The sequence below is a fragment of the Streptomyces viridochromogenes genome, assembly GCF_001270495.1.
Lineage (GTDB): Bacteria > Actinomycetota > Actinomycetes > Streptomycetales > Streptomycetaceae > Streptomyces > Streptomyces viridochromogenes_A.
Genome location: NZ_LGUR01000106.1, coordinates 56,062 through 167,932, shown reverse-complemented (window position 1 = coordinate 167,932; position 111,871 = coordinate 56,062). Strand labels below are relative to the sequence as shown.

Below are 111,871 nucleotides of genomic sequence, written 5' to 3'. Positions count from 1 at the left end.
TGGGCCAGGGCGAGGGTGGGTGCTCTGGGGCCGCCGGCCCAGGGCAGCCAGGGGCCGAGGCGGCCGCCCTCTACGGCGTCGAGTTCCGCGCGGAGGGCGTCACGCCAGCCCGCCCACTCGATCAGCCGGATGTGCGGCTGGACGCGGGCGACCGCCCGGAGGCCCTCGGCGTCCTCGCCGGGCACGAGGCCGACGGGCAGGGACACGCCCACGCGCGTGAGGACGGCGATCAGGCCACGCATGCGTGCCCGCGCGTCGGCTGCGGAGTCGGGACGCGTCAGCATGTCGAGGGACTGCACGTCCAGGACCGGATCGAGACCGAGCCGGCCGGCGAAGGTGCGCATGGCCTCGTCCTCGCCGGCCGGGGTGCCGTTGGCCAGCCAGACGTAGCCGACGGGGCGGCGGAAGCCGGAGGCGAGGGTGTATCCGGCGCGGTCGGCGTCCCACCACAGGGCGAGAACGGGCCAGGGGGCGCCTACGGCGAGGGCGGTGGCCCAGCCGGTGAGGACGCGGTCGACGGGTTCGCCGCCCTCGAGCCACGGCCGGCCCTCGGGGACGAGCACACTCCACCCCCCGCCGGCCGACGCGAGCAGCATGTCCTCGCGCAGCAGCCGGGCGGCGGGGGCGACGGACTCCGGCTCCGCGCGGCAGAGCAACAGGGCGCCGGGGGCGGGGCGGCCCCGGCGGGCGGTTCTGGACTCTTCCGTCGGCACACCAACACGCTAGGCCGTTTTGTCCACCTCGCGAGATTTGTGATCACCAGAACGAGTGCCTTGACTTTCGAGGTCCGCGATATATCGTGTTTCTCGTAAGACGCGATATGGCGTGTCGTGTTCAGATCCGGCCCGTGCGGCCGAGTCCGGTCGCCCAGGAGGTCCGCACCATGTCCGAGTGGTCCGTAGCAGAGTCCAGGAAACTCACCTTCGACGAGCCGGTGAGCGAACTCCAGGTCCGCATCGTCAGCGGAACGGTGAACGTCGTGGGGACGGACGAAGGTTCCGCCCGCCTGGAGATCTCCGAGATCGAGGGCCCGCCCCTGGTGGTGACCCAGCAGGACGGCACGCTGACGGTGGCGTACGAGGACCTGCCCTGGAAGGGCTTCCTGAAGTGGCTCGACCGCAAGGGCTGGCGCCGCAGCGCGGTGGTCTCCCTGGCCGTACCGGCCGACACCCGCGTCGAGGTGGGCGTGGTCGGCGCCGGGGCGGTGATCTCCGGGATCCACGGCCCGTCCGTCGTCAAGGGCGTCACCGGCGACACGACACTCGTCGGCCTGTCCGGCCCGGTCCGCGCCGACACGGTCTCCGGAAACCTGGAGGCCCAGGCCGTCACCGGCGACCTCCACTTCAACTCCGTCTCCGGCGACCTCACGGTCGTCGACGGCTCCGGCCCCCGCGTGAAGGCCGACTCCGTGAGCGGCTCCATGATCGTCGACCTCGACCCGGAGGGCCCGACCGACGTCCGGCTGACCAGCGTCTCGGGCGAGATCGCCATCCGCCTGCCGGCCCCGGCAGACGCGGACGTCGAGGCCAACACCGCCAGCGGCAGGATCTCCAACGCCTTCGAGGGCCTCCGGGTGCACGGCCAGTGGGGCGCCCACAAGATCACCGGCCGCCTGGGCGCCGGCACCGGCACGCTCCGGGCGACGACGGTCTCCGGCTCGATCGCACTGCTGCGCCGCCCGCCGAGGGAGGAGGAGCCGTGGGAGGCGGAGGCCCGGGAGGAGCCCGAGCCTCCGGCCACGGGCCCGACGACCGACCCGCTGCCGCGCACCCACCACACCTCGGGGGACAATTCCGTCTCCGGCCAGGGCGACGACCCGACGGACACCCCGCCCGACACCCCGCCCCACGCCCCGGCCGACGGCACGACCGACAAGAAGGTGCTCTGACATGCCTCCCGTCTTCGCCCACGGCCGCCTCCGCCTCTACCTGCTGAAGCTGCTGGACGAGGCCCCGCGCCACGGCTACGAGGTGATCCGCCTCCTCGAAGAGCGCTTCCAGGGGCTGTACGCACCGTCGGCCGGCACCGTCTACCCCCGACTGGCCAAGCTGGAGGCCGAGGGCCTGGTCACCCACACCACCGAGGGCGGCCGCAAGGTGTACGCCATCACGGACGCGGGCCGCGCCGAGCTGGCCGACCGCTCCGGCGAACTCGCCGACCTGGAGCTGGAGATCAGGGAGTCGGTCGCCGAACTGGCCGCCGAGATCCGCGCCGATGTGCGCGGCGCGGCGGGCGATCTGCGCCGCGAGATGCGAGCGGCGGCCTCCGAGGCCCGCCAGGGCAACGGCGCCAGGCCGGACGCACCCTTCTCCGACCTCTCCGACTACACCGACAAGGAGGCGTGGCGCGCCGCCAAGGAGGAGATGCGCCGCGCCAAGCAGGAGTGGAAGGAACAGGCCCGGCGCGCCAAGGACGAGAGCCGCCGCGCGCGCGAGGAGGCCCAGCGCGCCCGACGCCAGGCCAAGGAGGCCCAGGACCGCGCCCGGACCGAGGCCCAGGAGGAGGTCCAGCGCATCGCCCGCCGGGTCCAGGAACACGTACAGGACCACTTCGTACGCGGCGACTGGCCGACGGGCGTACGGGAGGGGCTGACAGAGCTGGCCAAGGAGTTCGGCGACTTCGGCAAGAACTACGGCAAGGAGTTCGGCCGGGACTTCGGCTTCGGCCGCCAGGACACCCCCAAGTCGCCCCAGCACCACCCCGACTACTCGGACACCCCCGAGGACTTCCCCGCCGACTACGAACCCACCTGGGCCCACGAGCCCCCCACCGACGACCCGACCCGGGACCTGGACCGCCTGCTCGACCGGTTCCGCGACGACATCCGCGATGCGGCCAGGGACCACGGCGTGACACCGGACCAGCTCCGCGACGCCCGCCGCCACTTGTCGACTGCGGCGGCACACATCGGAGCACTGCTGCGCACCCCGAAGCCATGACGCCCCCTGGGCAGTGCGACTGATCCCACGACCGCACTGCCCAGAGCTGGCTTCTCAGCCAACCCGCGACGGGTTACCCAGCCAAGCCGCACCTCACCCGGCCTTGGCCTCTCCCCCGCCGTACAACACCCGCGTGACCGCCTCGTACGTCACGCCGTGATCGGCGAGGACCTCGGCGGGCACCCCAGGACGGCTGGTCAGCGCCAGCAGAATGTGCTCGTCGCCGATATGCCGATCCTTACGGGCGACGGCGATACGCAGCGCCCGCTCCAGCACATCCTTGGCCCCGCGGCTGAACGACCGCCGCCCCGACCACCACCCCCTGTCCTTCGGGTCCCCGGCCAGCACCCCGACCCCATGCGCTTCCTCCACCCGGGCGACGATCTCCGCGACATCGATCCCCAGCCCGGCCAGCGCATCGGCCTCGGCCTGCGACAGCCCGCCCCGGCGCCGAGCCTCGCCCAGCGCCCGCCTCACGGACTCCAGCCACTCCCCACCACCGAGCGAGGCGAGCGCGAAAGAGGCCCGGCTGCCTTCCCGATCAAGCAGGGCGAGCACCAGATGCTCGGCGTCAACGCTCCGCCCCCCTCCCCTCTCGGCATGCTCAACCGCCCCCGTCACCACCGCACGGGCGTCCTTCGTGAACCGCTCGAACATCAACGCCTCCCGTACTTCTTGTGCACGGCCTGCCTGCTGACCCCGAGTTCCGCGGCGATCTCCTGCCACGACCACCCCTGATTGCGCGCACTGCGCACCTGCACCGCCTCCAGCTGCTCCAACAGCCGGCGCAACGCCGCAACGGCCCGCAACCCGACCCGCGGATCGCGATCGCCGGCCCGCTCGGCCAGATCTGTCGCTTCGGTCATAACGTCAACCTAAGTTGACACACGGCTTCATGTCAACCCACATTGACAAGCAAAACGGCGGGCCGGGGCAAAGCCCCGAACCCGCCGCAAAGGCGCAAATACCTTCCCAGCTGTCAGGTGGTGAGCACGATCTTCCCGAACTGCTCCCCCGACGCCATCCGCTCGAAGCCCTCACGGGCCCGCTCCATGGGAAGCACCTCATCGATCACCGGCCGCACACCCGTGGCGGCACAGAAGGCAAGCAGATCCTCCAACTCGTCCTTGGTCCCCATCGTGGACCCGACGACCTTCAACTCCAGGAAGAAGATCCGGGTGAGCTCGGCGTGCGAGGGCCGATCCCCACTCGTGGCACCGGAAATGACCAGCGTGCCCCCGGGCTTCAGCGACTTCACGGAGTGCGACCAGGTAGCGGCACCGACGGTCTCGATCACGGCATCGACCCGCTCCGGCAGCCGAGCCCCGGACTCCACGGCCTCCACGGCCCCCAGCTCCACGGCCCGCTTTCGCTTGGCCTCGTCCCGGCTGGTGGCGAAGACACGCAGCCCCGCGGCCTTCCCGAGCACGATGGCAGCAGTGGCCACCCCACCCCCGGCCCCCTGCACGAGCACCGAATCCCCCGGCCGTACTCCCGCGTTCGTGAACAACATCCGATACGCGGTCAGCCAAGCCGTCGGCAGACAAGCCGCCTCCTCGAAGGAGAGCTCCTTGGGCTTGGGAAGAACGTTCCACGTAGGCACGGCGACCTGCTCCGCGAACGTCCCTTGATACCGCTCGGTGAGGATGGACCGGGGCTCCCTGGGCCCCACCCCGTGCCCGCTCTGCCCGATCACGGAGTGCAGGACGACCTCATTGCCGTCCTCGTCGACCCCGGCGGCATCACAGCCGAGGATCATCGGCAGCCGTTCCTCGGGCAGACCCACGCCCCGCAGTGACCAGAGATCGTGATGATTGAGCGAGGCGGCCTTGACGTTGACGGTACTCCAACCGGGGCGGGCCTCAGGGGCCGGACGCTCCCCCAACTCCAGTCCGGAGAGCGGCTCGTCGCGGTCGATTCGGGCGGCATAGACAGCGAACATGACCTTGACGATAGGCTCCCCCACCGACCAACGGAACCGCAGCGCCCTGTGAGACACGCCCTCTTGTCAATACGCCCGCGATCGGGCTGCGCGACGTAGGCCGCCCTGAGGGGTCGCGACCGCGGCGCGGCAGCCGCGTACGGCGGTGAGGGGACGCGTCGGGGGGTTTCCGCCCGCAGAGTCCGGTGTCAAGAAACAGCACCTCCTGGCAGTACGCCAGCCCGCCGGACCGAGGACGGACACCCCCCGACGCGGCCCCGCCCCACAACGAACCCGCAGGCGCTACGCGCACCCCCACCCAACCCGCACAGGCGCCGCAGGCACAGCCGCGAACCCCCACGCACCGCAACGGGCCGCCGCAGGCACCACCACACCCACCCCACCCGAACGGCCGCACCCCAGGCAAAGAAGAAGGCCCCGCCCATCCCGGGCGGGGCCATCCAGCTCGCAGCGGCTCAGCTCTCGGCAGAGCGCGTCACCGCCGAGCGACACCCTCCGCCCGAGCCGCCGCGGCCACCGCAGCCGTAACCGCCGGCGCCACCCGCTCGTCGAACGGCGACGGAATGACGTAGTCCGCGGCGAGGTCGTCCCCCACCACAGCCGCCAACGCCTCAGCCGCCGCGATCTTCATGCCCTCGGTGATCCGGGACGCCCGCACCTGAAGCGCGCCCGCGAAGATCCCCGGAAACGCCAGCACGTTGTTGATCTGGTTCGGGAAGTCGGACCGCCCGGTCGCCACGACCGCCGCGTACTTGTGCGCGACGTCGGGGTGCACCTCGGGGTTCGGGTTGGCCATGGCGAACACGAACGCGCCCTCGGCCATGGAGGCGACCGCCTTCTCCGGCACCGTACCGCCGGAAACACCGATGAAGACGTCGGCACCTTCCAGGGCCGCCTCCAGCGACCCGGTGATCCCCGCCTTGTTCGTGAACCCGGCCAGTTCCCGCTTGACCGACGTCAGGTCGTCCCGGTCGGCGGACACCACACCCTTGCGGTCCGCGACGGCGACGTCCCCGATCCCGGCCTCGACCAGCATCTTCGCGATGGCGACACCAGCCGCGCCCGCCCCCGAGATAACGGCCCGCAGATCCCCGAGCCCCTTCCCGGTCAGCCGCGCGGCGTTCCTCAGCGCGGCCAGCGTCACCACAGCCGTACCGTGCTGGTCGTCATGGAAGACCGGAATGTCCAGCCGCTCCTGGAGCTTCCGCTCGATCTCGAAGCACCGAGGCGCCGAGATGTCCTCCAGGTTCACACCGCCGAAGGACGGCGCGAGCCGCACCACGGTCTCGACGATCTCGTCGACGCCGGTGCAGTTCAGCGCGATCGGCACGGCGTCGACGCCGCCGAACTGCTTGAACAGAATCGCCTTCCCCTCCATCACCGGAAGGGAGGCCTCGGGCCCGATGTCCCCGAGCCCGAGAACGGCCGTGCCGTCGGTCACGACGGCGACGACGGACGACTTCCACGTGTAGTCGTGCACGAGCTCCGGCTGCTCGGCAATCGCGCTGCACACCTTCGCGACGCCGGGCGTGTACGCCAGGGACAGGTCGTCCTTGTCCCGGACCGGCACGGTGGCCTGCACGGCCATCTTGCCGCCACGGTGCAGCGCGAAGGCCGGATCGAAGGAATCGAGGGGCTCGACCCCGCCGTCCTGATCGGTATTGCCGCCGCTGCGAGGATTGACGATCTCCGCTGCCACTTTGTCTGACCCCTTAAGTGTTCATGGTTTGAGGGTGGGACCACTCCTGGTGAGAAGTGGGCGGGACCGCGTATGACCCTGCTCGTTGATACGTGCGACGTACGACGTACGGGCACATACGCGACGGGCGCGCCGCACACGCGCCCTGAGCCCCGGATGAGGGGTGTAAAGAACCTTCTTACCGGACGGACCGCGCCGCCGACGAGTCCAATACGTCCAAGATCACATGACGAGAAGGAAAACACGCACGCGGACGACACGAATCGGACACAAGCCGATGACGATCCCGGTGTGATTCGTGGCCGAATAAGCGGACAATCGACGAAAGAAACCACAAGTAACAACCGTCACCCGCAAACCCGACCCCAACCGGCCCACACAGCCCTCAATCGGCCCACAACCAGCCCGCGATCGGCCCACCAGCCGAGACAGACCGAAGATCTTCCGGTCGGAAGGACAGATTCCCGCAGAAGGTGCGGCCTGGATGTCCGACCTGAGGCGGTTCGGAAGTCACCCGTTATCCGATTTTGACATCGCGGGCGCCCTGAATGCCTAAGTCCGAATGGCAAGATGCCGTAATCACACGAGGTCGCGGCACTCGAAGGTGTGTGCTCTCGTCGACCTACGAAACCAAGGCACCGGCCGAACCCATCGGCAGGCGCCCGCCCCATCGGCAACTCCACCCATCCGCCGGAGGAACCCACCATGACCGCAAGCTCCACCCGTCGTACGACCGCCACGCGCTCCCGGCTGGCAGCGGTCGGCTCGATCGCGGTCGCAGGCGCCCTGATTCTCACCGGCTGCGGTGACCAGACGAACGACAGCGGCGGCGACGGCGGCAACGAGACGGGGAAGTCGAATGCCGCCCCGCTGTTCGACAAGCTGCCCAAGAAGATCCAGGACGCGGGCGTCATCAAGGCGGGTACGAACGCCGAGTACGCCCCGATGGAGTTCCAGGAGGGCGGCAAGATCGTCGGCGTCGACCCCGACATCGCCGCCGCGCTGGGCGAGAAGCTGGGAGTGACGTTCCAGTTCACCTCCGGCTCCTTCGACGGCCTGATCACCGCCCTGAACTCCGGCCGCTACGACGTCGCCATGTCCTCCATCACGGACACCCCGCAGCGCCAGGACGGCCTGGACGACAAGGGCAAGAAGCTCGGCCCGGGCGTCGACTTCGTCGACTACTTCGTGGCCGGCACCGCCGTGTACGTCCAGAAGGGCAACCCGAAGAACATCAACTCGATCGAGGACCTCTGCGGCCAGACGGCGGCCGTGCAGCGCGGCACCACGTACGAGAAGGCGCTGCAGACCCAGTCCAAGGCCTGCACGGACGACGGCAAGAAGAAGATCAACATCGAGCCGTTCGAGAACGACACCGAGGCCCAGACCCGTGTGAAGTCGGGCGGCGCCGTCGCCGGCGTCAACGACTACCCGGTGGCCGTGGACCTCGCCCGCAAGGCCGACGGCGGCAACGCCTTCGAGGTCGTCGGCGAGCAGGTCGACGCCGGTCCGTTCGGCATCGCGGTGAACAAGGACAACAAGCAGCTCACCGCGGCCCTCGAAGAGGCCGTCAACGCGATCATCGAGGACGGCACGTACAAGAAGATCCTCGCGAAGTGGGGCGCCGAGACCGGCGCCATCGACAAGGCCGCGATCAACGGCGGCAAGTGACCGTCCCGGGCAAGCACTGAAGGGCAGTCACAGTGACTGACAAGTTCGACAAGGAGCCGGCCGACGCGACGCCGTCGGCCGCCGTCTCCAAGGAGGGCGGGGCCCTCCCGCCCGAGGCGATCAAGGCCATTCCGGTCCGGCACTACGGCCGCTGGGTCAGCGGTGTCGTCGTGCTGGCCCTGGTGGCCCTGCTCGTCAACGCCTTCGCCACCGCCGAGAAGATCCAGTGGAACGCCGTAGGCGAATACGTCTTCGACTCCACGGTTCTCGCCGGTGCCGGCCGCACCCTGCTGATCAGCGTCCTGGCGATGGTCATGGGCGTGGTCCTGGGCGTGGTCCTGGCCGTGATGCGCCTGTCCAAGAACCCGGTGACGAGCTGGGTGGCCTGGGTCTACATCTGGTTCTTCCGCGGCACGCCGGTCTACGTCCAGCTCCTCCTCTGGTTCAACCTGGCGCTGATCTTCCCGGTCCTGAATCTCGGTCCGATCTACAAGGACGAGATGGTCGACGTCATGACCCCGTTCATGGCGGCCCTGCTGGGCCTGGGCCTGAACGAGGCGGCGTACATGGCGGAGATCTGCCGCGCCGGTCTGATGGCCGTCGACGAGGGCCAGACCGAGGCTTCGCACGCGCTCGGCATGAGCCACGCGAAGACGCTGCGCCGCATCGTGATCCCGCAGGCGATGCGGGTGATCGTGCCGCCGACCGGCAACGAGTTCATCAACATGCTGAAGACCTCGTCGCTGGTGTACGCGGTGACGTACAACGAACTGCTGCGCGCCACCTCCACGATCGGCTCCACGTCGTACGCCGTGATGGAGATGCTGTTCGTGGCGTGCATCTGGTACCTGGTCATGACCAGCGTGTTCAGCGTCTTCCAGTACTACCTGGAGCGTCGTTACGCCCGTGGTTCGCTGCGCCAGCTGCCGCCCACGCCGTGGCAGAAGATCAAGGCGAACATGCTCGGCCTGGGCAGCGAGAGGGGCAAGTGAGATGACCGCCATGGTGAAGGCCGAGGGCGTCCACAAGTCCTTCGGCGCCGTCCAGGTCCTCAAGGGCATCGACCTGGAGGTGAAGTCCGGCGAGGTGTTCTGCCTCATCGGCCCCTCCGGCTCCGGCAAGTCGACGTTCCTGCGGTGCATCAACCACCTGGAGAAGATCAACGCCGGGCGGCTGTACGTCGACGGCGAGCTGGTCGGCTACCGCCAGAAGGGCGACAAGCTGTACGAGCTCAAGGACAGCGAGGTCGCGCAGCAGCGTCGGGACATCGGCATGGTGTTCCAGCGGTTCAACCTGTTCCCGCACATGACGGCCGCGGAGAACGTCATGGAGGCGCCGATCCAGGTCAAGGGCGTGAGCAAGGCCCAGGCCAGGGAGCGCGCGAGGGAGCTCCTCGACCGCGTCGGCCTCGCCGACAAGGCCGGGAACTACCCCTCCCAGCTCTCCGGCGGCCAGCAGCAGCGCGTGGCGATCGCCCGGGCGCTGGCGATGGACCCGAAGCTGATGCTCTTCGACGAGCCGACCTCGGCCCTCGACCCGGAGCTGGTCGGTGACGTCCTCGACGTCATGCGCGACCTGGCCGAGTCCGGCATGACGATGGTCGTCGTCACCCACGAGATGGGCTTCGCCCGCGAGGTCGGCGACAGCCTGGTCTTCATGGACGGCGGCGTGGTCGTCGAGTCGGGCGACCCCCGCGAGGTCCTGACCAACCCGCAGCACGAGCGGACGCAGGCGTTCCTGTCCAAGGTGCTCTGACAGTACGACGGTGAAGGGGCGGTACGAGATCCTCGTACCGCCCCTTCCGCATGTGCTCGCCCTACGGCAGCAGCTCCGGCGCCGTCACCACGTCACGCAGCTGCTCCGCGGTCAACGGCGGGGCGTCGAGTCCCGGCCCCAGCCCCCACCTGCCGGCGAACCCGCTGCCGGCCCTGATCATGACCGCGTAGCCCTTGGTGAACAGCCGCACGGAACGCCAGGGCCGCGAGGTGGTGCCGTCCCCGCGGCTCTCGCGCGTCGACTCGGTGGACTCGCGCTCGTCGCCGTTCGGCAGCGTTTCGGAGACACAGGCCGCCGACGTCCCGGGGACGTCCGACGAGCACCCCTCGTCGGCCGCCACCGGCCAGTCCTCCCGCCGGCTCGGCAGGACCTGGACATTGAGATATCCGACGCCGCCGTCCTTGTGGACGGCGTAGAGCCCGTCGTACGGTCCTTCGCCCACGACGTTCCCGACCTCGCGGATCTCGCCGATGCCGGGCGGCAGCAGCCTCGCCAGCCGCTCCGCCCCGGACGCGGGCGCGGAGCGCGCGGCCCCCGACCGTTCCGGGCCGTTCCACGGCAGCGTCCCGGTCCCGACCAGACCCACCAAGGCCACGGCCGCCGCGGTCCCGGTCACCGCCCTCCTCCGACGCCACCGCACCCGTGCGGCCCGCGCGAACACCGCGTCCGCACCGGGCCCCGACGGCATGGGAACGCCCTGGAGGGCCCGCCCCAGCAGCTCCGTCACCCGCGGCACCTCGCTCACGTCGCCCCGGCTCATACGTGTTCCTCCCGCACCGCGGCCCGCAGTGCCGCGAGCCCCCTCGCCGTGTGGCTCTTGACCGTGCTCTCCCGCATGCCGAGCAGTTCGGCGGTGTCGGCGACGCTGAGGTCCTCCCAGTAGCGCAGCACCAGCACCGCCCGCTGCTTGGGCCCGAGCCGGGCGAGCGCGGCCCGCACCATGACTCCGGTGTCGCTGTCCACCGGCTGCCCCGGCACGTCCGGCACCTCGCCGTAGGCCCGTTCGCGCCGCCAGAAGCGCCGACGCGCGGCGATGAAGGTGTTGACCAGCGTCCTGCGCGCATAGGCGTCGAGGTTGTCCAGCCGCCGGTGCCTGCGCGCGCCGAGGACGACCTTCACCAGCGTCGTCTGGACGAGGTCCTCGGCCTCCTCGCGGCTGCCGCACAGCAGATAGGCGCTGCGGAACAGCGCCGTGCGTCTGCTCTCGACGAAGGCGTGCAGAGCCGCGTCCGCGCCCCGCGTCATCCCTCCCCCTCCCCGGCCCGCCGGGTGACGGACCGCCTCACCCTTCCAGTGCGGTGGGACACCCGCCAGGACGCAGAAGACGCGGTACGAGTCTCTCGTACCGCGTCCGCCCGTCGTAGGGCCCCGTCCGGGCCGGCCCCGGCTACTCGGTCACCCGGTTACTTCACCGCGAGCAACAGCGTGTCCGAAGGCGAGCACCACACCGGCCGGGCCTCCCCGAAGCCCTTCTCGCGCAGCACGCGTGCGTGCCACTCGGCAGGCGGCGCGTCGCCCTCGGCGTGCTCGCCGTAGATCGCGAATCGCCTGGCCGTGGGTTCGGCGAGGACCGGGTCCTGCGCCGCCAGCTGCCACCACTCGGACCAGTCGAGAGCGCCGTCCGCCTTGGCCTGATCCATGCGGGCGTGGCGCAGCGCGCGCTCGGCCTCATTGATCCGGGGCGTCGAGTCGTCGATCATGTGGTCCGCGTTCAGGAACACACCGCCGTCGCGGACCAGCTCCGCGACCTGACCGTAGAGGGCCGCGAGGGGTTCACGGTGCAGCCAGTGGAGGGCCGTGGCGGTCAGGACGGCGTCGTACGAGTCGTACGGCAGTTTCGCCGGCCAGTCGGGGTCCTTGAGGTCGGCCGTGACGAAGGAGACCCGCTGGTCGTGCGCGAAGGTGCCCTCGGCGATGGCGAGGAGGGCGGGGTCGAGGTCGACGCCCGTGCTGGTTGCCCCCGGGAACCGCGCGAACAGCCGGGCCGTGATACTTCCCGTGCCGCACGCGAGATCGAGCACGCGCGGGGCGGGGCCGACGAGGGCCTCGACCATGTCGAGCATGATCCGGAAGCGTTCCTCGCGGTCGGGCATGTACCACTCCTGCTGCCGGTCCCAGCTCTCCTGCCAGGCGGCCCAGTCGGCTCCGGTCGTCGTGGTGATGTCCGTGTCCGTCATCGAACCCCTCCATAGCGCACGTCACGTAATACCCTGGAAGCACGATCAGCTGTTACCCGACCGCACCACGACGATAGAACGCCTCCGTAAGGACTACAAGTGGAACTGGCCTATTACTCGGATTACGCCGTACGACTCGTCAACAGCGAGGACCCGGCCCGGGGCAAGGACTCGCTGACCTCGGTCGAGGCCGTCCGCGATCTGTTCGGCGTCAGCCAGGAGGCGGCCCGTCGCGCCACCGACGGGGACGTCACCCGCTTCCGCTCGGTGCGCGCGCGGCTGAGGTCGGTCTTCGAGGCGGCGGACCAGGGCGACGAGGCGCTGGCGGTGAACCTGCTGAACGCCCTCCTCCTGGAGTTCCCGGTGAGCCCGCAGATCTCCGGCCACGACTTCCGGGACGACGACGGCCGCCCTCTGTGGCACATGCACCTGGCGGACCACCCGTCGAACGCGACCGCCGGCTACGCGGCCATCGCGGCGATGGGCCTGGCCTTCCACCTCACCGAGTACGGCGTGGACCGCCTGGGCCTCTGCGAGGCGTCCCCGTGCCGCAACGCCTACCTGGACACCTCCACCAACCGCTCCCGGCGCTACTGCTCGGACCGCTGCGCGACCCGCGCCAACGTGGCCGCCTACCGCGCCCGCAAACGCCTGGAGGCCGACCGGTCGGCGAAGACGGGCCGCACGGCCGACAACGCCCAGCGCGCCACCGCGAGCGGCGAGCGCTGACCCGGCTTGCGCGGCCGGTAGCGCAGCCGGACCCGGCCCAGGATCAGCTCGTCGGGCACGACGCCGTAGTCGGTGCTGTCCCCGCCTGCGGCGTACGCGTTGTCACCGAGCACCCACCAGCCGCCCTCACGCCGCTCCACGGCCCGCTTGACGACGAGCAGGTCCTGCTGGAACGGATGCCGCAGCACCACCACGGCCCCGGGCCTGATCCGGCCCCGGTGCCACACCACGAGCAGGTCGCCGTGATACAGCGTGGGCACCATCGACGGCCCCGTCACCTCGGCCCACCCGAAGGGCTGAGCGGCCCGCCCGCGCTCGACGTCCTGCGACAACTCCGGCATCCCCGGCACCTCCCCGGTACTGTCCTCCACCAGTCTCAGTCTGACCCTGGACTTTTGTCCTAAGCCCATGGGGGCACCCGCCAAAACCCGTCTCGCAGGGAGTAATGTCCCACCTGAGAAGACGATCACGAGGAAGGAATGCTCCATGCTTTCCCGCCTGTTTGCCCCCAAGGTCAAGGTCAGCGCACACTGCGACCTGCCCTGCGGTGTGTACGACCCGGCCCAGGCCCGCATCGAGGCGGAGTCGGTGAAGGCCGTGCAGGAAAAGATGGCCGCCAACGACGACCCGCACTTCCAGGCGCGTGCCACCGTCATCAAGGAGCAGCGCGCCGAGCTCGCGAAGCACCACGTCTCGGTGCTCTGGAGCGACTACTTCAAGCCCCCGCACTTCGAGAAGTACCCGGAGCTGCACCAGCTGGTCAACGACGCCCTGAAGGCCCTCTCGGCCGCCAAGGGTTCCACCGACCCGGCCACCGGTCAGAAGGCTCTGGACTACATCGCCCAGATCGACAAGATCTTCTGGGAGACCAAGAAGGCCTGATCCTCGATCATGCCGCTTGACCTGCGATTTCCTTGGTCGTCTGGTCAACCTGCCCGCACCCGGCCCGCAGGCCGCCGAGAACGGCGTCCTTGACGGGTCGGGTGCGGTCTTCTTTGTCCGGACAGAGACCTGGACTCACCGGATCAGCCGTGCCGACCGACCCTGGTGATGAGTTTCCGCGCCCGCACCCGTCACACCTACGACGGGACACGACGAGGCGGAAGGATGACGTGATGAGTGCGGACACGCGGCTGGAGGAGCTGGGCATCAGCAGTCTGGGCGAGGTCGACGAGCCGGCGTTCTCGGGGCTGGCGGAGAGGCACCGGCGGGAGCTGCACGTGCACTGCTACCGGATGCTCGGGTCGTTCGAGGATGCCGAGGACACGGTGCAGGAGACGTTCCTCAGGGCCTGGCGGCGGCGGGAGACCTTCGAGGGGCGGTCGACGTTCCGGGCCTGGCTGTACCGGATCGCCACCAACGCCTGCCTGGACCTGCTCGCCAAGCGCCGCCCGGAGCCCGCGACCGGCGGCGAGGTGCTGTGGCTGCAGCCCTACCCGGACCGGCTGCTCGACGAGCTGCCCGCGGGCGACGCGGACGAGCCGGAGACGGTCGCCGTGGCGCGGGAGACGATCGAGCTGGCGTACCTGGTCGCGGTCCAGCACCTCGCTCCGCGCCCGCGGGCCGTGCTGATCCTGAGGGACGTGCAGGGCTGGCCGGCGAAGGACGTCGCGGAGTTCCTCGGGGACACCGTCAACTCCGTGAACAGCGCGCTGCAGCGGGCCCGCGCCGGCATGCGGGAGTACCTGCCCGCCGAGCGGCAGGACTGGACCGGCGGCGAACTGGACTCCGGGACGCGCGAGTTGGTGCGCCGCTACACCGAGGCCAGCGTGGCCACGGACATCCCGGCGCTCGCCGCGATGCTGCGGGACGACGTCCGCTGCTCGATGCCGCCCACGCCGGGCCTGTACGTCGGCCGCGACGCCGTGGTGAACGACTGGGTCGAGAGCGGCTTCGAGGGCATGAAGGGCCTGCGCGCCGTCCTCACCTCCGTGAACCGGCAGCCCGCCGTCGCCTTCTACCTCTGGCAGGAGCGGGAGGGCGCGTACCTGCCGCTGACGATCGACGTCCTGCGCGTCACCGGCGGGGCGATCACCGAGATCGTCACGTTCCACGACGACCGGTTCCCGCGGCTCGGGCTGCCGGAGCGTCTGCCCGGTGACGGCACGGAGTAGTCCCGGTGGGGAAGGACGCGGCCCTCACCGCTCGTCAGAGTTCCCGCGCCCCGTACACCGCCCTGTCGGCTCCGGCGGAAAGAGCCCAGTAGCGGTCGCCGTAGGACCAATGCCACCACTCGGTGGGGTAGTTCACCAGGCCCGCGGCGGTGAGGGCGTCGCGGAGCACCCTTCGGTTGGCGCGGGCAGCGGAGCCGATGTTGTCCGCGTCCGTGTAGCAGGCGCCGTCGCTGTCTTCCGGGCTCGCGTTCAGCGGGGATCCCATGTCGAGTTCGTGGCCGTCGGCGGAGATCAGGGTGAGGTCCACCGCGGCGCCGGCGCTGTGCGGCGCGATCTCCGGTGGCGATACGTAACGGCTCGCGGCCTCGCGCACCCGCGGCGCCGACCAGTGCGGGTTGTCGGCGCGCAGTTCGTCGGCGTACTCCTCGAAGTAGTCGCGCTGGAGCGCGGGCGGCCGGTACCCCTCGACGAACAGCAGGCGGATGTCCTCCGGGAGCAGTGCCTGCGCCTTCAGGAGACGAAGCAGCACCCCTTCTCGCAGATGCGCGAACGCCCCTGCCCGATCGGCCCTGCGAGAGTCCACGGCGAGGGGTTCGTGGAGCCGGACGTCGACGAGTGGTTCGCCGCAATCGGCCACCGGGATCGCCGCGATCTTCGGATCTGACATCAGCACGATCTCGCTCACGCTCATGCACTGATCATTGCCTACGATCCCGTGCGTTCCACACCCCGCGTCGGATACCACCGACAACCCCCAGCAAATGCCGCTAACACGACGCCCCGTCGGACCCGAGGTTCCCTCAGCCCCCGGTGATTGTGTTCACGCCGCAACCTGTCGCTACGGCCGATCCCGTGCCGTAGGTTTTGGCAGGTCCACCCCTCGGCCGACCTGCGAGGCGAGTGGCACACGGGGGAAGGTGAGCACCGCTCGGATCCCGGCTCGGCCTTTGCGGCCGAGGCGTTCTTCGGCGTGCGCGGCGACAGCGGGCGAGTAGGGACCACATCAGGGGACCGCATCACCCAGCGGCCCGGCCGGCCCCCGCCGGACGGAATGCCGATGCCCCCTGGAGAACCCCCTGCGCCGCCGCCTGCCTCTCTGGCCGATCCCGCTGCTGTGGACCCTCGCCCTCGGACTGTGGGGGCTGTCCCGGCAGGGCAGTGTCTGGCGGGATGAGGCCGCGACCTGGCAGGTGGCCCGGCGGTCCACCGCCGACATCTGGCACATGCTGGGGCAGGTCGACGTCGTACACGGGCTCTACTACCTGCTGATGCACGGAGTCTTCGAGTGCTTCGGCGCCGGCACCACGGCCCTGCGGCTGCCCTCCGTGCTGGCCATGGCGGTGGCGGCGGCCTGCGTGACGGTCATCGGTCAACGGCTGGCCGGGGTCTGGGCGGGCCTGGCGGGAGGGCTCGCGTTCGGGCTGCTTCCGGCCGTGCAGTTCTATCTCCAGGAGGGCCGGCCGTACGCGCTGATCACGGCCGGGGCCGGGATCGCGACCCTGTTGCTGGTGACCGTCCTGGAGGGCCGTGGCCGAGCGGTGCACTGGGTTGCCTACGGCGCCACACTCGCGGCCTGCGGCCTGCTCAACTGGCTGTCCCTGCTGATCCTGCCCGCCCACCTGGCGACCCTGCTCCGGGTGCGTGCCCGGCGCCGGACCCGGACCTGCTGGGCGGTGGCCGCGACAGTCGCCGTGGCGGCCGTACTGCCGTTGATCCTTTTCAGCCGGCGTCAGGCCGCCCAGGTGTCCTGGATACCGCCGCTGACCTGGCACATGCTGATCGGCCCGGCGATCCTGCTGGCGATCGGCGGACTCGGCGCCCTGCTGGACCGGCCGCACGCGGGACGGCTGTCGGTGGCGGCCGTCGGGGTGCCGCTGCTGGCCGTGCCGCAACTCGGCCTCATCGGGGTCTCCCTGGTCCGCCCGCTCTTCCTGGACCGCTACGTACTGTTCAGCATGCTCGGGCTGGCCCTGCTGATCGGCACGGCGCTGGGTACGGCCGTACGGGCAGCCGGGCCGCGGTTTCCGAGAGCGGCTCCCTGGCTCGTCCCGCTCGTGGTCACCGTGGCGGTCGTCGCCCTGTTGCCCCAGTCGCTGGCCAAGCGGGCTCCGTCGAGCCGGGTGGACGACGTGCTGGCGGTGGCGGCCGATGTACGGCGGCTGAAGCAGGACGGGGACGCGGTGGTCTTCATACCGGCGGCCCGGCGCGACACGGCGCTGGTCTCCCCCTACCACTTCGCCGGGCTGACGGACGTCGCCCTGGCGGAGGACCCGATGGCGTCGGGGACGTTGAAGGGCGAGGAAGCCGGCCCGGACCGGATACGGAGCGCGATGTTGGCACACCGGCGCATACTGCTGGTCACCGACGTGCCCGCGGTGGCCCGGCCGGTGTCGGCCGAGCGGGACAGAACGAAGACCGCCGTGCTGAAGGAGCACTTCAGGGTGGTGGCGGACGTACAGGTCCGCGGGCGCCGCGTGACGGCCTACGAGCAGCGGCTCTGAGCGACGGGCAACGGGCAACGGGCAACGGGCAACGGGCAACCGCAGTCGACCGCGGGCGGCTGCGGTCAGTCGCAGTCAGTCACAGTCGGCTGCGGTCAGTCGCGAAAGGGCCCGGCCGGTTCTCCGGCCGGGCCCTGTGCTCAGTGCCCTGTGCCCTGCACATCGGGATCCGTCAGTGGAACTGCGGCACGATCAGATAGATCCCGTACAACACCACCGCCGCGCAGGCGACGAAGCACAGCCCGGCCTGCGCCAGGCCCACGCCGGAGGTGGCCCCGCCCTCCTCACGCGTCCCTTCGTAGCGGGCCAGGCCCAGCACGCCGAAGGCGAAGACGGCGACCACGGCCACGGTCACGGCGAGGCTCACCGCGGCGACCTGGCCGAGCGCGGTCCAGTCGAGGTTCATGATGTGAACTCCCTTGTCTCATGCGGCCTCAGTCGGCCACGTCTCAGGCGGCCGTACCGACCTTCGTCGGCTCCGTGCCGCGGACCGCGACCTCGTGGGTGTCGTTGACGTTGTGCGCGGACACCGGGTTGCGCCGGGAGACGAGCACGATCCCGGCGGCCACCGCCGCGCCGACCAGGGCGACCACGGCCGTACCGACGTTGCCGCCGTGCTTGACGACGCTCGCCGAGACGCCGCCGACGAGTGCGGCGGCGGGCAGGGTGACCATCCAGGCCACGACCATGCGACCGGCCACCCCCCACCGGACCTCCGCCAGGCGGCGGCCCAGGCCCGCGCCGAGGATGCTGCCCGAGGCGACCTGCGTGGTGGACAGGGCGAAGCCCAGGTGGGCCGAGGTGAGGATGACCGTCGTGGAGGCGGTCTCGGCGGCGAAGCCCTGCGGGGACTGGATCTCCGTCAGGCCCTTGCCCATCGTGCGGATGATCCGCCAGCCGCCGAGGTAGGTGCCGAGGCCGATGGCCAGGCCGGCCGAGGCGATCACCCAGAAGGGCGGGCCCGCGTCGTGACCCAGCGCGCCCGCCGAGATCAGGGTCAGCGTGATGACGCCCATCGTCTTCTGCGCGTCGTTGGTGCCGTGCGCCAGGGACACGAGGGAGGCCGAGGCGATCTGGCCGACGCGGAAGCCCTTGGTGACGGACTGGCTGCGGGCGCGAGCGGTGAGCTTGTACGCCAGGAACGTGGCCAGCAGCGCCGCGACCCCCGCCACGATCGGCGAGGCCACCGCCGGGATCAGCACCTTCTCGACAACCTTGTCAAAGTGCACGCCGTGCGACCCCGCGCCCACCCAGACGGCCCCGATCAGCCCGCCGAACAGTGCGTGCGACGAGCTGGACGGCAGCCCGACCAGCCAGGTGAGCAGATTCCACAGAATCGCCCCGACGAGCCCGGCGAAGATCATGCCCGGGGAGACGAGTGCGTCGTCCACGATGCCGCCGGAGATCGTCTTGGCGACCTCGGTGGACAGGAAGGCACCGACGACGTTCAGGACGCCGCTGATGAGTACCGCCGTCTTCGGTCTGAGCGCCCCCGTGGCGATGGACGTGGCCATCGCGTTCGCCGTGTCGTGGAATCCGTTGGTGAAGTCGAAGGCCAGGGCCGTCACGATGACGACCGCCACCAGGAACGTGATGTGGTCCATTCCCCAATGCAAACAAGCGCGGGCCAATTCGCGGCGAACCGACGGCAAAGCGTGTCCCAGGAGTCGGCGCGCGGTTGGTAAGGGTCCTGCGAAGCCGAAGTGGTGAACCCGGCGTGGCGAACCCTGCGTGTCGAACCCGGCGTGGCGAACCCTGCCGGCGCCGTACGCCTGTGGCAGACGGCCGAGCCCGTGCCCGCGGCGCCGGATCTACGATCGCCCCATGAGCATCCGCTGGACCTACGCCTTCGTCGACCGCCCCGCCGCGTCCTTCTCCCGGGCCCACGCCTTCTGGACCGCGGTGACGGACACGCGGCTGTCCGAACTCCGGGGTGAGCAAGGTGAGTTCGTGACGCTGCTGCCGGGCGGCGGCGCCGACGCCTACGTGAAGGTCCAAGGCGTCGACTCGGGCGCCGGGGGCGCGCATCTCGACTTCGCCGTGGACGACGTAGCGGAATGCGTGAAGTCGGCGCTTCGGCGGGGCGCGGAGATCGCCGCCGAGCACGAGGGGTGGGCCGTACTGCGCTCACCCGCCGGGCAGTTGTTCTGTGCCGTGCCGTGGCACGGAGAGACGGTACGGCCACCCGTGGTGCACGGCAGCCGGCTCGACCAGGTCTGCGTCGACGTACCGCCCTCGCTGTACGACGACGAAGTCGCCTTCTGGAGTGCTCTCCTGACCGGGTGGGCGTCGGCGCCCGGCTCCCGCCCCGAGTTCCATGTGCTCAGGCCCCCGGCCGGGCTGCCCGTCCGCATCCTGCTCCAGCGGCTCGGCGAGGAGCGGCCCGCCTCCGCCCATCTGGACCTGGCCTGCGCGGACATCGCGGCGACCCGCGTCCGGCACGAGGAACTGGGCGCGGCCTTCGTCGCTCAGGGCCCTCACTGGACGGTGATGCGCGATCCGGCGGGCGGCGTCTACTGCCTGACGGGACGGGACCCGGAGACGGGCGGCCTGCCCGAACACCACTCCTGAGCAGGTCGGACGACGGCTCGGCAGCGTCCCTGCGGGGGCGTCACCCCCACGGCTCCACGTCCACCACCGCGTCCACCGGAATGGGCCCGTACACATGGGGGAACTCCTCGCCCCCGGGCTCCGGAGCCTCGTACTTCACGGGCGCGTCGAGCCGCGCGGGGTCCACGACCAGCACCACGAGTTCGTCGGGGCCGTCGTAGGAGCCGTACAGGAAGGCGGCCACGGGTGCGAGTTGGGCGCGGGTCGAGCAGTGGATGAAGCCCTCCTCCCGGAGGGTGCGGCCACGGGTCGACATCTCGTACGTGCCGCGCTCGCGGGCCGCGTCCCACAGGGAGCGCTCGGTGATGTGGAGGATGAACGTGCGTTCGGGCATGGGTCCACGCTACGGCTTCAACCGTGTCGCCCGCGCGTGCAAATAGCGCTGCTCCGGCAGGCTCAGGGTCTTGGCGGCGGCGGATTCATAGGCGGCGCGGGCCTCGTCGTGCGCGCCCGCCCGCTCCAGAAGGTGCCCGCGCACCGCGTCCAGCCGGTGCCCGGCCCCCAACTCCCTCTCCAGCGCGTCCAGTTCGGCGAGCCCCGCGTGCGGCCCCTGGACCATGGCCACGGCGACCGCGCGGTTGAGCCGCTCGACGGGGCCGGGGACGAGGTGTACGAGGATGTCGTAGAGGCCGAGGATCTCCTGCCAGTCGGTCTCCTGAGCGGAGGGTGCCTCGTCGTGGACGGCGGCGATGGCGGCGCGCAGCTGGTACGGGCCGGCGCGGCCCCGGGAGAGGGCGCCGGTGACCAGGGCGACGCCCTCGTCGATCGCGGCCCTGTCCCAGCGGTCGCGGTCCTGTTCGTCCAGGGGGACGAGCTCGCCGTGCGGGCCGGTGCGCGCGTCGCGGCGGGCGTCCGTGAGCAGCATCAGGGCGAGCAGGCCGGCCACCTCGCCGTGGTCGGGGAGAAGCCGCTGGACCTCGCGGGTCAGCCGGATCGCCTCGCCGGCGAGGTCCCGCCGCTGGAGGCTCGCGCCCGAGGTCGCCGTATAGCCCTCGTTGAAGATCAGGTACAGCGTCTGGAGGACCGCGGGCAGCCGGTCCTCCCAGTGGTCGGGGCGTCCGAAGCGCACCCCGCGGACCTTCTGCTTGGCCCGGCTGATGCGCTGGGCCATGGTCGCCTCGGGGACCAGGTACGCGCGGGCGATCTCCGCCGTGGTCAGGCCGCCGACGGCGCGCAGGGTGAGGGCGATCTGGGCGGGCGGGGCGAGGTTCGGGTGGCAGCAGAGGAAGAGCAGGGTGAGGGTGTCGTCCTCGCGGGGCGCACGGTCCGCGCCCGGCGGCGGGGCGGTGAAGGCGTCCCGTGGCGACAGCGCCGCGACCTTCTCCTCACGGGCCCGGCGCGCTTCCTCCGCGCGCAGGGCGTCGGTCAGCCGGCGCGCCGCGACCTTGATCAGCCAACCGCGCGGATTGTCCGGGACACCGGCCCGCGGCCACTGCTCGGCCGCCGCGACCAGGGCCTCCTGTACGGCGTCCTCGGCGGTGCCGAAGTGGCCGTACCGCCGCACCAGCGCGCCGAGGACCTGCGGCGCGTGGCGGCGCAGCAGGTCCTCGGTCTCCGGTGTGACACTCATGTCGGGTGCGGCGCTCCCGCGGGGTTCGTACGGCTCAGCGGGGTGCGTACGGCTCAGATGTCCCCGGAGCCGTCGTCGATGGGCCGGATGACCACCGGGTAGACAGGGGCTCCGGCGGGCTGGGGGCAGCTGAGGACGCGCTCGGCGATCTCGGTGACCCGCTCCAGGCTCGCGCAGTCCAGGACCCAGTAGCCCGCCAGCAGTTCCTTGGTCTCGCTGTACGGGCCGTCGGTGATCACCGCCTTGCCGTCGTCGCCCAGGGTGACGTGCCGCGTCTTCGCGGGTTCGGCCAGCCCCTGCCCGTCGACCATCTCGCCGGTCTCGGCGAGATCGTTGTTGAGGTCGCTCATGAAGGCGTACATCGCCTGGACGTCCTCCTGGCTCCAGGCCACCGAGTGCTCCGACGCCTTGCCCTGCATCGCCTCGTAGTCCGCCTGGGTGCCCTGCACCATGACCAGGTACTTCATCAGTCCGCTCCTTCGGTTTCCGTCGGCTCGGGCCACCGGTCTCGGCGGCTCTCACAGGGGACGTCGGAGCCGGCCCGGGATTCTCGACACGAGGTTCAGGAGTTTTTCGCGGCGGGTGGCTCGGGCCGCTCGTGGTGCCCGTGATGTTCCCCGTGCTCCCCGTGCTGGGCGACGCTCTCGGCGTAGGCGTCGCACTCGGGGTTCCGGCACGGTCCGGCCACCCAGGTGGGGACCCATGCGCCCAGCGTCTTGTGGCGCTTGACGACCGTTTCGACGGGCTGTCCGCAGTCGGGACAGTGGTGCTGGTGCTCTTCGCTGCCCATGTCCTCAGAGTAGGGCGGGAGACGGCTCAGCGCTTCCTGCTGTACGTACGCACCACGGCGCCGTTGCCGAACGTCCGCACCTCGCCCAGCGTGAACTCCGAGACGGCGAAGTCCGAGCCGAACATCGGCATGCCGGTGCCGTACACGATGGGGTAGGTCTTGACGACGAGTTCGTCGATCTCGTCGATCAGTTCACCCGCGATCTGCGAGCCGCCGCACAGGTAGATCCCCAAGTCGCCGTCCTCGGCCTTGAGTTCGCGCACCTTGGCGACCAGGTCGTCGCCGATGATCTCGACGTTCGGGTCGGGCGACTCGGTCAGGGTGCGTGAGGCCACGTACTCGCGCAGGTGGGCGTAGGGGCTGGTGATGCCCTCCTTCAGGGCCAGGTCGTAGCTGCCCCGGCCCTGGATGATCGTGTCGAACCCCTTGTTCTCCAGGTCTTCGAGGCCGAACGCCCGACGGCCATGGGTCGGCAGGGTCTCCGGGTATTCGCTCTTGAGGAAGGCCAGGTACTCCTCGTCGACGAAGGCGAGCATCGCCGACCCGTCTCCGCTCGGGTCTCCGATGAAGCCGTCGATCGAACAGGCGATGAAGTAGGTGAGCTTTCGCAAGCCGGTCTCTTTTCTTGTTCCTCGGGCTGGTCAACCACTGCGATTGTAGTGCTTCAGTTGTAGTACGTCACTTGTAGTGGTTGCAAGCGCATTTCGGGACCGGGTGAAAGTGGGAGAGGGGATTCCGAAACGCCTTGGCTCAGCCGCGCGGCTCGCGCCACATCGGCCACATCCGCGGGCCGTCCGGAAGGTCGAGGGGCTGCCCCTTCAGCTCGAAGCCGAGGCGCTCGTACAGCTTCCGGCTGCGGCCGCTGGTCGCCTCCAGATAGGCGGGCAGTCCCTCCCGGTCGCAGCGGTCCAGGGCCGCGTTGATGAGCGCGGTGCCGTACCCCTCGCCCTGACGCTCGGGCGCCGTGGCGATCATCCACAGGTAAGCGTGCGCGCGGCCCACCGGGTGGATACCGTCCGTCAGCCGGGCGATCAGCTCTATGCGCTCGTTCTCCGGGTCGACGGCCGCACGCAGCCGCGCGGGCCCTTCGTCGTCGTGGTCCCGCTCTTCGGCCGGTATGGAGAGCCACAGCGCGCACGCCGTGCCGTCCTCGGTGACGTCGATGCGACCCTCGGCACGCACGATGTCGGCGAACGCCGCCATGAGCTTGGGATGGGTGGTCCGGCGGTGCTCCGCGCCCGGGAACACCCAGCCGCTGACCAGATCGTCCTGGAAGGCCGCGTCCAGCAGCCGGACCACCAGCTCCCGGTCCCCCTCGCCCGCCGTCCGGATCGCCACGCCCATCTTCTCCCCCACCCCTTCGCGTCAACTGGCCTTGATCGTAGGGCGATAGGGGCGCGCGTGCCGTCCGTGGGGCGATTCTGTCGAGATCCGGTCGACACACGCGGAGGCGGGCCCCGCACACCGTGGGGATGTGCGGGACCCGCCGGTCCGAAGCAGCTCGGCGGCCGTACGGGGTCAGGAACCGTACGACCCCGGGTGCTCCGGAGTCTTCACGGCCCTCGGCCGGCGCCGCATCGGGCACTACGGCCGTCCGCCGCCCCGGTCTCTTTCACCGCGATCTCGTTCGCCGCGATCTCGTTCACCGGCTCGTTCACCGCGGCCTCAGTTGCTGCGCCGCGTCACGAACTCGGCCAGGGCCAGCAGTCCGCCCGCCTCCTCCGGGTCGGGCACCGCGCGGGCCAGTTCCTGCATGGCGTGGGCCATCCGCTCGGCGGCCTGGGTCTGTGCCCAGTCGCGACCGCCCGCCCGCTCGACGGCGAGCGCGGTCCGCTGCAAGTCCTCCTTGTCGTACGGCACTTCGTACAGCGCTGCCAGTTCCGCCGCCGCCGGACCACCGGAGGTCAGCGCGGCGACGACCGGCAGGGACTTCTTGCGGGCGGCCAGGTCCGCGCCGGCCGGCTTGCCGGTGCGGCTCGGGTCGCCCCATATACCGATCACGTCGTCGATGAGCTGGAAGGCGAGCCCGGCCTCCCGGCCGAACGCGTCCAGCGCCGCCACGTCCTCGTCCGCCGCGCTCGCGTACAGCGCGCCGAGGGCGCAGGCACACCCCAGCAGCGCTCCGGTCTTGGCCTCGGCCATGACGAGCACCTCGTCGAGGCCGACCTCGCCGGGGCTCCGCTTCTCCATCGCCGTGTCGGCCTGCTGGCCGGCGCACAGCTCGACGACGCAGGTCGCGAGGCGGGCGGCGGCCGCGGCGGACGCCGGGTGCGGGTCCTCGGCGAGCAGCCGCAGGGCCAGTGCCTGGAGGGCGTCCCCGCCGAGGATCGCGTCGGCGTCGCCGAACACGGTCCATGCGGTGGGCCGGTGCCGGCGGGTGGTGTCCCGGTCCATCACGTCGTCGTGCAACAGCGTGAAGTTGTGGACCAGTTCGACCGCCACCGCCGCCCGTACGGCCGCCGCCCGTGCCCTCGGCCCGCCGAGTGCGGCGGCCGCGGTGAGGACGAGGGCGGGACGGATCGCCTTGCCCGCGTTGCCCGCCGCGGGGGTGCCGTCCGCGTGCTCCCAGCCGAAGTGGTAGCGCGCGATCCGCCGCATGGAAGGCGGCAACGTCTCGACGGCGGCGCGCAGTTCGGGGTAGACCGTGGCCCGGGCACGCTCCAGGATCGCCGCCGCCTCGGGCCCGTCGAGCGGACCCGGAGCGCCGTCCCCGTCGGTCGCGATGGGAGTCCGCCTTTCGAGCGTCTCGGTGGACGGCCGCGCCCCGGCGGGACGCGCCTGCGTCTCCGTCATGAACTCACCCATGGCATCGCCTCGGAGAGTCGGCGGACAGTGGCCCTTGCGCTACGGCTCGGCGCCTCCCCGGAGGGTCCACCCACGCGCGGGACTCCGGACACGGCGCACGCCCGGCCACAGGTCGGGCGGAGAGGGCCCGGGAGGGCAGGGTCACCGCCAGCGCCCGATCTCGACGTTCTCCAGCACACCGAGGGCGTCCGGCACCAGGACCGCGGCCGAGTAGTAGGCGGTCACCAGGTACTTGATGATGGCCTGTTCGTTGATGCCCATGAAGCGGCAGGACAGGCTCGGCTCGATCTCGTCCGGGATGCCCGCCTGCTGCAACCCGATGACGCCCTGCTCCGCCTCGCCTGTACGCATGGCGATGATCGACGTCGTACGGGCGTCGGTGACCGGGATCTTGTTGCAGGGGAAGATCGGCACCCCGCGCCAGGTCGGGATGCGGTTCCCGGCCATCTCGATGGTCTCGGGAACGAGCCCGCGCTTGTTCAGCTCCCGCCCGAACGCGGAGATCGCGCGCGGGTGGGCGAGGAACAGCTTGGTGCCGCGCCGCCGGCAGAGCAGCTCGTCCATGTCGTCGGGGCTGGGCACACCGTCGTGCGGCTGGAGCCGCTGGTCGTACTCGCAGTTGTTGAGCAGACCGAACTCGCGGTTGTTGATGAGCTCGTGCTCCTGGCGCTCCTTCAGCGCCTCGACCGTCAGCCGCAGCTGCTGCTCGGTCTGGTTCATCGGCTGGTTGTACAGGTCGGCCACGCGCGTGTGGATGCGCAGCACGGTCTGGGCGATGCTCAGTTCGTACTCACGGGGCCGGGCCTCGTAGTCGACGAAGGTGTGCGGGATGTCCGGCTCGCCGCTGTGGCCGGCCGCGAGGTCGACCTCCTTCTCGCCGTACCTGTTGGTGCGCTGCGAGGGGATCGCCCGCAGCTGCTCGAGGTGACCGCTGAGCGACTCGGCGCGCTCCGCGACCTGTTCGACGTCCTGGCGGGGCAGTACGAGCACCGTGCAGGCGGTGACCGCGCGGACCGTGTACTCCCAGATGGCATCGGCGTCGAGCAGCGCCTGCTCACCGAGGTAGGCGCCGTCGGCGAGGACGCCCAGGGACTCGTCCTCCCCGTAGGGGCCGGTGCCGAGCTTCTCCACCCTGCCGTGTGCCAGCAGGTACACCTCGTCGGTCTGGCTGCCGAACGAGGCGATCACGGTGCCCGCCGGGAACTCCCGCTGCTGGCAGCGCTGGGCGAGCTCGGAGAGCACGTCCTCGTCCTCGTACGACCGCAAGGCCGGCAGTTCGGTCAGCTCGGCCGGGACGACCTCGACCCGGTCGCCCGTCTTCACGAACGTGATACGCCCGTCCCCCACGGCGTAGGTCAGACGCCGGTTCACCCGGTACGTGCCGCCCTGCACATTCACCCAGGGCAGCATCCGCAGCAGCCAGCGGGAGCTGATCTCCTGCATCTGAGGTGCGGACTTGGTCGTGGTGGCCAGGTTCCGCGCGGCCGCCGTGCCGAGACTCTGCTGCGGCTGGCCCTGCTCGCTGCGGACCTCTTCGCCTACCGACATAAGGAATTGCCCTCCCGGTCGTGCACCGGCACCCCTCTGGCGCCGCACATCGCGATCTCCACGACCGAGCCTTGCATTACATGGGGCGCCGGTGCTATTACCCGAAAGAGCGGGAATGGATCACCGTCCGCTGGGCAAATAGGGGGACCTTGTCCAGTCGTCACGCCGACTCGCACGAATGCGACGGTCGTCCCGTACGCGACACGCCGCTTGTCCGAAACGCATCGCACACCGTGCGATGCGAGGAGTCCTCTCTGCCCGTTTTCGGTAAAGCACCGATACGAGCCGGCCGCGCACGGCGGCCGGCGTACGGCGTGAAGGAGGCGGCCATGGCCTCACCCATGTCCGCGAGCAGATTCCTGGAGAGACTCAGGGCAGAGGGCGCGACGGTCGTCGAGGTCGGCGACTGGGAGCACCACAACCGCAATCATGTGGGCCCGTGGGGCCCCGTCCACGGCGTGATGATCCACCACACGGTGACCAAGGGCAGCGCGCACACGGTGGAGCTCTGCCGCAACGGCTACGAGGGGCTGCCGGGCCCGCTCTGCCACGGCGTCATCACCAAGGACGGCAGGGTCCACCTGGTCGGCTACGGCCGCGCCAACCACGCCGGCCTCGGCGACGACGACGTCCTGCGCGCGGTCATCGCGGAAACGGCCCTGCCTGCCGACAACGAGGCCAACACCGACGGCAACCGCCACTTCTACGGCTTCGAGTGCGAGAACCTGGGTGACGGAAAGGACCCGTGGCCGGAGCCCCAACTGGAGGCGATCGAGCGGGTCTCGGCGGCCGTCTGCCGCCATCACGGGTGGACGGAGCGCTCGGTGATCGGGCACCTGGAGTGGCAGCCCGGAAAGGTGGATCCGCGCGGGTTCACCATGGCGTCGATGCGGGAGCGGATCCGGGAGCGTCTGCGGTAGGGCGGCAGCGGGTGTGCTGGTGAGGCAGGGCAGCCGAAACCGTGGGGCCGGGCGACAATGACCAGGTGACCAGCCCCGATCTCACGGCCCTCCACCCCCGGCTCCCCTCCCCCGTACAGGAGTCGGCGGACGAGCGGTTCACGCGGCACGGCGTCCGTCTGCTCCTCAAGCGCGACGACCTGATCCACCCGGAGCTGATCGGCAACAAGTGGCGCAAGCTCGCACCGAACCTGGCCGCCGCGGAGGGCCGTACGGTCGTCACGTTCGGCGGCGCCTACTCCAACCACCTGCGCGCCACCGCCGCCGCGGGCCGCCTCCTCGGGCTCCCCACGGTCGGCGTGGTCCGCGGCCAGGAGCTGGCCGACCGCCCCCTCAACCCGTCGCTGGCACGCTGCGTGGCCGACGGTATGCGGCTCCATTTCGTCGACAGGTCGACGTACCGCCGCAAGACCGAACCGGAAACGCTGGCGGCCGTCCTGCGCGCGGCGGATGCGCAGGGGGCGTACGTCGTCCCGGAAGGCGGCAGCAACGCCCTTGCCGTACGAGGGTGCCGGGCGCTCGGCGAGGAGCTGCGCGGGCGGGCCGACGTGGTCGCGGTCGCGTGCGGCACGGGCGGCACGCTGGCGGGCCTGGCCGCCGGGCTCGGCCCCGGCCGGCGGGCCCTGGGCGTTCCGGTCCTCAAGGGCGGCTTCCTGGCGGACGACATACGGGAGCTACAGGCCGAGGCGTTCGGCGGGCCGCGGGGCGACTGGCGGCTCGACGAGCGGTTCCACTTCGGCGGATACGCCCGTACGACACCGGAACTCGATGCCTTCGCCGAGGACTTCGAGGAACGGCACGGGGTGCCCGTCGAGCGTCTTTATGTCGCCAAGTTGCTGTACGGACTTGTCGCCCTTGCCGAGGAGGGGGCCTTCCCTCCCGGCACGACGGTCGCGGCGGTCGTCACCGGGGCCCCGTTCGCCCCTCACCCCGCCTCCCGATAGGCCGCCGCCTCCTCCAGGTCCAGCCTGCGCAGCAGCGTCCGCAGCATCTCGTCGTCGATATAGCGACCGTCCCGCAGCTTCACGAACACCGCGCGCTCGGCGCCGATCACCTCGCGGGACAGCCGCCGGTAGGTGTCGTCGACGGACTCGCCGGTGACGGGATTGGCCTGGCCCAGCCGTTCCCAGACAGAGTTGCGGCGCCGCTCCAGGACCGCTCGCAGACGGTCTGCGAGGGGGGCGGGGAGGGCGTTGCGTTCGTCGGCGAGGAGCTCCTCCAGCCGGCGTTCGGCGGCCCGGGAGGCCTGCGCCTGGGCGTTGGCCTCGGCGAGGGTCTCGGCCTGCGCGTCCCGGCCGGGGAGCTTCAGCAGGTGGATCAGGGGCGGCAGTGTCACGCCCTGGACTACGAGCGTGCCGATGACCGTGGTGAAGGTCAGGAAGAGGATCAGGTTGCGCTCGGGGAACTCCTCGCCGCCATGCACCGTGAGCGGGATCGAGAAGGCGATCGCCAGCGAGACCACGCCGCGCATCCCGGCCCAGGAGATGACGAACGGCGCCTTCCAGGTCAGGCCGCCCTCGCGTTCCCTGATCCGCGCCGACATCATGCGCGGCAGGAACGTCGCCGGATACACCCACACGAACCGCGAGACGACGACCACGAGGAACACGGCGACCGCGTACCAGGCGGCGCGACCGCCCTCGTACTCCCCGAGGCCCTTCAGGACCACCGGCAGTTGCAGTCCGATCAGCGCGAACACCGCCGACTCCAGCACGAACGCGACCATCTTCCACACCGCCTCCTCCTGGAGCCGGGTGGCGAAGTCGACCTCCCACGCGCGGTGCCCCAGGTACAGCGCGACCACGACGACCGCCAGCACTCCGGAGGCGTGCACCTGCTCGGCGGCCGCGTAGGCGACGAACGGGATCAGGAGGGAGAGGGTGTTCTGCAGCAGCGCCTCCTTCACGTGCGTGCGCAGCCAGTGGATCGGCACCATCAGCACCACCCCGAACCCGATGCCGCCGACCGCCGCGAGCAGGAACTCACCGATCCCGCCGGCCCAGGTGGCGCCCTCGCCGACGGCCGCCGCGAGTGCGACCCGGTATGCGGTGATCGCGGTGGCGTCGTTCACGAGGGACTCGCCCTGGAGGATCGTGGTGATCCGGGACGGCAGCCCCACCCGGCGCGCCACAGCCGTCGCGGCGACCGCGTCCGGCGGCGCCACCACAGCGCCCAGCACCAGCGCCGCCGTCAGCGGCAGATCCGGTACGACGAGGTAGGCGACCCAGCCGACGGCGAAGGTCGCGAAGAGGACGTACCCGACCGACAGCAGCATCACGGGCCGCAGCTGAGCGCGCAGATCGAGATACGAGCTGTCCGTCGCGGCACTGTGCAGCAGCGGGGGCAGCACCAGCGGCAGGACGATGTGCGGGTCGAGGGTGTACTCGGGCACGCCCGGCAGGTACGACACGGCGAGCCCGGCGGCGACCAGCAGCAGCGGCGCCGGCACGGGCGACCGCCGACCGGCCGCGGCCACGGCGGCGCTCCCCGCCACCAGCAACAGCAGCGGCATCACGTCCATGCTTCTCGCCCGCCCTCGTTTTTCCGCGCGGCCATCCTCGCGGCCGTCGTAACCTGGCAATCATGAAACAGTGCACGCACGCCGACGCGCTGCCCCACCCGGAACCCGTGGCGCTGAACGAGACGTGTCCGGAGTGTCTGGCGGAAGGCATGCACCCCGTACAGCTGAGGCTCTGTCTCAGCTGCGGGCACGTCGGCTGCTGCGACTCCTCGCCGGGGAGGCATGCGACAGAACACCACAAGGAATCCGGTCACCCGGTGATGCGGACCTTCGAGCCGGGCGAGGAATGGCGTTGGTGCTTCGTCGACCACGTACTCGTGTGACCCTGGATCCGGACGGTTCGACCGTCTGACGTCTGGGTACGTCAACCCGGCGCGCGCTCTTCCCAATTGGAGCCGCAGACCCCTAGACACGGAGCGTGTCCACAGGTTTACTGTGAGTGACGGCAAGGGGTTGGGGTCCTGGGGACAGGAAAGTTCAGAGCGCGATAGCGTCACCGCTGAACCACACATCGCGTTACCCCGGGGGGCGACCCTCGGCCCCGAGAAGCTTGTACCACCTTGGAGGTGAGGGTGTCCCAGATCGCAGGCGAGCCCGCGACCCAGGACTTCGTGGAAGTCCGGCTGCCGGCCGCGGGTGCCTACCTGTCGGTGCTGCGTACGGCGACTGCCGGCCTCGCGGCCCGTTTGGACTTCACCCTCGACGAGATCGAGGACCTGCGCATCGCGGTGGACGAGGCCTGCGCGATCCTGCTTCAGCAGGCCGTGCCCGGCTCGGTGCTCAGCTGTGTCTTCCGCCTCGTCGACGACTCACTCGAGGTCACCGTCTCGGCCCCGACCACGGACGGCCACGCTCCCTCCAGGGACACCTTCGCCTGGACCGTCTTGTCGGCCCTCGCGGGCAAGGTCTCCTCCGCCGTGGACGAGGACAAAACCGTTTCGATCAGCCTCTACAAACAGCGCGGCGCGGGACCCGGGCCGGCGTGAGGACAGGGGACGGGCCGGTGCGTGACGAAGAGCGCGGCACACGGGAGCTGCCGGACGGCACTGCCCCCCACTCGGACGAAGCCGAGAGCCTGGGGGCGGGCCCGAGCGGTCCGAACGGTTCCCGGCGCATGGCGGACGGCGTCGACGGCATCCCCGAGCAGGCCCGGCCGCACCCGGAGGACGACTCCGTGGAGGCCGGCTTCCTGGCCGACGGACGGGATGACGAAGGTGCCGTGCAGGGCGCGCCTCCGGGCGGGCGGATCGGGGTCTCCCCAGTCCGCGTGGAGGCGAGGGCTCGGGAGAGGGCAACGGGCGGGACGATGAGCGAGCACCAGCGAAACGTCGGGGACGAGGCGATGAGCGCGCACAGCGTGCAGGCCACGCAGCACGACCCTCAGGACCGCAGCGGGGCGCGCGCCATGTTCATCGAGCTGCGCAAGCTCCAGGACGGCAGCGCCGAGTACGCGGAGCTTCGCAACCGGCTGGTCCGGATGCACCTGCCGCTCGTCGAGCACCTCGCGCGCCGCTTCCGCAACCGCGGCGAGCCGCTCGACGACCTCACCCAGGTCGCCACCATCGGCCTGATCAAGTCGGTCGACCGCTTCGACCCGGAGCGTGGCGTCGAGTTCTCGACGTACGCGACCCCGACGGTCGTCGGCGAGATCAAGCGTCACTTCCGGGACAAGGGCTGGGCGGTCCGCGTTCCGCGCAGGCTCCAGGAGCTGCGCCTCGCCCTGACGACCGCCACGGCCGAGCTGTCCCAGCAGCACGGCCGCTCCCCCACGGTCCATGAGCTCGCCGAGAAGCTGGCGATCTCGGAGGAGGAGGTCCTGGAGGGCCTGGAGTCCGCCAACGCGTATTCCACGCTGTCCCTGGACGTCCCCGACACGGACGACGAGTCCCCGGCGGTAGCGGACACCCTCGGCGCTGAGGACGAGGCGCTGGAGGGCGTCGAGTACCGCGAGTCGCTGAAGCCGCTGCTCGAAGACCTCCCGCCGCGCGAGAAGCGGATCCTGTTGCTGCGCTTCTTCGGCAACATGACCCAGTCGCAGATCGCGCAGGAGGTCGGCATCTCCCAGATGCACGTGTCCCGGCTGCTGGCGCGCACACTGGCGCAGCTGCGGGAAAAGCTGCTGGTAGAGGAGTGACGGCGGCGTCGGAGCCCCCGATCACTCCTGATCAGCCTTCAGCCGACTACTCGACTACTTCTGATCAGGCGCGCTACCGGGCCCCCGGATCCCGAGGGCCTGGGTCGTCTCCTGGTTGATCAGAAGCACGAGCGTGGCGATCGCGACCACGGCGATCGCGATGCCCGCCGGAATCGCGATGCTGTCGGCCTGAAGCAGGCTGTAAGCCACCGGCAGGGCCAGAATCTGCGTGATCACAGACGGCCCACGACTCCAGCTCCGCTGAGCGAACAGCCCCCGCGCGGCGAGCAACGGCAGCAGAGCGAGAACCACCAGCGTCACCCCGAGGGTGACGGCCTGCTGCCGACCGTCCGGATCCCCGGTCAGCCCCAGCACGAGCACCCAGACACCCCCCACGGCGAGCCCCAGCCCTTCCAGCGCGGTGAGTACCGCCGCATACGTCAGCCGACGCGGACGCGGACCGGCGGTTTCCGGGGTGGTGGAGGTCTGTTCCTTGGTCACCCCTGCAGGGTAGTCCTCCGAATTCACGAGCTCCCGCCAGCACCTGACCTACGCCGGTAGGCGACATTCAGCCCGCGCCGGTCGCCTCATTCCAGCCCGTCCGGCGTTTGAGGACGAGGCCCCTTCAGGGCCCGCGCCGACGCCGGCCACGTTTCGGCGAACGGCATCAACAACTGCGGCCCAACCGACGGAGTCCCCCCGTGTCGAGGCTCACGCCCGATCTCTTACTAGATCCCCACCTCGACCTGTGCCCCGGTACCCCCCAGTAGGTACGCTGCCAGTCATGCGTGCACTTCTCGTGGTCAATCCGGCAGCAACCACCACAAGCGCACGTACGCGCGATGTCCTGATCCATGCGCTCGCCAGCGAGATGAAACTTGAGGCGGTCACCACCGAGTACCGCGGCCACGCGCGCGACCTGGGCCGACAGGCCGCGGACAGCGACGACGTCGACCTGGTGGTCGCCCTCGGCGGCGACGGCACCGTGAACGAGGTCGTCAACGGACTGTTGCACAGCGGCCCCGACCCCGACCGCCTCCCCCGCCTCGCCGTGGTCCCCGGCGGCTCCACCAACGTCTTCGCCCGCGCCCTCGGCCTGCCCAACGACGCCGTGGAAGCGACCGGCGTCCTGCTCGACGCCCTGCGCGAGGGCAGAGAACGCACCGTCGGCATGGGCATCGCGGCGGGCACGCCGGGCACCGAGGACGAGGCGGTGCCGGGCAGATGGTTCACCTTCTGCGCGGGACTCGGCTTCGACGCGGGCGTGATCGGCCGGGTCGAGCAGCAGCGCGAGCGGGGCAAGAAATCCACACCCGCCCTTTACCTGCGCCAGGTGCTGCGCCAGTTCCTCCAGGAGCCCAACCGCAGGCACGGCACGATCACCCTGGAGCGTCCGGGCCAGGACCCGGTGACCGATTTGGTGCTGTCCATAGTCTGCAACACCGCTCCATGGACGTATCTACTCAATCGCCCGGTGTACGCGGCACCTAAGGCGTCGTTCGATACCGGCCTCGACGTACTCGGTCTCAGCCGTATGTCCACGGTCGCGGTTGCCCGGTATGCGACCCAGTTGCTCACTTCGTCCCCCGAGCGCGGGGCCCGCGGCAAGCATGCCGTCACGCTCCACGACCTGGACCAGTTCACCTTGCATTCGAAGGTCCCGTTGCCCCTTCAGATGGACGGCGACCACCTCGGGCTGCGTACGAGCGTGACGTTCACAGGCGTACGCCGTGCACTGCGTGTGATTGTGTGAGCGGAACGGGCTAAAGTCCTTTCACTCGAACGTTTAGGCCAGGATCCACCCCATGGAAGTACGGCTGTGACCTAGTCGACACCGAGGAATCAAAAAAAACTTTCCGGAAGGGGTTGTATCCGTCGCTGAGGTTTGCGAGTCTCTACATGGCGATCGGGACGGCCCGCAACACCAGCCTCCACGGATCACCGGAATCCCCCTTCAAATCACAGGACCCACGCCAGGGAACCTGGCGGTAGGCCCTTCACTTGTTGAGGGATTCGTGAAAGCGTTCACATTCACAAGCAACCTGCAAGTAATATTCAAGGAGAGGTAGCAGCCATGGACTGGCGTCACAACGCCGTTTGCCGCGAGGAAGACCCCGAGCTCTTCTTCCCCATCGGCAACACCGGTCCTGCGCTGCTGCAGATCGAGGAAGCCAAGGCCGTCTGCCGTCGCTGCCCGGTAATGGAGCAGTGCCTGCAGTGGGCGCTCGAGTCCGGCCAGGACTCCGGCGTCTGGGGTGGTCTCAGCGAGGACGAGCGCCGCGCCATGAAGCGCCGCGCCGCCCGCAACCGGGCCCGTCAGGCCTCCGCCTGACACACCCGCCCCGCACAGCCTGAGCTTGGCGGCGCGTACAGCGAGTACGCATCTCCCGCCCCCGAGCCGCAGCGCGCAGTACCCCCGATGCGCTTAGCGATTGCAGAGCAGCAACGAGCACTGGCCCTGGACCACATGGTCCGGGGCTCTTTGCTGTGTACGACACCGGGAGCACTTGTGCGCATGGACTACTTCCGCGCGTGAACAACCTCTGCGCGGACCACTCCTGCGCATGTACTACTCCTACGCGTGGGCCACCACTTCTACATGCGCTACTTCTGCGCCCGCACCGGGATGTCCAGGATCACTCTGGTCCCCCGCTCCGGCGCCCTGACCATGTCGAACGTGCCGCCCAACTCGCCCTCCACCAGGGTTCGTACGATCTGGAGGCCGAGGTTGCCCGCGGTGTGCGGATCGAAGCCCTCGGGCAGGCCCACGCCGTCGTCCTGCACGGTGACCAGGAGGCGGACCTGCTTGGTCGTACCGCCACGGACCGCCGAGACCTCGACCGTGCCGGTGTCGCCCTCGCGGAAGCCGTGTTCCAGGGCGTTCTGAAGGATCTCGGTCAGGACCATCGACAGCGGGGTGGCGACCTCGGCGTCGAGGATGCCGAAGCGGCCGGTGCGCCGGCCGGCTACCTTGCCGGGCGAGATCTCGGCGACCATCGCCAGCACCCGGTCGGCGATCTCGTCGAACTCCACGCGCTCGTCCAGGTTCTGGGAGAGCGTCTCGTGCACGATCGCGATCGAGCCGACCCGTCGTACCGCCTCTTCCAGAGCTTCGCGGCCGCGATCGGACTCGATGCGCCGAGCCTGGAGGCGGAGCAGGGCGGCCACCGTCTGGAGGTTGTTCTTGACGCGGTGGTGGATCTCCCGGATCGTCGCGTCCTTGGTGATCAACTCGCGCTCGCGGCGGCGCAGTTCGGTGACGTCCCGGAGCAGCACCAGCGAACCGATGCGCGTGCCCTTGGGCTTGAGCGGGATCGCCCGGAACTGGATGACGCCGTCACCCGACTCGATCTCGAACTCACGGGGCGCCCAGCCGCTGGCGACCTTGGCGAGCGCCTCGTCCACCGGGCCGTGGGTCGGGGCGAGTTCGGCGGTGGTCTTGCCCAGGTGGTGGCCGACGAGGTCGGAGGCGAGGCCGAGGCGGTGGTAGGCGGACAGCGCGTTCGGGGAGGCGTACTGGACGATGCCGTCGGCGTCGACGCGGATCAGGCCGTCGCCGACCCGCGGCGAGGCGTCCATGTCGACCTGCTGATTGGCGAACGGGAACGAGCCGGCGGCGATCATCTGGGCGAGGTCCGAGGCGCTCTGGAGGTACGTCAGCTCCAGGCGGCTCGGGGTGCGGACGGTCAGCAGGTTGGTGTTGCGCGCGATGACGCCCAGGACGCGCCCGTCCCGTCGTACCGGAATCGACTCGACGCGGACCGGCACCTCCTCGCGCCACTCGGGGTCGCCCTCCCGCACGATCCGGCCCTCGTCGAGCGCGGCGTCCAGCATCGGGCGGCGGCCGCGTGGGACGAGGTGGCCGACCATGTCGTCCTGGTACGAGGTCGGGCCGGTGTTGGGCCGCATCTGCGCGACGGAGACATAGCGGGTGCCGTCGCTGGTGGGGACCCACAGGACGAGGTCGGCGAAGGAGAGGTCGGAGAGCAGCTGCCACTCCGAGACCAGCAGGTGGAGCCACTCGAGGTCGGAGTCGTCGAGGGCCGTGTGCTGGCGTACGAGTTCGTTCATGGAGGGCACGTGGCCGAGCGTACCTGGCGGTACGGACATCGTTCGAAACCAGCCACTTGGAAACCAGCCGTTACGGGGGGGGCGATCCGGCCCCGGAAACACCCGCGGGCCGCGGCGCCTGAGAGGGACCCTCAACCCTCCCGGCACCGCAGCCCGGAGCAACATCGGCCGTGGGGTGTGCGGTCCCAGTCGGCCGAAGGATGAGGAGCCGGGGCAGTCAGGGCAGAGAGCTCCGGTTCCTCGGTCCGTCTTCCTGTGCGGGGAAGACGGAAGTCGGTGCGTTCTCGTACTACGCACTCCCTCGCAATTGTGGACTAGACCACTCTCGTGTGTCCATGCGTTGGAGCCTGTTTGCTGTTGACGCTTCTTCGCGGACTCCGACCAGTTGCAGCACTAGTAGGACGCCCTGGTATCCATCACGCAGCCTAACCCGTGTGGGTTCATGTGCGGGGCCAGTTGGCCATGGCAATTTCCGCGAGCGCCTCCAGTTCCTCCCGGCTCGCCCCGTCGCGCGCCTGTTGTGACATGCCCTGGATCATCGCGCCGGCATGCCGGGCGAGGGCGGCGGTGTCGGCGTCGGCGGGGAGGGCGCCGGTGGCGATGTCCGCTTCGATACGGCTCCGGATGGCGGCGATGTTGGCGTTGCGCCGCCTTCGCAGCGACTCCTCGACCTCGGGCGTCGAGCAGTTGGTCGCCGCATGGACGATCAGGCAGCCGTGCGGACGGGCCGGATCGGTGTATTCCGAGGCGGCTTCGTGCAGCATCCGCGCCACGGCCGCACGGGCGGTGGGCTCCTCGGCGAGGGCGCGATCACCGAAGGAGCCGTACCGCACGCCGTACTCGCGGACGACCTCCTCGAAGAGCGACTGCTTGTCACCGAAGGCGGCGTACAGGCTCGGGGCGCCGATGTCCATGACACGCGTGAGGTCGGAGACGGAGGTCGCCTCGTAGCCGTGCTCCCAGAAGGCGAGGATCGCTTTCTCCAGGGCGGTCTCGCGGTCGAAGGAGCGGGGGCGGCCGCGGGGTTTGGATGCCGGACGGCCCGTCGCCCCGACTCCCTCGCTCTCCTTGTTGCTCACCATGGAGTGCATTTTATAGCGGACGCTAGACAAATGTCAGCGGCGTGATCTACGGTCATTTCTGTAGCGACCGCTAGGTAAATGCGAAGGGGGCGCCGGCATGGGTGCGCTTGCGGGCAGGACGGCTCTGGTCACGGGAGCGAGCAGGGGGATCGGGCGTGGGATCGCCGAGCGGCTGGGGCGCGACGGCGCGCGGGTCGGCGTGCACTACGGCAGGAGCGAGGCGGCGGCGAAGGAGACGGTGGCCGCGATCGAGGCGGCCGGCGGCTCGGCGTTCGCGATCGGCGTCGAGCTGGGGTCGCCGGGGGACGCCGAGGCGCTGTGGGAGGAGTTCGACCGGCACGCCGACGGGCTGGACATCCTCGTCAACAACGCGGGGATCGGCACGTCGTCGGCGCTCGGACAGATAGACGAGGAGGAGTACGACAGGGTCTTCGCGGTGAACGTGAAGGCGCCCCACTTCATCGTCAAGCACGGCCTCGGCCGGCTGCGGGACGGTGGCCGGGTCATCAACATCTCCTCGGGGCTGGCACGCACCGCGGCGATGCCGGACAACATGGCGTACGCCATGACCAAGGGGGCGCTCGACGTCTTCACGCGGGACCTGTCCAAGGTGCTGGGCCCGCGGGGAATCACGGTGAACTCGGTGGCGCCCGGGATCATCGACACGGACAACACCGCCGAGCTCCTGCACGGCACCGAGGGCGGTTGGGCGCGGGCCGCGGCATATTCGGCGCTCGGCCGGGTGGGGACACCGGCCGATGTGGCGGACGTGGTGGCGTTTCTGGCGTCGGACGCGGGCCGGTGGGTGACGGGGAGCTGGGTGGACGCGACGGGGGGATCGCTGACGTAGCGCCATCTCATGGAGCCCCGGGGTCAGCTCTTTGGGCGCCCGGGGCCCAGCCTCTCAGAGCGCCCTGGGTTCAACTCCTCGGGGCGCTCGGGGTTCAGCTCCTCGGGGCGCCCGGGATCAGCGCGTCTCCGTCACCTTCGCCAGCGCGCGCGGCGCGTCCGGGTCCTGCCCGCGGGCGATGGTGACCTCGTAGGCCAGGAGCTGGAGCGGGAGGATCTCCAGGATCGGCTGGAGCTCCTCGGGCACGCCCTCGGTGGGGAGGACGAAACCGGCCGAGGCCTGCTCGACCTGGTGCCGGGCGCCGATGACGACCAGGTCGGCTCCCCGGCCGCGGAGTCGGTCGAGGACGGGCTGGAGTACCTCGCCGCCCTTGCCGTCGGTGACGACCGCGATGACCGGCGAGACGTTGTCGACCATGGCGAGCGGGCCGTGCAGGAGGTCGGCGCCGGAGTAGGCGAGGGCCGGGATGTAGCTGGTCTCCATCAGCTTGAGGGCGGCTTCCTTGGCCGTGGGGTAGCCGTAGCCACGGGAGGTGATCACCATGCGTTCGGCGAAGCGGTAGCGGGCGGCGAGAGCGCGGATCTCGTCCTGCCGGGCGAGTGTCTGCTCGGCGAGGTCCGGGAGCGCCTTGGCGGGAGCGCCGTCGCCGCCGCGCAGACCTTCGACGAAGAGGTACAGGGCGAGAAGGGAGGCCGTATAGGTCTTGGTCGCGGGGAGGGCCCTCTCCGGTCCGGCCATGATGTCGAGGTGGTACTCGGAGACGGCGGCCAGCGGGGAGTCGGGGTTGTTGGTCACCGCGAGCGTGATCGCGCCGGCCTCGCGGGCGGCCCGGGTCGAGGCGACGAGGTCCGGGGAACCACCGGACTGGCTGACGGTGATGACGAGGACATCGGCGAGGTCGGGGCGGGCACCGTAGGCGGTGGTGGTCGACATCGAGGTCAGCCCGCAGGGCAGGCCGAGGCGGATCTCCAGGAGGTACTTGGCGTAGAGCGCGGCGTTGTCGGAGGTGCCACGGGCGGTGAGCAGGACGAAGCGGGGTGCGCGGGCGGCGATCTCCTGGGCGACCTCGCGGATGGCGGAGGCGCCGTGGGAGAGGATCCGGCGCAGCACGGCGGGCTGTTCGGCCATCTCACGGGCCATGATCAGGCCGGGGAGTTCGTTGTGCGGGGCGTGGGGGTCCGGAGGGTATGGGGTCGTGGCGGTCATGGGGCCCCTTTCCTGCTCTCGCGCTCGTCATGCCGGGCCGGCGACCGGCGCTTGGGACGGACAGTCTCCATTCCACTCCCCCACGGGTGATGACGCCTTCCCGACGGGCTCCCGAAATGTCCGCGAGGCTTCCGTTCACCTGGGCCGCGGGACTCCGCTCTGTTAGATTGGTCTAAACCACATGCCCCTTCAGGGCGCCCTTCGAGTCCCTCTTCAGATCGGCAGGCCCAGCGTGGAAGTTGTCATCGTTCCGGACGCCAAGGCGGGTGGCGAGCTGATAGCCGAGGCCATGGCCCGGCTGCTCGGGCGCAAGCCCGACGCCCTGCTCGGCGTGGCCACCGGGTCGACACCGCTCCCCGTCTACACGGCGCTCGCGGCCAAGGTGCGCGCCGGCGCCGTGGACGTCGCGAGGGCGCGGATCGCACAGCTCGACGAGTATGTGGGCCTGCCCGCCGAGCACCCGGAGTCGTACCGGTCGGTGCTGCGGCGGGAGGTGCTGGAGCCGCTCGGGATCGGGATGGACGCGTTCATGGGGCCGGACGGTACGGCCGAGGACGTGCAGGGGGCTTGCGAGGCCTATGACGCGGCGCTGGCCGAGGCGGGCGGAGTGGACCTGCAGTTGCTCGGGATCGGGACCGACGGGCACATCGGGTTCAACGAGCCGTGCTCGTCGCTGGCCTCGCGGACGCGGATCAAGACGCTGACCGAGCAGACCCGGGTCGACAACGCGCGGTTCTTCGACGGCGACATCGAGCAGGTGCCGCATCACGTCATCACGCAGGGAATCGGGACGATTCTGGAGGCGCGGCACCTGGTGCTGCTGGCCACCGGTGAGGGTAAGGCGGACGCGGTCGCCGCGACCGTCGAGGGGCCGATCGCCGCCGTCTGCCCGGCTTCGGCACTGCAACTGCACCCGCACGCCACGGTCGTTGTCGACGAGGCCGCCGCGTCCAAGCTGAAGCTGGCGGACTACTTCCGGCACACCTACGCCAACAAGCCGGACTGGCAGGGGATTTAGGGGTTTCAGGCGTCCGCCGGGCCCCGTGCGGCGCATGGAGTGTTCGGCAGATCGTCGATGCGTGCGGCGGGCGCCCGCATCGGGGAGCCCGCCGCACGCTTCGCCGGAGACGGCCCGGTTCGCTCCGGGCGGGAGCCGCCGCTAGAGGACGGCGGCCTCGTCCTCGGCCGGCTCGTCCTGGGCGGTCAGGCCGGCCACCCACAGCGGCATCAGCCAGTGGGCCGTGAGGACGACGGCGAGGACGGGGGCCGCATAGACCCGGAGGGCGTCGCCGTCGGCCGCGCCCGCTGCCAGCAGGCCGACCACGGACCCGGCCAGCAGCCAGGTCATCACGCGGTGGGCGCGGGCGAGCACCCGCATGCGGTCCGCCGACTGCCGCTCGTCCAGGGCGCGTTCGCGTAGTTCCAGCAGGCCGCGGGTGGCGCCGTTGATCACGCCGGTCGCCATCATCCAGGGCAGCATGAGCACCGCGGCGACGGCGGCGGGCCACACCGGCTCGGCCGGCGCGAGGCAGAAGTAGCCGATCAGCGCCTCGATGGCCACGGTGAGCGTGACATGCGCGGCGACGACCACCCGGCGGCGCGTGGTCGTGGCGTACAGCGGGCGCCCTCGGCGGTCGTTCATCAACCGCAGCATGCTCCGGTCGTAGCGCGTCAGCTGTGTGGTCGTCATGACTGTTTCCTCCCGTAGACCTCGTCCGTGAGCGGGCGGAACGGTTCGAGGGAGAACAGGGCCTCGACCGGCAGATCGAAGAACTTCGCGATCTTCAAAGCCAGGTCGAGGCTCGGGTTGTACTGCCCCCGCTCGATATAGCCGATGGTCTGGTAGTGGGCTCCCACTGCCTCGGCCAGGCTCTGGCGCGACACCTTGCGCTCGGCGCGCACCATCGCCAACCTGTTGTGTACCTGCTCGCTCATGTATAAGAAGTACTACATTCGAGGGCACAGCTGCAACAGGGAAGGCCGCACATGCGGTCTCACGCGCCGACGATGGCCTCCGCCGCCGCGCGCCCGCACACGCGCGCCGCGCCATGCGTGGCGAGGTGCAGGGCGCCGCGGGGTTCCGCCTGCGGCACGCCCATCTCGACGACGATCGTGTCCGGGCGGGCTTGCACCAGGGTGTCGAGCGCGGTTGCCATCCAGGGGTGGCGGTGTTCGTCACGGACCACGGCCACCACTCGGCGTCCGCCGGCCGCTTCCAGGGCCGCTCGGCCGGCGTCCTCGCCCGTGTAGCTGCCGGTCTCGGTGCCGGGGAGCAGTCGGGCCAGTTCGGCGGCGACGCCCCACGGTGTCTCGTCGCCGACCGCGATGTTCGCGACCGGGGTGAAGGCGGCGACATAGGGCGGTTCGGTGAGGGGGGTGAAGCCCGCCTCACCTTCCGCGCGGGTCACCCGCAACGCGCGTCGGGCCGCGACGAGGCCCACGTCCGTCCGGCCGTCGCCGTCGCCGTCGGTCACCGGTGCCGCGGTCGCCGTCCAGTGGGCAAGCTCGCGGACCCGTTGCGCGGCCTCCGCCAGCCGCTCCTCGGGGAGTTCGCCCGAGCGGACCGCTGCGACCAGGGCGTCGCGCAGGTGTCGTACCGTCTCGTCGTCGGCCAGGCCGCCGCCCACGCAGATCGCGTCGGCGCCGGCCGCGATGGCGAGGACGCTGCCGCGTTCGATGCCGTAAGTCGCCGCGATGGCCTGCATTTCCATGCCGTCGGTGACGATCAGGCCGGTGTAGCCGAGGTCGCCGCGCAGGAGGTCGGTCAGGACCGGGCGGGAGAGGGTCGCCGGGTGGTCGGGGTCCAGGGCGGGGATGAGGATGTGCGCGCTCATCACCGCCCGCGTGCCGGCGGCGATCGCCGCGCGGAACGGGGAGAGTTCGCGGTCCGCCAGCACGTCCAGGGCCGCGTCGATGCGCGGGAGCGCGTGGTGGGAGTCGACCGCCGTGTCGCCGTGGCCCGGGAAGTGCTTGGTGCAGGCGGCGACGCCCGCCGACTGGAGGCCGGTGACATAGGCCGCGGTGTGGCGGGCGACCAGGGCGGTGTCGGCGCCGAAGGAGCGGACGCCGATGACCGGGTTGGCGGGGTTGGAGTTCACGTCGGCCGACGGGGCCCAGTTGAGGTTCACCCCGCAGCCGGCCAGGCGACGGCCGAGTTCGAAGGCCACCTCCCGGGTCAGCTCCACGTCGTCCACCGCGCCGAGGGCGTGGTTGCCGGGGAAGCTGGAGCCGGCCCTGACCTCCAGCCTCGTCACGTCTCCCCCTTCCTCGTCGATCGCGACCAGGACGTCGTCGCGCTCGACCCGCAACTGGGCCGTCAGCTTGGCCAGTTGCTCGGGCGAGGCGATGTTGCGGCCGAACAGGCCGACGGAGGCGAGGCCCTCGCCGAGCCGGCGCAGCAGCCAGTCGGGGGCGGTGGTGCCGGTGAAGCCGGGCTGCAGAACGGTCAGGGCATCGCGCGTCAAAGTGTCGGTGGCGCTGGCGATTGTCGTCATCGGGTTGCGTTATCCCTTCACCGCGCCGGCCGTCAGGCCGCTGACGGCCCTGCGCTGCAGGAAGACGAAGAGGATCAGGATCGGGATGGCGAAGAGGGAGGACGCCGCCATGGTGGCGCCCCAGTCGTTGCCGAAGGCGGTCTGGAAGCTGGACAGCCACAGTGGCAGGGTCTGTGCCTCCGCCTCCTTGTTCAGCACCAGGACCAGGGGGAATTCATTCCATGCGGTGATGAAGCCGAACAGCGACGTGGACATCAGGCCCGGGGCCAGCAGCGGCAGGATCACCTTGCGGAAGGCCTGGGCGCGGCTGCAGCCGTCGACCATCGCGGCCTCCTCCAGCTCCCGGGGCACCGCGGCGACGAAGCCGCGCAGCGTCAGGATGGTGAAGGGCAGGATCATCATCATGTAGAAGACCGTCAGCGGCACGAGGCTGTTCAGCATCGACGCGTCCCGCACGATCATGTACATCGCGATGATCATGACCTCCCAGGGCGCCATCTGGGCCAGCATGAAGCCGATGACGAAGCCCCGCCGCCCCTTGAACCGCATCCGGGCGAGGGCGAAGGAGCCCGCGAGCGCGACGAGCAGGGCGAGACCGACCGCGCACAGCGTGACGATCAGCGAGTTGGAGACGTACGTCCAGAAGTGGTCGACGCCGGTCGCCCGCTTGAAGTGCTCGAAGGTGATGTCGGTCGGGAACCAGACCGGGTCCTCCGAGATGATGTCGCCGGTCGGCTTGAAGGCCGTGGAGAACATCCAGTACACGGGGAAGACGAAGCCGATGAACAGGACGACGGCCGTGACGTTGGGCCACAGACGGCCGAAGAGCGAGCGCTTCACAGCTCGTCCTCCTCTTGCTTGAGCACGATCCGCAGGTAGTAGGCGGTGAGGCCGAGCAGGATCAGGATGGTCAGGACGGCGATCGCCGCGCCCATGCCGTAGTGCTGGTTGCCGACGCCCTCGATGTAGGCGTAGACGGGCAGGATCTCGGTGAGCCGGTCGGGGCCGCCGCCGTTGATGGTGAAGACCTGCACGAACGCCTTGAAGACCCAGATGATCTCCAGGAAGGTCGTGGCGTAGAGGAACGGCCGCAGGAAGGGCATGGTCACCGTGGTGAAGCTCTTCCAGGCGCCCGCGCCGTCGAGCGACGCGGCCTCGTAGAGCTCGCTCGGGATGGTGGTCGTGGCGGCGTAGAGGTTGATCGCGACGAACGGGATCGACATCCAGACGATCAGGACCGTGACCACGAAGAACGTCGACATCTGGCTGCTGGTCCAGCTGTAGTCGGCCATGGAGTGCCAGCCCAGCTTGTCCAGGACCCAGTTGACGACACCGAAGCGCTGCGCGAACAGCCACTGGTAGACGGTGGTCGCGGCGACCACGGGCATCGCCCAGGCCAGCACGAGCCCGACCAGCAGCATGACCCGCATCCGCCGGCCGAGGCGGGCGAGCAGCAGGCCGACCAGGGCGCCCAGGACCATGATCAGGACGACGTTGACCGCCGTGAACAGGATCGAGCGCAGGGTGACGCGCCAGAAGTCCTCGCCGGTGAGGACCTCCTTGTAGTTGTCGATGCCGTTCCACTCGGTGACGTGCTGGATCAGCTGCGCCATGTTGAGGTTCTGGAACGACAGCAAAACGTCCTTCAGCAGCGGCCAGCCGAGCAGCAGCACGGTGGCCGCGCAGGCCGGCAGCAGCAGGAGGTACGGGGTGAGCGTGCCGGCGCGGGACGCGGCTCGGCGCCGCGGTCCGGCGGGCCCGCTCTCATCCCTCTTGGTCACGTCCACCGGGCCGGAGGGCGGCCGTTCGGTCTGCACGGTCATGCTCGCGATCTCTCTTCTCGGCCTTCTCGGCCTCTCGACCTACGTACGTAGACCCGCGTGCGGTCGCCGGGGCGGGAGGCGGCATGCACATCCCCCACCCCGGCGCGAACACCGGCGCCTTACTGCGGCTGCTTACTGCTGCTGCGCCAGGCGCTTGTTGAACTCGTCCTCGACCTGCTTGGCGGCCTCGGCCGGGGACTTGCCGTTCAGCACGGCGGTCATGTACGTCTTGATCGGGTTGGGCGCGTTCTCCACGGCGGCCCACTCCGGGATCAGCGGCGTGGTGCCACCGCCCGCGGCGGCCGGCGCGGCGGCCTCGGCGACGGCGTTGCCCTTGAGGTTGGTCTGCAGCGACTCCTTGTTGGGGATGACGCCGTTGAGCTTGGCCAGCTCGCCCTCGTACTGGTCGGACAGGGCGATCTTCAGGAACTCCTTGGCCAGCTCCTGCTTCTGGCTGCCCGCGGCGACCGCGAGGTTGGAGCCGCCGAGGAAGACACCCTCGGGCTTGTCGGCCGTGGCGCCGGGGATCGTGAAGTAGCCGATCTCCTTCTCGATCTTCGGGTTGGCCTTGATGGCGATGCCGGCCTCCCAGCCCATGCCGATGAAGGCACCGACGTTGCCCTTGCCGAAGACCTCGCCCTGCTGCGGGGTCGCCTCGTCCTTGTCCTTGGGCGCCTTGGACAGGGCCTGGAACTTCTTGTACGTCTCCATGGCGGCGGCGATCTTCGGGTCGTCGAGGTTGGAGACGTACTTGTCGCCGTCCTTCTTGACCAGCTCGGCGCCCTCACCGATGGTCAGGCCGACGAAGTGGTACCAGTTCTGGCCGGGCAGGTAGATGGGCTCGGCGTCGGTCTTCTCGCCGATCTGCTTGAGGTCGGCGTAGAACTCGTCGCGGGTCTTGGGGGTGTCCTTGATGCCCGCCTCGGCCCAGACCTTCTTGTTGTAGAGGACGACGCGGTTGGCGAAGTACCACGGGGCGGCGTACTGCTTGCCGTCGTAGATGGACGACTCGTTGAGGGACGCGGCCCAGTCGGCGCCGATCTCGGTCTTGAGGTCGGCGAGGTCGGCGAGGCCGCCGGTCTTGGCGTAGGCCGGGGTCTGGGTGTTGCCGATCTCGAAGACGTCCGGCGGGTTCTCCTCGGACAGGGCGGTGGTCAGCTTCTGCTGGATGCCGTTCCACTGCTGGATCTCGAACTTGACCTTGGCCTTGGTCTTCTTCTCGAAGGCGGCCTGGACGTCCTTCTGCCACTGGTCCGGGGAGGAGCCGTCCATCACCCACACCGTGAGCGTCTGGCCCGCGTACCCGTCCGCCCCGGCCTTGTCCCCGCCGTCGCCGTTGTCGCCCCCGCACGCCGCCAGCGAGATCATCATGCCCGCGACACCGATCGCGGATATCAGCTTGCGCTTCACGCCACCCTCCTCAGGGATGCCCACACCTCCCCCGCCAACAGGCCGGGACCTGGACCAATGGTGTAGACCAGTAGGGGGAGCTTGGACCAGACCACGAAGCGTGTCAAGGGTGGCCGAATAGCCCCTGACCAGCCGTTATGGGACCTACATATGCAGGAACCTTTAAGTAAGAAGGCAGCGAAAACACGGACTCCGGAGTACGCTCGTCCGCTAGACCACATGACGCTGTGGACTAGACCAAAAGAGGCGGGCGACGGTATACAGAAGGGATCACGATGTGACCCGCATCCGGAGCCGGGAAGGCAGACCATGAGTACCGATGTCAGCAGTGCGGAGAACGAGGGTGGGGCAGGCGTTCGCACCGCGCGCGTGCCCAAGTACTACCGCCTGAAGAAGCACCTGCTCGACATGACGGAGACCCAGTCGCCCGGCACCCCGGTCCCGCCCGAGCGCACCCTGGCCGCCGAGTTCGACACCTCGCGCACCACCGTGCGCCAGGCCCTCCAGGAGCTGGTCGTCGAGGGGCGCCTGGAGCGCATCCAGGGCAAGGGCACGTTCGTCGCCAAGCCGAAGGTCTCCCAGGCGCTCCAGCTCACCTCGTACACCGAGGACATGCGCGCCCAGGGCCTCGAACCCACCTCGCAGCTGCTGGACATCGGCTACATCACCGCCGACGACCGCCTCGCCGACCTGCTCGACATCACCGCCGGCGGCCGGGTGCTGCGCATCGAGCGGCTGCGCATGGCGAACGGCGAGCCGATGGCCATCGAGACCACCCACCTGAGCGCCAAGCGCTTCCCGGCCCTGCGCCGCTCCCTGGTCAAGTACACCTCCCTCTACACCGCGCTCGCCGAGGTCTACGACGTCCATCTCGCCGAGGCCGAGGAGACCATCGAGACCTCCCTGGCCACCCCGCGCGAGGCCGGCCTGCTCGGCACCGACGTGGGCCTGCCGATGCTGATGCTGTCCCGGCACTCGATCGACAAGACGGGCGAGCCCGTGGAGTGGGTGCGGTCGGTGTACCGGGGCGACCGGTACAAGTTCGTGGCCCGGCTCAAGCGCCCTCAGGATTAAGGCACTTCCGGTATCCGGTACCGCACGCGGTGTAGCGCAACCGCGCGTCCTGCCCTACGTTCCTCCCGTCGCCGCATGGACGGGAGGACTCCCCGGTGCGTACCGCGAATCCCCGAACCATCGTCATCTGGACCCTGGTCGCGCTGGTCGGTGCCGCCGGGTGGACCGTGCTCGCGCTCTCGCGCGGCGAGGAGGTTTCCGCCGCCTGGATGGTCGCGGCCGCCCTCGGCTCGTACGCGATCGCCTATCGCTTCTACGCCAAGTTCATCGCGTACAAGGTCCTGAAAGTCGACAGGACCAGGGCCACCCCGGCCGAACGCCTCAACAACGGCATCGACTTCCACCCCACCGACCGCCGCGTCCTCCTCGGCCACCACTTCGCGGCGATCGCGGGTGCCGGGCCGCTCGTCGGGCCGGTGCTGGCCGCGCAGATGGGGTATCTCCCGGGCACGATCTGGATCATCGTCGGCGTGATCTTCGCGGGCGCGGTCCAGGACATGGTGGTGCTGTTCTTCTCCACCCGCCGTGACGGACGTTCGCTGGGGCAGATGGCGCGCGAGGAGATCGGCCCGTTCGGCGGCGCGGCCGCGCTGCTGGCCACCTTCGTCATCATGATCATCCTGCTCGGAGTGCTGGCCCTGGTGATCGTCAACGCCCTCGCGCAGTCCCCCTGGGGCACCTTCTCCATCGCGATGACGATCCCGATCGCCCTGCTGATGGGCTTCTACCTGCGGGTCCTGCGCCCCGGCCGGGTCGCCGAGGTCTCCCTCATCGGTGTCGGGCTGCTGCTGTTCGCGCTGGTCGCGGGCCGCTGGGTCGCCGAGTCGTCATGGGCCGACGCCTTCACCCTCGCACCCTCGACGCTGGTCGTCTGGATGGTGGCGTACGGCTTCATCGCCTCGATCCTGCCGGTGTGGATGCTGCTCGCGCCGCGCGACTACCTGTCGACCTTCATGAAGATCGGCACGATCGTCCTGCTCGCCCTCGGCGTGGTCATCGCCCTGCCGACGCTGAAGATGGACGCGGTGACGGACTTCGCCTCACGCGGCGACGGCCCGGTCTTCGCGGGATCCCTGTTCCCGTTCGTGTTCATCACCATCGCCTGCGGCGCCCTGTCCGGCTTCCACGCGCTCATCTCCTCCGGTACGACGCCGAAGATGATCCAGAAGGAGACGCAGATCCGCGTGATCGGCTACGGCTCCATGCTGATGGAGTCGTCGGTCGCCGTGATGGCGCTGGTAGCGGCGAGCATCATCGACCCCGGCCTGTACTTCGCGATGAACGCGCCCGCCGGGGTCATCGGCGACACCGTGCAGAACGCCTCGCAGGTCGTGGGCAGTTGGGGCTACCAGATCTCCCCCGAGGCGCTGGCGCGGGCCGCGGAGAACGTCGAGGAGTCGAGCCTGCTCTCCCGGACCGGCGGTGCCCCCACGCTCGCCATCGGTGTCTCGGAGATCTTCTCCGAGGTCACCGGCGGGAGCCTGCGCGCCTTCTGGTACCACTTCGCGATCATGTTCGAGGCGCTGTTCATCCTGACCGCGCTGGACGCCGGAACCCGCGTGGGCCGGTTCATGCTCCAGGACATCCTGGGCAACGTCTACCGGCCCTTCAGGAACGTCAGCTGGAAGCCCGGGCTGGTCATCACCAGCGCGGTGGTGTGCGGCCTGTGGGGCTACTTCCTGTGGGTGGGCGTCCACGAGCCCCTCGGCGGCATCAACCAGCTCTTCCCGATCTTCGGCATCTCGAACCAACTGCTCGCGGCGGTCGCCCTCGCCGTCTGCACGACCCTGCTGGTGAAGTCCGGACGCCTCAAGTGGGCCTGGATCACCGGGGTTCCGCTCGCCTGGGACGCCACGGTGACCCTCACCGCCAGCTGGCAGAAGGTCTTCTCCAGCGACCCGAAGGTCGGCTTCTTCAAGCAGCGTCAGGTCTTCCAGGACGCCATCGACCGGGGCGAGGTCCTGCCGCCCGCCAAGACCATGGACGACATGCACACCGTGGTCACCAACTCCACGGTGGACGGCGTTCTCTCGGCGTTCCTCGCGCTACTGGTGGTCGTGGTGATCGTCGACGCGACCCGCGTCTGCGTCCGGCACGTCCGCCGCCCTGCCCTGTCCACGCTCAGTGAGGCGCCGTACGTGGAGTCGAAGATCATCGCTCCGGCCGGGCTGATCGCCACGAAGGAAGAGAAGGAGGAGGAGAGCCGTGCGGTCGTTTCGGCTGGCACCCCGTCCGAGGCCGGCACCCAGCCTCCGGCGGGTCCTCAGTAGCGTGCGCTGGTATGTGCGCGAGCTGACCGACGAGTCCGCGTACGACCGCTATGTTGCATATGTACGGCATGAGCACCCGGACGCCGAGGTGCTCTCCCGGCGTGACTTCGAGCGGATGCGGACGGGCCGTCAGGAGGCCGACCCGCGCCAGGGGTTCCGCTGCTGCTGAACGCAGCGCGGCCGCAGGACTGCCACACACACCAATCCTCCACATCCGATATGCGGACAGGGTCTTCCGCTGTAGTTGCGCCGTCACCTACATTGCCTGCGCGTTTCACAGGTGATCAGTGAGGGGACGGAGCCGTCAGATGTCAGATGCCCCAGAGGTGAACAGAGGGCTGGTGACACCCGTGCGTGTCGTCATCGCGCTCTGTCTCGTCGCGCCCTTCGTGGCGATGTTGTGGGTGGGTTCGTACGCCAAGACCGACCCGGAGTTCGCCGGCATCCCGTTCTTCTACTGGTACCAGATGCTGTGGGTCCTGATCTCCACGCTGCTGACGATGGTCGCGTACAAGCTGTGGCAGCGTGACCAGCGCGCGCGTGCCTCCCAGAAGGGCGGTGCGCCGGAATGAACGACGGCGTGAACGGCGTGGCACTCGCCGTCTTCATCTTCTTCTTCCTGGCCGTGACGGTCATGGGCTTCCTCGCAGCGCGCTGGCGCAAGGCCGAGAACGAGCACAGCCTCGACGAATGGGGCCTGGGCGGCCGGTCGTTCGGCACCTGGGTCACCTGGTTCCTGCTCGGCGGCGACCTGTACACGGCGTACACCTTCGTGGCGGTCCCGGCGGCGATCTACGCGGCGGGCGCGGCGGGCTTCTTCGCGGTGCCTTACACCATCCTCGTCTACCCGCTGATCTTCACGTTCCTGCCCCGCCTGTGGTCGGTCTCACACAAGCACGGCTATGTGACGACCTCGGACTTCGTACGCGGGCGCTTCGGCTCGAAGGGCCTGTCGCTGGCCGTGGCCGTCACCGGCCTCCTGGCGACGATGCCGTACATCGCGCTCCAACTCGTCGGCATCCAGGCGGTGCTGGACGTGATGGGCGTCGGCGGCGGCGAGAACACGAACTGGTTCATCAAGGACCTCCCCCTCCTCATCGCCTTCGGTGTGCTGGCGGCGTACACCTACTCCTCGGGCCTGCGCGCCCCCGCGCTGATCGCGTTCGTCAAGGACACGCTGATCTACATCGTCATCGCGGTGGCGATCATCTACATCCCGATCAAGCTGGGCGGGTTCGACGAGATCTTCACGGCGGCGAACGAGAAGTACACGGCAGCCAAGGCCGGCGGTCTGGTGCCGCCGGAAGCGGGCCAGTGGACGTACGCCACGCTGGCGTTGGGCTCCGCGCTCGCGCTGTTCATGTACCCGCACTCGATCACCGCGACGCTCTCCTCCAGGAGCCGTGAGGTGATCCGCCGCAACACCACGATCCTGCCGCTGTACTCGCTGATGCTCGGCCTGCTGGCCCTGCTGGGCTTCATGGCGATCGCGGCCGGCGTCAAGGCCACCAACCCCCAGCTGGCGATCCCGCAGCTCTTCGAGGACATGTTCCCGTCCTGGTTCGCGGGCGTGGCCTTCGCGGCGATCGGCATCGGCGCCCTCGTCCCGGCCGCCATCATGTCCATCGCGGCGGCGAACCTCTTCACCCGCAACATCTACAAGGACTTCATCAAGCCCGACGCGACGCCCGCGCAGGAGACCAAGGTCTCCAAGCTGGTCTCGCTGCTGGTGAAGGTGGGCGCCCTGGTCTTCGTCCTCACCATGGACAAGACGGTCGCGATCAACTTCCAGCTGCTGGGCGGCATCTGGATCCTGCAGACCTTCCCGGCCCTGGTCGGCGGCCTGTTCACCCGCTGGTTCCACCGCTGGGCCCTGCTGGCCGGCTGGGCGGTCGGCATGGTCTACGGCACGGTCGCCGCGTACGGCGTCGCCTCCCCGACCCAGAAGCACTTCGGCGGCTCGGCGAAGGAGATCCCGGGCATCGGTGAGATCGGCTACATCGGCCTGACGGCGTTCGTGCTCAACGTGGTGGTCACGGTGGTCCTGACCTTCGTCCTGAAGGCCGCGAAGGCCCCGGAGGGCATCGACGAGACGAGGCCGGAGGACTACACGGCGGACGCGGGCGACCCGGGCGTCGAGGTCGAGCTGCCGCCGGCTACGGCGGGCACGTCGCACTGAGTACCTGAACCCGGCATCGGCGGGCCGTCGGAGAAATCCGGCGGCCCGCCGTCTTGTGTGTCCGGCACACTCACCCGCATGGACATCGCGATCCGGCAGGCGCAACCCGACGAGTACGACGCCCTCGGCGACATCACCGCCCGGGCCTACCTCCAGGACGGCCTCCTGGACTTCGGTGAGCGTGACGAGTACCTCGGCGAACTGAGGGACGTGGCCACCCGGGCGGCCGCCGCCCAGGTCCTGGTGGCGGTCGGGCAGGGCCGGCTGCTGGGCGGTGTGACCTTCGTGCCGAGCGGCGGCCCCATGGCCGACATAGCCCGCTCCGGCGAGGCCGAGATCCGGATGCTCGCCGTCGACCACGCGGCACGCGGACGGGGCGTCGGCGAGGCCCTCGTGCGCGCCTGCGTCGACCGCGCACGGGCCACGGAAGCCTGCGGACGCATCGTCCTGTCGACCCAGCGCACCATGCACAGCGCCCACCGCATCTACGAACGCCTGGGCTTCGTCCGCACACCCGAGCGCGACTGGAACCCGGTCCCGCATCTCGTCGGCATCACTCTGCTCACCTATGAGTTGACGCTCTGAAACCACCGCGACACAACATCTGGGGGTGACACGACAGCCCGGCACAAGATGTATGCTCATGCTCGCTGTCGCCGCAGGGGAATCCGGTGCGAATCCGGAACTGTCCCGCAACGGTGTACTTGTGCATACCTGTTCCCAGAACCGTGCACAGGAGTCAGTCCGAGGACCTGCCGACAGCGCGCCCGGCCACCCGGCCGGCGCGCCTGACGTCCGGGCCTCGTGGAGTGGGCCGGTGGACGCGACGCCGCGTGCGCTCGTGTGCTGCCCCCTGCCCTCCGCCAGGCCCCCGTGCCGAGCGAGGGAGAGCCCCCACGTGACCATCGCGCCAGCAGACCCGGCCTCAGCCGCCCCGACTGTCCCGACCGTCCCCACCGCCGAGGACGCTCCGGGCACCGCCTTGCTGCGGACCCTGACCGAGCTGACCGCCGACCTCCCCGACGCCGACCCCGGCCGGGTCGCCGCCGCCGCGCTGCGCGGCCGGTCCGCGCTCGCGGACGAGGCGGAGCTGCGCGAGCTGGCGACGGAGGCCGCGGCCGGTCTGATCTCCGAGGACCCCGCCTACTCCCGGCTGGCCGCCCGGCTGCTGACCATCGGCATCCGCGAGGAGGCCGCCTCGCAGGGCGTCACGTCCTTCACCGAGTCGGTCGCGGTCGGGCACCGCGAGGGCCTCGTCGCCGACCGGACCGCCGAGTTCGCGCGGATCCACGCGGCCCGGCTCGACGCCCTGGTCGACACGGGCGCCGACGACCGTTTCGGCTACTTCGGCCTGCGTACCCTGCACAGCCGGTATCTGCTGCGGCACCCCTACACCCGCAAGGTCATCGAGACGCCCCAGCACTTCATGCTGCGCGTCGCCGCCGGTCTCGCCGAGGACGACACCCTCCGGTCGGTGGACGAAGTCGCCGCGCTCTACGGGCTCATGAGCCGCCTCGACTACCTCCCCTCCTCCCCCACGCTCTTCAACTCCGGCACCCGACACCCCCAGATGTCGTCCTGCTACCTCCTCGACTCCCCCAAGGACGAGCTGGACTCCATCTACGACCGCTACCACCAGGTCGCCCGCCTCTCGAAGCACGCCGGCGGCATCGGCCTCTCGTACTCCCGCATCCGCTCCCGGGGTTCGCTGATCCGCGGCACCAACGGGCACTCCAACGGCATCGTCCCGTTCCTGAAGACCCTCGACGCCTCGGTCGCCGCCGTGAACCAGGGCGGCCGGCGCAAGGGTGCCGCCGCGGTCTACCTGGAGACCTGGCACTCCGACATCGAGGAGTTCCTGGAGCTGCGCGACAACACCGGTGAGGACGCCCGGCGTACGCACAACCTGAACCTCGCGCACTGGATCCCGGACGAGTTCATGCGGCGGGTCAACGCCGACGCGCTGTGGTCGCTGTTCTCGCCGTCGGACGTGCCCGAGCTGGTCGACCTGTGGGGCGAGGAGTTCGACGCGGCGTACCGCAAGGCGGAGGCGGCCGGGCTCGCCAAGAAGACCATCCCGGCCCGTGATCTGTACGGCCGCATGATGCGCACCCTCGCGCAGACCGGCAACGGCTGGATGACCTTCAAGGACGCCGCCAACCGCACCGCCAACCAGACGGCCCTGCCCGGCCATGTCGTCCACTCCTCCAACCTCTGCACGGAGATCCTGGAGGTCACCGACGACGGGGAGACGGCGGTCTGCAACCTGGGGTCCGTCAACCTCGGCGCGTTCGTCGACACGGCGACCGGCGACATCGACTGGGAGCGGCTGGACGTCACGGTCCGCACCGCCGTCACGTTCCTCGACCGCGTCGTCGACATCAACTTCTACCCGACCGAGCAGGCGGGCCGGTCGAACGCCAAGTGGCGGCCGGTGGGGCTCGGCGCGATGGGCCTGCAGGACGTCTTCTTCAAGCTGCGGCTGCCGTTCGACTCGGCCGAGGCGAAAGCCCTGTCCACCCGGATCGCCGAGCGCATCATGCTCGCCGCCTACGAGGCCTCCGCCGACCTCGCCGAGCGCAACGGCCCGCTGCCGGCCTGGGAGAAGACCCGTACGGCCAAGGGGGTCCTGCACCCCGACCACTACGGCGTCGAACTGACCTGGCCGGAGCGCTGGGCCGCGCTGCGCGACCGTATCGCCGCGACGGGCCTGCGCAACTCCCTGCTCCTCGCCATCGCCCCCACCGCGACCATCGCGTCCATCGCCGGCGTCTACGAGTGCATCGAGCCGCAGGTCTCCAACCTGTTCAAGCGCGAGACGCTGTCCGGCGAGTTCCTCCAGGTGAACTCCTACCTGGTCGACGAGCTGAAGGCGCTGGGCGTCTGGGACGCCCGGACCCGTGAGGCGCTGCGCGAATCGAACGGCTCGGTGCAGGACTTCGCCTGGATCCCGACGGACGTGCGGGCCCTGTACCGCACGGCGTGGGAGATCCCGCAGCGCGGACTGATCGACATGGCGGCGGCGCGGACGCCCTTCCTCGACCAGTCGCAGTCCCTGAACCTCTTCCTGGAGACGCCGACCATCGGCAAGCTCTCCTCGATGTACGCGTACGCCTGGAAGCAGGGCCTGAAGACGACGTACTACCTGCGCTCGCGCCCGGCGACCCGCATCGCCCGCGCCGCACAGGCCACCATCCCCGTACAGCAGCCGGCGCCCGAAGACGCCGTCGCCTGCTCCCTGGAAAACCCCGAGTCCTGCGAGGCCTGCCAGTAATGACCGCCCGTAACGCCAATCTCCTCGACCCTGGCTTCGAGCTGACTCTCCGCCCCATGCGCTACCCGGACTTCTACGAGCGCTACCGGGACGCCATCAAGAACACCTGGACCGTCGAGGAGGTCGACCTCCACTCGGACGTCGCCGACCTCGCGAAGCTGTCCGAGGGCGAGCAGCACATGATCGGCCGGCTGGTCGCGTTCTTCGCGACGGGCGACTCGATCGTCGCGAACAACCTGGTGCTGACCCTCTACAAGCACATCAACTCCCCCGAGGCGCGCCTGTACCTGAGCAGGCAGCTCTTCGAGGAGGCCGTGCACGTCCAGTTCTACCTGACGCTGCTGGACACCTACCTCCCCGACCCCGAGGACAGGGCGGCGGCCTTCGACGCCGTCGAGAACATCCCCTCCATCCGCGAGAAGGCCGAGTTCTGCTTCAAGTGGATCAACGAGGTCGAGAAGCTGGAGCGCCTGGAGACCAAGGCCGACCGGCGTCGCTTCCTGCTCAACCTGATCTGCTTCGCGGCGTGCATCGAGGGCCTGTTCTTCTACGGTGCCTTCGCCTACGTGTACTGGTTCCGCAGCCGGGGCCTGCTGCACGGCCTGGCCACCGGCACCAACTGGGTGTTCCGCGACGAGACGATGCACATGAGCTTCGCGTTCGACGTGGTCGACACGGTCCGCAAGGAGGAGCCGGAGCTCTTCGACGACGAGCTCCAGCAGCAGGTCACCGACATGCTGAGGGAGGCCGTCGAGGCCGAGCTCCAGTTCGGGCGCGACCTGTGTGGTGACGGCCTCCCGGGCATGAACACCGAGTCGATGAGGCAGTACCTGGAGTGTGTCGCCGATCAGCGTCTGACGCGGCTCGGCTTCGCTCCGGTGTACGGCTCCGAGAACCCCTTCTCCTTCATGGAGCTGCAGGGTGTTCAGGAGCTCACCAACTTCTTCGAGCGGCGTCCCTCGGCGTACCAGGTGGCGGTGGAGGGCACCGTCGACCTGGACGAGGACTTCTGAGCCTCCGCCCTGTCGCGTTCCTGGGCCTCCCTGATCTGACGGTCGATGCGCCGGTCGTGCACGATCCCGATCACTGACGGGAGGGCCAGGAGGACGAACATGCCGAGCACGACGACCATGGCGAGCAGTGTCTGTACCTGTTCTGTAGTCATGACACCACTGTCGCGCCGGACACTCCTTACGAAAAGTGGCAGGACTGCCGCACACCCTCGATTTACTGCCAGCTTCGAGGCACACTGGCAGCATGCTGAGGAACGTCGCCGCCGTCCTTCTCGACGGTGTACATCTCTTTGAAATGGGCGTCGTCTGCGAGGTGTTCGGCATCGATCGCAGCGACGAAGGGCTGCCCACCTACGACTTCGCGGTCGTCTCGGCCGAGGGTCCGACCCTGGGCACCCATGTCGGCGGCCTCACCGTCTCGACGCCGTACGGCCTGGAGCGGCTGGACGAGGCCGACCTGATCACCGTCCCGGCCGGCAGCGAGTACGTCACCCGCGACTATCCGCCCGAGCTGCTGGACGCCCTGGTCAGGGCCGTGGACCGGGGTGCGCGGGTACTCAGCGTCTGCTCCGGCGCCTTCGTGCTGGGCGCGGCGGGGCTGCTCGACGGGCGGCGGTGCAGTGTGCACTGGCGGCACGCCGAGGAGCTGGCCCTGCGGCATCCGCGGGCGGTCGTCGAGCCCGATGTGCTGTACGTCGACGAAGGGCCGGTGATCACCAGCGCCGGCACCGCCGCCGGCATCGACGCCTGTCTGCACATCGTGCGGCAGGAGCAGGGGCCGGAGGTCGCCAACAAGATCGCCCGGCGCATGGTGGTCCCGCCGCACCGGGACGGCGGGCAGGCCCAGTACATCGAGCGCCCGCTGCCCCGCTCACAGTGCGACACGGTCGGCGAGGTGCTGGCGTGGATGGAGCGGCACCTCGACGAGGAGCTCACCGTCGAGCAGCTCGCCGAGCGTGCGCTCATGTCCCCGCGCACCTTCGCCCGCCGCTTCCAGCAGGAGACCGGCACCACTCCCTACCGTTGGATCCTGCGCCAACGCGTGCTGCTGGCACAGGAGTTGCTGGAGGCGACGGACGAGACGGTGGACGCGATCGCCGGTCGAACAGGGTTCGGCACGGCAGCCGCACTGCGCCATCAGTTCGTACGGGCCCTGGGGACGACCCCGAACTCGTACCGAAGGACGTTCCAGGGGCCGAACGCGGCGTAGGTCCTCTCTGACGCCCCGCGACGCCGACGTGGTCCGAACGACATGCCCTAGTCCCTCGGCACCGGCCGCAGCAGCAGCTTGTGCGGGCGGAGGGTGATGCCCACCCGGGTCGCGTCGTTCGAACCGGACACCTGCTCGAAGCGGTACCTGGCGGACAGCGCCGCCGTGATCAGCGACAGCTGCGCCATCGAGAAGTGGTCGCTGGGGCACTTGCGGTTGCCCACGCTGAACGGACTCATGGCGTATTTCGGCACGTCCTTGACGCGGTCCGGAAGCCAGCGGTCGGGGTCGAAGGCGAGGTTGTCCGTGTACGACTTCGCGTCCCGCTGGATCGCGTAGGGGCTGTAGATGATGTCGGCCCCGGCCGGAATGCGATAGCCACCGAGTGACGTATCGGTCACCGCCCGTCGCGTCAGAATCCAGACCGCGGGGCGCAAACGCATCGCCTCCACGACGACATTGTTCGTGTGCCTGAGGCTACGGACGTCCTGGAATGCCACGGGCCGCCCGCCGGTGACGGATTCGACCTCCGCACAGACCCTGTCGGCGTGTTCCGGATGTTCCGCGAGCACATGCAGCAGCCACATGATGGTGGAGGCCACGGTTTCACTGCCCGGGGTGACTATCGCGACGACCTGGTCGTGGATCTCCTGTTCCCCGATGGGGTCGCCATTCTCGTCCTTCGCCTCCAGCAATGCCGTCAGCAAATCGTCCGGCCTTTGACCAGATGCCCGGCGCTCGGCGACGATCTCGTCGACCAGGAGATGCAAATCGGCCAGGGCCCGGTTGAATTCGCGGTTGGCCGGGAGCGGCAGCCTGTACAGCGGCCCCAGCGGGATCACCATCCGCCGGTACATGCCCCGGAAGACGGTGGCGAGCGCGTTGCACAGCCGCTCGGCCCGCTCGTCCATGTAGTCGCCGCGCAGCAGGCAGCGGGCGGCGATGCGCACCGCGATCCGGAAGGACTCGGAGGTGCAGTCGATGGTCTCGCCGGGCTTCCAGCGCTCGGTCAGCGCATGTGCCTCCTCCTCCATGATCGGCCCGTACGCGGGGATCGCGTCGAGCCGGAAGGCGGGCTGGATGGTGCGTCGCTGACGCCGGTGCCGGGGGCCGTTCGCCGTGGCCACGCCCTCCTTGCCGAGCAGGCCTTCCAGGGACTCCCACAGCGGCCCGTCGATCTTGAAGTCGGTGCTCAGCGCCAGGGCGCCGGTGAGGTCGGGCGTGGTGACGGCGTACACCGTCTTGGGACCGAGCCTGAGGCGTACGACGTCGCCGTGGTCCCGGAGCGCGGCCATGAAGGCCAGCGGATCTCGGGCCAGCTTCCAGCCGTGGCCGAGAAGCGGAACCCCACCGCCGGCGAGGGGCGGCTCACACAGTTCCGAAGCCACACGGGGTTGGGCTTCGGGGCGGACGGACTCGACGGTCATTTCTCACCTGCCGCTTCGTTGTTGACGTACGGGGGCGTGGACCGGTCGTCCCAGCTGTCGACCATGTACCGGCCGGACTCGTGGTGGAACCAGTAGACGGAGCTGAACCAGTTGCGCATATTGCAGACGCAGGCGCGTACGGCGGCGCTGAGTTCCTTTCCCCACAGCGTGCCGTCGGCCAGGGAGTCGGCGAATTCCAGGGCGTCCCGCTCGGCCACGAGGAAATCGGATATGCATTCCTCGACCCGTTGCCTGACGTCCGCAACCGCCTCTTCCAGGGTCAGCCCCTTGTCTTTTATGAGGCTGATTCCGAGATTGTGCACCTCGTCGCCCGCGATTTCCTTGGGGAGTGAGCAGAGGTCGTTGTACCAGGCGGCGAATTCCTGACTCAATAGCGCCGCCCGCCGATACGCCGGGTGTTTCCGTACGGCGTCCGGAAGTTCCAGCCCCGCGGCCGGCTCCAGCAGATCGGACCAGATCCAGTGCGCGAAGGTGAGTCGGCGCAGGGCGAGGTATTCCTCGACCGTGGGAATGTACCCCTCGGTACGATTGCGGAATTCCCGGTCGTACGCCTCGATCACCGCGTGGAAGTGCCGGGCGAACCGGGTGTTCCAGGTGCGGGGCAGGAACGAGTACAGCCGCACCATGCTGTCCGCGAACCCCGCGACCAGCGCGTCCTCGTGGTGCAGATGGTCCTCGGGGGAGTCGAGCGCCGCGTGCAGCCGGAACCGCAGCCGCCGCCAGGCCGCCGGACGACGGTGGACGATGTCGCGGTCGTGCCGGTCGTCCCAGACGAAGAACCACGCGCTGTAGTCCGCAATCGCCTGGAGCACCTCCTCGGGGGCGCCAATGTAGTACCCCGCCATGAGGTCGGTGTAGCACAGGCCGTCGGCATATTCCTCGACCTTGTCGGCCGGCATCAGCCGCTTTTCCAGCAGCCAGGTCCGGGTCTTCTCCTGGAGTCGGGGCCAATACGGATGAAGTTGCCTGGGAAACGCTGCTTCGATCACCGGGAGAGAGAGCGATGGTGGTACCGGGACCGCCGTCGGTGTCGATGTGGTGCCGTGTGAGAAAGCATGCACGAACAAACCCCTCTCAGCCGCCAGTTGTGTAGTTGTGCACGCCCCCTCCCGCTGTGCCGGGCGTGCGCCGTTGCGTATCCCCGCACTTCCATTCAGCACCACAACTGACCGATCTGGGAACGGATTTGCTTCATTCACTACCCCACGGTGCCGAGAATCTCCCCCTATGTGACTGGATCTGGATCACTGGTTGCCTGTATGGGATCGAACGTGCGACGGACATGCGAACGGCGCCCGGTCAGGAAGGTGAACCTGAACAGGCGCCGTACGCAAGGGGCTTGTGGGGCCTTCGAGGATGCCTCAGTCGTTCGCGACCACGGGGTAGCGGGGCTCGTTCTCGGCCATCTGCCGGAGCGCGTCCTTGCGCTCCCGCTTGGAGAGACGGTCGATGTAGAGGTAGCCGTACAGGTGGTCGGTCTCGTGCTGCAAACACCGAGCGAAGTACCCGGTACCGCGCACCTTGACGGGGTTGCCCTTCTCGTCCTGCCCGGTGACCTCGGCGTAGTCGGGGCGGGCCAGCGGCGCATATGCCGTCGGCACCGAGAGGCAGCCCTCGTTGCTGTCGTCCAGCCGGCGCCTGTCGGCGGGCAGCTCGACGAGCTTCGGGTTGCACACGACACCGACGTGCCGCCTGCCCTCATCGTCCATGCAGTCGTAGACGAAGACCTTCAGGTCGACACCGATCTGGTTGGCGGCGAGGCCGACGCCCTCGGCGGTGCGCTGCGAGGCGAACATGTCCGCCACCAGCTGGTCCAGCTCCGCGCCGAACTCGGTGACGTCCTTGCACTCCTTGTGCAGCACCGGGTTCCCGACGACGGTGATCGGCCGCGAGGTGCCGCGCTCACGCCAGGCGTTCTCGCGCTCCTCCGTGTCCTCGGTGTCGACGACGAACCCCTCGTCATCCACGGGGAGCACGCCCGCGTGCTGCTGCTCGGTGTCCTGCTGGGCCATGACCGACGTATGCCTTCCTGCACAAGAAAAGAGGGGGGTGATGCTGATACAGGGTACGGGGAGCGCCCCTCCAGGGGCGCTGGACCGTGTCAATATGCGGCTCCGCCGCGTGGGCGCGACCAGTCACGACGAGCCCGCAGCCGGCCGCGGTCTAGCAAACCTCTTCGAGATCCCGCCAGTCCCGGGAATCCGGACTGTCGGCGACCCACCCGTCCAGCAACCCCCGCACCAGCGCAGCCGGCGCAGCCACCCCGCACTCCCGCTCCGGCACCCACAGCTGCCCATCGGTCCGGTGCCCCAGCGGCCCGGGGTGACCCGGCTCACTGTGGTCGTGCGGATCCAGATGCTCCCCGTCACCCTCGTCGGACGGCATCCGCGACTCTGAGCACATCCGGCACAGCAGCCGCACGGACGACGACCAGTCCTCCGCGGCGAACCCGGCATCCGCCGCGAGCTGCTCCAGCGCGTCCCGGTCGGCCTCGGTGGCGGCCTCCAGGAGGACCACCCAGGTGGGTACCGGCGAGGGCGCCCACAGCTCGATCTCGTCGAAGACGGGGTAGGAATGCCCGGCCGCGGTGGTCCGCTCCCCGTGGGGCACCCCGTCGTGCAGCACGACCTCGCCCCAGCGCCGCCCGGAGGACGGCAGCGGGATGGACAGCACCTCGATCCGGGCGGGGTCGAGCCGCCGCCCCCACACGACCTCGGCCTCGCCCTCCGGGGACAGCCGTACGGCCGCGCTGCCCAGGTCCATCCCGAGCGGTTCACCGGAGTCGGTCGCACCGCCGGGCACCCGCAGCCCGTACGCCTGCCAGGCCCGCCGGGCCAGCGGCCAGTCCTGGAGGGCGGTGGCCGCGATGCCGACGTTCCACCAGTCGGGCGCCCCGGTCTCCCGGTCGAGCAGCGCCACGGCACGCAGTCCGGCCGCGCGGGCCTGCTCCCAGTCGTGCCGGAACTTGTGCAGCAGGGCGAGATTGAACCAGGACTCCGAAAGCCAGGGCTCCAGATCGGCGGCACGTGTCAGCAACGCGCCCGCGTCCTCGTACCGACCGTCGCCGATCAACGTGAACGCACGGTCGGTGGCCTGCCGCCAGGAGGCGGAGGGCCGGTGCCGTCCCTTGCCGAAGATCCTCACGATTCCCGCCTGCCAGTTCCGTGGAGTGGGCTGGCTAGTGCTCGCCCCCGGACACCCTCTCATTCGCATCCAACCACGTACGGCTGGAAGGGCGCTCATTACCCATGGGTTACCCAGCCACAGGGGGTGTCAGACAGTCCCCCACCCGTCACCCACCACCACCCTGCCAGAGGCGCCTCGCGCCGCCCCCTGGATTCGGAGCACCCGTGCGAGCGACCCCACCACCTCCGGCGCATAGTCCCCGGCGGTGCCCAGCCGAAGCTCCTCCAGCGCCCTCAGCGGCCCGCCGGGCCCGGCGTCGCGGGTCTTCTCCTCGTAGGCGTTCACCGCCCGCACGATCCGCGCGGCGACCGGCTGCTCCGGGCAGGGGTCGGCAAGCCGCTCCACGACCATCGCCACCTGCGGGCTCACCCCGGTCTGCCGTACGACGGCCCCGCCCAGCAGCGCGATCCGCCGCTGCTCCTCGACGGGCAGCACGGCGGTGGCGCCGGCCGGCACCGGATCGACCAGGCTGAGTTGCCCGATGTCGTGCATGAGGGCCGCGTACTCCAGCACGGTGAGCTCGGCCCCGGACAGGCCCAGGTCCCGCCCGACCTCCCGGCTGAGCGCGGCCACCCGCCTGGCGTGTCCGGCCGGTGTGTACCCGGCGATCTCGGTGGCCCGGGCGAGGGAGGCGATGGTCTGCCGGTAGGTCGCCCGGACGGCCGCGTACCGGCGCAGGGACATCTGGGTGAGCAGGAGGGGCAGTGAGAAGACGGGCAGCGCCCACAGCCCGGCCACGGCGACCGCGAGCGCCATCACCGCGCCCGTCGCACAGACGGCGGACCCGATCCCCAGCGTCGCCCGCAGCTGGTCCCGCAGCAGCGGCCCGAACGGCCACCGGGTGCGGGAGTGCGCCAGCGCGGCGGCGAGCAGCGCGTCGCACAGGGCCGTGAGGGTGAGGATCGCGAGCAGGAGCAGGGCGTACGCGGTGCCCCAGCCGTGGAACGTGCCCTGGTTGTACAGGGGTTGGAAGCAGACGGCCGCGAAGCCGACGGTGAGCACGCGACGGGCGAGGTGGTCGAGGACGGGACGGCCCCGCGCGATGTGCGGCACGCTCCCGAGGAGCGCGGCCGCGAGGACGACGCTGAGAACCTGGGCGACGCCGTGCTCGGTGGGATGTCCGCCGTTCTCCCCCAGGAGGGCGTACGACAGCGCTGCGGCGGCCCCGAGAGGCGCGGCCTCCCTGCCCTCCGCTGCCGTCCACCGGGTGAGCTCGCCGAGGGTGACGAGCGCGCCGAAGGCGAGCGCCGTGCCGCGTTCGCCGAGGCCGCCGCTCCCCAGGGTGCCGATCAGGCAGACGGCGGCGAGGAGGGCGGCGCAGGCGTGGACGAGGGTGAGCAGGAAGGGTGGTCTCGGGGCGCTCATCGGTGGGTCTCCGGGGCACTGGAGACGGGCGGGCGGGGCGGGGGCACGGACGTTTCGTCGGCGGTCACGGCGGGATGCCACCCCTGCTGGTCCACGGCTCTGACGAGGGCGGTGACCATCGCGGGGTCGAACTGCGCGCCCGCGCACTTCTCCAGCTCCCGCAGGGCTACCGGTACCGGCCGGGCCCTGGAGTACGACCGGTTCGACGTCATCGCGTCGAACGCGTCCGCGACCGCCACCACCCGCGCCGACTCCGGGATCTGGCTCCCCCTCAGCCCGTAGGGGTAGCCGCTCCCGTCGAGCCGCTCATGGTGGTGCAGTACGGCGGCGCGGGCCTCGCCGAGGAAGGAGATCCCCCGGACCATCTCGTGCCCGTACTCGGGATGCAGCTCGATCACGCGCCGTTCCTCGGGCGTGAGCGGCCCGTCCTTGCGCAGCAGCCGCGTGGGCACGCCCAGCTTGCCGACGTCGTGCAGGATCCCGGCGAAGCGGAGCATCTCGACACGCTCGTCGGCCATGCCCAGCTCCCGCGCGATCATCATCGAGGCCTGGCCGACCCGCTCGCTGTGGCCGCGGGTGTAGCCGTCCTTGATGTCGACGGCCTGGACCAGCGCCCGGATGGTCGCCTGATGGGCCGCGCGTTCCCGGTGGTACTGGGCGAACACCCACCACGACACGCACATCGGCAGCAGCACCAGCAGCGCGGCGACCGGGCCGTAGGGACTGCGCCACAGCACGGCCATCATCAGCCCGGCCAGACCGTGCACGGCGATCGGCGCGAGCGAGCGCAGGAACAGCCCCCGCCAGGCACGCCGTACCGGCACTCGCTCGGCCAGCGCGAGAATCCCGCCGTCCAGGGCGGTCAGGACGAGGCAGAACGTCAGCGCCGAGGCTCCGGCGGGCGCGAGCGCGTACGGAAAGTCGGAGGCGAGAACGGCGTCCTGGCCGCCGAGCGCCTCGTGCACCCGGGCGGCCGCCCACACCGCGACAGCGGACTGTGCCGCCCGCCACAACCGGCGCAGCCGACGCGGCTGTTGGGCGACGGGGGACAGCAGCGCCCCCGGCACGGGTACCAGCGCGGCCGCGTACGGCGGCAGGAGGACGGCCCCGGCGAGCAGCACGGGATAGAAGGTGCCCGCCAGCCGCCACTTGGCGGCGATCCGCTCACCGCCGACGTAGAGGGCGGCGAGCAGTGCCACCGCCCACCAAGGGGTGCCGGCGACCGACAGCGGGTGCAGGCAGAACAGGGCAGCGAGGGCGACACAGACGACGTACACACGCGCCCGTGCAGGTATCGCCTCCATGTGCTCCTCCCCGGCCAGGCCTTCCCGGCACGGGAGCCTAGAGCGGCCGAGGGGAGGTCCGCGGTGTTATGACCGGGGGATTAGCACGTTCGAGTGACGGCCGTCCGTTCAGGACGCCTGGGACCAGGGACTCCCGTGGTTCAGGACTCCTGCGGCGTGGCGGTCACGTCATGGTCGGGCACGGCCTGGCCGGAGCGGATCAGGTCGAGCCGCCCCAGGACCTTGGCACGCAGGTCCGTCGGCACGTCGTCATGCCCGCAGCAGCGCTTGACCAGCTTCTTCACGGCCTCTTCGAGCCCGTACTTCTCCAGGCACGGCGAGCACTCCGTGAAGTGCTGCTTGAACTTGTCGCGGTCGACGTCCGGCATCTCACTGTCGAGGAACTCGTAGAGATGATCGAGTACCTCACTGCAGTCCGTCTCGTGCGGCTCTCCGCAGCTCATGAGCCCGAACCTTTCACTTCGTTCGACTCTCCGGCGCCGGCCGGGACCAGTCCGCGCTCACGGGCGTAGTCCTCGAGCATGCCGCGCAGTTGACGGCGTCCCCGGTGCAGCCGGGACATCACCGTACCGATGGGTGTCCCCATGATGTCCGCGATCTCCTTGTACGCAAAGCCCTCTACGTCGGCGAGGTACACGGCGATGCGGAACTCCTCGGGGATCGCCTGGAGGGCTTCCTTCACGTCCGAGTCGGGCAGGTGGTCGAGCGCTTGCGACTCCGCGGAGCGCAAGCCCGTCGACATGTGCGACTCGGCCCGCGCGAGCTGCCAGTCCTCGATCTCCTCGGCCGCGGAGCGCTGGGGTTCGCGCTGCTTCTTGCGGTACGAGTTGATGAAGGTGTTGGTGAGGATCCGGTACAGCCACGCCTTCAGGTTGGTGCCCTCGCGGAACTGGTGGAAGGACGCGTACGCCTTGGCGTACGTCTCCTGCACCAGGTCCTCGGCGTCGGCCGGGTTGCGCGTCATGCGCAGGGCGGCCGAGTACATCTGGTCGAGGAATTCGAGCGCGTCCCGCTCGAAGCGCGCGCTGCGCTCGGCGGTCGTCTCCGCGGACGTGTCCACGCTCATGCCCTGGCCCTCGGGCTGCTCCGCCTGGCCGTCGTCGGTCCCTGCGTCGGTACCGGGAACCGGACCCACCTCCTCAAGATTCCGGGCAGCACCGAATCCGGTCCCGCCTGAATCGGAGGATAGACGACCTGCCGTACCTGCCGCCCCTCGAATTGGAGCGGTCCTGGCCGCATGCAACACCGTCCAGTCCAGGTCAGTACGGCTGCTGCGGGCCGGGCAGAAGGTCGAACCCATGCGGCGGACTTCCTCTCCTACGACGTCGGCGCCGGTGTTTCAGCACCGCTGTCCGCCACAACAGAGGCCGGAGCCCCGACATTCCCGGACCTTTACCCGAGTGACCCGACCCACTTCACGACCGCGTCCGTGATGATCGCCACAGCCTCGTCCTGATCGAGGGGCGCCCTCTTGGGCACGGCGAACGCGTGATCGCCGTACGGCACCTCGATCAGCTCGAAGTCCCCGTCCGGGAACTCCTCCGGCTTCCCGAACGGATCGTTCCCGCCCTGCACGACGAGAGTCGGCACCCCGGCGCCGAGCAGCTCGTCGGCGCGGGACTTCTCGGGCTTGCCCGGCGGGTGGAGGGGGAAGCTCAGCGCGAGCACGGCGTGGGCGCCGAGTTCGACGGCCGTACGGCAGGCGACCCGGGCCCCGGCGCTGCGCCCGCCGGAGATCACGGGCAGGCCGGGCGCGGCGAGCGCGGGCCAGATGCCGCGCCAGCCGACGTCGAGGGTCTTCGGCGCGGGTGCCACCTTCTTGCCGGCGACGCGCCAGGGCTGTTCGACGCGGGCGACGGTCACTCCGTGCCCGGGCAGGACATCGGCCAGCGCCCGCAGGTCCATGGCCTCGATGCCACCGCCGGCGCCGTGACTCACCGCCAGCACGAGCCGGGGCTTCCTCGCCGGGTGCCAGGTGACGCGGGCGTCCCCCGCATCCGTACCAACGATCTCGGTCGTCACATCCGTCACATCCGCCACGTCCGTCGTGCCTGTCCCGTCCGCTGCATCCGTCCCGCCCGCCACATCAGAAGAGTGTGCCCTCTTCGGGGCCGTCCAGCTCCTTCAGCAGCTCCGGGCCGTTGTTGCGGACGTTGCTGACCAGTGTGGAGACCGGGTAGGCCCGCATCAGGCCCTCCGGCGGCGGGTCGAGCAGGGTCCGCAGCTCTTCGGGGTCGGTGCGGGACGGGTCGAGCCAGGCGTCCCAGCGGTCCGGGGTCAGCATCAGCGGCATCCGGGGGTGGATGTCGGCCAGCGCGTTCGGGCCCTCCGGGGACGTCACCGCCAGCGGGCTCGTCTCCGCCTCCGTCGTGATGACGGAGCACGTCACCCACCAGGCCTGCGGGTGCTCGTCGGGCAGCGTCCGGTCCCGCCAGAACTCGTACAGCCCCGCCATCGCGAACACCGACCCGTCGGCGGGCAGCACGAAGTACGGCTGCTTGCGCGGCCGCTTCTTCCTGCCCTCGACCTCCAGATCCCGCTCCTGCTTGCCGGTGACCCACTCGTAGTAGCCGTCGGCGGGGATGATGCACCGCCGGGAGGTGAAGGCCCGCCGGTACGAGGGCTTCTCGTGCACCGTCTCCGCGCGCGCGTTGATCATTTTGAAGGCGCTCTCGGGGGTCTTGGACCAGCTGGGCACCAGCCCCCACTTCAACTTGCGCAGCTGTCGAACCGGCCGGGGGTCGGCAGCGTCTTTCAGGGGGCGGTCGAGGACGACGTGGACCTCCTTGGTCGGCGCCACGTTGTAGTCCGGCTCCAGGGTCTCCTCGGGCTCCCACTTCTCGATCTCGAAGATCCCCGCGAGGTCCTCGGGACCACGACTCGCCGCATACCGTCCGCACATCCTTACCCACCCCTCCGACCGAGCGCTGGTCCCTCGTGTCCGCCTGGCCGCCGCGGCTCCAACGTCGTGACCTGCACGTTCGTCGTCAGGAACGATCGCGGCCACGTCGACGTCTGAGATAGCACCCGCACGTACGTGCCACACTGCCAGACTCCATCCGACCACAGGGAGCCGTCGCCCTACATGGACAGCACCGCATCCGCCTCGCTCGCCTCCCTCTGGGACGAGGTCTCCGGTACTCAGCCCGACCCCGATCTGTGGGTCGTGATCGCCACCCTGGTCGTCGCGCTCGCCGTCGTCGTCCCGCAGATCCTGTGGCGCCTCTCGCGCAACGCCATCACCATCGCCCACGAGGGCGGCCACGGCCTGGTGGCGCTGCTGACCGGCCGGACGCTGACCGGCATACGCCTGCACTCCGACACCAGCGGCCTCACCGTCAGCCGCGGCAAGCCGCACGGCATCGGCATGATCCTCACCGCGGCCGCGGGCTACACGGCTCCCCCGCTGCTGGGCCTGGGCGGCGCCGCGCTGCTGGCCGCGGGCCGGATCACCCTGCTCCTGTGGCTGGCGACGGCCCTGCTGGTGGCGATGCTGGTGATGATCCGGAACGCGTACGGGGCCCTGACGGTGTTCGTCACAGGCGGCACGTTCGTGTTGGTGAGCTGGCTGACCGGGCCGCAGGTGCAGGCGGCGTTCGCGTATGTGGTGGTGTGGTTCCTGCTGCTGGGCGGGGTGCGTCCGGCATTCGAGCTACAGGCGAAGCGGGCACGGGGCGGGGCGGGCGACTCGGACGCGGATCAGTTGTCACGCCTGACGCATGTGCCGGCGGGCTTGTGGCTGTTCTTGTTCCACGCGGTGTCGTTGTGCTCTCTGATAGGCGGCGGACGGTGGCTCTTGGAGATGTGACAAGCCCCGAAGGGGCGAGTCACAGGGGCCGGGGCGGTAACGATTTACGGCTCCGTCGCGTGGGCCCGGTCAGCCCCCACGGCGCCGCACCCGAACAACGACCTGCGCAACCCCCTGCTTATAAAGTGGGGCCATGGCCCCGAACGACGCACACACCGCCCTCTGGCCCGCCCCGCACGCGAGCGGAGCCGTCGACGCGACGGTCCACGTGCCCGGGTCCAAGTCGGTCACCAACCGCGCTCTCGTCCTCGCCGCCCTGGCGAGCGAGCCCGGCTGGCTGCGCCGCCCACTGCGCTCCCGCGACACCCTGCTGATGGCCGGCGCGCTGCGGGCGATGGGCGTCGGCATCGAGGAGGGCGTCGGCCCCGAGGGCACCGGCGAGGCGTGGCGTGTCCTCCCCGCGGGCCTGCGGGGTCCGACCACGGTCGACGTCGGCAACGCGGGCACGGTGATGCGCTTCCTGCCGCCGGTCGCCGCGCTGGCCGACGGCCCCATCCGTTTCGACGGCGACCCCAGGTCGTACGAGCGCCCCCTGAACGGCGTGATCGACGCCCTGCGCGTCCTCGGCGCCCGGATCGACGACGACGGCCGGGGCGCGCTGCCGCTGACGGTGCAGGGCGGGGGCGCCCTGGACGGCGGCCCGGTGGAGATCGACGCCTCGTCGTCGTCCCAGTTCGTGTCGGCGCTGCTGTTGTCCGGCCCGCGCTTCAACCAGGGCGTGGAGGTGCGGCACATCGGTTCCTCGCTTCCCTCGATGCCGCACATCCGCATGACCGTCGACATGCTGCGCGCCGTCGGCGCCCAGGTGGACACCCCGGAGTCGGGCGGCGAGCCGAACGTCTGGCGGGTCACGCCGGGCGCGCTGCTCGGCCGTGACCTCACCATCGAGCCGGACCTGTCCAACGCCCAGCCGTTCCTGGCGGCGGCGCTGGTGACCGGCGGCAAGGTCCTCGTCCCGGACTGGCCGAGCCGCACCACCCAGCCCGGCGACCGGCTGCGCGAGATCTTCACCGAGATGGGCGGTTCCTGCGAACTCACCGAGTACGGGCTCGTGTTCACCGGTTCGGGTGCGATCCACGGCATCGACGTGGACCTGAGCGAGGTCGGCGAGCTCACCCCGGGCATCGCGGCGGTCGCCGCTCTGGCCGACTCCCCCTCCACGCTCCGCGGCGTCGCGCACCTGCGTCTGCACGAGACCGACCGTCTGGCCGCGCTGACCAAGGAGATCAACGAACTCGGCGGTGACGTCACCGAGACCGCCGACGGCCTGCACATCCGCCCGCGTCGACTGCACGGCGGCGTCTTCCACACCTACGAGGACCACCGCATGGCGACGGCAGGCGCGATCATCGGCCTCGCGGTCGAGGGCGTACGGATCGAGAACGTGGCGACGACGGCGAAGACACTGCCGGACTTTCCCGAACTGTGGACCGGGATGCTCGGGGCGTAGGGACTCTCGCCATGCGCCGCTACGGCAAGCACACCGACGAGGACGACATCCGCACCCGCCCGGGCCGGCGGAACACCCGACCCCGTACGAACATCCGGCCCAAGCACGAGGACGCCGCCGAGGGCATGGTCCTCACCGTCGACCGGGGTCGCCTGACCTGCCTCGTCGAGGACCGGATCGTCATGGCGATGAAGGCCCGCGAACTCGGCCGCAAGGCGGCGGTGGTCGGTGACCGGGTGGCGCTGGTCGGCGACATGTCCGGGAAGAAGGACACGCTCGCGCGGATCGTGCGGATCGAGGAGCGGACATCACTGCTGCGCCGTACCGCGGACGACGACGATCCGTACGAGCGGGTGGTCGTGGCGAACGCCGACCAACTCGCCATCGTCACCGCCCTCGCCGACCCCGAGCCGCGGCCCCGGCTGATCGACCGCTGTCTGGTGGCGGCGTTCGACGGCGGCCTGGAACCGCTGCTGGTGATGACGAAGTCGGACCTGGCTCCGCCGGACAAACTCCTTGAGCTGTACGGAGCGTTGGACATCCCGTACGTCGTCACCAGCCGGGAGGAACTGGCGGCCGGGGGCGCGGCGGACCGGGTGCGGGAGCAACTGACGGGCCGGGTCACGGCGTTCGTCGGTCACTCGGGTGTGGGCAAGACGACGCTGGTGAACGCGCTGGTACCGGAGGAACGCAGGCGTACGACGGGCCATGTGAACGCGGTGACGGGCCGGGGGCGCCACACGACGACGTCGGCGCTGGCACTGCCGTTGGCGGGAGCGGGAGCGGAGGCGGCAGCGGGCGGCTGGGTGATCGACACCCCCGGCGTCCGTTCCTTCGGCCTGGCTCATATCGACCCGTCCCGGGTGATCCACGCGTTCCCCGACCTGGAACCGGGAACCGAAGGCTGTCCCCGTGCGTGCAGTCATGACGAACCGGACTGCGCGCTGGACGACTGGGTGACGCAGGGGCACGCCGATCCCGCGCGGCTGTACTCGCTGCGGCGGCTGCTGGCGACGCGGGAGCGCACGGAAGGCGACTGAGGAGAGGGACTGAGGAAGGCAACTGAGGAAGGGGATTGACCTCCGCGTTGTTTGTCCCCCTGCGAGACCGGTAAAGGCATAATCGCACCAAGCCGAATCCAAGTCCGACCAAAGCCAGACGAACCCGATGAAGCGGTCACAGAACGCAGGGATACGGGAGGACAGCACATGGCGTGGCTGCTGGTCATCGTGGCGGGGCTGCTCGAAACCGGCTTCGCCGTCTGCCTGAAGCTGTCGCACGGCTTCAGCCGACTCTGGCCCACGGTCGCCTTCTGCATCTTCGCCCTCGGCAGTTTCGGGCTGCTGACGCTGTCGCTGAAGAAGCTGGATGTGGGGCCGGCGTACGCGGTGTGGACGGGGATCGGGGCGGCGGGTACCGCGATCTACGGGATGATCTTCCTCGGAGACATCGTGTCGACGCTGAAGATCGTGTCGATCAGCCTGGTGATCGTGGGGGTCGTCGGCCTTCAGTTGTCGGGTTCGGCCCACTGAGCCAGCTGCCGTGCCGCGGGAAAGTCAGCCCGCCAACTGCCGGTGCAGCGCACTGCGTACGAGATCGGCGACGCCGCCTTCGCCGGGCGGGGCGGCGACACAGGACAGGGCCAGTCTGACGACGAGTTCGCAGGACCGGGCGAGGTCGGCGAGGTCGGACTTGCTGATCCCGGTCCCCGGACCAGATCCAGATCCAGGTCCAGAGATAACCACTACGGCCCTGTCACGCACGATGGCCACGAAGTCACCCGGAGACGGGAGCGGCCCGTCCGCCCGTCGCTGCGCCGGTACGGCCGAGGTGGAGGGCACCGCGGACAGCGTCGGTGCGGGCAGGCGCTCGCTCCAGCAGCCGGTGAGCATGGCGCGGACCAGGGCGTTGTCGCGGGCGTGTGCGGCGGTCCACTCCGCGGTGGCGGTGAGGCGTTCCCGGGCGTCGCTGTGGGCGGTGAGGGCGCGTTCGACGCCGGCGAGGTAGCCGTCGGCTTCCCTGCGCACGAGCGCGCGGGCGAGCCCTTCCTTGCTCCCGAACTCGTTGTACAACGTCTGCCGGGACACTCCGGCCGCGGCGGCCACGTCCACCATCCGCACGGCAGACCACGGCCGACGCGCCAGCGCCGTGTACGCGGCGTCCAGCAGGGATTCCCGCGCTGCAGGCATCGTCGCCTCCCTGGGACGAGCGGCTCTGCGCCCAGATTTGACGCGCACAGGGGCACTGTCAAGGGTTCGCGAAGGTACGTGGGGGCGCGCGTTGATGCCTGCGGCGCCTGTGCGGGTTGGGTGGGGGTGCGTGTAGCGCGGTTCGGCCGGTGGGTGGGTCGGGGCCGCGCCGGGGGGTGTCCGTCCTCGGTCCGGCGGGCTGGCGTACTGCCAGGGGGTCCTGTTACTTGACACCGGACTCTGCGGGCGGACACCCCCCGACACGTCCCCTCACCGCCGTGGGCGACTGCGGGCTCGTGGGGGTACGCCATCCAGATGCCGGCATACGGCCACTTCTCGCCGCCGGCCCATCCGCCGTTCCAGGCCACGGGCCACAGCCGGCCTCGCCTCACGGCGGCCAGCGATCACGTTTCGGCGCCCGTCCAGCGATCACGTTTCGGCGCCCGTCCGGGCATCTTCAGCCCGTCCGGCGTTTGAGGACGAGGCCCCTTCAGGGCCGATGGGGGTCCAGGGGGCGGAGCCCCCTGGCGGGGTCGAAGGGGCGGAGCCCCTGGGGATGGGACGGGTAGGGGCGGCGGGGGCGAGAGAACGCGGCGGAACTTGATCCGCTGGGCCCTGTAGCCCCACCCCGACCACGACAGATAGGTTCGTTCCATGCCGGACTACCTCGACGACCTCCGCCTCGCCCACGTCCTCGCGGACAACGCCGACGCGGCCACCATGGACCGCTTCAAGGCACTCGATCTCAAGGTCGAGACCAAGCCGGACATGACCCCGGTGAGCGAGGCCGACAAGGCCGCCGAGGAGCTGATCCGCGGACAGCTCCAGCGGGCCCGCCCGAGAGACGCGATCCTCGGCGAGGAGTACGGCATCGAGGGCACGGGCCCCCGCCGCTGGGTCATCGACCCGATCGACGGCACCAAGAACTACGTACGCGGCGTCCCGGTCTGGGCCACCCTCATCTCCCTGATGGAGGCGGGAGAGGGCGGTTACCAGCCGGTAGTCGGCGTCGTCTCCGCCCCCGCCCTCGGACGCCGCTGGTGGGCAGCCAAGGGTCACGGCGCCTTCACCGGCCGCAGCCTCTCGTCCGCGACCCGGCTACAGGTCTCCCGTGTCTCGAAGCTGACGGACGCCTCGTTCGCGTACTCCTCGCTCAGCGGCTGGGAGGAGCAGGGCCGCCTCGGCGGCTTCCTCGACCTCACACGCGAGGTGTGGCGCACGCGCGCGTACGGCGACTTCTGGCCGTACATGATGGTCGCCGAGGGTTCGGTGGACATCTGCGCGGAGCCGGAGTTGTCCCTGTGGGACATGGCCGCCACCGCGATCGTCGTGACGGAGGCCGGGGGCACCTTCACCGGCCTCGACGGCCGCCCCGGCCCGCACAGCGGCAACGCCGCCGCCTCGAACGGCCTCCTGCACGACGAGTTCCTCGGGTACCTCAACGAGCGCTGCTGAAGCCGACTACGTTCGGCGCAAAGCCTGTTTGCCCTGATGGCTACCTTGGGTAGTCAGGAGTGTTGACGCAGAGAATCTCCCGATTCCTATCTGCGAATCGCCTCGCAGAGTCTGCGGGGCACACTCTCAGCGGGGCGCAACTGCCCACACCGCCAAGGCAGTCGATCACCGCGAGCGCTGCTGAGCGCCCCCTTGTTGACCCCCTCTTTACCTGTCACTCTGAGAGTCCCCCCACTTGTGAATTTGTGAAATCCTGAACAAACGGTGCGGGGGCACTTCAGGAGGTGGCTCCATCCATGCTCGTACGTGACGCCATGAGCACCGTGGTCCTCACCATCGGCCCCACCCACACCCTTCGCCAGGCCGCGGCACTGATGGCCGCCCGTCGGATCGGCGCGGCCGTGGTCCACGACCCCGACGCCGGCGGCATCGGCATCCTCACCGAACGCGACATCCTCAACTCCGTCGGCCTCGGACAGAACCCGGACACCGAACGCGCCCACGACCACACCACCAACAACGTCGTGTTCGCCGCCCCGTCATGGACCCTGGAGGAGGCGGCCCGCGCCATGGCGCACGGCGGCTTCCGGCATCTGATCGTGCTGGATCACGACGAGCCGGTGGGCATCGTCTCGGTCCGCGACATCATCCGCTGCTGGGCCCCCGTACGGCAGCACGCGCCGGCCTAGGAAGCGACCCGAACGACGGCACGCGAAACGGGCCGGGCTCCCGAAGGAACCCGGCCCGAAGTCGTCGCCCGCTCCGCGGAAGCTATACTGGACTTTGTCCAACTAAAGTCGAGATCCAAAGTCACATCCATTCGGAACCTGGTCCACCTGCTGTTAAGGTGGTCTCCATGAGTGACCTTCTGGAACGGCTGCGCGGACGCGGATGGCGGATGACCGCGCAGCGGCGCGTCGTGGCCGAGGTCCTCGCCGGCGATCACGTCCATCTGACGGCCGACGAGGTGCACGCCCGGGCCGTCGCCAAGCTGCCCGAGATCTCCCGCGCGACCGTCTACAACACGCTGGGCGAGCTGGTCACGCTCGGCGAGGTGCTCGAGGTCTCCACCGACAAGCGCGCCAAGCGGTACGACCCGAACGCCCACCGGCCCCACCACCACCTGGTCTGCGCCCAGTGCGGCGCGATCCGGGACGTCCACCCGACGGGCAACCCGATGGCCGACCTCCCCGACTCCGAGCGCTTCGGCTTCACGGTCTCGGACGTCGAGGTGACATACCGCGGCACCTGCCCGAACTGCGCGAAGGCCTGAGCCCCGCCTCACCCCGAGCCCCGGCACCGGTGAGTGCCGGGGCTTTGTGCCGTCCGCATCGCATCGCATCGCCCGGCGGGTGCCCCTGCGGACGGGGTTCCCGAATCTGACGGACCGTCATATGGTCAACGGCACCCACACGTCCGTTCCGCACTCCGCGAGGAGACCGAAGTGGGAGAGCCGCATTCGCCGTATCCAAAACTCAAGGCCCACAACCTCACCCGCGCCTTCGGCCGAACCCCCCACACGGTCCACGCCCTCGGCCCCCTCGATCTGACCGTCGCCCCCGGCGAGTTCGTCTGTGTCGTCGGCCCGTCCGGCTGCGGCAAGTCCACGCTGCTGCGGATCACCGCGGGCCTGCTCCGCCCCAGCACCGGCACCCTGGAGATCCGCACCGCCGACCGGCGCCCGGCTGCCATGATCTTCCAGGACTACGGCATCTACGACTGGAAGACCGTCCGCGCGAACGTCCGCTTCGGCCTGGACATCCAACGCGTCCCCCGTCGCGAGGCGAACGCCCGCGCCGAGGACTGGCTGGCCCGCATGGGCCTGTCGGACTTCGCGGACGCCTACCCGGCCACCCTCTCCGGCGGCATGCGCCAGCGCGTGGCGATCGCCCGGGCGCTGGCGGTCGAGCCCGAACTGCTGCTGATGGACGAGCCGTTCGCCGCGCTCGACGCCCAGCTCCGCACGATCCTCCAGGACGAGCTCCTGGACATCACCCAGACCCTGAGGACGACCACGCTCTTCATCACCCACAGCCTGGAGGAGGCGATCGTCCTCGGTGACCGCGTGCTGGTCATGTCCGCCCGCCCGGGCCGGATCATCGCCGAGCGCCGCCCGCCCTTCCCGCGCCCGCGCACCGGCGACATCCGCGCCACACCGGAGTTCACGGCATTGAAGAGCGAGCTCTGGGATCTGCTGCGGAAGGAGGCCGTACCGGCATGACGACACTCGCGAAGCCACCCACCGAGTCGGTCCTGGTCCGCCGCCCGGGCCCGCAGGAACTCCACGCCGCCCGCACGCACCGCCGCAGGCGCGCCCTGGAGCTGTCACTGGCGGTCGCCGTGCCTCTCTTCCTCATCCTCCTGTGGCAACTGGCCGCGACCCGGGCCTGGATCGACGATCGCGTGTACCCGGCCCCGTCCACGATCCTCGCCGACGGCTGGGACCGGGCCGCGGCCGGCGACCTGTGGCCGGACGTATGGGCGACGCTGAAGCGCGTCCTGGCGGGATACGCGGTCGGCACGGCGGCGGGCTACGTCCTGGGCCTGCTGATGGGTTCCCTGTCCCTGGTGCGTGCGGCACTGGAGCCGCTGCTGGACGCGCTGTACGTCGTACCGAAACTGGCCCTCCTGCCGATCTTCCTGAACATGTTCGGCCTGGGCGAGGGCCCGCAGGTGGCCCTGGTGGCGGCGACGGTGTTCTTCTTCGTCTGGATCTCGACCATGTCCGCGGTCATGTCCGTCCCCTCCGGCCACCGCGACGCCGGGCAGGTCTTCGGTGCCTCCCCGTGGCAGATGTTCCGCCACGTCCTGCTGCCGGCGTCCCTGCCGTCGGTCCTGGTGGGCGCACGGATCGCGGCGGGCGTGGCGGTCCTGGTCATCGTCGCGTCGGAGCAGATCGCCGCGGCCGACGGCCTGGGCCACCTGATCTTCGACTCACGCGCGCTCTTCCAGAACGACGTGATGTTCGTCGGCATCGTCTGCGTCGCGATCCTGGGCGTGCTCTTCTCCGAACTGATCCGCTTCGCCGGGCGCCTGCTCACCCCGTGGGCCCCCAGGGACCGAGGCAGGGGCCAGTCATGAGCAGGAGGACGCGCGTCTACGGCGTGGTCGTCGCCGCCGGAGCACTGCTGGCGTCGGCCGCGTGCTCGTCGCCGTACGAGTCGGACTCCTCGCCCAAGGCGGCCGCCGGACAACGCACCGTTCGCCCGGTGGAGGGTTGCGGCGCCAAGTCCTGGACCGACCCGAAAGACCTCTCCCCGAACCGCCCACCGGCCCGCTGCCTCCCCGGAGCCCCTCCCCCACGGCCGCTGCCCGAGCCCCGCGAGCTGACGATCGCGACGGGAACACTGAGCGCCGAATACGTGGCGCCCCTGCAAGTCGCGCTCGACAAGGGCGAGTTCGAGAAGGAGGGCCTGGACGTCGAGCTGAAGGTCCTGCCGACCCCGGACGCACTTCCCCTGCTGGCCAAGGGGGACATCGACGCCCTGTGGGCGGCCCCGGAGGCCGCGGTCATGAACGGCATCAAGGGCGGCTTCGACATCAAGTGGGTCGCGGGGAACTTCTCGCCCGACCCCAAGTCGAAGAGCGGGCTGTGGGCGCGTCTGAAGGAGGGCGAGAGCGCGAGCCGCGTCGCCATGGCCGGCCGCAGGCTGGGCACGATGATCGGCAAGGGTTCGGTCATCGCGTACCCCATGGAGCGGGCGCTGGAGCGGCACGGCGGCGGCCTGGCCGACATCCAGTCCAGCAACTCGGCTCGGCCGACGTCCTCACCGCCCTGCGGAACGGCGGCGTCGACTCGGCATGGCTCCTGGATCCGGTCTGGCGCAAGGTGGACGGCAAGCAGGGCTACGCCTTCCTGGGAGGTCAGCCGCAGGGCGAACCACTGGGCGGCATGCTGTACGGCCCCGCCCTGCTCCAGGACGACGTGGACGCGGGCGTGGCACTCCTCAGGGCCTACATCCGCACGGTGAACACGTACTTCGCCTCGGACTACAAGCGGGATGCGACCTTCGTCACCTATCTGTCGAAGCTCCTGAAGTCGGAGGAATCCATCCTCAAGTCCACCCCGCCCCTCCGCATGGACTGGGAAATCCGCTCCGGCACGACAACCCGGCTCCAGTCGGCCTACGACGCCCAGGGCGCGGCGGAGGGCAGCCCGCTCCCGGAGTCACGGACAGTGAACCGCACGCTGTACGAGGAGGCTGCGGGGCACGCGCCCTGACATCTCCGGTGAGTACATCAACCACATCAAACACACCTAGGGCCGGAACCCTTATGGATTCCGGCCCCAGGCCTTCAGTAGCGGGGACAGGATTTGAACCTGCGACCTCTGGGTTATGAGCCCAGCGAGCTACCGAGCTGCTCCACCCCGCGTCGATGAATGGAACACTACGTCAACCATGCGGACAGAGGCAAATCGCTTCCAGCCTGGCCAGGATCGAAGGCGCGCAGCCCCTTCGAGGAATGGGACGAGTAGGGGCGGCGGGGGCGAGCCCCGCGGCGGCGACCGCGGCGGGCGGGCACCGCCGAACTCATCCCACCGCGACAACACCGCCCCGCCCAGCGCAGCGCAACGTCACGCCGAGAGTTCCTCCCGCAGTGCGTCCCGCAACCTCGCCGCCCGCCGCGCGACCTCCGCCGGCCCCAGCGCCACCGCCCGGTCGGCCCACCGCTGCCCCTCCGCCAGCTCACCGCGACGCGCGTAGACCAGGGCGAGCCGCAACGCCGACCGCCCGTGACCGGCGTCAGCCGCCCGCGTCCACCACACCGCGGCCTCCGGCTCACTCCCCTCCCGGGCCAGCAGCAGCCCCAGATTGAAGGCACCGTTCCGCGACCCCGCCTCCGCGGCCTCCCGGTACCACCGAGCCGCCTCCACCACGTCACCCCGGGCCGCGGCCAGCATCCCCACCCGCACCTGCGCCCGCCGGTGCCCCTGGGACGCCGCCCGCTCGTACCACTCCTCGCACTCGGTCTTCTCGTGCACCGTCTCCCCGAGCTCATGCGCGGGCTCCGGCGGCCGACGAGCGTCCAGCACGGTCGCCAGCCGATACGCGGCCTCCCCGCTGCCGGCCCCGGCCGCGCGCCGCAGATGCCGCTCCGCGGCGTGCTCGTCCCCGTCCCGCAGCCGCGCGATCCCGACCTGCAGCGCCGCCTCCGTGTGCCCGGCGGCGGCAGCCCGCTCGTACCAGCGCAGCGCGGCCCGCTCCTCGCCCCGGCCTGCGTGCAGGATCCCCAGGTTGAACGCGGCGTCCACGCTCCCGGCCTCGGCGGCCTTGGAGAACCACGGCTCGGCACCCGCCGTGTCCCCGCCCTGAAGCAGCAGGATCGCCAGCGCGTTCGCCGCCTCGCGGTGCCCGGCGTATGCCGCCCGCCGGTACCACTGCTCGGCCTGTGCGGTGCGGCCCTGCTCGGCGCAGAGCAGCCCGAGGTTGTACGCGCCGTTCACATCGCCTGCGTCCATCGCGGCCCGGTACCACCGCTCGGCGGTCTGTGTCTGACCACGCTCGGCGTGCAGCGCGCCCAGCGCGTTCGCCGCGTTGCCGTCACCGTCCTGCGCGGCCCGCAGCCACCACACAGCGGCACTCTCGGTGTCCCCGGCGTCCCGCAGCAGGAACCCGAGCGCACAGGCGGCCCGCGCCTCCCCGTCCTTGGCGGACGTGAGGTACCAGCGCCCCGCCTCCTTGAGCTCCCCGCGCTTCTCCAGGATCGCCCCGAGGTGCAACGCGGCCCTGCGGTGCCCGCGCGCGGCGGCCTGCCGGTACCACTGCTCGGCCTCCTCCAGCAGCGCCTCGTCCGGGGCGACACCGTTGTCGGATCCGTCCTCGCCCGTCCGCACCGCCTGCCGGTCGAGCGCACGTGCCAGCCGGTACGCCGCCTCCCGGTGCCCACGCTCGGCCGCGGCCCGCATCCACCGCTCGGCCCCGTCGTCGCTGCGGTGCTCCAGCAGATCGGCGAGCGCGTACGCGCCCAGCGCGTGTCCCTGCTCGGCGGACTGCCGCAGCCAGTACTCGGCGGCCGGCTCGTCGCCGCGCTCGCGGTGATGGCGGCCCAGCGCGTGCGCGGCCGCGGCCGACCCCGCGACGGCGGCGATCCGCCACCATCCGGCGGCCTCGTCGGCGTATCCGCGCTGGTGGAGAAGGACTCCCAGGTTGTTGGCCGCGGCGCGGTCCCCCGCGGCGGTGGCGGCCCGCAGGTGGGACTCGGCACCGTCGAGATCACCGCGGCGCAGCAGCATGGCGCCGAGGACGCTCATGGCCTCGACGTCACCGGCCTCGGCGGCGAGGAGCTGCCGCGCCTCCTCGGCGACCTCGCCGGTCTCGTCCGGGTCCGTGGGCCGGTCGAGGGCGAGGTCGCCCTCCGGCTGCACGAGCTCACCCACCGGTTGCGAGGCACCGTCCGTCGGCCGCGCCAAATCGCCCGTCGGCTGCACAAAGTCGGCAGGCTGCACAAACCGCCCTGTCTCCAACAGAGTTGCCTTGTCCCCCATAACGTCCATCGTCGCACCACCTGCAACCTGGGTACACCTGGTATACCGCAGCCAGTGAGGTCACTTCAGCGTTTTGTCGACATGCCCACAGAGAGACAAGTCAAACACAGTTCTCCCAACTCCCCACGGCGGCACGACTGTCCTGCTCCCCGGCACATGCGTTCGCACACCACAAAGGCCCGGATCCTCTGGAGGATCCGGGCCTTCGCTGTCGTACGAAATGTTCGCCGACTTCAGTAGCGGGGACAGGATTTGAACCTGCGACCTCTGGGTTATGAGCCCAGCGAGCTACCGAGCTGCTCCACCCCGCGCCGTTGCTCGGCAACCGTATCACGGCGCGGGGTGGACTATTCGATCAACCGGCGTCCCTAACCGCTGGTGGGGCTGCCGGACGGGCTCGGACTCGAACTCGGGCTCGCGCCGCCGCCACTGTTGCCGCCGCCGTCGCCGCCGGTCTTGTCCGCCTGAGCCTGCGCGTCCTCGGCCCGCTTCAGCGCGTCCTCGAGGTCCTCCTGCGCCCGGCCGTACGCCTCCCAGTCGCCCTTCTTCAGGGCTTCCTGGCCGGCTTCGAAGGCCTTCTGGGCGTCGTTGAGCGCCTCTTGGACATTCGGGTTGCTGGACGTCGGCGGAGGCGTCGTACCGCCGCCGTCCTCATCGCCCTCGTCCGGTGGCTCGGTGGTCGGGCCCTCCGCTCCGAAGACCTTGTTGAGGGCCTCGCCGAGCGTGTCCTCGAAGGCGGTGGTGCCTCCGTAGGAGACCAGCACCTTCCGCAGCAGCGGGTACTTGAGTCCGCCACCGCGCACGTAGACCGGCTCCACATAGAGCAGTCCGCCGTCCAGCGGGACCGCCAGCAGGTTGCCGTACTCGACCTCCGAGTCGCCGCCTCTCAGCAGCCTGATGGTCTCGGCGATGTTCTGTTCGGAGTTGAACTGGCTCTGAACCTGACTGGGCCCGTTGACCGTGGTGTTGGTCGGCAGTTTCAGAACTCTGATCTTGCCGTAGTCGCTGGTGCCCGCCTCGGCGTCGACGGCCATGAAGGCGCTGAGGTTGTCCCGGCCGTTCGGCGTGAACGTCGTCGTCAGCGAGAACGCCTGCGCCGCCTGGTCCGGCATCTTCATGCTCAGGTAGTACGGCGGCACCGCGCTGCCCGACTTGTTGGTCGGGTCGTCCGGAACCTGCCAGACCTCGCTGCCGCTGAGGAACGTCGTCGCGTCCTTCACGTGGTAGCGGGTGAGCAGCTCGCGCTGGACCTTGAACAGGTCCTGCGGGTAGCGCAGATGGGCCATCAGCGACTTCGAGATCTCGCCCTTCGACTCCACCGTGCCCGGGAACGCCTTCATCCAGGTCTTCAGGACCGGGTCCTTGGTGTCCCACTGGTAGAGCTTGACGTCGCCGGTGTACGCGTCGACGGTCGCCTTCACCGAGTTGCGGATGTAGTTGACCTGGTTCTGCTGGGCCACGACCGCCCGCTGGTCGTTCGTAGCGGTCAGCGAGTCCGCCGTCGTGTCACCGAGGGTCGTGCGGGAGGAGTACGGGTAGCCGTTCGTCGTCGTGTACGCGTCGACGATCCACTGGATACGGCCGTCCACGACCGCCGGGTAGGCGTCACCGTCGATGGTCAGCCACGGGGCGACCGCCTCGACGCGCTCCTTGGGCGTGCGGTTGTACAGAATGCGCGAGCCGTCGCCGATCGCACCGGAGTACAGGATCTGCGGCTCGCCGAACGCCACCGCGTACGCGGCCCGGTTCACCGGGTTGGAGAGACTGACCCCGCTGTCGGCCTTGTAGCTGTAGGTCTTCTCACCACTGTCGTCGGAGTAGTCGATCTCCTTCTGGGGACCGCCGACGATCGAGTACATGGTGGTCTTCTCGCCGTAGTAGACCCGCTGCTCGTACGTCCCGAGGTCGCCCTTTGACGGCAGGTCGGACTCGGTGAAGTCCGGTCGGCCCTGGGAGTCGGCGTTGGTGCCCTCGGCGGCGACCACGCCGTAGCCGTGGGTGTAACGGAAGTGGTCATTGATCCAGTTCCGCTTCGGAATGCCGTTGAGGTTGATCTCACGCAGACCGATGACGGTGTCCTGGTCCTTGCCGTCCTTGGCGTACCGGTCGACGTCCAGGTTGGTCGGGAACGCGTAGTAGTTCCTGATCTGCTGGAGCTGCTGGAACGTCGGCGAGACGATGTTCGGGTCCAGGATCCGGATGCTCGCCGTGGAGTCCACGTCGTCACGCAGCTGGGTCTTGTCCTCGGTCTTGCTCGTGCCCGGGTACTCGGTGACCTTGGTGCCGTCGATGCCGTAGGCCTCGCGCGTCGCCTTGAGGTTCTTGTCGACGTACGGCGCTTCCTTGGCCTGCTCGTTGGGCTGGACCTGGAACTTCTGGACGATCGCGGGGTACAGGCCGCCGATGAGGATCGCCGAGAGCACCATCAGGCCGAAGCCGATGACGGGCAGCTGCCAGGTGCGCCGCCACAGGGTGGCGAAGAACAGCAGCGCGCAGATGACGGCGATGCAGAACAGGATCGTCTTGGCCGGCAGATAGGCGTTGGCGTCGACGTACCTGAGGCCCGTCCAGTTGTCGGTCGCCTTGAAGTCGCTGGACTTCACCGCGAGCCCGTACCGGTCGAGCCAGTAGGCGACCGCCTTCAGGGCGACGAAGATGCCGATGAGGACCGACAGATGGCCGGTGGCCGCGGCCGTGGCGCGCGCACCCGGGCTGGTGATGCGCAGCCCGCCGTACAGGTAGTGGGTGAGCGCGGCTGCGATCACGGAGAGGATCGCGGCGGCGAAGCCGAAGCCGAGCAGGAAGCGGTACCAGGGCAGGTCGAAGGCGTAGAAGCCGACGTCGAGGTGGAACTGCGGGTCCTTCTCGCCGAACGGCACGCCGTTGACCCACATCAGCCACGTCCGCCACTGGCTGGAGGCGGAGGCGCCGGCGATCAGGCCGACCAGGGCGGTGATCGCGAGCAGCAGCCACTTCTTGTACGGCGCGATGCCCATGCGGTAGCGGTCGAGGCTCTGCTGCTCCATCGACATGGCGCTCAGCGGCGGGCGCAGCCGGTGCGCCAGCCAGATGTTGAAGCCGACCGCGAGGGCCATCAGCAGACCGAAGACGAAGAAGAGTCCGATCTTCGTCCACAGCGTGGTCGTGAACACCGACGAGTAGTTCACCGACCGGTACCAGAGCCAGTCCGTCCAGAAGCCCGCGAACATGGTGAACGCCATGCCGAGGACGGCGAGGACGCCCAGTGTCATGAGCAGCGTCCGGACACGCCGGGACGGTCGGCCCACTCTGATCCGTGGCCCGGTCGGGCCTCCGCCGCGGTCCGGCATCTGGAAAGCCAAGGTTCGCACCCCGAGGTTCGCTGTTGATCCGTCAGGCCCGCGTCTTCGTGGACCCCTCGTGGCCCCCCGTGATCGCGGGCCCACACCTATGCAACTTACTCACCGTTTACTCAGTTCCCGATTCCGCCCAGGAACGAGGCAGGATTGTGACCATGTCCAACACTCCCATGGCGGCGAGCCCGCTCACCCGGGCCGTTCTCGAGATCGACGAGTACGCCTCCGGCCTCGGCTGGGACCAGCCCGCCCGCCTTTTCGCCCTCGTAGACACCGCACGGCTGCGGGCCCAGGAACCCGGCCTCGCCGCCCAGCTCGGCCTGGGGGACGAGCAGGAGTCCTCCGGCCTGACCCCGATCGAGCAGGACGAAATTGAAACGGGCAAGGCGCTCGACGAGTTCCTCGGCACCATCGCCTGGCCCGACGCGGTGGTCGGCTGCGCCCTCACCGTCGAGCGGCTGATGCTGCCCCCGTCCGCCGAGGCCCAGGTCCCGGAGGGGCTCAGCGATGCCAAGCTCGCGAAGTGGGTGGCGGAACACCCCGACCGTCAGGAGGTCCGCATGACGGTCGCGGTCCTGCGCGACGGCGCCCGCGAATCGGCCCTGCGGCTACGCGAGAAGGACACCCCGACGGAGGTCCTCACCGGCCCGGACCTGATCCCGGGTCTGGCGGAGGCGCTGGCGGCGACGTTCGAGGACTGAGACCTTCCGGTACGGCACCGGCTCTCGTACGGCAGTGGGGGCGCCCATGAGGTGAAGGGCGCCCCCACTGCCGTGCGCTCGATGCCTGTTCCCTCTGCTCCAGGCCCGTCGGCTCAGCTCTTGGTCGTGCACTTCGGCAGGTCGGCGGTGTCGCCGGAGCGGATGTCCTTCAGGGCGCCGAGGGCGTCGTCGATGGTGCCGACCTTGACGAGGGTGAGGCCGTCGGGGACGTCCCTGGCGGCGGAGGCGCAGTTGTCGGCGGGTGTGAGGAAGTACTGCGCCCCCTTCTCGCGCGCGCCGACGGTCTTCATCTCGATGCCGCCGATGGGTCCGACCTTGCCCGTGTCGTCGATGGTGCCGGTGCCGGCGACGAACTTGCCGCCGGTGAGGTTGCCCGGAGTGAGCTTGTCGTAGAGGCCGAGCGCGAACATGAGGCCGGCGCTGGGACCGCCGACGTCGGCGAGCTTGATGTCGATGGTGAACGGGAAGGTGTGGTCGGTTCCCGCGGAGATCCCCACGATGGCGCGCTTCTTGCCGCTGTCGTCGGACTCGGCGGTCCTGATCGTGACCTTCTCGGTCTTCGTCGGAGTCCTGCGCTCCTTCTCAGCGGCGGCCTGCTCCTTGGCCGGCACAATGGTGAAGACGACGTCCTGGCCGGGCTTGTGCTTGGTCACCAGCTTCGCGACGTCGGCGGGCTCCTTCACCGTCGTGCCGTCGACCGTCTTGATGACGTCACCGGCGTGCAGCTTGCCCTCGGCCGGGGTTCCCTTGACGACGGTCGAGACGATCACCCAGCTCTGCACCGGGATGTCCAAGGCCTTCAGGGCGGCGACCTTGGCGCTCTCCTGGGACTGGCTGAACTCCTCGGCGTTCTCCTGGGTGGACTGCTCCTCGGTCTTGCCGTCCGGGTAGAGGGTGTCGTGCGGCACGACCTTGTTGTCGTGCGCGAGCCACCCGTAGACGGCCTCCACCAGGTTCATCTTGTAGTCGGCGCTGGTGACCCGGACGGTCGTCATGTTGAGGTGCCCGGACGCGGGGTAGGTCTTGCGCCCGGAGATCTGCAGCACCGGCTCGCCGTCGTGATCGCCGAGCGTGTTCACCGTCGGCCCCGGGGACATCTCCGCATACGGCACGGGGATGAAGACTCCCGCGCACAGGAGCGCGATCAGCATCAGGGTGGAGGCGAGCATCGTCGCGGTGCGGCGTGGCATGCCACGACAGTACGTGACACTCCTGTCAGTGCCCCGTCAGGGCCGTCTGACCGTGCCCCGTCAGGACGGGCCGGCCATGTCCCTCAGGGCAGCCCATGGTCACGTGTGGGAGGAGGACTTCCTCTCCATGGCCTCACGGAACCGGGCATACCCGTCGAGCTCCGGCCCGTCGCCCCTTGCCTTGCGGGTGCGGTTGGCCCAGCTGCCCCACAGACCGGCACAGACCGCAGCCACGAGCGGAATCAACAACCAGGCGAGCGCCGCCATGCCGTCCTCCCATCCCCAGTGAGCGACCGCAAACTGACTGATCAGCAGATTAACCGCTGGCACTGACAACGCTCACGCCAGGGGTGCGGTTACGCAACCGGAGTGGGGTGGACGGGTTCTCGCGGACCTGTTCGGGCGAACCCTCAGCAGGCGCCCACCCATTCCTCGGTGCCGTCGGAGAACTTCTGGTGCTTCCAGATGGGCACCTCGTGCTTGAGGTCGTCGATCAGCTTCCGGCACGCCTCGAAGGCCTCACCACGATGGGGGCAGGAGACGGCTACGACGACGGCGAGATCCCCGACCTTGAGGTCCCCGACACGGTGCACGGCCGCGAGCGCCCGCACCGGGTACTCGGCGACGACCTTCTCGGCGACCCGCCGCATCTCGGCCTCGGCACTGGGGTGGCAGGAGTACCCGAGCTCGTCGACATCGACACCCCCGTCGTGGTTCCGCACGGTCCCCACGAACAGCGCGGTCCCCCCGGAGGCGTCGTCCCCGACGGCCCGGAAGACCTCGTCCACGGAGAGGGCCGTCTCGCGGATGCCGAGGAGCTTTACGGGGTCCTGAGCGCCCTGCTCACCAGGGTGATCGTTGGTAGGTGCCATAGGCCCATCGTGCCCCACGCGCGCTCGAACGGGGAATAGCGCTATCGCCCGGCACCCGCGCGTGCGGCTTTGGAGCCTCCTACATGCGGGAGACTCCTGCCTGCCGTCATGCGGGATGTCTCCTGCCTGCAGTGGCCTCCCCGCCGTGGCGCGCCCCCGGCCGCTCAGATCCGCCGCCGTGCCTTCCGTGCCCGTCGCACCACGGCCGCCGCACCCAGGAGGGCCACCGTCGCCCCCGCGGCGCCGGCCGCCGTCGCGTCCTTGCGTCCGAGCCGCCGACCGGCGACCGTGTGCCTTCCGGAGACCTCCTCCAGCAGCTCCGCGAGCACTTCCTCGTTGGTCCACTGCGGACGCCACCCCGCGTCGTGGAGCCGACTTCCGCTCACGACCCAGGGGTACATCGTGTAGGCCAGGTCCCCGGCCGGGGAGGGCGTCAGTCCGATCCGGTGCAGCCGGGCCGCCGCGCCCAGCGCGACCGCCGACGGCAGCTCCATGCGCCGGATCCCGCTGAGCTCCTCGACCTCCTCCTGCTCCAGCCACCCGTCGCATCCGACGGCGAGTTCCCCGTCGACCTTCTCCAGGACGGCGTACTCCAGGGCACTGCACAGGTCCTCGACATGGCAGAACTGCCAGGCCGGCCGCGACCCGGCGACGACAAGCAGCCGAGGCGACTCGAAGTACCTGGTCAGCGCGGTGTCAGTGCCGCCCACGAGCACTGCGGGCCGGACCACGGTGACATTAAGTCCCGGGTGGGCCCGCGGCGCCCTGCGCGCGAGACGCTCGATCTCCAGCAGGTCCCCGACCCCGGTGGCCTCCGCCGTGGCCCGCAGCTCGGCGTCCTCGGAGAGCGGCAGCTCATTGTCCGGCAGCGCCCCGTAGACCATCGCGGACGTGCACAGCACGACCCGGTGGACCCCGGCCGCCGCCGCGGCCGTCAGCACGGTCTGCGTCCCCCGAACGTTGTATGCCGTCCGAGCGGCGGGATCCGTCTCCAGATCCAGGTCGAGCGCCAGGTGGACGACCACGTCGGCGCCCCGCAGCTTGTCCGCGATGGCGGGATCCCGCACATCCAGGATGTGCCACTGCGCCGCCGCGCACTCACCTCGCCGCTCGTCGATGGCGATGACCTGCTTGACCTCGTCGGACGCGACCAGCCGCTCGGTGAGCAGCGCACCGATACCGGACGCGGCACCGGTCACCGCGACGACGGGACCGCGCACGCCGCGCGCGGGAGGGGTTGACTGGTTTCGCGCTGCGCGAACCTGCGGATCAGGGGAACTCACCGGGCGTCTCCAGCGGTTGTCTTCAGTACGAGCGCGAGTGACGCGTACGTACCAGGTGGCATCCATCCTGCCGCAGGCCAAGAGTCGGCGAAGCACCGAGGCCCGATCGGCTCGCGGTGTCTACGCTGGGTGGTGTTATTGGGCAGCCGCGCCGCCGGTGCCAACCGGTGGCCTTACCAGCCGAGGAATCCCGTGAGTGACACCCCATTCGGATTCGGCCTTCCGCCGGAGGAGCCGGACGACGGCGACGAGGGCAAGAAGAAGGACCAGCAGAGCGGTGGTGGTCAGGGGCCGGCCAACCCGTTCGGTTTCGGCGGGCTGCCCGGTGCCGGGGGCTTGGGCGGCCCCGGCGCGGACAATCCGTTCGCTGCCATGTTCGGTTCGCTGAACCCCACCGACCTGGGTGCCGCGTTCCAGCAGCTGGGGCAGATGCTCTCCTACGAGGGCGGCCCGGTGAACTGGGACATGGCCAAGCAGATCGCCCGCCAGACGGTCTCCCAGGGCACCGCGGACGGCACCAAGGACGCGAGCGTCGGCCCTGCGGAGCGCACTGCCGTCCAGGAGGCCGTACGCCTGGCCGACCTGTGGCTCGACGACGCGACGTCCCTGCCGTCCGGCGCGGGCTCCGCGGTGGCGTGGTCCCGCGCGGAGTGGGTCGAGGCGACCCTGCCTGCGTGGCAGGAGCTCGTCGACCCGGTCGCCGAGCGTGTCGGCACCGCGATGGGCGACGTCCTGCCGGAGGAGATGCAGGCCATGGCCGGCCCGCTGATCGGCATGATGCGCTCGATGGGCGGCGCCATGTTCGGCACGCAGATCGGGCAGGCCGTCGGCGTACTCGCGGGCGAGGTCGTCGGTTCCACCGACATCGGCCTGCCGCTCGGGCCGGTCGGCAAGGCCGCGCTGCTGCCGATCAACATCGAGACATTCGGCAAGGACCTGGGCGTGCCGAAGGAGGAGGTGCGGCTGTATCTCGCTCTGCGTGAGGCGGCCCACCAGCGCTTGTTCGCGCACGTGCCGTGGCTGCGTTCGCACCTGTTCGGCGCGGTCGACGGCTACGCGCGCGGGATCAAGGTCGACACGGCCAAGCTGGAGGACGTGGTCGGCCAGTTCGACCCGCAGAATCCGGAGCAGCTGCAGGACGCCCTCCAGCAGGGCATGTTCCAGCCGGAGGACACGCCGGAGCAGAAGGCGGCACTGGCCCGTCTGGAGACGGCTCTGGCGCTCGTCGAGGGCTGGGTGGACGCAGTGGTGCACGCTGCCGCCAAGCCGCGTCTGTCGTCCGCGGACGCGCTGCGCGAGACGCTGCGCCGCCGCCGCGCCTCGGGCGGCCCGGCGGAGCAGACGTTCGCCACGCTGATCGGCCTGGAGCTGCGCCCGCGTCGCCTGCGTGACGCCTCCCGGCTGTGGGCCTCGCTCACGGACGCGCGCGGCGTCGACGGCCGCGACGCCCTGTGGCACCACCCGGACATGCTGCCGACGGCGTCCGACCTCGACGACCCGGACGGCTTCGTGCACCGCGAGCAGATCGACTTCTCCGAACTGGACAAGATGCTCGGCGAGGCGGCGGGCGGCTCCACCGGGAAGCCGGACCTGAAGAAGGACGACAAGGGCGACAAGGACGACGACAAGGGCGACGGCGCCGAATGAGCCTGTACGACGACACGGTCCTCGTACTCAAGGGGTACGAGGACCAGGACGAGTTGCGCCAGGCATACCTGGATCATCTCGCCGCTCATCCGGACGGCATGTGGAAGTCCTGCGAGGCCGGCCACATCACCGCGAGCGGCTTGGTGATCGACCCGTCGCGCGGGCGCGTGCTGCTGACCCTCCACAAGAAGCTGCGCCTGTGGCTGCAGATGGGCGGCCACTGCGAGCCGCAGGATCAGTCCCTGGCGGCCGCGGCCCTGCGCGAAGCCACGGAGGAGTCCGGGGTCACCGGTCTGTCGCTGCTGCCGGGCGGCCCGGTGCGGCTCGACCGGCATCCGATCCCGGCACCCTGCCACTGGCACTTCGACGTGCAGTACGCGGTCCTGGCACCACCGGACGCCGAGCACGCGATCAGCGAGGAGTCGCTGGACCTGCGCTGGTTCGCCTACGACGAGGTGGCGGAGGTGGCCGACGAGTCGGTCGTACGCCTGCTGGAAGCGACGCGGGCGCGGCTGTGACCTTCGTTGCATGCTTCGGGCATGCGTAAGGGGCGACTGCCATGGCGGTCGCCCCTTACGTCTGTTTTCCGGACGGTCAGCTCCAGACGTTGCCCTGGTTCTGCCCCCGGGCCCCCTGCTGCCCCATGCCGTACTGGGCAGAGAGGCCGGACCCGACCTGGGCGTTCTGCGGCGGCAGCAGCTCGCTGGGCTGCACGATCGCGTAACCGGTGCCCATGAAGCTGAGCTCCCAGCCCTCGCCGGTGTTGCCGCGGCGCCGCCACACCCCGGAGGAGTGCGTCTGGGCCTGCATCTGCACGCGCAGGCTCGTCGACCAGGCGACGATCGCGTCGGCGTCGCAGTTGACGTACTTGTCGGGCGTCACCTGGAGCATCAGCGGCATGCCCGAGGTCATCAGGGCGACCTTGCCGCGCCCGGTGATGTGGAGCTGGTACTTCCCGGAGCCGGAGATGCCGTAGAGGCTGTCCACGGCGATGACGTCGTGGTGCAGTGAGGAGTCCATCGCCAGCACATAGCTGCTGTCGACGGTCAGCCCGTCCTGCTCCACCTCCACCACATGGACGTGCTGCTTGAGGTTGGCGAGGTAGACCGTGCCCTGCCCGTGGCAGCGCATGAGGTCGAGGCCCTCGCCGGTGTGCGCACGCGCGCGTCCCTGCTGGTTGCTCTGGTACTCGGCGTCGAACTCGACCAGGCCCTGGTAGGCGACCATCGTGCCCTTGCGGGCGAGGATGTCGTCGTGGCCCTCCAGGACGACGCGGAGCATCTGCTTGTTCTGCAGGCTCCAGCGGTCCTGGGTCTGCTGGTCGTTGTAGGCGAAAAGCGGACTCTGCATGGCGTTCTGGCTCCCCCTCAGCCCCGGACCCGGAGACGGTCGGTGCTGTCCTCGCTGGGCTGGACGACGACGATGCCCTGGCCGGAGAAGGCCATCTGGTAGGCCTCGCCGCTGCCCCGGCCGATGAGCGACTGCGCCTTGAAGCTGCGCTTGCCCTTGACCTTGAGGTTGGGCGACCAGGCGACGAGCGCGTCCGGGTCGACGTAAGTCTCGTCCTCGCCACCGCCGCAGTCGACGACGATCGGCTTGCCCCGGGAGGTCAGCGCGACCCAGCCCTGCCCGGAGATCTTGGTGTTCCACAGGCCCTGTCCGGCGAACTTCGCCAGGCCCTTCACCCGCTCGACGCCCCACGTCAGATGGGCGTCGAAGGCGAGCAGGTTGGTGGCGTTGACGGAGATCCCGTCGCCGTTGAGGTTGATGACGACGACGTTGGCGCCGTAGTCGGCGAGGTAGAGCAGTCCGTCGCCGGTGCACTTCATCAGGGGCGCGCCCTCGCCGGTCATCCAGTCCTTGGCGATCTGGCGCACGGCCGGCGGGTTGGGCTCGTACTGGACGAAGCCTTCGTAGGCGACCATCGAGCCCACGCGCGCGAAGAGGTCGTTCCCGGTCTGCATGGCGACCTTCAGCATGTGGTTGCCGTGGTTCTCCATGCGGGCGGTGACGGGTGCGGGGGCGTAGCCCGCGAGCGGCTGGTTCATGACGGGCTCTCCCTCAGATCTCGTACGGCTGGACGACGATGAAGTTGCCGGGCGCGCCGCGGAACTGGAGGTTGACGCTCTCTCCGGTGTCGCCGGGGTAGGCGTTGCGGCGCATGCGTACCTGGCTGGAAACGACCACCTGGGAGGCGGCCGACCAGGCCACGACAGCGTTGCAGTCGGCGAACGTGGTGGGCGTGACCGGGAGCACCACGGGCGTGCCGTGCGTCTTCACGACGATCGTGCCGGTGCCCGTGAACTGCATCGTGAACAGCGCGCCGCCGGGGATGCCGTGTCCCTCGATGCGGCGGACCTCGTACTGGAGGCTCTCGTCGAAGGCGAGGACGTTCTCGGCCGAGACGCAGATGCCGTCGCCCTGGAGCTCGATGGGGTGGAGCATCGTGGAGTTCTCGGCGAGGAACACCTGGCCCTGGCCGGTACAGCGCATCAGCTGCATCTCCTGGCCGGTCGCGTTGCCGACGACCCGGCCGGCGAACCCGGCGCCCTTGTAGCTGAAGTCGACCTTGCCCTGGTAGAGCACCATGCTGCCCTGCCGGGCGAGCACGGGATGGCCGCCGATGCCGAGGTCGACCCGGACCAGCTTCTTGTTCTGCTGCGTCCAGCGCTGGCCGGTGGGCGTCTCCTTGAACTGCTGGAGCGCGGCGGCCACACCGGGGCCCTGCGGGGCGGCGCCTTGAGGGGCGCCCTGAGGTGCCCCCTGCGGGGCTCCGTACGGCGCCTGCTGGCCCGGAACCTGCCCGTAGGGGGCCTGCTGGCCGTAGCCCGGAGGCGGAGTCGGCTGACCGTAGCCCGGAGGGGGCGTCGGCTGGCCGCCGTAACCGGGCGGCGGGACCGGCGCCTGCGGTGCCGGGGGCTGGCCGTAACCGGGCGGCGGCGGGGCGGTCGGAGCGGGAGTCTGGCCGTACGGCGCCTGCTGTCCGGGCTGGCCGTAAGGCGCGGGTGCCGGGGCGGGAGGCGGCGGGGTGCCACCGGGCGGTGTCATGGGCGCGACGATGGTGGGCTGGGCATGCACCGAAGGGGCGGGCGCCGGAGCCGGAGGCGGCGGGGTGGCGCCCTGCGGGGGCGCGAAGCCCTGCGCGGCGGGCGCGGGAGCCGGTGCAGGCGCGGGAGCCGGTGCCGCTGCGGCCGGGGCACCGAACGCGGGCGGCGCGGTGGCCTGGGCGGGCGGCGCGAAGCCAGGTGCCGCACCGGCCTGAGGCTGCTGGGCCTGCTGCGGGGCGGCCGGCGTCTCCTCGTCGGCGACCTCGCCGCCGAAGTTCCTCAGCAGCGCGTCGAGACCGCCGTCGAAGCCCTGGCCGACCGCGGCGAACCGCCAGACGTCCTTGAGGTAGAAGTCGCCCAGCATCACGGCGCGTTCGGTGGAGAACTCCGAGCCGTTGAAGGCGTACCGGGCCACCTCCTCGCCGCCCGCCACGATACGGACGTATCCGGGGCTGATCTGCGACATCTGTCCGGCGCCGTCGATCGTCGCCGTGAAGGACAGTTTCTGGATCTGCGGGGGGATCTTGTCGAGCGTGACCCGGAAGGACTCCGTGTCGCCCGCCTGGGCGCCGAGGAGCTGGATGGACTCCTCGGGGGACTTCGGCTGGTTGAAGAAAACGAAGTAGCGGTCGTCCGAGAGCCGTTCGTCGGCGTCGAGACCGAAGCAGCTGATGTCGAAGGTCAGCCCTGGAGCTGAGATCTGTACACCTACGTACAGATCGGTGCCCGTGGTGAGGTCACTGATCCTGGCCTTGTGGCCGCGTTGGAATTCCCTGGCCATGCGTAACGACCGTCCCCCATCCCGAATGTGAGTGCGTCGCGCCAGGCTAACGGCAAACTCTGACATCGAGCGAAGCCGGTACAGACCCGGTACACAACCCTCGTCCGGCCGAAGCGGAAGTAACGCCTCCGGGGAGCCACCGGGAAGCCTCAGAGGGCTGTCAGGGAGCGGCCTCGGGCGCGCTTTGGGGAGCGGTCATTCCTCGCGGGCGCCTGGCAGATGGGGCAGCCGCTCGGCGGCGACCACACCTTCGAGATAGCCCTTCGCCCGCTCGGTACGGGGATACGCCTCCAGCAGCCGCCAGAAGCGCGGTCCGTGACCGGGCACCAGAAGATGCGCGAGCTCGTGCAGGAGGACGTAGTCGACGACGTACTCGGGCATGCCCTGCAACCGGTGCGAAAGACGGATGCTGCCCTCGGCCGGGGTGCACGAACCCCAGCGGGTGTTCTGGTTGGTGACCCAGCGGACCGAGCTGGGCCGGGCTCGGCCGTCGAAGTACTGGTCCGACAGCCGCTCGGCACGTTCGGCCAGTTCCGCGTCACCGAGGACCCGCTTGCTCTCCTGGGCCGCCAGCTTGTCCAGCATGACGCTCACCCAGCGCTGCTCCTCGGCCTCGGACATCCGGGCGGGGATGAGCACGACGGTGCGATCGCCCTCGCGGTACGCCGAGACCGTCCGGCGACGCCGGGCGCTCCGGCGGACCTCGATCGCGCTCGCCCCCGAGCCGCTCGACGGAGGGCTCGTCGTACGGCGCTGTGGCGTTCCGGCGCGGTGCAGTGGGTCGGCGGACACGCCCCGACGTTACCCGCTGCACATGGGGGAAGTCCCGACTCCGGGACGGTTCGATGCCGATCCCCCACCATGCGTTTGATTTGTACGACGAATATCCACCGCCTGTGGACAACTTTCGGCGCCGGGCGCCGGGTCGGGGCATGCTGGCAGTCACCGGCGGAGCTACGACCGAGCTCCACCGGCACACGGGGACGTTCCACGATGGCTACGGGGGCCTGTTCATGCAAGCGACGGATGCGACCGTTTCGACGGTTCCGGAGGACGTTCCGGAAGGCTCGACGATTCCTGCGGTTCCGGCAACTCCGGCGGCTCCGCTGGTGAAGCCCGCTCTCAGGCGCGGCTGGCGGGATCTCAACACCGTGCAATTCGGGATGACTCCGGCACACGCGCTGACGCTGGGTCCGATGGACACGGCGACGGGCAGCTTTCTCGATCTGCTCAACGGCACCCGCGGGTTGGAGCTGCTGCGGGAAGAGGGCCACCGCATGGACCTGCCGGACGGCCATGTCGACGGGCTGGTGCGGCGACTGGCCGGTGCCGGGCTCCTCGACGACGCGAAGGGCGGCGGCCCGGCCGGCAACGCCCTGCGACGCAAGAAGGAGGTCCTGGACCGGCTGCGCCCCGATCTGGCCTCGCTGTCCCTGGTCACGTCCGAGCCGGGCGAGGCGATGGACCGCCTGGCCGCGCGCCGCTCACTGCGCGTTCAGGTGAGGGGTGCCGGCCGGGTGGGTGCGATGGTGGCCTCGCTGTTGTCGGGGGCGGGAGTCGGCGAGGTCGACGTGCGGGACGTCGGCCGGGTCGAGCCGTGGGACGTCTCGCCGGGCGGGCTGCCACCGGAGGCGATCGGCGACCGCAGGGACGAGGCCGCGCGACGTGCCGCACGCCGCTGCGCACCGGACCGCCCACCACGCCGGGGCTCCCAGTCACCCCCCGGCCTGGACGGCACCGGCCACTCGCTGGTGATCATCGCGCCGCGGGACGACGTCGACGTGCACGCCCCGTCCCCGTCCGTCGCCGAGCCCCTCATCATTTCCGGTACACCCCATCTGTACGCCGGCGTCGTGGAGGGGACCGGCGTGGTCGGCCCGCTCGTCCTGCCCGGCGAGACCGGCTGCGCCGGCTGCCTCCACGAAGGGCGCACCGACCGGGACCCGGCCTGGCCCCGCCTGGTCGCGCAGTGGCGCTCGGGCTCGGGCAGGGCGCGCCAGGTGCCGCCCTGCGATCTCGCGCTGGCCACCACAGTCGCCGGACTGACCGCCGCACACGCCCTCGCCTTCCTGGACGGTCGGATTCCGTCGAGCGCGGGTGCACGCTGGGAGGTGTCCCTACCCGGGCTGAGCTGGCACGCCCGGCCGGTATGGGCGCACCCCGCATGCCCGTGCGGCGCCACGGAGAAAGGTGAGGGAGAACACCCCTCCGAGGACGAGGGTTCGCACGAGACAATGGCGGAGCAACGGCCGTCGACGGAGTTACGCCGTAAGGCAGACTCGGAGCGGCTGGCTGGGACCTGGAGGGCGCATGTCTGATCTTCCCCGCAAGGCGGTCACCCGTACCGCCAAGCTCGCCGCGCTTCCGCTCGGCTTCGCCGGGCGGGCGACCTGGGGACTGGGCAAGCGGATCGTCGGCGAGTCCGCGGAGATCGTGGGCCGCGAGCTTCAGCAGCGCACCGCGGAGCAACTGTTCAAGGTGCTCGGCGAGCTCAAGGGCGGCGCGATGAAGTTCGGCCAGGCCCTGTCCGTCTTCGAGTCGGCCCTGCCCGAGGAGATCGCCGGCCCCTATCGCGCGGCGCTCACCAAACTCCAGGAGGCGGCACCCCCGATGCCGACGCGCACCGTGCACACGGTGCTGGCGGAGCGGCTCGGCGAGGACTGGCACGACCTGTTCCTGGAGTTCGAGGACAAGCCCGCCGCAGCGGCCTCGATCGGCCAGGTACACCGGGGAGTCTGGCACGACGGCCGCGAGGTGGCGGTCAAGGTGCAGTACCCGGGAGCCGGCGAGGCCCTCCTGTCCGATCTGAACCAACTGAGCAGGTTCGCCCGGCTCTTGGGTCCACTGATTCCCGGCATGGACATCAAGCCACTGATCGCGGAGCTCAAGGACCGGGTCTCCGAGGAACTGGACTACGCCCTGGAGGCGCAGGCCCAGCAGGCGCACGCGGAGGAGTTCGCCGACGATCCTGATGTCGTCGTACCGGCGGTGGTCCAGCAGTGCGATCAGGTCCTGGTCACGGAGTGGATCGACGGCATCCCACTCTCGGAGGTGATCTCGGACGGCACCCAGGAGCAGCGCAACCGCGCCGGCCAGCTCCTGGCCCGCTTCCTCTTCTCCGGCCCGGCCCGCACCGGTCTCCTGCACGCCGACCCGCACCCGGGCAATTTCCGTCTCCTGCCGGGCGGCCCCGACGGTGAGGACGACTGGCGGCTGGGTGTCCTGGACTTCGGCACGGTCGACCGCCTCCCGGGCGGCCTGCCGACCCCCATCGGCGAGTCCCTGCGCATGACCCTGGACGGGGAGGCGGACGCCGTCTACGACCTTCTCCGCACCGAGGGCTTCGTCAAGGAATCCATCGACCTGGACCCCGACGCCGTTCTCGACTACCTCCTGCCGATCATCGAACCGGCCCAGATCGACGAGTTCACCTTCACCCGCGGTTGGATGCGCAGCCAGGCCGCCCGGGTGGCCGACCCGCGCTCCCCCGCCTACCAACTGGGCAAGCAGCTCAACCTGCCCCCTGCGTACCTCCTGATCCACCGGGTGACGTTGAGCACTATCGGGGTGCTGTGCCAACTGGGCGCGACGGTACGGCTGCGCGAGGAACTGGAGGAGTGGCTGCCGGGATTCGTTCCGGACGAGCTGACGGACGAGGAGGAGTCGGCGGCCGAGGCCTGAGCCGGGCCTACCACCAGGCCGAGTCGAGCCGCCCCTCGATCGCTCTGAGGTTCTCGCGGGAGCAGGTGTCACAGATGTAGTGGCGGGCGCCGTTCTCCACGGAGCAGGTCCACGTGGGCTGCGGGGCCTCTGCCCGGGTGCCGCAGCGGGCGCACACGAGGAGCTGACGCTCCGCGGCGGAGCCGCCGTTGTCACTGCCTCCGGAAGGACTCGTCACTCGGCGACGATACCGCCGTCCCTCACTCATCAGCGGGCACAACGCACCGCGGGGGCCGGTCCGTTCGCACGGACCGGCCCCCGCGAGGAGCTAACGCCTCCCGGGTCGGGAAGCCACCGTCTGACGGTGTGGTCGGTTACTGCATGACCGCCATGGCGAGCGCACGGCGGGCGCGCAGCGAGGCGCGCTCCGCCCTGCGCTGCATGCGGCGAGCGGTCACCAGGCGCAAGGCCCGGCGTTCCCGCTCGGCCTCATGCTGTCGCTCGTGCATATGCGCACGTGCCAGGGCTTCTTGGATGAGTTGCATCTCTCGGTTCCTGTTCTGACGCGAGTCGTTCGCGCTACTGGTGGTGAGGTCTTCAGGCGCGGAGCCTGCGAGTTCGTGGGTGGACGGCTTCATCGGGGCCTGCTTCTGGGGGTCGTGCGTGAGGGGGCGGTCGATCGTTCCTGCGGTGTTCATGCCGTGACCGGGTTCTTGCGCGGGCGACCACGCGGCCGCTTCCGGGCAACGACGACACCCTGGACGAACAGCTCGCCACCCCAGACGCCCCAGGGCTCACGCCGCTCCTTGGCGCCGGCGAGGCATGCCTCCATCAGCGGGCAGGTGCGGCAGAGGGACTTGGCGTACTCGACGTCCGCCGGCGACTCGGCGAAGAAGACCTCCGGGTCGTAGGAACGGCAGGGGACGGGCACGCCGAGGTTCTCGATGGCGTCGTCGAGCGCGGTGAGCGCGGTGAGGGGGATCAAGGTGGCGTCCTCCGTGAGGCCGGGCTTGGGGATCACGTCTGCGGGCGGTACGGACGGGGCGTGCGCTTCGAGTTGCACGGTTCGTCTTCCTCGTCTGGTCGTTCCGGTCCTGTTGGACCGGGTGGCGGCTGGTACCGGGTCTTTCTTGTCCCGAGGCCCCTTCGCTCCGTCATCCCTGTTCAGGGACAAACAGAAGGGCCGCGGATCCCGGATGGGGTTCCGCGGCCCTGAAGGCGCCGGCCTGATCGGCGATCAGGCTGGATCACTCCAGGGTTCTGGCCCACGGAAGGCCCACATCTGGTGGTGCTGCGTCGTCTGCTTCCGGAATCCGGCACCGGTCGCCGTAAAGGCATAGGCCTGCGCCTTCGCCTCTACTGCCGCTTCCAGTGCCTTGGTCGGTCGCTCATTGCCCTCGCGGACGGGAAGACCCGCGAGAGACAGGGCGGACGCCGGGCGGACGGCACGAATGCCGGACAGACCGGTGCCCTGGTTCGAGGCGCCGAGCATGCACAGGGAGGCGACGACCGAGCGATCGGTCATTTTCACGATGCTGATGGAGCTGGTGTTGATGCTGATCACTGGACTCGCCTCCTCTCGGCGTCTCGGGGGACTGGGGTGAACCAGTCCGACGGGTATGCAAGTAGAACACGGAATTGGGGCCTCCGAGAAGGCCTCCGTTCCCGTGGCTAAGAACCTATGGGGATTGCTGGGGCATGCGCAAACTATTTTTTCGACGAGTTCGTGTCATTCCCCGTCGGCGGCCTCCTCAACCTCCTGGCCTGCGCAGATGGCCAACACATCGGCGCCGTAGCGGTCGAGCTTCCGCTTGAGGACGCCCGGGATGCGGGACAGCTCAACCGGACTGATCGGCTCCGCCTCGGCGATCGCCATCAGGGTCCTGTCCGTGAAGACGCAGAAGTCCGGCTGGCCGCTGAGGCGCGCCTGGACCCCACGCCATTCGCGGAGCCGTTCGTAGAGGCCCTCGTCCATGTCGGAGGGGCAGCCCTCGCAACGCATCAGCTTCATCTCACCGGCGTCGGTGAGGGTGCGCCCGCACACACGGCAGCGGGCCGGGGTGCGCTGGGCGCGTCTCGGGGCTGCATCCGGTCTGCTCGTGAAGCCGCGCTCGACGCCTCCGCCTCCGGAACCGACGGCTGCGCCGCGTCCGGCGGTGCTGGTCGAGCCGGGGCGCAGTCCGTCGAGGAAGCGGCTGGGGCGGCGGTTCGGGCGCCCGCCCGGCGCACGGGTGAGCGCCCAGGAGACATGGAGGTGCTGTCTGGCGCGAGTGACGCCGACGTAGAGCAGACGGCGTTCCTCCTCGATCTGCTCGTCGGTCTTTGCGTAGGTGATCGGCATCATGCCCTCGGCCACCCCGACCAGGAAGACGACGTCCCACTCCAGGCCCTTGGCCGAGTGCAGGGAGGCGAGGGTGACGCCCTGGACGGTCGGGGCGTGCTGGGCGTTCGCCCGTTCGTCGAGCTCCGCGACGAGGTCGGCGAGGGTGGCGCCGGGTTTGGCGGCGGCGAAGTCCTGGGCGAGGTTCACCAGGGCGGCCAGCGACTCCCAGCGCTCTCTGACGGCGCCCGAGCCGGCCGGGGGCTGGGTCGTCCAGCCCTCCCCCGACAGCACCGCTCGTACCTGCGAGGGCAGGTCGACGGCGTCGTCGAGGAGTGAGTCGTTGCCGCCGAAACGGGCCGCGCCTCGCAGGGCGACGCCGGCCTTGCGCACCTCGGGACGATCGAAGAACCGCTCGGCGCCCCGCAGCTGATAGGGGACGCCCGCGTCGGCGAGGGCTTGCTCGTAGGTCTCGGTCTGGGCGTTCGTACGGAACAGGATGGCGATCTCGGCGGCCGGGACGCCGGAGTCCATGAGTTCCCGGATACGGCGGGCGGCGCCTTCGGCCTCGGCGGGCTCGTCGGTGTACTCGGTGTAGACGGGTTCGGGACCCGGGTCCCGCTGGGAGACCAGTTCCAGGCGGTGGTCGGCGGCGCGGCCCCGGGCCTGGGCGAGCAGGCCGTTGGCGAGGTGCACGACCTGGGGCGTCGAGCGGTAGTCGCGGACCAGCTTGACGACGGTGGCCCCGGGGTGGCGGGTGCGGAAGTCGAGCAGATGGTCAGGGGTTGCTCCAGTGAAGGAGTAGATCGTCTGGCTGGCGTCGCCGACCACGCACAGGTTGTCCCGGTCGCCGAGCCACAGCTCCAGCAGGCGCTGCTGCAGCGGGCTGACGTCCTGGTACTCGTCGACCACGAAGTGCTGGTACTGCGAGCGGACCTGGTCGGCGATGTCGTGGCGGTCCTGGAGGATGCCGACGGTGAGCAGCAGGACGTCCTCGAAGTCGATGACCGAGCGGTCCCGCTTGAGGTCCTCGTAGACGTTGTAGATCTGGGCGATCTCGGCCGGGTCCCGGGGGGCGTCGCGGCCCGCCTTGGCGACGGCGGGCGGATAGTCGGCGGGGACGGTCTGGGTGACCTTGGACCACTCGATCTCGGCGGTGACGTCCCGCAGCTCGTTCCGGTCGAGGCGGATGCGGCAGGCGGCGGCCGCGTCGGCCACGAGCTGGATCTTGCGGTCGACGAGCCGGGGCAGGGAGCCACCGACCGCTTTCGGCCAGAAGTACTGGAGCTGGCGCAGGGCGGCCGAGTGGAAGGTGCGGGCCTGGACCCCGGCGGCGCCCAGCTGGCGCAGTCGCCCGCGCATCTCTCCGGCGGCGCGGTTGGTGAAGGTGACGGCGAGCACGCTGGAGGGCTGGAGGATGCCGGCGCGCACGCCGTAGGCGATGCGGTGGGTGATCGCCCGGGTCTTGCCCGTGCCGGCGCCTGCGAGCACGCACACCGGACCCTGCAGGGCCGTGGCCACCTCGCGCTGCTCGGGGTCGAGCCCTTCGAGCACCGCGTCGGCAGAGTCCGGTACCTGCGGGAAGAGGGTGGAGTGCGTTGCTGCTGTCACATGGCCATGCTGCCAGGTCGCCGGAGACGGCTGTGCCGGTTGTCCACAGGCAGGCATCGATAGTCGTACTGATGCGGCAGGCGTCACGTGGCCGGGGATACCCCGGGCGGGAATGGGGCTCCGGTCGCGTACGTTCCCTCTCTGGACGACCTGTTCCCCGAGCCACCCAAGGAGCGCGCGAGACATGCAGGGCACTGTGACGATGTACAGCACCACGTGGTGCGGCTACTGCCAGCGACTGAAGAAGCAGCTGGAGCGCGAGGGCATCGCGTACACCGAGATCAACATCGAGCAGGACCCCGAGTCCGCGGCGTTCGTCGAGAAGGCGAATGGCGGAAACCAGACGGTCCCGACCGTACTTTTCGCGGACGGTTCGACGCTGACTAACCCGTCGCTGGCTCAGGTGAAGCAGAAGATCAGCGTGTGATCGACGCCAAGCCAAGAGGAACAAAGGGAAAGGGTGGCCGTCCCGAGTCGGGACGGCCACCCTTTCCCTTTGTTCCTTGACGCCTAGACGCTGCGCGTCGGCAGCGGCTTGCCGTACCAGAGCTCGATCAGGCGGGCCGCGATCGAGATGCCGTAGGGCGGCAGGACCTCGCCGGAGTCGAAGGCGGCGCGCAGTTCCTCGCGGGAGAACCAGCGGGCCTCGTGGATCTCGTCGCCGTCGACCTGGACCTCGGTGGAGGTGGCACAGGCCATGAAGCCCAGCATGAGGCTGGACGGGAAGGGCCAAGGCTGGCTGGCGACGTACTCGACCTGACCGACGGTGACACCGGCCTCCTCGAAGACCTCTCGACGCACCGCCTGCTCGATGGACTCTCCGGGTTCGACGAAACCGGCGAGCGTCGAGAAGCGACCCTCGGGCCAGTGCACCTGTCGGCCGAGAAGGATGCGGTCGTCCTCGTCGGTGACGGCCATGATCACCGCGGGGTCGGTGCGGGGGTAGTGCTCGGCGCCGCAGGCGGGGCAGCGGCGGATGTGACCGGCCGCTGCGATCACGGTGCGCTCGCCGCAGCGGGAGCAGAAGCGGTGGGTGCGCTGCCAGTTCTCCAGGCCGACGGCGTGCACCATCAGGCCCGCGTCGCGCGGCGACAGCAGCAGGCCCGCCTCGCGCAGGCCGGCCGGGCGCGCGGACTGGTCGATACGGCCGGGCAGTGCGTCCTTCTGGAGGGCGAAGTAGCTGACGCCGTCCTCGTCGATGCCGAGGAAGTAGCGGTGCGCCTCGGTGAGGGGCGCCTCGAAGGAGGGGATCATGACGAGTTCAGTGCGCCCGTCCGCCGTCTCGTCGATGAGGACCTGTCCGCCGGAAACCACGAAGCAGCGGGTCGTGGGGTGGCTCCATGCCGCCGCGAGCCATGCCTCGTCGAGCCGGTGGTGGGCTGCGCGGTCGATGCCGCTCGGGGCGGTGAGAGAGATGGGTCGGTCGGCGGTGTGGTCGGTCGAGGTGGTCACAGGTGCTTCCAACTCCCCCAGTGGAACGGTGTACTTCGGCAGGCGGATCGACGGGACGTGCAAAGGGAGGCGACCGGGTGCGGGTGGGCTCGGTGGTGCGGGGCGGCCTTCTCAGTGTGCCCCGTGTGCGATGCCCCTCCGGACGGCCCGGGTGGGTCAGGGCGCATGGCGCCAGTTCGCGGCCAGGTCGCCCCACAGGTAGGCGGTGGTCTCGACGCCTTTGAGGAGCAGGCCGAGCTCGACCTTCTCGTTCGGGGCGTGCCAGCCGTCGGAGGGGACGGAGATGCCCAGGAAGAGGACGGGGGCGTCCAGGACGTCCTGGAGGTCGGCGGCGGGTCCGGAGCCGCCCTCGCGTGTGAAGCGGACGGGGCTCTCGAAGGCACGGCCCATGGCGCGTACGACGGACTGCAGGGCCGGGTGGTCCAGCGGTGTCAGACACGGGCGCGTGGCCCCGGCGAACGCGATCTCGCAGCGGATCCCGGCGGGTACCTGGGCGTCGGCCCAGCCGCGGACGGCCTTCTCGATGTGGTCGGGGTCCTGTCCCGCGACCAGGCGGAAGGAGAGCTTCACCATGGCGGAGGACGGGATGATCGTCTTGCTGCCAGGGCCCTGGTAGCCGCCGCCGATGCCGTTGACCTCGGCGGTCGGGCGCGCCCAGATGCGCTCCAGGGTCGTGTGGCCGGCCTCGCCGCGGGTGGCGTACGACTTGGCGGTGCGCAGCCACTGCTGCTCGTCGAAGGGCAGCTCGGCGAAGAGTTCGCGCTCGCGGTCGGTCAGTTCGACGATGCCGTCGTAGAAGCCGGGGATTGCCACGCGCGCGTGCTCGTCGTGCAGGGCGGCGACCAGGCGGGCGGCCGCGGTCGCGGGATTGGGCACAGCGCCGCCGAAGGAGCCGGAGTGGATGTCCTGGTCGGGGCCGTACAGCCGGATCTCGCACTCGGCGAGGCCGCGCATGCCGGTGCAGACGGTCGGGGTGTCCTCGGACCACATGCCGGTGTCGGACACGATCACGGCGTCGGCCGCGAGCCGCTCGGCGTGCTCCTCGACGAGGGCGCGGAAGTGCGGGGAGCCGGACTCCTCCTCGCCCTCGATCAGCAGCTTCAGGTTGACGGCCGGGGTGGTGCGGCCGGTGGTGGCGAGGTGGGCACGGAGGCCGAGTGTGTGGAAGAACACCTGGCGCTTGTCGTCGGCCGCCCCGCGCGCGTAGAGGCGCCCTTCGCGGACGACGGGCTCGAAGGGCTCGCTGTCCCAGCCGTCCTCGCGGGCGGCGGGCTGCACGTCATGGTGGCCGTAGACGAGGACCGTGGGCGCCGCGGGATCGTCGGAGGGCCACTCGGCGAAGACTGCGGGCGCGCCCGGCGTCGGCCAGACCTCGGTGGTCGGGAAGCCGGTCTCGGTGAGCTTGGCAGCGAGCCAGTCGGCGCTGCGGCGTACATCGGGAGCGTGGTCGGGCTGGGCCGACACGGACGGGATGCGCAGCCACTCGGCGAGGTCGTCGAGGAAGGCGGTGCTGTGCTGCTCGATGTACGTACGGACGGCGCTGTCCGGGGTCAGGCTCATGGTCACGAGCCTATCGGCCCGCACCGACATCCTCGGTGGGCGGTTCCTCACACTCCGCCTCGGCGACCGGCTCCCGGGTCAGCAGCCGCTCCAGTGCGGCCCGGCCCGGCAGGTCGTCCGGGCGCACGACCTCGCCGCTGCGGACGTACAGGAACACGGCGTTGACCGACTCCAGCGGCACACCCTGCTGCTCGGCCCAGGCGAGCCGGTACAGGGCGAGCTGGAGCGGGTCGGCGGTGCGGGTGCGGTTGGTCTTCCAGTCGACGATCTCGTACGTCGCCCCGTCGCCGTCGCCCTCCTTGTAGACGGCGTCGATACGGCCCCGCACGACGCGGCCGGCTATCGCGAGCTGGAACGGGGTCTCTACCCGGTACGGCGTGCGCTGCGCGTACTCGGTGCGCTCGAAGGCGTCCTTGAGCGCCTCCAGGTCCCGCTCGTCGGCGATCTCTGCTTCGCTGCCGGGCAGGTCCTCCGGCTCCAGCATGGGCAGCGTCAGCTCTTCGAAGCGGGCTTCGACCCAAGCGTGGAACCGGGTGCCTCGGCGTGCGGCGGGTTGTGGAGGGCGCGGCATGGGGCGCGCGAGTTCCTGCGCGAACCCGTCCGGGTCGGCGGCCAGCCGGAGCAGCTGGGAGGCGGTCAGCGACGCGGGCAGGGGGACGTCCGTGACGCGCGCGCGGGCGCGCAGAAGTTCCCCGGTGAGGGCGTCGAGGTCGCGGTCCCAGGAGGCGAGGGTGCGGGATTCCTCCGGGGTGAGTGGTTCCGGTTCCGTGGGGTGGACGCGAGCCGGTGGCTCGGCGGGGGGTTCCGGGGATACCGCCTGGTGCGGGATGTGCGGGCGGTCGGTGGTCCAGGAGTCCCAGTCGCCGGGGCCCTCCTCGAACGCGCGGTCGCTCTCGAAGGGGTCGCTCTCCTCGGAGAGCTCGTCGGGGAACTCGTGGGAGAACTCGTCGGCCGGGGTTTCGTCGTCCGGTGGCGGAGGCCAGTCCGGATCGTCGTACGTGTCTGGGGCGTGGGTCGCGGCCGGGTGGTCCTCCCCGTGGGAGGTGAGGCTCTCCAGATGGGCCAGGACCGTCTCGGCGGCCGCGCGGCGTCGGGTCAGGGCGGCCTCGTCGAGGGGCAGGGGCCATACCTGTTCGGCGTTCTCCCGGTGCAGGGCCGGGTTCTCCTCGTCCTCGGCCGGCTCGTCGGCCCACGCCTCGATCTCGCCGTGCCCGGCCGCGCAGTGGTCGTACAGGGCCTGCAGGAAGTCGGAGGGGCCTCGGGGCTTCTTCTGGCTGGGGCCCCACCAGTGGCCGGAGCCCAGGAGCAGGGAGCGGGGGCGGGTGAAGGTGACGTAGCCGAGGCGGAGTTCCTCGGTGTGCTGGTGATCCTTCATGGCCTCGTGGAAGGCTTTCAGGCCGCGGGAGTCCCAGGAGGCGACGTCGGGGAGCGTGGCGGTGTCGCCGCGCAGTTCGTGCGGCAGCACCTTGCCCTGCGCGGTCCACTTCTCGCGGCCCTGGGTGCTGGGGAAGGTGCCGGTGACCAGGCCGGGGACGGCGACGACGTCCCACTCCAGGCCCTTGGACTTGTGCGCGGTGAGCACCTTGACGGTGTTCTCCCCTCCGGGGAGGGCGTTGTCGAGACCCTTCTCGTACTGGGCGGCGGTGCGCAGGAACGCGAGGAAGGCGAGCAGGCTCGCCTGGTTGTCGCCGGCCGCGAACGAGGCGGCGATGTCGAGGAAGTTGGACAGGGTCTCGCGGCGGCGGGCGGCCAGCGCGTGCGGGGAGGCCGACAGTTCCACCTCCAGGCCGGTGACGGCGAGGACGCGGTGGAGGACGTCCATCAGCGGGTCGGACAGGGAGCGGCGCAGGTCGCGCAGTTCGGTGGCCAGGCGCGCGAACCGCACGCGCGCGTCCGGTGAGAAGGGCAGCCCGTCGGTGTCGCCGTCGCCGTCCAGCGGCGTCTCCAGGAAGGTGTCCAGGGCGTCCGCGAGCGAGATCACCTCGGCGGGGTCGACCCCCTCGACCGCCTCGGCGAGCCGCCGGTCCGGGTCGTCGTCGCCGTCCACGCGCGCGTGAGAGACCAGCAGCCGTGCGCGGCGCCCCAGGAGGGCGAGGTCGCGCGGGCCGATCCGCCAGCGCGGGCCGGTGAGCAGGCGGACCAGGGAGGCGTTGGCGCCGGGGTCCTGGAGGACCTCACAGACGGCTACCAGGTCGGCGACCTCGGGCAGATGGAGCAGCCCGGACAGGCCGACCACCTCGACGGGGACGTCCCGGGCGACGAGCGCGCCCTGGATCTCGGCGAAGTCCGTCGCCGTACGACACAGGACGGCGATCTCGCCCGGCTCCTTGCCGGTGCGGACGAGGTGCGCGACCGAGTCGGCGATCCAGTCGATCTCCTCTGCATGGGTGGACAGGAGGGCGCAGCGGACCGTGCCGTCGCGCTCGGCTCCCGGGGCCGGGCGGAGGGCTTCCACACCCGCGTGCATGGCGCGCAGGGGCTCCGCGAGGCCGTTGGCGAGGTCCAGGAGGCGGCCGCCGCTGCGGCGGTTCTCGCTGAGCGCCTGGCGGGTGGCGGAGCGGCCGTCGCCGTGCGCGAAGTGCTCGGGGAAGTCGTCGAGGTTGGCGACGGAGGCGCCCCGCCAGCCGTAGATCGCCTGGCAGGGGTCACCGACGGCGGTCACCGGGTGGCCGGTGCCGTCCCCGAACAGGCCCGCAAGAAGGACGCGTTGAGCGACCGAGGTGTCCTGGTACTCGTCCAGGAGGACCACGCGGAACTCGTCGCGCAGGATACGGCCCACTTCGGGGATGCCGGCGAGCTGCGCCGACAGGGCGATCTGGTCGCCGAAGTCGAGCAGATCGCGCTCCCTCTTGGCGGCGCGGTAGCGGACCACGAGGTCGGCGAGTTCCCGACGCGCCGCGGCCGCCTCCGGGACCTTGCGCAGATCGGCGTTGGTGAGCTTGGCCCCCTGGAGGCTGAGTAGCAGCTCGGCGTCGTACGCACGCAAGGCCTCGGGCCTTACGAGGTGCTCGGCGAGCTCGGAGTCGAGGGCGAGCAGGTCGCTCACCAGGTCGGCGAAGGACCGGGTGAGGGCCGGGTACGGCCCCGGGGCTTCGCGCAGCACGCGCGCGGCGAGCTGGTAGCGGGTGGCGTCGGCGAGCAGGCGGGAGGTCGGTTCGAGGCCGATGCGCAGGCCGTGATCGGTGAGCAGGCGGCCCGCGAAGGCGTGGTACGTCGAGATCACCGGCTCGCCGGGTGGGTTGTCCGGGTCGATGACGTCGGGGTCGGTGACACCGGCCTTGACGAGCGCCTTGCGGACGCGCTCGGCGAGTTCACCGGCGGCCTTATTGGTGAAGGTCAGGCCGAGGACCTGTTCGGGGGCGACCTGGCCGGTGCCGACCAGCCACACCACGCGCGCCGCCATCACCGTCGTCTTGCCCGAGCCGGCTCCGGCCACGATCACCTGCGGGGCGGGCGGCGCGATGATGCAGGCCGTCTGCTCCGGAGTGAAGGGGATGCCGAGGAGCTCCTTGAGCTGATCGGGATCAGTGATACGGGCGGGCACCTCAGAGAGGCTAGCGGCGGGCACTGACAGTCGATGCCGTATCGCCCGTCGGGCCGGAAGAAGCACAGGTCAGCAGGGGTGGTGCGATCGGTCACTCCCGTCAGTCGACCGCTCCGGTCGCTCGACCACGTGCCGCCGACCTACTCGACCACCTGCCGCCCCTCGGGCCGCGCGCTGCACGACGCCCGGAACGCGCAGTGGGTGCAGTGCTGGCCCGCGGTGGGTGTGAACCGTTCGTCGAGGACCTTGCCCGCGGCCGTGGCGAGCAGGTCGCCGACCCACTCCCCCTCGGCGCCGTCCAACGGCTCCTGCTGCTGCACCTTGGGCAGCGTCTCGCCGCCGTCCCGCTTGGCGGCACCCTGGCGCAGCTGGACGAGTTCGGCGCCGCCCGGCTCGGGGCGTACGCCGTCGAAGGCCTCGTCGACGGCGCCCTCGCGGACGGCGAGCTGATAGACGGCGAGCTGCGGGTGGCGGGCCACCTCGGCCGCGCTGGGTGCCTGCTTGCCGGTCTTGAAGTCGACGACGTAGGCACGGCCCTCGCCGTCGGCCTCGACGCGGTCCAGCTGGCCACGGATGCGCACCTCGAAGTCGCCCGCTTCGAGGGTGACGTCGAAGTCGTGCTCGCTGGCCACCGGTGTGCGGCCCGCGCGGTCCATCACGTGCCACTTCAGGAAGCGTTCGAGCGCCACGCGCGCGTTGTCCTTCTCCTGCGCCGACTTCCACGGTGCGTCGAAGGCGAGCGCGTTCCATACGGAGTCGAGGCGCTCCATGAGGACGGCGAGGTCGGCCGGGGTGTGTCCGGAGGCGACTTCGTCGGCGAGGACGTGCACCACGTTGCCGAAGCCCTGGGCGACGGTCGCGGGCGCGTCGGCCTTCACCTCGCGGCCCAGGAACCACTGAAGGGAGCAGGTGTTGGCGAGCTGGTCGAGGGCGCTTCCGGAGAGCACTACGGGCTGGTCGCGGTCGCGCAGCGGCACCTTGGACTCGGTCGGTTCGAACATGCCCCACCAGCGGTAGGGGTGCGCGGAGGGGACCAGCGGACGGCCGTCCTCGTCGGCGAGCGCGGCGAGCCGGGCCAGTCGGCGTGCGGCGGCCTCCCTGAGAGTGTCCGAAGCGCGCGGGTCGACCGTCGTCGCCCGGAGTTCGGCGACCAACGCGGCGACGGACAGCGGGCGGCGCGGGCGGCCCGTCACGTCCCTGGGTTCGACGCCGAGTTCGGTCAGGAAGCGTGAGGGCTGATCGCCGTCGTCCGCCGGGGCCTTCACCGCCGTGACGACGAGGCGCTCACGCGCGCGCGTGGCGGCGACGTAGAACAGGCGACGCTCCTCCGCCAGCAAGGCACCGGGAGTGAGCGGTTCGGCGAGTCCGTCGCGGCCGATGCGGTCGGCCTCCAACAGGGAGCCGCGTCGGCGCAGGTCCGGCCACAGACCCTCCTGTACACCGGCAACGACGACCAAGCGCCACTCCAGCCCCTTGGAGCGGTGCGCGGTCATCAGGCGCACGGCGTCGGGGCGTACGGCACGCCGCGTGAGGGTGTCGGCGGCGATGTCCTCGGCCTCGACCTCCGCAAGGAAGTTCAGGGTGCCCCGACCGCCGGTGCGCTCCTCCGCGCGGGCCGCTGTCGCGAACAGCGCGCATACGGCGTCGAGGTCGCGGTCGGCGTTGCGTCCGGCCGCGCCGCCGCGGCGGGCGGCCCGTTCCAGGCGCGTGGGCCACGGCGTGCCCTCCCACAGGTCCCACAGCGCCTCCTCGGCCGTACCGCCGCCCGCGAGGCGCTCACGGGCCTTGCGGAGCAGCGCGCCGAGGCGCTGGGCGCCACGCGCGTACGTGGGGTCGTGCACCGCCAGCCGCTCCGGCTCGGCCAGCGCCCGCGCGAGCAGCTCGTCCGAGGGCGGCGGCATGGGGTTGCCCGCCGACCGCTCCTCGTCGCGCAGGGCGCGCCCGAGACGGCGCAGGTCGGCGGCGTCCATGCCGGCGAGGGGGGACGCGAGCAGGGTGAGGGCGGTCTCGGTGTCGAGCCAGGAGGCACCGGGGGCGGGCCCGCCTGCCGAGGCATCGCCTTCGGTTTCGTCCTCGGCTTCGGTCTCGGTTTCGCTCCCGGTTCCGTCTTCGGCTTCGGTCTCGGTTCCGGCCGCTTCCCCGGTACGAGCATCACCATCGCCGGTACGGACGCCGCCGTCGCCCCGCGCGGGCTGCGCCTCCGCCGTGGCCACCGCCCGCAACGCCGTCAGCAGCGGTGCCACCGCCGGCTCGTGCCGCAGGGGCAGGTCGTCTCCATCGATGTCCAAGGGCACTCCGGCGGCGGTGAGCGCCCGGCGCACCGTCGGGATCGAGCGCGACCCGGCGCGCACCAGGACGGCCATCTCGCCCCAGGGCACGCCGTCCTCCAGGTGCGCCCTGCGCAGGATGTCGGCGATGTTGTCCAGCTCGGTGCCGGGTGTCGGGTACGTGAAGACCTCGACGCGGCCGCCCTCACGGACCGGGGCGAGTTCCCGGTGGGCGCGCACTTTCTCGGCCGGGAGCCTGGTGAGCGGCATGCGCTGGGTCAGCAGTCGGGTCGCGGACAGCAGGGCGGCGCCGGAGCGGCGGGATGTGCTCAGGACCTCGACGGGTGCGGGGCGGCCGTCCGCGCGCGGGAAGGCGTGCGGGAACTCCAGGATGCCGTTCACATCGGCGCCCCGGAACGCGTAGATCGACTGGTCGGGATCACCGAAGGCGACAAGGTTGCGGCCGCCGCCGGCAAGGGCGTGCAGCAGCCGTACCTGGGCCGGATCGGTGTCCTGGTACTCGTCGACGTAAACGGCGTCGTACTGCGCGGCGAGTCGCCGGGCGGCCTCGGGGCGCCGGGCGAGGAGCACCGCGCGGTGGACCAGTTCGGCGTAGTCGAGAACGCCCTGCATGTCGAGCACGTCGAGGTACTCGGCGAGGAAGGACGCCGCGGCGCGCCAGTCGGGGCGTCCGATGCGGCGGGCGAAGTCGTCCAGGGCGTCGGGACCGAGACCCAGTTCGCGGCTGCGGGCGAGGACCGCGCGGACCTCGTCGGCGAAGCCGCGGGTGGTCAGGCAGGCGCGCAGTTCGTCCGGCCAGCGCACGTGCGCGAGTCCGAGCCGTTCCAGGTCCGGCTGGCCCGCGAGCAGCTCCCTTACGGTCACGTCCTGCTCGGGGCCGGACAGCAGCCGCATCGGCTCGACGAACAAGTCAGTGTCCTGGTGGGCGCGGACCAGGGCGTAGCAGAAGGAGTGGAACGTGGTCGCCCGGGGCGCACGGGCCGCTCCTATGCGCAGTGCCATGCGGTCGCGCAGTTCCACGGCCGCCTTGCGGCTGAACGTGAGCACCAGGATGCGCGCGGGGTCCCCGCCACGGGCGATGCGGGCCGCCACCGACTCCACGAGTGTGGTGGTCTTGCCGGTGCCCGGACCTGCGAGAACGAGCAGCGGGCCGTTCGCGTGGGCAACCACCGCGCGTTGCGCGGCGTCCAGACGAGGGGGAGCCGCCTGGACGACAGGGGTGCGCACCAGCCGGTAAGCGCCACGGGCCCCCTGTCGCACCTGGGGGTGCGACAGGCGCCTGGTGGAGAAAGAGGAGCTCACGTGGTTCGCCGGTCCTGGTGGATGTGCAGGTGGTCATTGCCGGCGCGGAACGCCGTCGGTCACGGGTGGTGGTCGGGTGGCGGGTGGGCCGCCCCTCGCGCGTGGAGGGGCGGTGGCCGCGGGGTGAGGGGGACACGCGCAGCCGACGCTACGCCGAGGGGTGGTGCGGAAGCAGGGCTTCCGATTCATCCCTCAGTTCACTTGTGGCACGTGCGTCCCTCGACTCTCGAACGTACGTCATGTCACGGACGTGCCCCCTTTCCCCCGTACGGATCACAGGTCACACGGCGGCCCGTCGGATGGCGGAAGCTGTCAGGTGTGACCCTGTGCGCGTTCGCCGCCGTCCCATCGCGCCCGTCTCATGTCGAGGCGCGGCAGGTGGCCCTCGGCGGCCCTGCCCGCCTCCTTCAGGGGCGTGCCTTCCGTGCGGTAGTGCTCCAGCGCCCTCAGCTCGTGGCCGGGCAGCAGAACCCCGTCCGCGCGGACCACCCGCCACCACGGAACGGCGCCCCCGTAGAGGGCCATCACGCGGCCGACCTGGCGGGGACCGCCTTCCTCCAGCCACTCCGCGACGTCCCCGTACGTCATGACGCGACCCGGCGGAACCAGGTCGGCGACCTCGAGGACGCGCTCGGCGTACTCCGGAAGCGCGTCCGGGTGCCCCAGGCGCTCCGGGTGCTCCGAGTAGGCGGCGCCGTACTCCGCGCGGGTGTCGTCCGGGAGGTTCTCCTCGCTCATCCGGTCCATCCTGCCCCACCCCACCGACAATGTGACGCGCTGGCCACTGTGCGTATGTCTCGCCCTGCGGCAGAGCTTCGGGCAGACTGTGCGCCCCCGCGTTTGCACCCTGATGCCCCCGTGTGTCGGTGGGGCATGCCACCATCGTGCGGGCGGTGACTGGTGATACGAGATCAAGAAGAGACGATGAAGCAGCAGGGTGCGCACCCGGAGGGCACGGAAGGCACCTCTGACGCTTCGTCGCGCCCCGGCACCGCGAACGCCGACCAGGCCGACAAGGGGCAACAGGCCGACGAGGGGCAGCAGGCCGCGTACGACCTGGACGACCTGGACGAGGCACACATCGACGAGGTCGAGGGCGACGAACCGCTCCTTCCCGCGCGCGT

At 70.3% G+C, this 111,871-nt stretch carries 107 protein-coding genes, 2 tRNA genes, 1 pseudogene and 1 riboswitch (2 of these 111 running past the window's edge); of the genes and pseudogenes, 45 read left to right on the top strand and 65 right to left on the bottom strand.

Annotation, left to right across the window (positions count from 1 at the left end):
• A protein-coding gene (locus ADK36_RS11635; RefSeq protein ID WP_048586080.1) for a hypothetical protein crosses the window boundary here: on the bottom strand, positions 1-713 show its 5' portion. It extends 133 nt beyond the left edge of the window; the window shows 713 of its 846 coding nt (coding positions 1-713); its start codon is at positions 711-713; the stop codon falls past the left edge of the window.
• 170 nt (positions 714-883) lie between these two features.
• On the opposite strand from ADK36_RS11635, the gene ADK36_RS11630 reads away from it, so the two are divergent.
• Both ADK36_RS11630 and ADK36_RS11625 read left to right on the top strand, forming a co-directional pair.
• Complete coding sequence (locus tag ADK36_RS11630; RefSeq protein WP_048586079.1) at positions 884-1,888, top strand: DUF4097 family beta strand repeat-containing protein; 1,005 nt, start codon at positions 884-886, stop codon at positions 1,886-1,888.
• A gap of 1 nt (position 1,889) precedes the next feature.
• Positions 1,890-2,939 carry a PadR family transcriptional regulator gene (locus ADK36_RS11625; RefSeq protein ID WP_048586078.1) on the top strand — a complete coding sequence of 350 codons (1,050 nt, stop codon included), beginning with the start codon at positions 1,890-1,892 and terminating at the stop codon, positions 2,937-2,939.
• A gap of 93 nt (positions 2,940-3,032) precedes the next feature.
• Here ADK36_RS11625 and ADK36_RS11620 read toward each other — a convergent pair whose 3' ends face one another.
• The 4 genes from ADK36_RS11620 to ADK36_RS11605 all read right to left on the bottom strand — a co-directional run bounded on the left by ADK36_RS11620 (position 3,033) and on the right by ADK36_RS11605 (position 6,580).
• On the bottom strand, positions 3,033-3,596 hold the full coding sequence (locus tag ADK36_RS11620; protein ID WP_053197228.1) for a Clp protease N-terminal domain-containing protein: 564 nt from the start codon (positions 3,594-3,596) through the stop codon (positions 3,033-3,035).
• Complete coding sequence (locus ADK36_RS11615) at positions 3,596-3,805, bottom strand: helix-turn-helix domain-containing protein (RefSeq protein ID WP_003997975.1); 210 nt, start codon at positions 3,803-3,805, stop codon at positions 3,596-3,598. The genes ADK36_RS11620 and ADK36_RS11615 overlap by 1 nt, the downstream gene beginning before the upstream one ends.
• A 113-nt stretch (positions 3,806-3,918) precedes the next feature.
• Positions 3,919-4,881 (bottom strand): zinc-binding dehydrogenase, encoded by a 963-nt coding sequence (locus tag ADK36_RS11610; RefSeq protein WP_053197253.1) that lies wholly within the window; start codon positions 4,879-4,881, stop codon positions 3,919-3,921.
• Between the two features lie 475 nt (positions 4,882-5,356).
• On the bottom strand, positions 5,357-6,580 hold the full coding sequence (locus ADK36_RS11605) for an NAD(P)-dependent malic enzyme (RefSeq protein ID WP_053197226.1): 1,224 nt from the start codon (positions 6,578-6,580) through the stop codon (positions 5,357-5,359).
• A gap of 705 nt (positions 6,581-7,285) precedes the next feature.
• Between ADK36_RS11605 and ADK36_RS11600 the strand changes: the two genes are divergently transcribed.
• Genes ADK36_RS11600 through ADK36_RS11590 form a run of 3 tightly spaced genes read left to right on the top strand, consistent with a single transcriptional unit; the run spans position 7,286 to position 10,006 of the window.
• On the top strand, positions 7,286-8,251 hold the full coding sequence (locus ADK36_RS11600) for an ABC transporter substrate-binding protein (RefSeq protein WP_048582059.1): 966 nt from the start codon (positions 7,286-7,288) through the stop codon (positions 8,249-8,251).
• Between the two features lie 32 nt (positions 8,252-8,283).
• Positions 8,284-9,243, top strand: a complete 960-nt coding sequence (locus ADK36_RS11595; RefSeq protein WP_048582060.1) for an amino acid ABC transporter permease — start codon at positions 8,284-8,286, stop codon at positions 9,241-9,243.
• A gap of 1 nt (position 9,244) precedes the next feature.
• The gene (locus ADK36_RS11590; RefSeq protein WP_048582061.1) at positions 9,245-10,006 is read left to right on the top strand and encodes an amino acid ABC transporter ATP-binding protein; all 762 of its coding nucleotides are present in this window, start codon (positions 9,245-9,247) and stop codon (positions 10,004-10,006) included.
• A 61-nt stretch (positions 10,007-10,067) separates the two neighbouring features.
• Here ADK36_RS11590 and ADK36_RS11585 read toward each other — a convergent pair whose 3' ends face one another.
• From ADK36_RS11585 to ADK36_RS11575, 3 genes are all read right to left on the bottom strand, one after another.
• The gene (locus ADK36_RS11585; protein WP_048582062.1) at positions 10,068-10,787 is read right to left on the bottom strand and encodes a hypothetical protein; all 720 of its coding nucleotides are present in this window, start codon (positions 10,785-10,787) and stop codon (positions 10,068-10,070) included.
• The gene (locus tag ADK36_RS11580) at positions 10,784-11,272 is read right to left on the bottom strand and encodes a sigma-70 family RNA polymerase sigma factor (protein WP_048582063.1); all 489 of its coding nucleotides are present in this window, start codon (positions 11,270-11,272) and stop codon (positions 10,784-10,786) included. The genes ADK36_RS11585 and ADK36_RS11580 overlap by 4 nt, the downstream gene beginning before the upstream one ends.
• A gap of 158 nt (positions 11,273-11,430) precedes the next feature.
• A complete protein-coding gene (locus ADK36_RS11575; protein ID WP_199830151.1) occupies positions 11,431-12,204 on the bottom strand; it encodes a class I SAM-dependent methyltransferase in 774 nt (257 codons plus the stop codon).
• 99 nt (positions 12,205-12,303) lie between these two features.
• Here ADK36_RS11575 and ADK36_RS11570 point away from each other — a divergent pair, with 99 nt between their 5' ends.
• Positions 12,304-12,933: a CGNR zinc finger domain-containing protein gene (locus ADK36_RS11570; RefSeq protein ID WP_048582064.1), complete on the top strand. Its 630-nt coding sequence runs from the start codon at positions 12,304-12,306 to the stop codon at positions 12,931-12,933.
• On the opposite strand, the gene sodX is transcribed toward ADK36_RS11570, so the two are convergent.
• Complete coding sequence (gene sodX / locus ADK36_RS11565) at positions 12,837-13,274, bottom strand: nickel-type superoxide dismutase maturation protease (protein ID WP_048582172.1); 438 nt, start codon at positions 13,272-13,274, stop codon at positions 12,837-12,839. The two genes, ADK36_RS11570 and sodX, sit on opposite strands and share 97 nt — an antisense overlap.
• Before the next feature lie 145 nt (positions 13,275-13,419).
• On the opposite strand from sodX, the gene sodN reads away from it, so the two are divergent.
• Together sodN and ADK36_RS11555 are read left to right on the top strand one after the other, a co-directional pair.
• A complete protein-coding gene (gene sodN / locus ADK36_RS11560) occupies positions 13,420-13,815 on the top strand; it encodes a superoxide dismutase, Ni (protein WP_007491258.1) in 396 nt (131 codons plus the stop codon).
• A 233-nt stretch (positions 13,816-14,048) separates the two neighbouring features.
• A complete protein-coding gene (locus ADK36_RS11555; RefSeq protein ID WP_053197225.1) occupies positions 14,049-15,047 on the top strand; it encodes an RNA polymerase subunit sigma-70 in 999 nt (332 codons plus the stop codon).
• Positions 15,048-15,081: 34 nt separating this feature from the next.
• Here ADK36_RS11555 and ADK36_RS11550 read toward each other — a convergent pair whose 3' ends face one another.
• Complete coding sequence (locus tag ADK36_RS11550) at positions 15,082-15,732, bottom strand: M15 family metallopeptidase (RefSeq protein WP_053197251.1); 651 nt, start codon at positions 15,730-15,732, stop codon at positions 15,082-15,084.
• 538 nt (positions 15,733-16,270) lie between these two features.
• Here ADK36_RS11550 and ADK36_RS11545 point away from each other — a divergent pair.
• Positions 16,271-17,548 (top strand): glycosyltransferase family 39 protein, encoded by a 1,278-nt coding sequence (locus tag ADK36_RS11545; protein ID WP_425315452.1) that lies wholly within the window; start codon positions 16,271-16,273, stop codon positions 17,546-17,548.
• 172 nt (positions 17,549-17,720) lie between these two features.
• Here ADK36_RS11545 and ADK36_RS11540 read toward each other — a convergent pair whose 3' ends face one another.
• A complete protein-coding gene (locus ADK36_RS11540) occupies positions 17,721-17,954 on the bottom strand; it encodes a hypothetical protein (protein ID WP_048582067.1) in 234 nt (77 codons plus the stop codon).
• Positions 17,955-17,997: 43 nt separating this feature from the next.
• Complete coding sequence (locus ADK36_RS11535; protein WP_048582068.1) at positions 17,998-19,152, bottom strand: inorganic phosphate transporter; 1,155 nt, start codon at positions 19,150-19,152, stop codon at positions 17,998-18,000.
• Between the two features lie 220 nt (positions 19,153-19,372).
• Between ADK36_RS11535 and ADK36_RS11530 the strand changes: the two genes are divergently transcribed.
• A complete protein-coding gene (locus ADK36_RS11530) occupies positions 19,373-20,119 on the top strand; it encodes a VOC family protein (RefSeq protein ID WP_053197221.1) in 747 nt (248 codons plus the stop codon).
• Positions 20,120-20,159: 40 nt separating this feature from the next.
• On the opposite strand, the gene ADK36_RS11525 is transcribed toward ADK36_RS11530, so the two are convergent.
• The 8 genes from ADK36_RS11525 to ADK36_RS11490 form a co-directional block, all read right to left on the bottom strand.
• A complete protein-coding gene (locus ADK36_RS11525) occupies positions 20,160-20,492 on the bottom strand; it encodes a DUF952 domain-containing protein (protein ID WP_048582070.1) in 333 nt (110 codons plus the stop codon).
• Between the two features lie 9 nt (positions 20,493-20,501).
• Positions 20,502-21,728 (bottom strand): RNA polymerase sigma factor, encoded by a 1,227-nt coding sequence (locus tag ADK36_RS11520; protein ID WP_053197219.1) that lies wholly within the window; start codon positions 21,726-21,728, stop codon positions 20,502-20,504.
• Positions 21,729-21,781: 53 nt separating this feature from the next.
• A complete protein-coding gene (locus ADK36_RS11515; RefSeq protein ID WP_048582072.1) occupies positions 21,782-22,195 on the bottom strand; it encodes a YciI family protein in 414 nt (137 codons plus the stop codon).
• 95 nt (positions 22,196-22,290) lie between these two features.
• On the bottom strand, positions 22,291-22,518 hold the full coding sequence (locus tag ADK36_RS11510) for a hypothetical protein (protein ID WP_048582073.1): 228 nt from the start codon (positions 22,516-22,518) through the stop codon (positions 22,291-22,293).
• 26 nt (positions 22,519-22,544) lie between these two features.
• On the bottom strand, positions 22,545-23,129 hold the full coding sequence (locus ADK36_RS11505) for a dihydrofolate reductase family protein (protein WP_053197217.1): 585 nt from the start codon (positions 23,127-23,129) through the stop codon (positions 22,545-22,547).
• A 139-nt stretch (positions 23,130-23,268) separates the two neighbouring features.
• Positions 23,269-23,862: a GNAT family N-acetyltransferase gene (locus ADK36_RS11500; protein ID WP_053197249.1), complete on the bottom strand. Its 594-nt coding sequence runs from the start codon at positions 23,860-23,862 to the stop codon at positions 23,269-23,271.
• A gap of 321 nt (positions 23,863-24,183) precedes the next feature.
• Positions 24,184-25,323: a family 2 encapsulin nanocompartment cargo protein polyprenyl transferase gene (locus tag ADK36_RS11495; RefSeq protein ID WP_048582076.1), complete on the bottom strand. Its 1,140-nt coding sequence runs from the start codon at positions 25,321-25,323 to the stop codon at positions 24,184-24,186.
• 141 nt (positions 25,324-25,464) lie between these two features.
• The gene (locus ADK36_RS11490; protein ID WP_048582077.1) at positions 25,465-26,871 is read right to left on the bottom strand and encodes a family 2B encapsulin nanocompartment shell protein; all 1,407 of its coding nucleotides are present in this window, start codon (positions 26,869-26,871) and stop codon (positions 25,465-25,467) included.
• 329 nt (positions 26,872-27,200) lie between these two features.
• Here ADK36_RS11490 and ADK36_RS11485 point away from each other — a divergent pair, with 329 nt between their 5' ends.
• A complete protein-coding gene (locus ADK36_RS11485) occupies positions 27,201-27,791 on the top strand; it encodes an N-acetylmuramoyl-L-alanine amidase (RefSeq protein ID WP_199830150.1) in 591 nt (196 codons plus the stop codon).
• Between the two features lie 65 nt (positions 27,792-27,856).
• Positions 27,857-28,774, top strand: coding sequence for a 1-aminocyclopropane-1-carboxylate deaminase/D-cysteine desulfhydrase (locus ADK36_RS11480; RefSeq protein WP_048582078.1), 918 nt, complete (start codon positions 27,857-27,859; stop codon positions 28,772-28,774).
• Here the strand turns inward: ADK36_RS11480 and ADK36_RS11475 are convergent.
• Positions 28,756-30,351 carry a Na+/H+ antiporter gene (locus ADK36_RS11475; RefSeq protein ID WP_048582079.1) on the bottom strand — a complete coding sequence of 532 codons (1,596 nt, stop codon included), beginning with the start codon at positions 30,349-30,351 and terminating at the stop codon, positions 28,756-28,758. The genes ADK36_RS11480 and ADK36_RS11475 overlap by 19 nt on opposite strands.
• A 62-nt stretch (positions 30,352-30,413) precedes the next feature.
• Between ADK36_RS11475 and ADK36_RS46100 the strand changes: the two genes are divergently transcribed.
• The 3 genes from ADK36_RS46100 to ADK36_RS11465 all read left to right on the top strand — a co-directional run bounded on the left by ADK36_RS46100 (position 30,414) and on the right by ADK36_RS11465 (position 32,485).
• Positions 30,414-30,674, top strand: a complete 261-nt coding sequence (locus tag ADK36_RS46100; RefSeq protein ID WP_078916258.1) for a UBP-type zinc finger domain-containing protein — start codon at positions 30,414-30,416, stop codon at positions 30,672-30,674.
• Positions 30,675-30,923: 249 nt separating this feature from the next.
• A complete protein-coding gene (locus tag ADK36_RS11470) occupies positions 30,924-31,337 on the top strand; it encodes an anti-sigma regulatory factor (protein WP_004925829.1) in 414 nt (137 codons plus the stop codon).
• 17 nt (positions 31,338-31,354) lie between these two features.
• Positions 31,355-32,485, top strand: a complete 1,131-nt coding sequence (locus ADK36_RS11465) for an RNA polymerase sigma factor SigF (RefSeq protein WP_078916259.1) — start codon at positions 31,355-31,357, stop codon at positions 32,483-32,485.
• Between the two features lie 54 nt (positions 32,486-32,539).
• Here ADK36_RS11465 and ADK36_RS11460 read toward each other — a convergent pair whose 3' ends face one another.
• The gene (locus tag ADK36_RS11460; RefSeq protein WP_048582080.1) at positions 32,540-32,986 is read right to left on the bottom strand and encodes a hypothetical protein; all 447 of its coding nucleotides are present in this window, start codon (positions 32,984-32,986) and stop codon (positions 32,540-32,542) included.
• 283 nt (positions 32,987-33,269) lie between these two features.
• Between ADK36_RS11460 and ADK36_RS11455 the strand changes: the two genes are divergently transcribed.
• Both ADK36_RS11455 and ADK36_RS11450 read left to right on the top strand, forming a co-directional pair.
• Positions 33,270-34,238, top strand: coding sequence for a diacylglycerol/lipid kinase family protein (locus ADK36_RS11455; RefSeq protein ID WP_053197214.1), 969 nt, complete (start codon positions 33,270-33,272; stop codon positions 34,236-34,238).
• Between the two features lie 321 nt (positions 34,239-34,559).
• A complete protein-coding gene (locus tag ADK36_RS11450; RefSeq protein ID WP_016639615.1) occupies positions 34,560-34,817 on the top strand; it encodes a WhiB family transcriptional regulator in 258 nt (85 codons plus the stop codon).
• Between the two features lie 272 nt (positions 34,818-35,089).
• On the opposite strand, the gene ADK36_RS11445 is transcribed toward ADK36_RS11450, so the two are convergent.
• Both ADK36_RS11445 and ADK36_RS11440 read right to left on the bottom strand, forming a co-directional pair.
• On the bottom strand, positions 35,090-36,565 hold the full coding sequence (locus ADK36_RS11445; protein WP_107083721.1) for a sensor histidine kinase: 1,476 nt from the start codon (positions 36,563-36,565) through the stop codon (positions 35,090-35,092).
• Positions 36,566-36,996: 431 nt separating this feature from the next.
• On the bottom strand, positions 36,997-37,638 hold the full coding sequence (locus tag ADK36_RS11440) for a TetR/AcrR family transcriptional regulator (protein WP_048582176.1): 642 nt from the start codon (positions 37,636-37,638) through the stop codon (positions 36,997-36,999).
• A gap of 97 nt (positions 37,639-37,735) precedes the next feature.
• Between ADK36_RS11440 and ADK36_RS11435 the strand changes: the two genes are divergently transcribed.
• Complete coding sequence (locus ADK36_RS11435) at positions 37,736-38,488, top strand: SDR family oxidoreductase (RefSeq protein WP_048582082.1); 753 nt, start codon at positions 37,736-37,738, stop codon at positions 38,486-38,488.
• A 117-nt stretch (positions 38,489-38,605) separates the two neighbouring features.
• Here the strand turns inward: ADK36_RS11435 and ADK36_RS11430 are convergent, their stop codons facing one another.
• The gene (locus ADK36_RS11430; protein WP_048582083.1) at positions 38,606-39,694 is read right to left on the bottom strand and encodes an SIS domain-containing protein; all 1,089 of its coding nucleotides are present in this window, start codon (positions 39,692-39,694) and stop codon (positions 38,606-38,608) included.
• A 232-nt stretch (positions 39,695-39,926) separates the two neighbouring features.
• Here ADK36_RS11430 and nagB point away from each other — a divergent pair, with 232 nt between their 5' ends.
• On the top strand, positions 39,927-40,712 hold the full coding sequence (gene nagB / locus ADK36_RS11425) for a glucosamine-6-phosphate deaminase (RefSeq protein ID WP_048582084.1): 786 nt from the start codon (positions 39,927-39,929) through the stop codon (positions 40,710-40,712).
• 141 nt (positions 40,713-40,853) lie between these two features.
• Here nagB and ADK36_RS11420 read toward each other — a convergent pair whose 3' ends face one another.
• From ADK36_RS11420 to ADK36_RS11395, 6 genes are all read right to left on the bottom strand, one after another.
• Positions 40,854-41,384, bottom strand: a complete 531-nt coding sequence (locus ADK36_RS11420) for a hypothetical protein (RefSeq protein WP_048582085.1) — start codon at positions 41,382-41,384, stop codon at positions 40,854-40,856.
• The gene (locus tag ADK36_RS11415; protein ID WP_031479464.1) at positions 41,381-41,629 is read right to left on the bottom strand and encodes a helix-turn-helix transcriptional regulator; all 249 of its coding nucleotides are present in this window, start codon (positions 41,627-41,629) and stop codon (positions 41,381-41,383) included. Before ADK36_RS11415 ends, ADK36_RS11420 begins: the two co-directional genes overlap by 4 nt.
• Positions 41,630-41,688: 59 nt before the next feature.
• On the bottom strand, positions 41,689-43,188 hold the full coding sequence (locus ADK36_RS11410; RefSeq protein WP_053197211.1) for a glycoside hydrolase family 3 protein: 1,500 nt from the start codon (positions 43,186-43,188) through the stop codon (positions 41,689-41,691).
• A gap of 9 nt (positions 43,189-43,197) precedes the next feature.
• Positions 43,198-44,028 (bottom strand): carbohydrate ABC transporter permease, encoded by an 831-nt coding sequence (locus ADK36_RS11405; protein ID WP_048582087.1) that lies wholly within the window; start codon positions 44,026-44,028, stop codon positions 43,198-43,200.
• Positions 44,025-45,011 carry a carbohydrate ABC transporter permease gene (locus ADK36_RS11400; RefSeq protein WP_048582088.1) on the bottom strand — a complete coding sequence of 329 codons (987 nt, stop codon included), beginning with the start codon at positions 45,009-45,011 and terminating at the stop codon, positions 44,025-44,027. Before ADK36_RS11400 ends, ADK36_RS11405 begins: the two co-directional genes overlap by 4 nt.
• Positions 45,012-45,143: 132 nt before the next feature.
• Positions 45,144-46,421 carry an extracellular solute-binding protein gene (locus ADK36_RS11395; RefSeq protein ID WP_048582089.1) on the bottom strand — a complete coding sequence of 426 codons (1,278 nt, stop codon included), beginning with the start codon at positions 46,419-46,421 and terminating at the stop codon, positions 45,144-45,146.
• A gap of 309 nt (positions 46,422-46,730) precedes the next feature.
• On the opposite strand from ADK36_RS11395, the gene ADK36_RS11390 reads away from it, so the two are divergent.
• The 8 genes from ADK36_RS11390 (at position 46,731) to ADK36_RS11355 (ending at position 56,231) form a co-directional block, all read left to right on the top strand.
• Complete coding sequence (locus ADK36_RS11390) at positions 46,731-47,495, top strand: GntR family transcriptional regulator (RefSeq protein WP_048582090.1); 765 nt, start codon at positions 46,731-46,733, stop codon at positions 47,493-47,495.
• 95 nt (positions 47,496-47,590) lie between these two features.
• Entirely contained in the window at positions 47,591-49,765 is a 2,175-nt protein-coding gene (locus ADK36_RS11385; protein ID WP_053197209.1) for a carbon starvation CstA family protein, read from the top strand.
• Entirely contained in the window at positions 49,716-49,934 is a 219-nt protein-coding gene (locus ADK36_RS11380; protein WP_053197247.1) for a YbdD/YjiX family protein, read from the top strand. Before ADK36_RS11385 ends, ADK36_RS11380 begins: the two co-directional genes overlap by 50 nt.
• 139 nt (positions 49,935-50,073) lie before the next feature.
• Positions 50,074-50,337: a DUF3311 domain-containing protein gene (locus tag ADK36_RS11375; protein WP_078916260.1), complete on the top strand. Its 264-nt coding sequence runs from the start codon at positions 50,074-50,076 to the stop codon at positions 50,335-50,337.
• Positions 50,334-51,944, top strand: a complete 1,611-nt coding sequence (gene mctP, locus ADK36_RS11370; RefSeq protein ID WP_048582092.1) for a monocarboxylate uptake permease MctP — start codon at positions 50,334-50,336, stop codon at positions 51,942-51,944. The genes ADK36_RS11375 and mctP overlap by 4 nt, the downstream gene beginning before the upstream one ends.
• A 78-nt stretch (positions 51,945-52,022) precedes the next feature.
• Positions 52,023-52,529, top strand: coding sequence for a GNAT family N-acetyltransferase (locus tag ADK36_RS11365; RefSeq protein WP_048582179.1), 507 nt, complete (start codon positions 52,023-52,025; stop codon positions 52,527-52,529).
• A gap of 52 nt (positions 52,530-52,581) precedes the next feature.
• Positions 52,582-52,718, top strand: a riboswitch (cobalamin riboswitch).
• A gap of 124 nt (positions 52,719-52,842) precedes the next feature.
• Complete coding sequence (locus tag ADK36_RS11360) at positions 52,843-55,218, top strand: ribonucleoside-diphosphate reductase subunit alpha (protein WP_053197207.1); 2,376 nt, start codon at positions 52,843-52,845, stop codon at positions 55,216-55,218.
• The gene (locus tag ADK36_RS11355; RefSeq protein ID WP_053197205.1) at positions 55,218-56,231 is read left to right on the top strand and encodes a ribonucleotide-diphosphate reductase subunit beta; all 1,014 of its coding nucleotides are present in this window, start codon (positions 55,218-55,220) and stop codon (positions 56,229-56,231) included. The genes ADK36_RS11360 and ADK36_RS11355 overlap by 1 nt, the downstream gene beginning before the upstream one ends.
• On the opposite strand, the gene ADK36_RS46095 is transcribed toward ADK36_RS11355, so the two are convergent.
• Positions 56,144-56,383 (bottom strand): hypothetical protein, encoded by a 240-nt coding sequence (locus ADK36_RS46095; protein WP_078916261.1) that lies wholly within the window; start codon positions 56,381-56,383, stop codon positions 56,144-56,146. The two genes, ADK36_RS11355 and ADK36_RS46095, sit on opposite strands and share 88 nt — an antisense overlap.
• A gap of 92 nt (positions 56,384-56,475) precedes the next feature.
• Here ADK36_RS46095 and ADK36_RS11350 point away from each other — a divergent pair, with 92 nt between their 5' ends.
• A complete protein-coding gene (locus ADK36_RS11350; protein ID WP_048582095.1) occupies positions 56,476-57,441 on the top strand; it encodes a helix-turn-helix domain-containing protein in 966 nt (321 codons plus the stop codon).
• A 47-nt stretch (positions 57,442-57,488) separates the two neighbouring features.
• On the opposite strand, the gene ADK36_RS11345 is transcribed toward ADK36_RS11350, so the two are convergent.
• From ADK36_RS11345 to ADK36_RS11300, 10 genes are all read right to left on the bottom strand, one after another.
• A complete protein-coding gene (locus ADK36_RS11345; protein ID WP_048582097.1) occupies positions 57,489-58,868 on the bottom strand; it encodes a cytochrome P450 in 1,380 nt (459 codons plus the stop codon).
• Entirely contained in the window at positions 58,865-59,950 is a 1,086-nt protein-coding gene (gene cyc1, locus ADK36_RS11340; RefSeq protein WP_107083727.1) for an epi-isozizaene synthase, read from the bottom strand. Before cyc1 ends, ADK36_RS11345 begins: the two co-directional genes overlap by 4 nt.
• A 300-nt stretch (positions 59,951-60,250) precedes the next feature.
• The gene (gene def / locus ADK36_RS11335) at positions 60,251-60,901 is read right to left on the bottom strand and encodes a peptide deformylase (RefSeq protein WP_053197203.1); all 651 of its coding nucleotides are present in this window, start codon (positions 60,899-60,901) and stop codon (positions 60,251-60,253) included.
• A gap of 151 nt (positions 60,902-61,052) precedes the next feature.
• Positions 61,053-62,033, bottom strand: a complete 981-nt coding sequence (locus tag ADK36_RS11330; protein ID WP_048582100.1) for a tetratricopeptide repeat protein — start codon at positions 62,031-62,033, stop codon at positions 61,053-61,055.
• A 129-nt stretch (positions 62,034-62,162) separates the two neighbouring features.
• On the bottom strand, positions 62,163-63,440 hold the full coding sequence (locus ADK36_RS11325) for an HD-GYP domain-containing protein (RefSeq protein WP_078942572.1): 1,278 nt from the start codon (positions 63,438-63,440) through the stop codon (positions 62,163-62,165).
• The gene (locus tag ADK36_RS11320) at positions 63,437-64,744 is read right to left on the bottom strand and encodes an HD-GYP domain-containing protein (protein WP_053197201.1); all 1,308 of its coding nucleotides are present in this window, start codon (positions 64,742-64,744) and stop codon (positions 63,437-63,439) included. The genes ADK36_RS11325 and ADK36_RS11320 overlap by 4 nt, the downstream gene beginning before the upstream one ends.
• 140 nt (positions 64,745-64,884) lie before the next feature.
• Complete coding sequence (rsrA, locus tag ADK36_RS11315) at positions 64,885-65,187, bottom strand: mycothiol system anti-sigma-R factor (RefSeq protein WP_030052446.1); 303 nt, start codon at positions 65,185-65,187, stop codon at positions 64,885-64,887.
• The gene (sigR, locus tag ADK36_RS11310; RefSeq protein ID WP_053197199.1) at positions 65,184-65,879 is read right to left on the bottom strand and encodes an RNA polymerase sigma factor SigR; all 696 of its coding nucleotides are present in this window, start codon (positions 65,877-65,879) and stop codon (positions 65,184-65,186) included. The genes rsrA and sigR overlap by 4 nt, the downstream gene beginning before the upstream one ends.
• Positions 65,880-66,136: 257 nt before the next feature.
• Positions 66,137-66,766: an alpha/beta family hydrolase gene (locus tag ADK36_RS11305; RefSeq protein WP_107086849.1), complete on the bottom strand. Its 630-nt coding sequence runs from the start codon at positions 66,764-66,766 to the stop codon at positions 66,137-66,139.
• A 64-nt stretch (positions 66,767-66,830) separates the two neighbouring features.
• Complete coding sequence (locus ADK36_RS11300; protein WP_053197195.1) at positions 66,831-67,646, bottom strand: SOS response-associated peptidase; 816 nt, start codon at positions 67,644-67,646, stop codon at positions 66,831-66,833.
• A gap of 183 nt (positions 67,647-67,829) precedes the next feature.
• Here ADK36_RS11300 and ADK36_RS11295 point away from each other — a divergent pair, with 183 nt between their 5' ends.
• The 4 genes from ADK36_RS11295 to ADK36_RS11280 all read left to right on the top strand — a co-directional run bounded on the left by ADK36_RS11295 (position 67,830) and on the right by ADK36_RS11280 (position 71,534).
• A complete protein-coding gene (locus tag ADK36_RS11295) occupies positions 67,830-68,552 on the top strand; it encodes a M50 family metallopeptidase (protein WP_053197193.1) in 723 nt (240 codons plus the stop codon).
• A gap of 133 nt (positions 68,553-68,685) precedes the next feature.
• Positions 68,686-70,002 carry a 3-phosphoshikimate 1-carboxyvinyltransferase gene (aroA, locus tag ADK36_RS11290; protein ID WP_048582106.1) on the top strand — a complete coding sequence of 439 codons (1,317 nt, stop codon included), beginning with the start codon at positions 68,686-68,688 and terminating at the stop codon, positions 70,000-70,002.
• Between the two features lie 11 nt (positions 70,003-70,013).
• Positions 70,014-71,042, top strand: coding sequence for a ribosome small subunit-dependent GTPase A (gene rsgA / locus ADK36_RS11285; protein WP_048582107.1), 1,029 nt, complete (start codon positions 70,014-70,016; stop codon positions 71,040-71,042).
• Between the two features lie 168 nt (positions 71,043-71,210).
• On the top strand, positions 71,211-71,534 hold the full coding sequence (locus ADK36_RS11280) for a DMT family transporter (RefSeq protein ID WP_030052453.1): 324 nt from the start codon (positions 71,211-71,213) through the stop codon (positions 71,532-71,534).
• 24 nt (positions 71,535-71,558) lie between these two features.
• On the opposite strand, the gene ADK36_RS11275 is transcribed toward ADK36_RS11280, so the two are convergent.
• On the bottom strand, positions 71,559-72,191 hold the full coding sequence (locus ADK36_RS11275; protein ID WP_048582108.1) for a TetR/AcrR family transcriptional regulator: 633 nt from the start codon (positions 72,189-72,191) through the stop codon (positions 71,559-71,561).
• A gap of 654 nt (positions 72,192-72,845) precedes the next feature.
• Here ADK36_RS11275 and hisN point away from each other — a divergent pair.
• From hisN to ADK36_RS47840, 6 genes and pseudogenes are all read left to right on the top strand, one after another.
• Positions 72,846-73,646 (top strand): histidinol-phosphatase, encoded by an 801-nt coding sequence (gene hisN, locus ADK36_RS11270; protein WP_048582109.1) that lies wholly within the window; start codon positions 72,846-72,848, stop codon positions 73,644-73,646.
• Between the two features lie 296 nt (positions 73,647-73,942).
• A complete protein-coding gene (locus ADK36_RS11265; RefSeq protein ID WP_048582110.1) occupies positions 73,943-74,335 on the top strand; it encodes a CBS domain-containing protein in 393 nt (130 codons plus the stop codon).
• A gap of 167 nt (positions 74,336-74,502) precedes the next feature.
• Entirely contained in the window at positions 74,503-74,919 is a 417-nt protein-coding gene (locus tag ADK36_RS11260; RefSeq protein ID WP_048582111.1) for a Fur family transcriptional regulator, read from the top strand.
• A 171-nt stretch (positions 74,920-75,090) separates the two neighbouring features.
• On the top strand, positions 75,091-75,867 hold the full coding sequence (locus tag ADK36_RS11255; RefSeq protein WP_048582112.1) for an ABC transporter ATP-binding protein: 777 nt from the start codon (positions 75,091-75,093) through the stop codon (positions 75,865-75,867).
• Positions 75,864-76,727 carry an ABC transporter permease gene (locus ADK36_RS11250; RefSeq protein ID WP_048582113.1) on the top strand — a complete coding sequence of 288 codons (864 nt, stop codon included), beginning with the start codon at positions 75,864-75,866 and terminating at the stop codon, positions 76,725-76,727. Before ADK36_RS11255 ends, ADK36_RS11250 begins: the two co-directional genes overlap by 4 nt.
• Positions 76,724-77,868 (top strand): annotated as a pseudogene (locus tag ADK36_RS47840) (ABC transporter substrate-binding protein). The gene ADK36_RS11250 and the pseudogene ADK36_RS47840 overlap by 4 nt, the downstream one beginning before the upstream one ends.
• A gap of 78 nt (positions 77,869-77,946) precedes the next feature.
• Here ADK36_RS47840 and ADK36_RS11240 read toward each other — a convergent pair.
• The 4 genes from ADK36_RS11240 to ADK36_RS11225 all read right to left on the bottom strand — a co-directional run bounded on the left by ADK36_RS11240 (position 77,947) and on the right by ADK36_RS11225 (position 83,462).
• Positions 77,947-78,020: transfer RNA gene (locus ADK36_RS11240), tRNA-Met, on the bottom strand.
• A gap of 202 nt (positions 78,021-78,222) precedes the next feature.
• Positions 78,223-80,142 carry a tetratricopeptide repeat protein gene (locus ADK36_RS11235; RefSeq protein WP_234329738.1) on the bottom strand — a complete coding sequence of 640 codons (1,920 nt, stop codon included), beginning with the start codon at positions 80,140-80,142 and terminating at the stop codon, positions 78,223-78,225.
• Between the two features lie 228 nt (positions 80,143-80,370).
• A tRNA-Met gene (locus ADK36_RS11230) sits at positions 80,371-80,444 on the bottom strand.
• A gap of 57 nt (positions 80,445-80,501) precedes the next feature.
• Entirely contained in the window at positions 80,502-83,462 is a 2,961-nt protein-coding gene (locus ADK36_RS11225) for a UPF0182 family protein (RefSeq protein ID WP_078942674.1), read from the bottom strand.
• A gap of 164 nt (positions 83,463-83,626) precedes the next feature.
• On the opposite strand from ADK36_RS11225, the gene ADK36_RS11220 reads away from it, so the two are divergent.
• A complete protein-coding gene (locus ADK36_RS11220) occupies positions 83,627-84,169 on the top strand; it encodes a PPA1309 family protein (RefSeq protein WP_048582117.1) in 543 nt (180 codons plus the stop codon).
• A 113-nt stretch (positions 84,170-84,282) separates the two neighbouring features.
• On the opposite strand, the gene ADK36_RS11215 is transcribed toward ADK36_RS11220, so the two are convergent.
• From ADK36_RS11215 to ADK36_RS11205, 4 genes are all read right to left on the bottom strand, one after another.
• Positions 84,283-85,380, bottom strand: a complete 1,098-nt coding sequence (locus ADK36_RS11215) for a YlbL family protein (protein WP_048582118.1) — start codon at positions 85,378-85,380, stop codon at positions 84,283-84,285.
• Between the two features lie 99 nt (positions 85,381-85,479).
• Complete coding sequence (locus ADK36_RS49440) at positions 85,480-85,647, bottom strand: hypothetical protein (RefSeq protein WP_199830149.1); 168 nt, start codon at positions 85,645-85,647, stop codon at positions 85,480-85,482.
• Positions 85,648-85,790: 143 nt separating this feature from the next.
• Positions 85,791-86,252, bottom strand: a complete 462-nt coding sequence (locus ADK36_RS11210) for a molybdenum cofactor biosynthesis protein MoaE (protein WP_048582120.1) — start codon at positions 86,250-86,252, stop codon at positions 85,791-85,793.
• A 164-nt stretch (positions 86,253-86,416) separates the two neighbouring features.
• Positions 86,417-87,535: an SDR family oxidoreductase gene (locus ADK36_RS11205; RefSeq protein WP_048582121.1), complete on the bottom strand. Its 1,119-nt coding sequence runs from the start codon at positions 87,533-87,535 to the stop codon at positions 86,417-86,419.
• A 192-nt stretch (positions 87,536-87,727) separates the two neighbouring features.
• Between ADK36_RS11205 and ADK36_RS11200 the strand changes: the two genes are divergently transcribed.
• Together ADK36_RS11200 and ADK36_RS11195 are read left to right on the top strand one after the other, a co-directional pair.
• Positions 87,728-89,182, top strand: coding sequence for a zinc-dependent metalloprotease (locus ADK36_RS11200; RefSeq protein WP_053197189.1), 1,455 nt, complete (start codon positions 87,728-87,730; stop codon positions 89,180-89,182).
• Positions 89,179-89,700 carry an NUDIX hydrolase gene (locus ADK36_RS11195; RefSeq protein WP_053197186.1) on the top strand — a complete coding sequence of 174 codons (522 nt, stop codon included), beginning with the start codon at positions 89,179-89,181 and terminating at the stop codon, positions 89,698-89,700. Before ADK36_RS11200 ends, ADK36_RS11195 begins: the two co-directional genes overlap by 4 nt.
• Positions 89,701-89,776: 76 nt before the next feature.
• Here ADK36_RS11195 and ADK36_RS11190 read toward each other — a convergent pair whose 3' ends face one another.
• The 4 genes from ADK36_RS11190 to ADK36_RS11175 form a co-directional block, all read right to left on the bottom strand.
• Positions 89,777-90,532 carry an AIM24 family protein gene (locus ADK36_RS11190; RefSeq protein WP_048582124.1) on the bottom strand — a complete coding sequence of 252 codons (756 nt, stop codon included), beginning with the start codon at positions 90,530-90,532 and terminating at the stop codon, positions 89,777-89,779.
• 17 nt (positions 90,533-90,549) lie between these two features.
• The gene (locus ADK36_RS11185; RefSeq protein WP_048582125.1) at positions 90,550-91,230 is read right to left on the bottom strand and encodes an AIM24 family protein; all 681 of its coding nucleotides are present in this window, start codon (positions 91,228-91,230) and stop codon (positions 90,550-90,552) included.
• A 13-nt stretch (positions 91,231-91,243) separates the two neighbouring features.
• Positions 91,244-93,010, bottom strand: coding sequence for a TerD family protein (locus ADK36_RS11180; RefSeq protein WP_053197185.1), 1,767 nt, complete (start codon positions 93,008-93,010; stop codon positions 91,244-91,246).
• 195 nt (positions 93,011-93,205) lie between these two features.
• Positions 93,206-93,802, bottom strand: a complete 597-nt coding sequence (locus tag ADK36_RS11175; RefSeq protein ID WP_048582127.1) for a M48 family metallopeptidase — start codon at positions 93,800-93,802, stop codon at positions 93,206-93,208.
• A 371-nt stretch (positions 93,803-94,173) separates the two neighbouring features.
• Here ADK36_RS11175 and ADK36_RS11170 point away from each other — a divergent pair, with 371 nt between their 5' ends.
• Positions 94,174-95,328 (top strand): TOMM precursor leader peptide-binding protein, encoded by a 1,155-nt coding sequence (locus ADK36_RS11170; RefSeq protein ID WP_234329737.1) that lies wholly within the window; start codon positions 94,174-94,176, stop codon positions 95,326-95,328.
• Positions 95,321-96,691 (top strand): ABC1 kinase family protein, encoded by a 1,371-nt coding sequence (locus tag ADK36_RS11165; protein ID WP_053197183.1) that lies wholly within the window; start codon positions 95,321-95,323, stop codon positions 96,689-96,691. Before ADK36_RS11170 ends, ADK36_RS11165 begins: the two co-directional genes overlap by 8 nt.
• A gap of 7 nt (positions 96,692-96,698) precedes the next feature.
• Here ADK36_RS11165 and ADK36_RS11160 read toward each other — a convergent pair whose 3' ends face one another.
• The 5 genes from ADK36_RS11160 to ADK36_RS11145 form a co-directional block, all read right to left on the bottom strand.
• The gene (locus tag ADK36_RS11160; RefSeq protein ID WP_048582129.1) at positions 96,699-96,908 is read right to left on the bottom strand and encodes a hypothetical protein; all 210 of its coding nucleotides are present in this window, start codon (positions 96,906-96,908) and stop codon (positions 96,699-96,701) included.
• Positions 96,909-97,044: 136 nt separating this feature from the next.
• Complete coding sequence (locus ADK36_RS11155) at positions 97,045-97,368, bottom strand: hypothetical protein (protein ID WP_048582130.1); 324 nt, start codon at positions 97,366-97,368, stop codon at positions 97,045-97,047.
• Positions 97,365-97,733 carry a WhiB family transcriptional regulator gene (locus ADK36_RS11150; protein ID WP_048582131.1) on the bottom strand — a complete coding sequence of 123 codons (369 nt, stop codon included), beginning with the start codon at positions 97,731-97,733 and terminating at the stop codon, positions 97,365-97,367. Before ADK36_RS11150 ends, ADK36_RS11155 begins: the two co-directional genes overlap by 4 nt.
• A 174-nt stretch (positions 97,734-97,907) precedes the next feature.
• A complete protein-coding gene (locus ADK36_RS46075) occupies positions 97,908-98,234 on the bottom strand; it encodes a hypothetical protein (RefSeq protein ID WP_048582132.1) in 327 nt (108 codons plus the stop codon).
• Between the two features lie 165 nt (positions 98,235-98,399).
• Positions 98,400-100,658, bottom strand: coding sequence for an ATP-dependent DNA helicase UvrD2 (locus tag ADK36_RS11145; protein WP_234329736.1), 2,259 nt, complete (start codon positions 100,656-100,658; stop codon positions 98,400-98,402).
• Positions 100,659-100,785: 127 nt separating this feature from the next.
• Here ADK36_RS11145 and ADK36_RS11140 point away from each other — a divergent pair, with 127 nt between their 5' ends.
• Positions 100,786-101,028, top strand: a complete 243-nt coding sequence (locus ADK36_RS11140; protein ID WP_030052474.1) for a mycoredoxin — start codon at positions 100,786-100,788, stop codon at positions 101,026-101,028.
• Positions 101,029-101,111: 83 nt separating this feature from the next.
• Here the strand turns inward: ADK36_RS11140 and nudC are convergent, their stop codons facing one another.
• The 5 genes from nudC to ADK36_RS11115 form a co-directional block, all read right to left on the bottom strand.
• Positions 101,112-102,053 (bottom strand): NAD(+) diphosphatase, encoded by a 942-nt coding sequence (gene nudC / locus ADK36_RS11135; protein WP_048582134.1) that lies wholly within the window; start codon positions 102,051-102,053, stop codon positions 101,112-101,114.
• Positions 102,054-102,209: 156 nt separating this feature from the next.
• Positions 102,210-103,613: a dipeptidase gene (locus ADK36_RS11130; protein WP_053197243.1), complete on the bottom strand. Its 1,404-nt coding sequence runs from the start codon at positions 103,611-103,613 to the stop codon at positions 102,210-102,212.
• Positions 103,614-103,623: 10 nt separating this feature from the next.
• Positions 103,624-107,157 (bottom strand): ATP-dependent DNA helicase, encoded by a 3,534-nt coding sequence (locus ADK36_RS11125; RefSeq protein ID WP_053197182.1) that lies wholly within the window; start codon positions 107,155-107,157, stop codon positions 103,624-103,626.
• Between the two features lie 140 nt (positions 107,158-107,297).
• Positions 107,298-110,747 (bottom strand): ATP-dependent helicase, encoded by a 3,450-nt coding sequence (locus tag ADK36_RS11120; RefSeq protein ID WP_078916266.1) that lies wholly within the window; start codon positions 110,745-110,747, stop codon positions 107,298-107,300.
• Between the two features lie 312 nt (positions 110,748-111,059).
• Complete coding sequence (locus ADK36_RS11115; RefSeq protein WP_053197180.1) at positions 111,060-111,485, bottom strand: MGMT family protein; 426 nt, start codon at positions 111,483-111,485, stop codon at positions 111,060-111,062.
• A 186-nt stretch (positions 111,486-111,671) separates the two neighbouring features.
• Here ADK36_RS11115 and ADK36_RS11110 point away from each other — a divergent pair, with 186 nt between their 5' ends.
• Positions 111,672-111,871, top strand: partial view of a lysylphosphatidylglycerol synthase transmembrane domain-containing protein gene (locus tag ADK36_RS11110; RefSeq protein ID WP_053197178.1) — the beginning only. The gene runs 2,593 nt beyond the window's last position; 200 of the gene's 2,793 nt are visible here — the first part of the coding sequence; the start codon lies at positions 111,672-111,674; its stop codon lies off the right edge, out of view.

What these genes read in the sequence shown, in the direction of transcription:
- ADK36_RS46095 (WP_078916261.1), bottom strand. Translation starts at nt 56,383, where the DNA reads ATGACTACAGAACAGGTACAGACACTGCTCGCCATGGTCGTCGTGCTC.
- ADK36_RS11195 (WP_053197186.1), top strand. Translation starts at nt 89,179, where the DNA reads ATGAGCCTGTACGACGACACGGTCCTCGTACTCAAGGGGTACGAGGAC.
- ADK36_RS11260 (WP_048582111.1), top strand. Translation starts at nt 74,503, where the DNA reads ATGAGTGACCTTCTGGAACGGCTGCGCGGACGCGGATGGCGGATGACC.
- ADK36_RS11495 (WP_048582076.1), bottom strand. Translation starts at nt 25,323, where the DNA reads ATGGGTGAGTTCATGACGGAGACGCAGGCGCGTCCCGCCGGGGCGCGG.
- ADK36_RS11455 (WP_053197214.1), top strand. Translation starts at nt 33,270, where the DNA reads ATGCGTGCACTTCTCGTGGTCAATCCGGCAGCAACCACCACAAGCGCA.
- ADK36_RS11225 (WP_078942674.1), bottom strand. Translation starts at nt 83,462, where the DNA reads ATGCCGGACCGCGGCGGAGGCCCGACCGGGCCACGGATCAGAGTGGGC.
- ADK36_RS11165 (WP_053197183.1), top strand. Translation starts at nt 95,321, where the DNA reads ATGTCTGATCTTCCCCGCAAGGCGGTCACCCGTACCGCCAAGCTCGCC.
- ADK36_RS11520 (WP_053197219.1), bottom strand. Translation starts at nt 21,728, where the DNA reads ATGAGTGTCACACCGGAGACCGAGGACCTGCTGCGCCGCCACGCGCCG.
- ADK36_RS11620 (WP_053197228.1), bottom strand. Translation starts at nt 3,596, where the DNA reads ATGTTCGAGCGGTTCACGAAGGACGCCCGTGCGGTGGTGACGGGGGCG.
- ADK36_RS49440 (WP_199830149.1), bottom strand. Translation starts at nt 85,647, where the DNA reads ATGGCGGCGCTCGCCTGGTTGTTGATTCCGCTCGTGGCTGCGGTCTGT.
- ADK36_RS11525 (WP_048582070.1), bottom strand. Translation starts at nt 20,492, where the DNA reads ATGCCCGAACGCACGTTCATCCTCCACATCACCGAGCGCTCCCTGTGG.
- ADK36_RS11585 (WP_048582062.1), bottom strand. Translation starts at nt 10,787, where the DNA reads ATGAGCCGGGGCGACGTGAGCGAGGTGCCGCGGGTGACGGAGCTGCTG.
- ADK36_RS11210 (WP_048582120.1), bottom strand. Translation starts at nt 86,252, where the DNA reads ATGGCACCTACCAACGATCACCCTGGTGAGCAGGGCGCTCAGGACCCC.
- ADK36_RS11265 (WP_048582110.1), top strand. Translation starts at nt 73,943, where the DNA reads ATGCTCGTACGTGACGCCATGAGCACCGTGGTCCTCACCATCGGCCCC.
- ADK36_RS11600 (WP_048582059.1), top strand. Translation starts at nt 7,286, where the DNA reads ATGACCGCAAGCTCCACCCGTCGTACGACCGCCACGCGCTCCCGGCTG.
- ADK36_RS11215 (WP_048582118.1), bottom strand. Translation starts at nt 85,380, where the DNA reads ATGCCACGCCGCACCGCGACGATGCTCGCCTCCACCCTGATGCTGATC.
- def (WP_053197203.1), bottom strand. Translation starts at nt 60,901, where the DNA reads ATGGCCCAGCAGGACACCGAGCAGCAGCACGCGGGCGTGCTCCCCGTG.
- ADK36_RS11625 (WP_048586078.1), top strand. Translation starts at nt 1,890, where the DNA reads ATGCCTCCCGTCTTCGCCCACGGCCGCCTCCGCCTCTACCTGCTGAAG.
- ADK36_RS11580 (WP_048582063.1), bottom strand. Translation starts at nt 11,272, where the DNA reads ATGACGCGGGGCGCGGACGCGGCTCTGCACGCCTTCGTCGAGAGCAGA.
- ADK36_RS11450 (WP_016639615.1), top strand. Translation starts at nt 34,560, where the DNA reads ATGGACTGGCGTCACAACGCCGTTTGCCGCGAGGAAGACCCCGAGCTC.
- ADK36_RS11590 (WP_048582061.1), top strand. Translation starts at nt 9,245, where the DNA reads ATGACCGCCATGGTGAAGGCCGAGGGCGTCCACAAGTCCTTCGGCGCC.
- sodX (WP_048582172.1), bottom strand. Translation starts at nt 13,274, where the DNA reads ATGCCGGAGTTGTCGCAGGACGTCGAGCGCGGGCGGGCCGCTCAGCCC.
- ADK36_RS11190 (WP_048582124.1), bottom strand. Translation starts at nt 90,532, where the DNA reads ATGCAGAGTCCGCTTTTCGCCTACAACGACCAGCAGACCCAGGACCGC.
- ADK36_RS11170 (WP_234329737.1), top strand. Translation starts at nt 94,174, where the DNA reads ATGACTCCGGCACACGCGCTGACGCTGGGTCCGATGGACACGGCGACG.
- ADK36_RS11500 (WP_053197249.1), bottom strand. Translation starts at nt 23,862, where the DNA reads ATGGGCGTGGCGATCCGGACGGCGGGCGAGGGGGACCGGGAGCTGGTG.
- ADK36_RS11390 (WP_048582090.1), top strand. Translation starts at nt 46,731, where the DNA reads ATGAGTACCGATGTCAGCAGTGCGGAGAACGAGGGTGGGGCAGGCGTT.
- ADK36_RS11440 (WP_048582176.1), bottom strand. Translation starts at nt 37,638, where the DNA reads ATGGTGAGCAACAAGGAGAGCGAGGGAGTCGGGGCGACGGGCCGTCCG.
- ADK36_RS11410 (WP_053197211.1), bottom strand. Translation starts at nt 43,188, where the DNA reads ATGACGACAATCGCCAGCGCCACCGACACTTTGACGCGCGATGCCCTG.
- ADK36_RS11295 (WP_053197193.1), top strand. Translation starts at nt 67,830, where the DNA reads ATGGACAGCACCGCATCCGCCTCGCTCGCCTCCCTCTGGGACGAGGTC.
- ADK36_RS11490 (WP_048582077.1), bottom strand. Translation starts at nt 26,871, where the DNA reads ATGTCGGTAGGCGAAGAGGTCCGCAGCGAGCAGGGCCAGCCGCAGCAG.
- ADK36_RS11320 (WP_053197201.1), bottom strand. Translation starts at nt 64,744, where the DNA reads ATGGAGGCGATACCTGCACGGGCGCGTGTGTACGTCGTCTGTGTCGCC.
- ADK36_RS46100 (WP_078916258.1), top strand. Translation starts at nt 30,414, where the DNA reads ATGAAACAGTGCACGCACGCCGACGCGCTGCCCCACCCGGAACCCGTG.
- sodN (WP_007491258.1), top strand. Translation starts at nt 13,420, where the DNA reads ATGCTTTCCCGCCTGTTTGCCCCCAAGGTCAAGGTCAGCGCACACTGC.
- ADK36_RS11145 (WP_234329736.1), bottom strand. Translation starts at nt 100,658, where the DNA reads ATGCCTGCCTGTGGACAACCGGCACAGCCGTCTCCGGCGACCTGGCAG.
- ADK36_RS11185 (WP_048582125.1), bottom strand. Translation starts at nt 91,230, where the DNA reads ATGAACCAGCCGCTCGCGGGCTACGCCCCCGCACCCGTCACCGCCCGC.
- ADK36_RS11510 (WP_048582073.1), bottom strand. Translation starts at nt 22,518, where the DNA reads ATGGGCAGCGAAGAGCACCAGCACCACTGTCCCGACTGCGGACAGCCC.
- ADK36_RS11555 (WP_053197225.1), top strand. Translation starts at nt 14,049, where the DNA reads ATGAGTGCGGACACGCGGCTGGAGGAGCTGGGCATCAGCAGTCTGGGC.
- ADK36_RS11375 (WP_078916260.1), top strand. Translation starts at nt 50,074, where the DNA reads ATGTCAGATGCCCCAGAGGTGAACAGAGGGCTGGTGACACCCGTGCGT.
- rsgA (WP_048582107.1), top strand. Translation starts at nt 70,014, where the DNA reads ATGCGCCGCTACGGCAAGCACACCGACGAGGACGACATCCGCACCCGC.
- ADK36_RS11615 (WP_003997975.1), bottom strand. Translation starts at nt 3,805, where the DNA reads ATGACCGAAGCGACAGATCTGGCCGAGCGGGCCGGCGATCGCGATCCG.
- ADK36_RS11430 (WP_048582083.1), bottom strand. Translation starts at nt 39,694, where the DNA reads ATGACCGCCACGACCCCATACCCTCCGGACCCCCACGCCCCGCACAAC.
- aroA (WP_048582106.1), top strand. Translation starts at nt 68,686, where the DNA reads ATGGCCCCGAACGACGCACACACCGCCCTCTGGCCCGCCCCGCACGCG.
- ADK36_RS11475 (WP_048582079.1), bottom strand. Translation starts at nt 30,351, where the DNA reads ATGGACGTGATGCCGCTGCTGTTGCTGGTGGCGGGGAGCGCCGCCGTG.
- ADK36_RS11235 (WP_234329738.1), bottom strand. Translation starts at nt 80,142, where the DNA reads ATGGACGTTATGGGGGACAAGGCAACTCTGTTGGAGACAGGGCGGTTT.
- rsrA (WP_030052446.1), bottom strand. Translation starts at nt 65,187, where the DNA reads ATGAGCTGCGGAGAGCCGCACGAGACGGACTGCAGTGAGGTACTCGAT.
- ADK36_RS11155 (WP_048582130.1), bottom strand. Translation starts at nt 97,368, where the DNA reads ATGAACACCGCAGGAACGATCGACCGCCCCCTCACGCACGACCCCCAG.
- ADK36_RS11115 (WP_053197180.1), bottom strand. Translation starts at nt 111,485, where the DNA reads ATGAGCGAGGAGAACCTCCCGGACGACACCCGCGCGGAGTACGGCGCC.
- ADK36_RS11275 (WP_048582108.1), bottom strand. Translation starts at nt 72,191, where the DNA reads ATGCCTGCAGCGCGGGAATCCCTGCTGGACGCCGCGTACACGGCGCTG.
- ADK36_RS11540 (WP_048582067.1), bottom strand. Translation starts at nt 17,954, where the DNA reads ATGAACCTCGACTGGACCGCGCTCGGCCAGGTCGCCGCGGTGAGCCTC.
- ADK36_RS11420 (WP_048582085.1), bottom strand. Translation starts at nt 41,384, where the DNA reads ATGACGACCACACAGCTGACGCGCTACGACCGGAGCATGCTGCGGTTG.
- ADK36_RS11575 (WP_199830151.1), bottom strand. Translation starts at nt 12,204, where the DNA reads ATGACGGACACGGACATCACCACGACGACCGGAGCCGACTGGGCCGCC.
- ADK36_RS11485 (WP_199830150.1), top strand. Translation starts at nt 27,201, where the DNA reads ATGGCCTCACCCATGTCCGCGAGCAGATTCCTGGAGAGACTCAGGGCA.
- ADK36_RS11415 (WP_031479464.1), bottom strand. Translation starts at nt 41,629, where the DNA reads ATGAGCGAGCAGGTACACAACAGGTTGGCGATGGTGCGCGCCGAGCGC.
- mctP (WP_048582092.1), top strand. Translation starts at nt 50,334, where the DNA reads ATGAACGACGGCGTGAACGGCGTGGCACTCGCCGTCTTCATCTTCTTC.
- ADK36_RS11220 (WP_048582117.1), top strand. Translation starts at nt 83,627, where the DNA reads ATGTCCAACACTCCCATGGCGGCGAGCCCGCTCACCCGGGCCGTTCTC.
- ADK36_RS11325 (WP_078942572.1), bottom strand. Translation starts at nt 63,440, where the DNA reads ATGAGCGCCCCGAGACCACCCTTCCTGCTCACCCTCGTCCACGCCTGC.
- ADK36_RS11300 (WP_053197195.1), bottom strand. Translation starts at nt 67,646, where the DNA reads ATGTGCGGACGGTATGCGGCGAGTCGTGGTCCCGAGGACCTCGCGGGG.
- ADK36_RS11180 (WP_053197185.1), bottom strand. Translation starts at nt 93,010, where the DNA reads ATGGCCAGGGAATTCCAACGCGGCCACAAGGCCAGGATCAGTGACCTC.
- ADK36_RS11280 (WP_030052453.1), top strand. Translation starts at nt 71,211, where the DNA reads ATGGCGTGGCTGCTGGTCATCGTGGCGGGGCTGCTCGAAACCGGCTTC.
- hisN (WP_048582109.1), top strand. Translation starts at nt 72,846, where the DNA reads ATGCCGGACTACCTCGACGACCTCCGCCTCGCCCACGTCCTCGCGGAC.
- ADK36_RS11610 (WP_053197253.1), bottom strand. Translation starts at nt 4,881, where the DNA reads ATGTTCGCTGTCTATGCCGCCCGAATCGACCGCGACGAGCCGCTCTCC.
- ADK36_RS11250 (WP_048582113.1), top strand. Translation starts at nt 75,864, where the DNA reads ATGACGACACTCGCGAAGCCACCCACCGAGTCGGTCCTGGTCCGCCGC.
- ADK36_RS11355 (WP_053197205.1), top strand. Translation starts at nt 55,218, where the DNA reads ATGACCGCCCGTAACGCCAATCTCCTCGACCCTGGCTTCGAGCTGACT.
- ADK36_RS11530 (WP_053197221.1), top strand. Translation starts at nt 19,373, where the DNA reads ATGAGCATCCGCTGGACCTACGCCTTCGTCGACCGCCCCGCCGCGTCC.
- ADK36_RS11515 (WP_048582072.1), bottom strand. Translation starts at nt 22,195, where the DNA reads ATGAAGTACCTGGTCATGGTGCAGGGCACCCAGGCGGACTACGAGGCG.
- ADK36_RS11630 (WP_048586079.1), top strand. Translation starts at nt 884, where the DNA reads ATGTCCGAGTGGTCCGTAGCAGAGTCCAGGAAACTCACCTTCGACGAG.
- ADK36_RS11130 (WP_053197243.1), bottom strand. Translation starts at nt 103,613, where the DNA reads ATGAGCCTGACCCCGGACAGCGCCGTCCGTACGTACATCGAGCAGCAC.
- ADK36_RS11400 (WP_048582088.1), bottom strand. Translation starts at nt 45,011, where the DNA reads ATGACCGTGCAGACCGAACGGCCGCCCTCCGGCCCGGTGGACGTGACC.
- ADK36_RS11435 (WP_048582082.1), top strand. Translation starts at nt 37,736, where the DNA reads ATGGGTGCGCTTGCGGGCAGGACGGCTCTGGTCACGGGAGCGAGCAGG.
- ADK36_RS11350 (WP_048582095.1), top strand. Translation starts at nt 56,476, where the DNA reads ATGCTGAGGAACGTCGCCGCCGTCCTTCTCGACGGTGTACATCTCTTT.
- ADK36_RS11140 (WP_030052474.1), top strand. Translation starts at nt 100,786, where the DNA reads ATGCAGGGCACTGTGACGATGTACAGCACCACGTGGTGCGGCTACTGC.
- ADK36_RS11365 (WP_048582179.1), top strand. Translation starts at nt 52,023, where the DNA reads ATGGACATCGCGATCCGGCAGGCGCAACCCGACGAGTACGACGCCCTC.
- ADK36_RS11345 (WP_048582097.1), bottom strand. Translation starts at nt 58,868, where the DNA reads ATGACCGTCGAGTCCGTCCGCCCCGAAGCCCAACCCCGTGTGGCTTCG.
- ADK36_RS11545 (WP_425315452.1), top strand. Translation starts at nt 16,271, where the DNA reads ATGCTGGGGCAGGTCGACGTCGTACACGGGCTCTACTACCTGCTGATG.
- ADK36_RS11535 (WP_048582068.1), bottom strand. Translation starts at nt 19,152, where the DNA reads ATGGACCACATCACGTTCCTGGTGGCGGTCGTCATCGTGACGGCCCTG.